This is a genomic window from Streptodolium elevatio (genome assembly GCF_053592165.1).
The window spans coordinates 1-95,270 of the sequence record NZ_JBSFVE010000029.1 but is presented as its reverse complement, the minus strand read 5'-3'; the positions used below and the strand labels follow the sequence as shown (position 1 = coordinate 95,270).

Here is a 95,270-nt window from a genome sequence, read left to right as displayed (position 1 = left end):
GGCCCGTCGCGCGTCCGGAACCCCGCGTTCCGCACAGGCGACGGAGACGGGGCGGACACTCGAATGAGGGTCCGGCCCGTCGCGCGTTGCGTGTTCCGGTTCGGGTCCGGCCGTGCTCGGGACCGTTGCCGGGCCCGGTGTGGATCCCGGATTCAGGACCTCGGGTCGGGATCCCGCGCCGGGGTTGGCGCGGTTGCTACTTCGCGGCGCGCTTGGTCGCCGTCTTCTTGGCCGTGGTCTTCTTCGCCACGGTCTTCTTGGCAGCCGGCTTCGCCGCGACCTTCTTGGCCGTGGTGGCCTTCTTCGCGGTGGTGGCCTTCTTGGCGGCGGCCGTCTTGCGCGTCGCGGCCGGCTTGGCGGCGGCAGCCGTCTTCCGGGTCGCGGCGGGCTTCGCGGCAGCCGTGGTCTTGCGGGCCGCCGTACGGGTCGTCGCCTTGGCGGCCGTCTTGCGAGCCGGCTTGGCGCTGCCGGGACGCGGGGTCGGGCTGGCCTTGGCCGCCGCGCTCCCGGACTTCGGCATCTTCTTGGTGCCCGAGGTCAGGTCCTTGAAGCCCTGGCCCGGACGGAAGCGCGGGATCGCGGTCTTCTTGACCCGGACGCGCTCACCGGTCTGCGGGTTGCGCGCGTAGCGGGCGGCACGCTCGACCTTCTCGAACGAACCGAACCCCGTGATGGACACGCGGTCTCCGCCCGCGACCGCGCGGATGATGGCGTCGAGGACGGCGTCCACCGCTTCTGCGGCAGCCGTACGGCCACCCAGTCGGTCCTGGACCGCCTCGACAAGCTGAGCCTTGTTCACGTCTTCCCCTTCGAAAACCGATGCCGTATCAGATAGTCCGGCATTGGGCACGCTAAGCGCCCAATTGTGCTGAAGCAATTACCGAACGGACGAATCACCCTTGTGTCGCAACGGATTACAGACCTCGGCGGTGTCCGCGGCGAGCGCGGGGTCCTCGTCGAGCTCATCCATGAGCTTGGTCAGACGCCGTGCGGCGTCCGCCAGATCGTGTTTTGCGGCATCGGTGACGACCAGGAGGCGGCGAACCAGCGCCACTTTCGCGCCGTCCGGTATGTCGAGCTTACGCACTCGCGCATGCGCCTCCTTCAACCGGGTGGCGAGTTCGGCGTATAGCCGGACTTCGTCGGGGCTGTCGGGATGCGCTGCTTGGTCCACACCGTGATTGTGACAGCTCATCCGACAATGGGCCTGTTGGGCCGGATCGGGGGAACGCTCTTGCCCCGTCCGGGAAAAGCCGGAAGCGGCGGAGTGCAGGTGCACTCCGCCGCTTCCGCAAGGCAGTTGGCTCTTCCCGGGGTTGCCCTCCCGGTGGCCTGAATCAGTCAGTCGGACGGACCTCGTTCGGCCCTCCCGACGCAGGTCAGGCGGTCGTCCGCGAACCTCGGGCGTTCTGCGTACGCGGCAGCCAGGACGGCCGGCCGGCCTCGAACTCGGTGACGTCCGCCTCGTGGCGAAGGGTCAGGCCGATGTCGTCGAGACCCTCCAGCAGCCGCCAGCGCGTGTAGTCGTCGATCTCGAAATCGGCGACGACGGCGGCGTCTCCGTCGCCCGCGCGGACCTGCCGCTCGATGAGGTCGACGGTGATCTCGACGGTCGGGTCGGCCTCGGTCAGCGCCCACAGGCGGTCGACCGTCTCCTGCGGCAGGACGACCGTCAGCAGGCCGCCCTTCAGCGAGTTGCCGCGGAAGATGTCGGCGAAGCGGGACGAGATCACGGTCTTGAAGCCGTAGTTCTGCAGGGCCCAGACCGCGTGCTCGCGCGACGAACCGGTGCCGAAGTCCGGTCCGGCGACCAGGACCGTGGCGCCGGCGCGTTCCGGCTGGTTGAACACGAAGGCCGGGTCCTTGCGCCAGGCCTCGAAGAGCCCGTCCTCGAAGCCGGTCTTGGTGACCTTCTTCAACCAGTGGGCCGGGATGATCTGGTCGGTGTCGACGTTGCTGCGGCGCAGCGGAACGGCCGTACCGGTGTGGGTGGTGAACGGTTCCATGGCGATCAGACTCCTGCGGGCACTGCGGCATCGAGGTCGGCGGGGGCGGCCAGGTGGCCCAGGACCGCGGTGGCGGCGGCGACCTGCGGCGAGACGAGGTGCGTACGGCCGCCCTTGCCCTGCCGTCCCTCGAAGTTGCGGTTGGAGGTCGACGCGCTGCGCTCGCCCGGGGCCAGCTGGTCCGGGTTCATGCCCAGGCACATCGAGCAACCGGCGTACCGCCATTCGGCACCGGCCTCGGTGAACACCTTGTCCAGGCCCTCGCTCACGGCCTCCAGCGAGACGCGTACGGACCCGGGCACGACGAGCATGCGCACGCCGTCCGCGATCCTGCGGCCGCGCAGGATGTCCGCGACCGCGCGCAGGTCCTCCATACGGCCGTTCGTGCACGAGCCGATGAAGACCGTGTCGACCTTGATGTCGCGCAGCGCCTGTCCGGCCGTAAGGCCCATGTACTCCAGGGCCTTTTCGGCGGCGCTGCGCTCGGACGGGTCGTCGAACGACGCCGGGTCGGGCACGTTCGCGGACAGCGGCGCGCCCTGGCCGGGGTTGGTGCCCCACGTGACGAACGGCGTGAGTTCGGACGCCTCGATGACCACCTCGTGGTCGAACGTCGCGTCGTCGTCGGTCTTCAGCGACGCCCAGTACTCGACCGCGGCGTCCCAGTCCGCGTCCTGCGGCGCGTGGTCGCGGCCCTTCAGGTACCCGAAGGTCGTGTCGTCGGGCGCGATCATGCCGGCCCGGGCGCCCGCCTCGATCGACATGTTGCAGACGGTCATCCGGCCCTCCATCGAGAGGTTCCGGACGGCTTCGCCGCGGTACTCGATGACGTAGCCCTGTCCGCCGCCCGTGCCGATCTTCGCGATCACCGCGAGGATCAGGTCCTTGGCCGTGACCCCGGAGGGCAGTTCGCCGTTGACGGTGACGGCCATGGTCTTGAACGGCGCCATGGGCAGCGTCTGCGTGGCCAGAACGTGCTCGACCTGGCTGGTGCCGATGCCGAACGCCAGCGCGCCGAAAGCGCCGTGCGTCGACGTGTGGCTGTCGCCGCACACCACGGTCATGCCGGGCTGGGTCAGGCCCAACTGCGGGCCGACCACGTGCACGACGCCCTGCTCGACGTCGCCGAGCGAGTGGATGCGCACGCCGAACTCGGCGGCGTTGCGGCGCAGCGTCTCCAACTGGACGCGGGACACCGGGTCCGCGATGGGCTTGTCGATGTCGAGGGTGGGGGTGTTGTGGTCCTCGGTCGCGATCGTGAGATCGGTCCGGCGGACCGGGCGCCCGGCCTGGCGCAGGCCGTCGAAGGCCTGCGGGCTGGTCACCTCGTGCAGCAGGTGCAGGTCGATGTAGAGCAGGTCCGGCTCTCCTTCAGCGCGACGCACGACGTGTGCGTCCCAGACCTTCTCCGCGAGTGTCCGTCCCATCGCTGTCCCTCCGGTCGGCGTCATTGCCGACTTCCTGTGTCGTGTTCCGCGGTCGCATCCCGGCTGCCCACCCGCAGCGTGTGCGCCCACGGTCCGAACTCTGCCACCTGAGCCGTCCAAAACGGACTTGCGTCTCGTCATTCGAGACGGCAATATCAGAGCATGGACAACTCTAGCGGAGTCGGCGTGCTCGACAAGGCCGCTGTCGTGCTGGCCGCGCTCGAAGCCGGTCCCGCGACGCTGGCGGGGCTTGTCGCCACTACCGGACTGGCCCGACCCACCGCGCACCGCCTCGCGGTGGCGCTGGAACACCACCGTCTCGTCGCCCGGGACATGCAGGGGCGCTTCGTCCTCGGACCGCGCCTCGCGGAGCTCGCCGCGGCCGCGGGCGAGGACCGCCTGCTGGCCGCGGCCCACCCGGTGCTCGCGCACCTGCGCGACGTCACCGGCGAGAGCGCGCAGCTCTACCGGCGCCAGGGCGACATGCGCGTATGCGTCGCCGCCGCCGAGCGGCTCTCCGGCCTGCGGGACACCGTCCCGGTGGGCAGCACGCTGCCGATGAAGGCCGGCTCGGCCGCGCAGTGCCTGCTCGCGTGGGAGGAGCCGGAGCGCCTGCACCGCGGCCTCCAGGGTGCGCGTTTCACCGCGACCACGCTGTCCGGCGTACGCCGCCGCGGCTGGGCGCAGAGCATCGGCGAGCGCGAGCCCGGCGTCGCCTCTGTCTCGGCCGCCGTACGCGGACCCAGCAACCGCGTCGTGGCCGCCGTTTCGGTGTCCGGCCCGATCGAGCGCCTCACCCGCCACCCGGGCCGCCTGCACGCGCAGGCCGTCATGGAGGCCGCCGCGAAGTTGTCCGACGCACTGCGCAAGGCCCAGGTGGACGTCTGACCCCGGCTTGCGGCCCGGGCCTGACACCAATCCCACCCCGGGCCGCCACCGGAGGCATTGCCACCGGATGCGCTGCCGCAGTACGGGTCGACGCACGACCCGCGGACACGCCGACGCAAGGCCCGTGGACAGACCGAGACACGACCTGCGGCATTCGTGCTACAACCCCCTGAAGTGGGGGCTCATTTCGGTTTCTGTGGACAACGAGGCGACCGAAAGGCTGTACAGCCGCTCACCCATGGGGGCTCAATTCGGGTGCCGCGGACGACGCGACGGCCGAACGGCGATGCGGCCGCTCATCGGCGGACCCTCACGCGGCACAGGCCGTGGGGTGCATGTGCGAACGGCACGTGTGGAGCAAAGTGGGCGACCACGTCGGCGAGTTCCCGGATATGGCGGGCGCCGCCGCGCCACACCGCGGTCGTCGCCGCCACGGGAGCGCCGAACTCTCGATCGATGCGTTCCTGGATGCGTTCCTGGAAGCGCGCCTCGAAACTCCCCGCCGCGCCCCACGTGACCGGCCCTACGGCGTCATGCCAGGCCCGCACCGCAACCACGCCCACGCGGTGCGTCCGATCGGAGCTCGGCAGGCAGACGAAGGACTCGACCTGGCTCCACGGCACGGTCAGCGGAATCACGCCGAGCGGAGCGGGGAACGTGAGGCCGTGGGCGTCCAGACGGAACACGACCCCGTGGTCCAACTCGCTCCGCAGCCAAAGGACGGCGCCAAACGCGCACGCCACGGCTCCCGCCACTACGACCCACGCCCCGCCCACCACTCCGAGGACGATGACCAGGCCGCAAAAGGCACCCGCGACGATCGGTTTGACCAAGTGCCATCCCGGCTGGTGGTGCAGTTCGTAGGTATCCGGGGCGTTGGAGCGCATTCGACCTCCCGAGACGCGGGCACCGGACGAACGGTACGGCGCATGATGTGCCGCGGTCGCACGGCGGGCCGGGCGTTGGCCGGGCGTTCGAGGGATGCGGGTACGCGGGGCGTTGCCGATCGGCTCGTGCGTCGATGCGCGAACGTCGGTCCGCGGGACGGATTTTCCGCATAGGCAAATCCGGCTCGGGAGGCAACGGCGGTCGCTGTACCGTGCGTTTCCCTGTGAGGAGAACCGACCTTCGACGAACTGGACGCAACTGCCGTCGGCAGGGCTCCGACCGCCGTCCGCCCGCACACTCCCGGAGGGGCATGCGGGCGGTTACGGGATGGTCACGGAGTGGTCAAGTGCCGCGCGTCAGTGCCCCGGCCTGAAGGTCTTCCAGCCGTCGCCCCACGGCTCGTCGGACGACGCGGCACCGGTGTTCGGCGCGGGCCGGCTCGGCCTCGCCGGCTTGGCCTGCTGCGGCTTGCGGGCGGCCGGAATGCGCTTGGGCTGGGCCGCGGGCGCGGCCCTGCGCGGCGTCGGCTCGGCAGGCTGCGCGGGCTTGTTGGTCAGCGGCTTCTGGACCGATGCGGTGGCCAGCGGGCTGGGCGCCGTCATCGGGTTCGGGGGTACGGCCGGAAGCGGCGGTTCCGCTCCCGCACGGGCCTGTTCGCGTCCCTGGACGAAGCTGTCGAGCCGGGTGCGCACATCCTGGGGATCCCGCGACAGGCCCAGCGGGATGCCCGGGGCGAGCCCGGGAACGGCGTCCACCGCGGCCCCCGGAACCAGGTTCGCCTGAGGCATGCGCCGGGGCAGCCCCGAGTGCGTCAGGCCCTCCACCACAGGCTCACGCGCGGCCTGCGCAGCGCGCCAGCTGTTGTCGTCCACCGAACCCCCATCTCAGTCCGCCGTGCCCGCTCCGCGCCCGCGATCAGCCGCATATCAATTGGGCAACGGAATCCGTCGCCACGACAGTAGCAACGCACAGCAGTGCATGGGGGTTCCGGGGTCCGCGATACATGACCTTGTCACCAAGCTGTGAAACTTTTGCCGCAGGCAGCTTCGCGGGTCATGCCGGGATTGGGGCGATCATGAGGGTTCGTCGGGAACACAGCCGAGACGCCCCGGAAGCCCCGTCCGCCCGCTCTGCGGTACCCCGCGCGACGCACGAACCGCGCCACGGTCGGCAAACCGCGTACCCCGGCTGGGCCTTCCCCGGGAACGGCCCGCAGGTGGTCCGGCGGGAGGTCTTCGGGCGGGCCGCACAGACGACGGTCCGGTCGTACGCCGCCCGCTGCCCGTGACCGGCGGAACGCGCGGGAGGACACAGCGCGGGAGGACACAGCGCGGCAGGACAGAGCGCGGCAGAGCGGCGGCGTACCGGCTCTCCGGACCCGCAACGGACAACGGAGTCGGGCGGGTCCACGCAGGACCCGCCCGACTCCGTTGTCCGACACGATGGTCCGGGAGAACTCCCCCGGACCGCGATCAGCGCAGTCGCGCCATCAGCGCGTGCTCGACGAGCGTGATGAGCGTCGACTTGGCCGACTCGCGGCGCCGCGCGTCACAGCTGACGATCGGCGTCTCGGGGCCGATCTGCAGCGCCTCGCGCACGTCGTCCGCGTGATGCGTCTGCACACCGTCCCAGCAGTTGAGGGCGATGATGAACGGCAGCCCGCTGTTCTCGAAGTAATCGATCGCGGGGAAGCAGTCCGCCAGGCGGCGGGTGTCCACGATGACGACGGCGCCGATGGCGCCGCGGACCAGGTCGTCCCACATGAACCAGAACCGGTGCTGACCCGGTGTACCGAAGAGGTACAGGATCAGGTCCTCGTCCAACGTGATGCGGCCGAAGTCCATCGCGACCGTCGTGGTTCCCTTGTCGGGCGTGGCCGCGATGTCGTCGATCCCCGCGCTGGCGGAGGTCATGACGGCCTCCGTACGCAGCGGCGCGATCTCCGAGACCGCCCCCACGAGCGTCGTCTTGCCCACGCCGAAGCCGCCGGCCACGACGATCTTGGCTGAGGTCGTGGAGGACCGCGGCGCCGGGACCGGTCCCGGGCTAGAGCTTGCGAAGTCCACTGAGCACCCTTTCGAGCAGCGTCACGTCCGGCTGCCCCTGGTCGTTCCCCGGCTGATGGATGACCACGAGTCCGGCCTCGGCGAGGTCCGCGACAAGCACGCGGGCGACGCCGAGGGGGATGGAGATCAGGGCCGAAATCTCGGCGACCGACTTGACCTGCCGGCACAAGTCGCAAATGCGCTGGTGCTCAGGCAGCAGGCCAGGTGGATTCGCCACCTGGGGCGTGGTGGTCACCAGGGCCTCCAGCGCGAGCTGGTACCGCGGCCTGGTGCGGCCACCCGTCATGGCATATGGGCGTACCAGGGTCTCGTGGAACTCCTGGTCGCCGTGTTCGGACATCTCCGGATGCGTCATCGCGGCAGGGCACCTTGGAGTTCCGCGCGAAGGGCCGGAGTGAGGACCGTGCCGGCGCGGTCGACCAGCAGGGCCATCTCGTAGCCGATGAGGCCGATGTCGCACTCCGGCGACGCCAGCACGGCCAACGAGGACCCGTCGGAGATCGACATGATGAACAGGAAGCCCCGTTCCATCTCGACCACCGTCTGCGTGACGTGCCCGCCCTCGAAGATGCGGGACGCACCCTGCGTCAGGCTGGTCAGGCCGGATGCCACGGCCGCGAGCTGGTCGGCTCGGTCCCGCGGAAAGCCCTCGGACAGGGCGAGCAGCAGGCCGTCCGCGGAGACCACGACCGTGTGGGAGACACCGGGGGTGTTGTCCACGAAGTTCGTGATCAGCCAGTTCAGGTTCTGCGCGGCCTGGCTCAACTCAGTCATGCCTGCTCCTGGTTGTTCTCGTCACGAGGCTGCGGGGCCATTCCCCCGGCCCCGGCAGTGCGACCTTGCTGAATGCCTCGGCGGAAGTTGGTCAGTCGACCACGGACGTCGTCCGGGTTGCGCGACAGGCCGGACGCCCCGTCCTGCGGAACCTGCGCCGCGCCACGGGGAGTTCCCGGGGTGAGCGGCGCGGCGGGACCGCCGGTGCGGGTGCCGGGGACCGGGCCGGGTGCCTGGGGCGCGGTGCCCCCGACACCGCCCGGAACCAGGTTGGCGCGCGGTACGCGGCGCGGCAGGCCGGCCGTCGTCGTTCCGCCCGAAGCGGGTTCACGCGCGGCCTCGGCCGCCCGCCAACCCTCGTCGCCGGCCGAGTACCACCCGGACGGCGCCTGCTCCGCGGCCGGCCGACCCGGCTGCGGCGCGGCGGGCTGCTGCGGCTGCTCCACCGGGGCGGCGTGCGCCGCCTGGCGCAGCGGCTGCTGCGGAATCCCCTGCGTCTCGGCCGGTGCGGCCGGTCCCGCGTGGGAACGCCGGGGCAGCTGCGCCTGCTCCGAATCACGTTGCGGCAGCGGCGGGTTGGTGCTTCCCGGGGTCCGCCGGTCCAACCCCTGCGATTCGGTTGCCGCGAGCGAACCCGCGGCGTCGTCGGCCTCGGTGCGCGAGGTGCGCACCTGCGCGGCGCGCATACGCCCGCCGCGGCCGGTCCGACGGTGGAACCAGTCCGACTCGAGGGTCTCGAAGATCGGCGACCGCTCGTCCTCGATCGCCTGCGGCAGCGCGACCGAGTCGTCGAGTGCGTTGAGCGGCTCCGGCTGCGCCGGCAACTGCCGGTGCTGCGGAGGCTGTTGCGGCAGCTGCTGGGGCACCTGGTGCTGTGGTGCCGCGGGCAGGCCGCGGGCTTGCTGCGGCTCCGGCTGGGCTGGAGCGGGGCGGCCCTGCTGCTGGCGGCCGTCCTGGTACAGCGCCCGCGGGTCCTGCTGCGCGGTCCGGGCGTCGGCCTGCTGCGGCGCCGGCTGCTGCTGGCGCACCGGGGAATTCGGCGTGCGCAGCGCGGGCAGCGCGTCGCCGGAACCGGGCTGCGGCGGACGGGCGCCGGGGTCGCGCTGACCCTGGCCGTCCGCGCCGGTCCTGGGGTCAACGCGCGGCGCCTCGGTGCGGCGCTGCGGTGCCTCGTAGGCCGGCATCTGCGGCGGCGGGGCGACCGGCGACAGGCTGTCGTACTCCGGGCCGGACCACGCGGACGCGCGCTGCTGCTGCGGCGGTTCGGCCATCGGCATCGCGCCGGTGTCCTGGTCGCCGCGGCGCGGCAGGCCGCCGCCCTGACCGCGGTCGGTGCCGCCGTGCTCGGTGGGCTCCGGGTCGAACCGCGGCTGCTGGTAAGGCTGTTCGTAGTCCGGTCGGGCGTACGCGCTGGGCTGCGCGTAGTCGCCGAACGGCTGCTGCGCCGGCTGCTGCTGGTCGTACTGCGGACGGTCGTAGGGCGACTGCTGCCCGCTCTCGTGCCGACCGGCCTGGTGCTGGCCCGTCTGCGGCCGACCGATCTGGTGCTGCCCGGTCTGGTGCTGCCCGGTCTGGTACGGGCTCTGGTGCTGACCGGTCTGGTGCTGCGGCTGCTCCGGCGCGAACGGCGACGCGAACTGCGCGGTTCCGCCGTCGACCGGGCGGGCGTCCTCGGCGCGCGGTGCCTGCGGCGCGACCGGCGCGAACGGGTTGTCCGCGTCGTTCTGCTGCGGGAACGGCGTGCCCGGGAACGGGGTGTCGTGTGTGGCCGGGCCTTCGGCGAACGCCGACGCCGGCTCGTACGCGCCGTTCTGCGGCGCCTGGCCGGCCCGCTGCGGAAGCGGGCGGGGCGCCTCGCTGCGCCCGGCCTCCGGACCGGGACGCTGCGGTCCGGCCGCGGCGGCGGGCAGCGCCTGCATCTCCTGCGACGCGGTCAGCGCGTCGGGCTCCCAGCCCGGCGCGACGGCCGCGCGGCCGTTGGACTTGTCCCAGTTGCCGCCCGGGCGGTCGCCCTGGATCAGCTCGATCGGCAGCATGACCAGCGCGGTCGTACCGCCGCCGTCGCCGGGGCGCAGCTGGACGCGGATGCCGTGTCGGGTCGACAGGCGGCCGACCACGAAGAGGCCCATGCGCCGGGATATGGAGACGTCGACGACGGGCGGTCGGGCGAGGCGCTGGTTCGCGTCCGCCAGGTCGTCGCCGGTCAGGCCGATGCCGTTGTCGTGGATCTCGATGAGCGCGCGGCCGTCCGGGAGGATGTGGCCGGTGACGCGGACCTTGGTGTGCGGGCTGGAGAAGGTGGTCGAGTTCTCCAGCAGCTCCGCGAGGAGGTGCACGAGGTCGTTGACGGCGCGGCCGGCGATGTCGGTCGTCGGCAGGGCGCCCAGTTCGACACGCTCGTACTGCTCCACCTCGGATGCCGCGGCGCGCAGTACGTCGACCAGCGGGACGGGGCGCGTCCAGCGGCGGCCCGGCTCTTCACCCGCGAGGACCAGGAGGTTCTCACCGTTGCGGCGCATACGGGTGGCGAGGTGGTCGAGCTTGAACAGGTTCGCCAGCTGGTCGGGGTCCGCCTCGCGGTTCTCCAGGTCGGAGATGAGTGCGAGCTGACGCTGGATCAGGCTCTGGCTGCGGCGCGACAGGTTGACGAACATCGAGTTGACGTTGCCGCGGAGGAGGGCCTGTTCGGCCGCGAGCCGGACGGCCTCCGTGTGGACGGCGTCGAACGCGCGGGCCACCTGGCCGACCTCGTCGCGGGTCGCGACACCGATCGGCTCGACGCTCAGATCGACGTCCCCGGGTTCGGACTCCGCGAGGCGGCGGACCGTCTCCGGCAGCCGCTGCTCGGCGATCTCCAGAGCGCTGCGGCGCAGGGTGTTGAGCGAGCGGACCAGCGAACGCGCCACGATCACACCGAGGATGATCGTGAAGAGCAGGGCCGCGACGACGAGGACGGTGTTGACGAGGGCGTCTTTGCGGGCCTCGTCACGCAGGCTGTCGGCCTTGTCGAGCAGCTGGTCGCCCATCTGGGTCTCGAGCTGCATCATGTGCGACAGGTAGTCGCTGGCCAGCTTGTACCAGGCTTCGGGCGATTCATAGCCCGGCGTCCCGCCGAGGCCGCTGACGACGGTCTGGAGCCCCCGGTCGTCCGTGGCGACCATGTGCGTGGCGATCGCGTTCAGCATGGCGGCCACGTCGCTGCCCTTGCCGGCGCTGAAGACGTCGGCGTACCGGCGGTTCTCGTCGGGCGTCGCCACCGCCTGGAAGGCCAGGATCGCGTCGTCCTGGCCGCCCTGCAGCAGGCTCTTGAAGCCTTCGGCCGCGTCGGCGTAGGGGAATTCGGGGCGTCCGCCGTATGCGGCGCCGATCGCACGGCCCGCGGAGATCTGCGCCTTGAGCTCACCGAACAGGCCGAGCGCACGGGCGCCCTGCACCAGACCGGGGTCTCGGGTGATCTCGGGGGCCTGCTGGTTGATCGACAGCAGCGCCTCGATGATCTCCTGGTAGGCCTTCACCGTGCTGAACGGGTACGTCAGGTACGCGTTCTTGCGGATGTTCGCCAGGCCGTTCATCTTCTCCGAGACCACGCGGACCGTGGACTCGATGAGCGGCAGGTCCTCGAGGTCCATCTTGGCGACGGCGGCCTTGAAGCGCTCGAACTGCTCGTTCGTGCGCTGGTAGCGCGTCGTGATCTCGGGGACCTTCTCGGCCTTGTCCCCTCGGGCGAGGGGGTAGGCGCTGAAGTCGCGTTCCTCCTCCAGGAAGCCGACAAGCGTGGTGGATTCGTCGATGACCGCGCCGGCCTTCTGCACGACGTCCATCTCGCGGGTCGTGTCGACGGCGGACTGGATGCGCAGTCCGCCGAGCAGCGCCGCGACGATGACGGGCAGCAGCAGCAGCGCGGTGATGCGCGTACGGATGCGCCAGTTCTTGATGGAGAACAGCAGCTTCAACCGCGAAGGAGCCTGCGGGGCTCGACTGGCGGTGAGCTCTTGGGGTGGGCGCATGTCTGCGGGCCCGACAGCGGCCGGGGCTTCCGCGGATTCCTGCTGCCTCTTCCGACGTCCCTGCACTAGCTTCGCAACCTCTTGTGACCAGTCGTTGACCCGCCGGATCGGCGAGGCTTGTGTGCGGAGATCCCGGGCGGGACCTCGCTTGGGAACCACCCCCGTGGTCGCACGCATTTCAGCACAGCCCAGAGGCCGCAACAAGATAGCGGGGTCCGGAAAAATCCGGATTCCAGAGAACTGGGCCAGACAATCCCTTCGCCCAGGTTTGACCCGTTATTACCGGTCGCAATCGGACATAAGGACCCAGGTTTGGCTGGAATCCACAGAGGTGAAAATCACAGGTTCCGTGGGGAACTCGGTTACTCACTGCAATTGTCACAGCACCGTGCGTGAAACTTCGGCAATCGTAGCCTTTGCCCGGCCCCGGAGAACGGGGCCCGACTGACGTAACCATCAGTAACCTTGATATTCAAGAGGCCGCGCGCAATCGGCGGCGTGGATTCACCACGCGTGCCCGGCGTGCCTGCCGACCCGGTCGACCCTACGCGTCGACCGCATGCGTGCACACCCGACCGACCACCCGATTCGAAAGGGCGGACAACTCCGTCATGAGCCTGAGCACCCACCGTACGAACACCGCCAACCCGCGCCGTACGCAGCTCGACACCGTGCCGGTCCGCCCCGAGGGCCTCGACGAGGACACCACGCCCGTGCCGCTGGAGACCGGCCCCACCGCGAACCCGCGCCGCACGAACGTCATGGAGCAGCAGAACTGACGCACCGCCGCACGGCGCTGCGGGCCGGGCCCGCGGGATAGCCTGGGGGCGACCAGAACGTCCCCCGATTGATCCCGAGGTCCCGGCCCGTGCGCATCGTCAGGTTCTCCACCGGCGACTCCTATTCGTTCGGCGCGGTGGGGAGCCCCCGCGACCAACCCGACGAACTGGTCGTCGCCGAACTCGACGGGCATCCGTACGCCGGCATCTCGCTCACCGGGCAGAGCCACCGGCTCGCCGACGTGCAGCTCCTGTCGCCGGTGCTGCCCAGCAAGATCGTCGGGATCGGCAAGAACTACGCGGACCACGCCGCCGAGATGGGCGGTGAGGTCCCCGAGGTGCCGATCGTGTTCCTCAAGCCGTCCACCGCGGTGGTCGGCCCGGACGCGCCGGTGGTCTACCCGGAGATCTCCACCGAGGTGCACCACGAAGCCGAACTGGCCGTGGTGATCGGGCGCCTGTGCCGCGACGTACCCGCCGAGCGCGTCGCCGAGGTCGTCTTCGGCTACACCTGCGCGAACGACGTCACGGCGCGCGACCTCCAGCGCAGCGAGGGCCAGTGGGCCCGGGCCAAAGGCTTCGACACCTCGTGCCCGCTCGGGCCCTGGGTCGAGACCGAGCTCGACCCGTCCGACCTCGCCGTCACCTGCACGGTCAACGGGGACCTGCGGCAGGCCGGGCGCACCTCGCAGATGGTCCGCAGCATCACCGACCTGGTCGTCCATGTGACGGCCGCGATGACGCTGCTCCCCGGTGACGTGATCCTCACCGGGACCCCCGCGGGCGTCGGCCCGCTCCAGGTGGGCGACGAGGTCGCCGTCACCGTCGAAGGCATCGGAACTCTCACCAACAGGGTGATCAAGCGTGGCTAGCGAGCCCCAGGGCGCCGATGTGCGCGTCCGTTTCTGTCCCTCCCCGACCGGCAACCCGCACGTCGGGCTGATCCGCACCTGCCTGTTCAACTGGGCGTTCGCGCGGCACCACGGCGGCACCTTCGTCTTCCGGATCGAGGACACCGACGCCGCGCGCGACTCGGAGGAGTCGTACGAGCAGCTGCTCGACGCCCTCAAGTGGCTCGGGTTCACCTGGGACGAAGGCCCCGAGGTCGGCGGCCCGCACGCGCCCTACCGCCAGTCCCAGCGGATGGACATCTACGCGGACGTCGCCAAGCGCCTGCACGAGGCCGGGCACGCGTACGAGTGCTTCTGCACCACCGAGGAGCTGGAGCGGCGCCGCGACGCCGCGCGTGCCGCCGGCAAGCCGTCCGGGTACGACGGCCACTGCCGCGACCTGAGCGCCGAGCAGGTCGCCGCGTACCGTGCGGAGGGCCGCGACGCGATCCTGCGCTTCCGCATGCCCGACCGCACGATCACCTTCACCGACCTGGTGCGCGGCGAACTGAGCTTCGAGCCCGAGCACGTGCCCGACTACGGCATCGTGCGCGCCAACGGCCGGCCGCTCTACACGCTGGTCAACCCGGTCGACGACGCGCTGATGGAGATCACCCACGTGCTGCGCGGCGAGGACCTGCTGTCCTCGACGCCGCGTCAGATCGCGCTGTACGCGGCACTCGCCGACATCGGCGTCGGCAACGGCACCACGCCGCGTTTCGGGCACCTGCCGTACGTCATGGGCGAGGGCAACAAGAAGCTCTCCAAGCGCGACCCGCAGTCGTCGCTCAACCTGTACCGCGAGCGCGGGTTCATCCCCGAGGGCCTGCTGAACTACCTTTCGCTGCTCGGCTGGTCGCTCGCGCCCGACCGCGACTACTTCTCCGTCGAGGAGATGGTCGCGGCGTTCGACGTCGCGGACGTCAACGCCAACCCGGCGCGCTTCGACCTCAAGAAGTGCGAGGCGGTGAACGCCGACCACGTGCGCGCGCTGGCCCCCGAGGACTTCCGCGACCGCCTGGTCCCGTTCCTGCAGAACGCCGGCCTGCTGCCCGCGCAGCCCACCGCCGGGCAGTTGGACCTGCTGGGCAAGGCCGCGCCGCTCACCCAGGAGCGCATGGTCGTGCTCGGCGAGGTCGTCGGCATGCTCGGGTTCCTGTTCGTGGCGCCGGAGGACTTCACGCGCGACGAGGCGGACAGCGCCAAGGTGCTGACCGCGGACGCCGCCCCGGTCCTGGAGGCCTCCGTCACGGCCCTGGAGTCGGTGGAGTGGGCCACGGACCCCATCCAGGCCGTGCTGCGCGAGGCGCTGGTCGACGGCCTGGGCATCAAGCCCAAGAACGCCTTCACCCCGCTGCGCGTCGCGGTCACCGGCCGCCGTGTGTCGCCGCCGCTGTTCGAGTCGATGGAACTCCTGGGCCGCGAGGCGACCTTGGCCCGTCTGCGGTCCGCGCTCGACGTCGCGCGCGGCTGATCCGCGTCCGTCCTCGCCCGGTCCGTCCGGGTGTGCGCACCGTCCCGCGAGGGCGGTGCGCACCCCGACCGGTAACCCGTTTTGGTCGGGCCCGCCTGATCGGGTAAAGTTCTACTCGTTCCGCCCCGCAGGGGGCCGGGACAAGCCAGCAAGATCCCTTTCACGGGGTCGAGCATTGGGGTATGGGGTAATTGGCAGCCCGACTGGTTCTGGCCCAGTTAGTCTAGGTTCGAGTCCTGGTACCCCAGCTGTGTCGCCGCAAGGCGACACGGCTGGCGATCACCGCAAGGTGGTCGGCAGTTTGAGTTTGGCCCCGTTGTGTAGCGGCCTAGCACGCCGCCCTCTCAAGGCGGTAGCGCGGGTTCGAATCCCGTCGGGGCTACTCGAGAAAAACACCGAGGCGTACTTTGGAACGCCTCGCCGTTCGATCGGCGACGATGCGACGGACACCATCCCCTCGGGGATGGGCTAGGGCCCCGTTGTGTAGCGGCCTAGCACGCCGCCCTCTCAAGGCGGTAGCGCGGGTTCGAATCCCGTCGGGGCTACCACGTACGAAATCCCCCACCACGGTGGGGGATTTTCTGTTTCCCGGCGCCTTCCCGCCCCCGCACGTGTCGCGGGGGCGCCGACCAGGTCCTGTCCGGACGCCGCGTTCGATCCGAAAACGGCCCGGGGCCGCCCCGCTCGCGGCGGGACGGCCCCGTAGGGCGTTCTGCGGGGCCGTCAGGCGTCCCGGGTGGGCGTGAGACCGGCCTTGAGGAGCCCGTACGTGTACGCGTCCTCCAAGGCCTGCCACGAGGCTCCGATGACGTTCTCCGCGACGCCGACGGTGCTCCACTCCTTCTTCCCGTCGCTCGTCTCCACGAGCACCCGCGTGATGGCGTCGGTCCCGTGCCGGCCTTCCAGCAGGCGGACCTTGTAGTCGACCAGCTCGAAGGACGCCAGCTCCGGGAAGATGCGCTCGAGCGCGAGGCGCAGCGCGCGGTCGAGCGCGTTGACGGGTCCGTTGCCCTCGCCCGTGGCCACGATGCGCTCGCCCTTGGCGTGCAGCTTCACGGTCGCCTCGTTCAACTGCGTGCCGTCGCCGCGCTGCTCGCTGATGGCACGGAACGACTCCAGCGTGAAGAAGCGCTCGCGGGCGCCCACCACCTCGTCGCGCAGCAGGAGTTCGAACGACGCGTCCGCGGCTTCGTACGTATAGCCGTTGGCCTCACGGGACTTCACCTGGTCCACGACGCGGCCGACCAGGTCGCGGTCGCCGGACAGGTCGTATCCCAGCTCCTTGCCCTTGAGTTCGATCGACGCCCGGCCGGCCATGTCCGACACGAGCATGCGCATGCTGTTGCCGACCAGTTCGGGGTCGATGTGCTGGTACAGGTCCGGGTCGACCTTGATGGCCGACGCGTGCAGTCCGGCCTTGTGCGCGAACGCCGAGACACCGACGTACGGAAGGTGCGTGGACGGCGCGAGGTTGACCACCTCGGCGATGGCGTGCGAGATGCGGGTCATCTCGCGCAGCCGGCCCTCGGGCAGGACCTGCATGCCCTTCTTGAGCTCCAGTGCGGCGACCACGGGGAACAGGTTGGCGTTGCCGACGCGTTCGCCGTACCCGTTCGCGGTGCACTGCACGTGCGTCGCCCCGCCCTCGACCGCGGCGATGGAGTTGGCGACCGCACACCCGGTGTCGTCCTGGGCGTGGATGCCGAGCCGCGCGCCGGTGGCGGCCTTGACGCGTGCCACGGTCCACTGGACCTGGCTGGGCAGCATGCCGCCGTTGGTGTCGCAGAGCACGACCACCTCGGCGCCGGCGTCGTGCGCGGTGCGTACGACACTCGTCGCGTACTCCGCGTTGGCCCGGTAGCCGTCGAAGAAGTGCTCGCAGTCGACGAACACGCGCCGCCCCTGCTCGCGCAGGTGCGTCACGGTGTCGCGGACCATCGCCAGGTTCTCGTCCAGCGTCGTGCGCAGCGCCAGGTCGACGTGCTTGTCGTGCGACTTCGCGACCAGGCAGACCACCGGGGCCTCGGCGTCGAGCAGCGCCTGGACCTGCGGGTCCTCGGCCGCGGTGGTCCCGGCCTTGCGGGTCGCGCCGAACGCGACGAGCTTCGCGTGCCGGAGGTCGAGTTCGGTGCGTGCCCGGCGGAAGAACTCGGTGTCGCGCGGGACCGCGCCCGGCCAGCCGCCCTCGATGAAGCCGACGCCGAACTCGTCCAGGTACCGGGCGATGGCGAGCTTGTCCCCGACCGTGAGGTTGATGCCCTCACGCTGGGAGCCGTCGCGCAGCGTGGTGTCGAAGACGTGGAAACTGTCGTCGGTCATGTCCGTGGGTCTCCTGACGCGTTCTCTGGCGGGACTGTTCAGGTCCGGATGTGCGGTGCTCGATGGCGGGCCCGCGCGCGCTGCCTGGCCGAGGGGTGTCCGGCCAAAACAAAAGACCCCTCGCGGTCGCGAGAGGTCTGCGTGCGGGCGGTGGGCTGAATGACGCTTGCCCCTTGTGGGGGGTCAGCCCGGTGCCGGCACGCTGCGGCTAATAATGAGCCACTGCTGCATGGTCGGAAGTCTGCCACACGATCCGGCGGTCGGTACGCGAGTCTCGCCATTTGGGCTAATCGACCACCGGACGGGGGCGGGCCCCCGTCCGGTGAACGGCGTTCGCGTGTTGCGGGCGCGGCGTGCGCCGCGGCCCCGCGTCCGGCTCGGCGACGGCAGTCGCGCCCGCTCAGACGATCTTGTGCAGCCAGCCGTGCGTGTCGGCGGCGCCGCCGGTCTGGATGTCGAGGAGGGCCTTGCGCAGTTCGAGCGTGACGGGGCCCGCGCCGCCGTCCCCGACCTGCCACGAGGCGTCCGTGGACTTCACCGAGCCGACCGGCGTGATGACCGCGGCGGTGCCGCACGCGAAGACCTCGCTGATCGAGCCGTCCGCGTTGCCGGCCTGCCAGTCCTCGACGGAGATCTTGCGCTCCTCGGTGGCGTAGCCGCGGTCCGCGGCGAGGCGCAGCAGCGAGTCGCGTGTGATGCCCGGGAGCAGGGAGCCGGTGAGCGAAGGGGTGAGGATGCGGGCGTCCTTGCCGCTGCCCTGCACGAAGTACAGGTTCATGCCGCCCATCTCCTCGATCCAGCGGCGCTCGTTCGCGTCGAGCCACACCACCTGGTCGCAGCCCTGCTCGGCGGCCTGAGCCTGGGCGACCAGCGAGGCGGCGTAGTTGCCGGCGCACTTGGCGGCGCCGGTGCCGCCGGGGGCGGCCCGCACGTACTCCTTGGACAGCCAGACCGAGACGGGCTTGACGCCGCCCGCGAAGTACGCGCCGGCGGGCGACGCGATGACCATGAAAAGGAACTCGTTCGAGGGACGCACGCCGAGGCCGACCTCGGTCGCGAACATGAACGGCCGGAGGTAGAGGCTCTGCTCCTCCTCCCCCGGCACCCACGCGTGGTCCTGCTTGACGAGCGCGTCGACGGCCGCGACGAACAGGTCCTCGGGAAGCTCCGGCATCGCCAGGCGACGCGCCGAGGCCTGGAAGCGCCGGGCGTTCTCGTACGGGCGGAAGGTGACCACCGAACCGTCCGCGTGCCGGTACGCCTTGAGGCCCTCGAAGATGGACTGCGCGTAGTGCAGCGTCATGTTCGCCGGGTCGATCTCCAGCGACGCGTACGGCGTCAACTGCGCGTCGTACCAGCCCCGACCCGCGCTCCACCGGATCGTCACCATGTGCTCGGTGAACACGCGGCCGAAGCCGGGGTTCGTCATACGAGCGGCGCGCTCGGCATCCGACAGCGGATGCGCGGTCGGCTTGAGATCGATCGTCACGGAGGTCGTCATGGGTTCCAGTGTCCTTCACCGAGGGATTGACGGGGCATCGTGGTGCCGCCTATCGGTTCCAGACGTTAACGCAGTCCACCGGGACACCGACAGGCACGGCCTGGCCGCCTCCGGCGCCGCCCCCGGAACAGGCGGGGCGGTGCCGGGCGGCAGCGGGAAGCCGGAGTGCCGCAGCTGAACCGCCGGTCGGCTTCGGGTGGTCTCGCGCCGACGGCGCCCGGTCGGGCGCCGTCGGCGAAAAAACGCGGGGCCGGCGATTCAGCCGGCTACTCGCTTGGCGATCGCGTCGCCGATCTCGCTGGTGGAGCGGGTGCCCAGCGACGCGCGCTCGGCGAGGTCGGCGTCGACCGCCGCCTCGACGCGGCGGGCGGCGTCGGTGTGGCCCAGGTGCTCGAGGAGCATCGCGACGGACAGCACGGTGGCGGTCGGGTCGGCCTTGCCCTGGCCCGCGATGTCCGGGGCGGAGCCGTGCACCGGCTCGAACATCGAGGGGAATTCACCCGCAGGGTTGATGTTTCCGCTCGCGGCGAGGCCGATACCGCCCGCGATGGCCGCCGCGAGGTCGGTGATGATGTCGCCGAACAGGTTGTCGGTGACGATCACGTCGAAGCGCTCGGGCTGGGTCACCATGAAGATGGTGGCCGCGTCCACGTGCAGGTAGTCGGTGGTGACCTCGGGGAACTCGGCCGCTACCTGGTTGAACACGCGGGTCCACAGGTGGCCGGCGTGCACCAGCACGTTGTTCTTGTGCACGAGGGTGAGCTTCTTGCGCGGGCGGGCCTGCGCGCGGGCGAAGGCGTCGCGCACGACGCGCTCGATGCCGAACGCGGTGTTGACGCTGACCTCGGTGGCGATCTCGTGCTCGGTGCCGGTGCGGAGCGTGCCGCCGTTGCCGACGTACGGCCCCTCGGTGCCCTCGCGGACCACGACGAAGTCGATCTGCGCGTCGGCGCCCAGCGGCGACGTGACGCCCGGGCCCAGCTTGGCGGGGCGCAGGTTGACGTGGTGGTCGAAGGCGAAGCGCAGCTTCAGCAGCAGGCCGCGCTCCAGGACGCCGGACGGCACCGACGGGTCGCCGATCGCGCCGAGCAGGATCGCGTCCTGGCCGCGGAGCTCGTCGAGGACGCTGTCCGGCAGCGTCTCGCCGGTACGGTGGTACAGCCGGGCCCCGAGGTCGTACTCGGTGGTCTCCAGGGCGACGTCGGCGGGCAGTGCCGCGGCGAGGACCTTGAGTCCCTCCGCGACGACCTCCTGGCCGATGCCGTCGCCGGGAACCACTGCGAGACGGATGCTGTTGGCGTTGCGAGACATGTGCCGGACCTTACTCCTCGTCCCAGCTGTCGACATTCGCGTTCCGGATGCTGGGACGGTGTACGCCACGGCGGGGGCAGGCCCGCCGGGACCGGAACTAGCGGCGGTCGCCGCCGACATCGCCGCCGTTGTCACGGCGGTCGAGGGCGCGCTGCAGCGCTTGGGCGGCGTTCTTGCGAGTGGTCTCGTCCATGGTGCACTCCACGAGGTCGAGCGGGGGGCGCTCAGCGGAAATCCGCGGAAGCGGGGTTGGCGGTGACGTGTTCCGCGGCGCTGATGGGCGCATCTCGGCGGACTCGCTCGCGAGGGAGTCGGCGGCGGAGAACCACGTCGGGCTGCAGGACAAATGCGGCGGACCTCGTGGGCGCTCGCGTCCCGCAATTCCTGTCGAACCGGGAGTTAGTGGGTCGATAGGAAGGTGGTTCCTTCACGGTAAGCGACACGGTGGGCCGCTGTCCGCAATTTACTCGGAGTTCCTACTATCTGAGATGCGGGGGTACTCCATCGGAGTCGCGCGAACACGCGAACGGCCCCGGAAGCGGTTGCTTCCGGGGCCGTTCGGGTGTTCGTCGGCCGACGGTCCCGTCGGTCGGGCCGAGTCCGCCGAGCAGCCGGCCGGGCCGGCCGGGCTGCTCGGGCTGGTCAGACGCGCCGGACGGGTCAGGCGGGTCTGGCAGCTCGGGTGGATCAGGTGGCGTGGGCGGCCTGGGTTCAGTCGGCCAGGTTCACCGGGCGGACGAAGTCCGCGCCGATCTCGGCGCCGATCTCGGTGAGCACGGCCGCCGGGATGGTCGAGTCGACGGTCAGCGCGACCAGCGCGACGCCGCCCTTGGCGGCCCGGCTGACCTGCATGCCGGCGATGTTGACGCCGGCGTCGCCCAGCAGCCGGCCGATGACGCCGACGACGCCCGGGCGGTCGGCGTACCGCAGGAAGACCATGTGCCGGGTCAGCTGGAGGTCGACGTCGAAGCCGCCGACCTCGACGACCTTCTCGATCCGCTTGGGACCGGCGAGGGTGCCGGACACCGACACGTCGGTGCCGTCCGTCAGGGTGCCGCGCACGCTCACCACGTTGCGGTGGTCGGGGCTCTCCGAGCTGGTGGTCAGGCGTACCTCGACACCGCGCTCCTGGGCGAGCAGCGGCGCGTTGACGTACGACACCGACTCCTCGACGACGTCGGAGAACACGCCCTTGAGGGCGGCCAGTTCGAGCACCTTGACGTCGTACTGGGTGATCTCGCCGCGCACCTCGACGTCGAGGCGCTGCGCGACGCCGCCGACCAGCGCGGTGAAGATGCGGCCGAGCTTCTCGGCGAGCGGCAGGCCCGGGCGTACGTCGGGGGCGATCTCGCCGCCCTGCACGTTGACCGCGTCCGGCACCAGTTCGCCGGCCAGCGCGAGGCGGACCGACTTGGCGACCGCGATACCGGCCTTCTCCTGCGCCTCGTCGGTGCTCGCCCCCAGGTGCGGGGTCGCCACGACGTTGTCGAACTCGAACAGCGGGCTGTCCGTGCACGGCTCCTTGCTGAAGACGTCCAGGCCCGCGCCCGCGACCCGGCCCTCCTTCAGCGCCGACGCGAGCGCCTGCTCGTCGACGATGCCACCGCGCGCGGCGTTGACGATGCGCACGGTGGGCTTGACCTTGTGGAGCGCCTCGTCGCCGATCAGACCCAGCGTCTCGGGGGTCTTGGGCAGGTGCACCGTGATGAAGTCGGACTGCTCCAGGACCTCGTCCAGGGTCAGCATCCGCACACCCATCTGGGCGGCGCGCGCGGGCTGCACGTAGGGGTCGTACGCGACGATGTTCATGCCGAACGCCGACATGCGCTGCGCGACCAGCACGCCGATGCGGCCCAGGCCGACGACGCCGAGCGTCTTCTCGGCGAGTTCGACGCCGGTGTACTTGCTGCGCTTCCACTCGCCGTTCTTGAGCGCGGCGTTGGCCGGCGGAATGTTGCGGGCGACCGAGATCAGCAGGCCGCACGCGAGTTCGGCGGCGGTCACGATGTTGGACGTCGGCGCGTTGACGACCATCACACCGGCCTTGGTGGCCGCCGCGACGTCGACGTTGTCGAGGCCGACACCGGCGCGCGCGACGACCTTGAGGCGCTTGGCGGCGGCGATGGCCTCGGCGTCGACCTTGGTCGCGCTGCGGATCAGGATGGCGTCGACGTCGGCGATCGCGGGCAGCAGCTCGGCGCGGTTGGCGCCGTCGCAGTGCCGGATCTCGAAGTCGGGACCGAGCGCGTCGACCGTGGCCGGCGACAGTTCTTCAGCGATGAGGACGACGGGCTTGCTCACTGCGATCCTTTGCTTTCTTCGTCGGCAGCGATGACAGCGCACCCCGGACGCATCGGGCGCGTGGGGGCGGGTGGGTCTGACGCGGGCACGAGTCTAATGCCGCTTTGTGAATGCCTTCACAGTCGTCCGATGGCTGGACGGCGTCAGTCCGCGGCCAGAAACCATCCGATCGTCACCCGCCGTTGCCCGCCGCGGTCGGCTATGACCACCTCGCCCGAGCCGGGCCTGGTGAGCGGCAGGCTTCCCCCGTACGGGAGTACGCGGCGCACCCCGTCGTCGACGTGCACCTCCGCGACCGGTGCGTCCTGCGACCCGCGGATCCAGGTGACGAACCACGCGTTCGTGTCGTCGCAGTGGAACTCCAGGTGCACGCGCGACACGAACAGCCAGTCGGCGGGCGTCACAAGGTGGCAGCGGGACGCGTCGCGGCCGACCGCAAGCGTCGCGCCGGGCCTTGTCGGCGCATTCGCCATGAGCATGGCGACGGTCGCCGCGTCGTCGGCGCCCGACGTCGAGGCCATATTCAGATCGAGCACCGGTTCTTCCCCTCCCGAAAACCTCTGGTCGTCCCCCGGTCAGGTCCCGGTGGTGCGCCGCGGGGGCTGGCCGCCGCAAGGGCATGGCCCGCGTCCCGCTATGCCGTGGGTGACGGCGGTCTGCGCGATGAGGTCCCATCCACCGTGCACGTGTCGCACGGTGTCCAGGTAGTTCGGCCCGAGCAGTTCGTTGAGCTCGGGACACAGACCCGAACTGTAGAACTCACGGCGCAGTTTCGTCTTGCACCGTTCGACAGTTGCCGCCGACAGGTGCAGAAGCTCACACAGTTCGCGCGTCGACTTGGCGCGCTTGACCTGGCGACCGTGGATCCAGTCGCACGACATCGCGGTCAGGACCTCGATCTCGGTGTCGGACAACCGGTTCTGCAGGACGAACGGCGCGACGTCCTGCGTCTCGGGCACGCCCACGTCCGGCTCGGTCGGTTCGTCGCCGGCCAGCTGCGGCAGCGACAGCCGCCACTCGACGATCACGCGGCGTCTGCGCGCCAGGTCGCTGATCACGATGCGGCCGGCGCGCTGGCCGCCGAGCGGCAGCGTCGCACCGTACGGCACCGGCTCGGAGACCCCTTCGCGGTCGATCTGCACCAGCGCGACCGGGCGGGTGTGCGAGCCCTGGAGCCACTCCACGGTCCAGCGCTTCTCGTCGGTGAACACGAACTCCAGGTGCACACGCGAGACGAAGCGCCAGTCCTTGGGCGTGGCCAGCGCGCAGCGCGACGGGTCGCGGCCCACGCCGAGCCGCTGGCCCGGCTCGCTGGGCATCTTGACCGTACGCGACCTGGGCAGTTCCTGGTCGCGCAGGTCGGCGTCGTCCGACGTCGCCGCTTGGAGGACTAGTTCGAGCATCGCCATCCGTCCGGTCTCGGCCCCTTGTGGGGGCTCCTCGTGCACCATGGTCGCGGTCCGACCGTACGACCTACCCGCTTGCGGGGGAATCCTCGGGTCCCTGGCCGGGGCCCTCGGCGCCGCTCTCGGCGGGCCGGGCCCGCGGTGGCGCGGCGGCCGCGGACGCCGTGGGCAGGGCCTCGCACTCGATGACCACGGCCGTCGCGTCGTCGTCCCCGCTCTGCACGGCGGTGACCGTCAGCGTGGTCGCGGCGTGGAAGGGGTCGCCGTGGATCAGGTCGGCGACGGTCTCGTCCGGCAGGTGGCCGACGCCGTCCGTCGCGAGCACCACGCGGTCGCCCGGGTGGAGTTCGATGCGCTGGAGTTCGGGGTCGGGCTGCTGCGAGCCGCCGAGCGGGGTCGACGTCAGCAGCCACGGGCGGCCCAGGTCGGCCGCGTTGCCCTGCTCGGTGAGCCGGAACGCCGCTCCGCCGCGCACCAGCCAGCACACGCTGTCGCCGCATCCGGCGAGGTGCAGTCGGCCGTCCTGGATGACGGCGGCGACCACGGTGGTGCGCATGCCCTCGTACGTCTGCCCGTGCCCGTGCCGCCGCACCGCCAGGTCGGCGACGGCGATCGAGGCGCGGAGCCGGTCGCTCCATCCGGCGGACAGGTCGGCGGCCGCGAGGTCGGCGACGAGGGTGCGGCACGCGACGTCGGCGGCGTACCACCCCGAGGGGTGGCCGCCGAGTCCGTCGGCGACGACGAAGACGCTGCCCGTGGCGGCATAGCGGTCGTCGTTGTCGCGGGCCGTCAACTCCGGTCCCAGGCCCAGGCGTTCGCGGCGCATGGCGCGGCGGCGGCCGGGGTGCGACGCGGCGGACCAGGCGGACGCCTGGACCTCCACGTCACCGGCGGTCGGCCGGGCGTCCTGGTCGCGGCGGCGCGCGACGCTGTCGGTCCGGGACGTCGCCTCGTCCGCCTCGGCCGGCGGGATCGGCCCCGGCGGCGGGGGTACGGGCGGCGGCGGCACGGCGGGGGTGTCGGTGGGGAGCGCGCGGATCGTGGGCACCGTCGCGTCGTGGCCCGCGGTGCCGTAGGGGTCGGCCTGCGAGCCGCCCACCGCACTCGCCCGGGCCCCGGGCCGGGGCGTCGGGTCGTACGCGGGCGCCGACGCCTGCGCGGACGGCCGGGCGCCTTCCGCCGGGCCGGCCTGGCCGGCCGACGAGCTCCGGCGCGGCGCCGGTTGCCGGGGGGCGGGGCGTGCCGGCTCGACCACGGAGCGCCCGCGCGGGCCGGCCGCCGGTGTCGGGCCCTGCGTCGATGCGGGTGCCGGAGCAGCCGCCGGACCGGGCGCCGGGGCGGCCGGATCGACGTGCGGCGACGGCGCGTCGCCGCCCGGTGGCCGACGCGGCGGCGCGCTGTGCGCCGGCGGCGGGGGTACGGGGCGGGAAGGGGTGGGAGGCAGGTCCGCCATGTCGTCGAAGTCCAGGTAGAGGTCGGCAAACATGTCGTCGCCCGCACCGGGGCCCGGATCGGCGGCGGCCGCCGCCCTGGGCGCCGACGGCGCGGGGTCGGCGTCGCCGGCACGGCGGTCGCCGAACGGTGCGGCGCGCGCCGCGTGTTCGTCCGGCGTTCTGTGTGCGGGCCGGGACACGCCCGCACTGTCGCCGCGGCCGTTGCCGCGGTCGGAATCGGCCTGCGGCGCACCCGGGCGGTCCATGTCGCCTCCCCCTCCGGCCGTCGTGCGGGCCGTACGCTCGCCGTCGCGGGTGGAGGCGCGCAACTCGTCCTGTCGCAGTGTGCGTTCGAACGCGGCGGAAGCGCCCGCGTCGCGTCTCCCGCCCGGCGCCGCCGCGCCATGGCCCAACGCCCCGCCCCCGGGCGGCATTCCACCGCGGGCCGACACGGCCCCCTCCCGGCGGATGGAGTCCCCACTACCCCTCATCTGCCTCACGCTCCACGAGGTCGGTCCGGACGGTTCTCCGGTGCGCCGGTAGAAACGGTGCCACCAGCATTGCGCCTGCGGGCGCCCCATGACACGGGTCCACCCCTGCGAGTTTGATTGTTCCCTACTCGGGGGCCGACCGGTGAGGCGATCAAGCACACCTGTGGACAACCCGTGGCAGAAGGTTTCGCTTCCCCGTCGCCGCGTCAACCAGGAATGTCGCGAATGTCCTTCATCGCCTGCCCTGGCGCCGCGTCCCGCGACACCTCACCGGCGGCCTCCCCGGCACCGGGAGGGACGGACGAAGGCGGCGGACGGGAAGCGCCGGAGCCGCCTGAGCCCGGCACGAACCGAAACGGCGTACTGCCCGCGGTGACCGCGATCGCCGTTGGCGGCATGGTGGAATCCACGGTGAGTTCGTATCCGTCGCGCGGATGGGTGCAGACGATCATTGCCGTCCGGGTTTCCTCATGAGCCGCGAAATACCGTATGCCCCACGAACGTTCCACCGGCCCTTCGCTCGTCGGTGCCTCTCCGCCCGAACGTGGGGAGCGTTTCGTTGCGATTTGGCGGGACGTTCGACTGCGTCGACGGAAGGATCTGATAGCCGGCGGCGCAGATTCGTCTCGACCGCGGCGGTCTCGCGAGTGATCTCCTCGCGCGCAAACTGCTCCCCGTTGCGCAGGCGAAAACTTGTCCGGGAGGCCACCCGAGGGCAACCGACGGGGGGTTGGCCAGGCATGCGAAAGCGCCCCGAACCGTTGGGGGTTCGGGGCGCCACGCGCAATTGCGGTGCGGGTCAGGCGTTCTCGTTGACCCAGCTCATCATCTTGCGGAGCTCCTTGCCGGTCGTCTCGAGCTTGTGCTCGGCGTCGGCCTTGACGTACTGCTTGTACTTCGGCAGCCCGGCCTTGTACTCCGCCATCCAGGCGTTCGCGAACGAGCCGTCCTGGATCTCGGTGAGCACGCGCTTCATCTCCGCCTTGGTGTCGGCGGTGATGATGCGGGGGCCGGTGACGTAGTCGCCCCACTCGGCGGTCTCGGAGATCGACCAGCGCATCTTCTCCAGGCCGCCCTCGTACATGAGGTCGACGATGAGCTTCAGCTCGTGAAGGCACTCGAAGTACGCGATCTCGGGCTGGTAGCCCGCCTCGACCAGCGTCTCGAAGCCGGCCTTGACCAGCGCGGCGGTGCCGCCGCACAGCACGGCCTGCTCGCCGAACAGGTCGGTCTCGGTCTCCTCGGTGAAGGTCGTCTTGATGACGCCGGCGCGCGTGCCGCCGATGCCCTTCGAGTACGACAGCGCCAGCTCGAACGCCTTGCCCGACGCGTCCTGCTCGACCGCGACGATGCAGGGGACGCCGCGGCCCTCTTCGTACTGGCGGCGGACCAGGTGGCCCGGGCCCTTCGGGGCGACCAGCGCGACGTCGACGTTCGCCGGCGGCTTGATGAAGCCGAAGCGGATGTTGAAGCCGTGCCCGAAGAACAGCGCGTCGCCGTCCTTGAGGTGCGGCTCGATCGCCTGGGTGTACACGTCGGCCTGCACCGGGTCCGGCGTGAGGATCATGATGACGTCGGCCTCGGCCGCGGCCTCGGACGGGGTGACGACCCGCAGGCCGGCCTCCTCCGCCTTGGCACGGCTCTTGGAGCCCTCCAGCAGACCGACGCGCACGTCGACACCGGAGTCGCGCAGCGACAGCGCGTGGGCGTGGCCCTGGCTGCCGTAGCCGATCACCGCGACCTTGCGGTTCTGGATGATGGACAGGTCGGCGTCGTCGTCGTAGAACAGCTCGGCCACTTCGGGGTTCTCCTTAAGACACGAAATGCGGGCCTCAACCCGTGTGCACATCCTTGCAAACGATGCGGCGGGTCGGTGCCAGTGGTTTGCAGTGTGAGACTGACGTGCTCACACAGTGATCAGGCGCTGCGCTCGACGGGCCGCAGCGAACGGTCCGTGATCGACCTGGCGCCCCGGCCGATCGCGACGACGCCGGACTGCACCAGCTCCTTGATGCCGAACGGTTCCAGCATGCGCAGCATCGCGTCGAGCTTGTCGGCACCGCCGGTCGCCTCGATCGTGACGGCGTCCGGCGAGACGTCGACCGTCTTCGCGCGGAACAGCTGCACGATCTCGACGATCTGCGAGCGGGTCTCGTGGTCCGCGCGGACCTTGACCAGCAGCAGTTCGCGCTGCACCGACTGCGACGAGTCGAGCTCGACGATCTTGAGCACGTTGACCAGCTTGTTGAGCTGCTTGGTCACCTGCTCGAGCGGCAGGTCCTCGACCGCCACCACGATCGTGATGCGCGAGATGTCGGGGTGCTCGGTGGTCCCGACGGCGAGCGAGTCGATGTTGAACCCGCGCCGCGAGAACAGCGCCGTGATGCGCGCCAGGACGCCCGGCTTGTTCTCGACGAGGACCGAGAGGGTGTGCTTGGACATGGTCTGATGGCCTTCCTGAGTCCTCGTCACTCTTCGCCGTCGCCGAAGTCCGGGCGCTGGTCCCGGGCGGCGAGGATTTCGTCGTTGGACGTGCCGGCCGCGACCATCGGCCAGACCATGGCGTCCTGGTGCACGACGAAGTCCACGACGACCGGGCGGTCGTTGATCTCCATCGCCTGCTTGATGGTGGCGTCCAGGTCCTCCGGATTGTCGCAGCGCAGCCCGACGCAGCCCATCGCGTCGGCGAGCTTCACGAAGTCCGGGATGAACCTGCTGTGCAGGTCGGTGTTGGAGTAGCGCTGGTTGTAGAACAGCGTCTGCCACTGCCGGACCATGCCCAGGCTGCCGTTGTTGATGATGGCGACCTTGACCGGGATGTTGTTCAGCGCGCAGGTGACCAGCTCCTGGTTGGTCATCTGGAAGCAGCCGTCGCCGTCGATGGCCCACACCGTGGCCTCCGGCATCCCGGTCTTGGCGCCCATCGCGGCCGGCACCGCGTAGCCCATGGTGCCCGCGCCGCCCGAGTTGAGCCAGGTGTACGGCTTCTCGTGCTTGACGAAGTGCGCCGCCCACATCTGGTGCTGCCCGACGCCCGCCGCGAAGATCGTGTCCGGCCCGCTGATCGCGCTGAGCCGCTCGATGACCAGTTGCGGCGACAGCGTGCCGTCGTCCGGCAGGTCGTAGCCGAGCGGGTAGCGGTCCCGCCAGTCGTTCAACAGCGTCCACCAGGCCGCGTAGTCCCCGCGGCGGCCGGCCTCGTGCTCGGCCTGGACGGCGACCACCAGGTCGGCGATCACCTCGCGGGCGTCGCCGACGATCGGCACGTCCGCGGTGCGGTTCTTGGAGATCTCGGCCGGGTCGATGTCCGCGTGCACGATGGTCGCGTTGGGCGCGAACGTGTCGAGCCTGCCGGTGACCCGGTCGTCGAACCGGGCGCCGAGCGACACGATCAGGTCGGCGCGCTGGAGCGCGGTGACCGCGGCGACGGTGCCGTGCATGCCGGGCATGCCCAGGTGCTGGTCGTGGCTGTCCGGGAACGCGCCGCGCGCCATCAGGGTGGTGACGACGGGAGCGCCGGTCAGCTCGGCCAGCACCCGCAGTTCGGCGGACGCGTGCGCCTTGAGGACGCCGCCGCCGACGTACAGGACCGGCTGCTTGGCGTTGGACAGCAGGCGCGCGGCCTCGCGGATCTGCTTGGCGTGCGGGCGCGTGACCGGGCGGTAGCCGGGCAGTTCGGGGGTGCCGGACCAGACGAACTCGGTCTGCGCCTGGAGCGCGTCCTTCGAGATGTCGACCAGGACCGGGCCGGGGCGGCCGGTCGAGGCGATGTGGAACGCCGCGGCGATCGTCGGGGCGATCTCGGCCGGGTCGGTCACCAGGAAGTTGTGCTTGGTGATCGGCATCGTGATGCCGCAGATGTCCGCCTCCTGAAAGGCGTCCGTGCCGATCGCGCCGCTGGGCACCTGGCCGGTGATGGCGACCATCGGGACCGAGTCCATGTGCGCGTCGGCGATGGGCGTCACGAGGTTGGTCGCGCCCGGCCCCGAGGTGGCCATGCAGACTCCGACGCGGCCGGTCGCCTGGGCGTAGCCGGTGGCGGCGTGGCCGGCGCCCTGCTCGTGGCGGACGAGGATGTGCCGGACCTTGGTCGAGTCGAGGAGCGGGTCGTACGCGGGAAGGATCGCACCTCCGGGGATGCCGAAGACGGTGTCTACACCGGCGGCTTCCAGGGAGCGGATCAGCGCCTGTGCTCCTGTCACCTGCTCAGTCATGGGATTTCGTCTCTTCTCGATCGCGGTCGGCATCTCGTGTGGTCTGGCCGCGGCTCACGGGGCGCGCCCCGTGGTCACCGCAACAAAAAACCCCTCGAGCCGTGAGGCATGCGAGGGGAGGCGCGTGGGCTGTCGGGTGCTCAGCTCACGCGCGCCATTACTACGAGGATGCGGGTCTGCATGCCCTGACCTTTCCTCCGAGCAAGGGTACGTGTCAAGCAGCGGCCAATCGGGTCTCACCATACGGACAATATGTCCAGGTGGAGCCTGTTCGGCGTCGTACGCGTCACACCGCTCAGACCTGCGGGCGCTGCACCGGCACCACCGGAGGACGCTCCAGCCCCTCGGCGAGTTCCGCCCCCAGCCCGTGGTCGTCGAGCGCGTCGACCAGGTCCTCGGCCGACCCGTCGGCCAGGCCCGACCCGAGGTCCTCGCGTCCCAGAACACGTAGGACACCCTCCTCCTCCAACGGCCCGGAGTACAGGAAGCCCTGGCCGCGCTGGCAGCCCATCTCGCGCAGGATCGCCGCCTGGTCCGGCGTCTCCACGCCCGAGGCCACCAGGGTGAGCCCGAGGTCCAGCCCCAGCCGCACGATCGTCGAGGTCATCGCGGTCAGATGCGGGCACGAGCCGACCTCCGCCACGAACGAGCGGTCGATCTTGAGCGTGTCGATCGGCATGCGCCGCAGGTACGCCAGCGACGACTGCCCGGTGCCGAAGTCGTCCACCGACACCTTGAGGCCGAGCCGCTTGAGCGCCACGATCCGGTCGATCAGCTCGTCGGCGCTCTCACCCCGCACGTTCTCGGTGATCTCCAGCGTCAGGGCCTGCGGCGGCAGCGCCGAACGGCGCAGCACCGTGTCGACGACCTCCACGAACCCCGGTCCGGTCACCTGGCGGGCCGGGAGGCTGAGGCTCGCGCCGACGTCGTGGCCGGCGGCCCGCCAGCGCACGGTCTGGTCGACGACCTCTTCGAGCAGCCAGCGGCCCAGCGGCGGCATGGGGGCGTCGCCGCCGCCCGACAGGCGGATGAACTCGGCCGCGCCGACCAGCGCGCTGCGGTCGTCGCGGCGGCGCAGCATGGCCTCGACGTCCCGCACGCGGCCCGTCGCGAGGTCGACGACCGGCTGGTAGAGGATGGTGAGGCGCTTCTCGTGCAGTGCGCGGCGCTGGCGGGCGGCCCGCTCGACGCGGCGTACGGCGTCGATGTGCATCTGCGGGGCGTACACCTCGACGCGGCCCTTGCCGCCGGACTTCGCGCGGTACATGGCCAGGTCGGCGTTGCGCATCAGGTCGGCCGGGTCGATGTCGGGGGTCGAGAACGCGATGCCGATCGACGCCGCGACGCGGACCTCCTGGTCGTTGATGCGGTACGGCGCCGACAGCGTGCTCAGCAGCCGCTCGGCGATCTCCCGGATGGCGCGCGGCGACGCGTCCCCGACCAGCAGTGCGGCGAACTCGTCGCCGCCGAACCGTGCGACGGTGTCGCCGACGCGCACCGCGTGTTCCAGCCGGCGCGCGGCCTGCACCAGCAGTTCGTCGCCGACCGCGTGGCCGCCCGCGTCGTTGACCGCCTTGAAGCCGTCGAGGTCGAGGAACAGCACGGCGATCGTCGGCGTCACGCCGCGGCGTTGCGCGAGGGCGTGTTGGATGCGGTCCTCGAACAGCGCGCGGTTGGGCAGGTCGGTCAACCGGTCGTGGAACGCGTCGTGTTCGAGTTGCGTCTGGAGTTTGACCCGGTCGGTGACGTCGCGGCTGTTGAGGATGATGCCGTCGCCGTAGCGGTTGACCGCGGACTCGGTGTGCAGCCAGGTACCGGCCGCGGAGCGGATGCGGCACTCGATGCGCGTCATGGTCGGCCGGCCCGCCTCCTCCAGGAAGCGCCGCAGGTCGCACTGCACGCGCGTGCCGTCCTCGGGGTGGATGAGCAGTTCGAGGCGGGTGCCGACCAGTTCCTCGGGTTCGAAGCCGTAGACCCGGCGGACGGCGTGGCTGACGTACTGCAGCACGCCGTCCTTGGCCGCGATCATGATGACGTCGCTCGACCCCTGGACCAGGGAGCGGAAGTGGCTTTCCTGGACCGCGAGTTCCTGGGCCATGAAGACGTTGTCGACCAGCGTGATGCCCTGGCGCAGCACCAGGACGACCAGCACCGAGCCGCCCGCCACCAGCACCACCGGGTCGGGCTGTCGGCCCGCGACCGCGTCGCCCAGCACCCCCGCGGTGCACACGGCCGCCGCGATGTAGGGCGTGAGGGCGGACAGCATGGAGAAGGTGCGATGCCCGCCCGAGGGTGTGGCGGCGGGCGGCGTCGCGTCGCCCATCCACGGGGCCACCGCGAGCAGGACGCTGCCCGCGAACCAGCCCGCGTCCAGCAGTTCACCCGAGCGGTAGCCGCCGTGCAGCCCGGGGGTGGTCCACAGGGCGTCGCTCATCACCGTGACGGCCAGCGCGACCAGGGCGACGTTGAGGGCCGCGCGGTCCGCGCTGCCGGCCCGGACCCGCAGGCCCAGGACCATGCTGACGAGCAGGATGTCCATGACCGGGTACGCGAGGGTCAGCGCGATCTTCAGGGCGTCGGTGCGGTCCCCGTCGGCGGTCCGCGCGAGGGCCATGCTCCAGCCGAGGGTGAACAGCGAGCCGGCGATGAGCCAGCCGTCCAGCACCATGCAGGCCCACGCGGCAAGTCCCTTGGGACGCTGGGCCACCAGTAAGAGGCCGGTGATCGCGGGCGGCGCGAAGAACAGGAAGAACCAGTCGGCCGGGCCGGGGGTCGGCACGTCGGTGCCGAGCACGACTTCGTACCAGCCCCAGATGCCGTTGCCGACCGCCACCATGCACGCGGAGATGCCGAGGAGCGCCCAGGACAGCCCTGCCCTGCCGCGCAGTTGGGCGGCCCGGACGAGGCAGGAGACGGCGGCGCCGCCCGCGGCGGCGGCCAGCCCGAAGTCGCCCATGGTGAGCGACACCGTGGGGCTGCCCCAGCCCAGGAGCGCGCCGATGGCGTAGGCGACGCACAGCGGGACGGCGACGGACAGGGCACGCCGCCTGGCACGGGTTCCGGACAAGATCAGCGGTCACGCCCGCTCGGAGCGCCCGTCGCGGGTCGCTCTCCGATGAATGCGGCGGGCATCGACGCGGTAGTCCCCCGGCATTGACGACTCCCCTCCTCGCCGAGTCCGGAAGCGGGCGGCCTCGGACAGGTCCTGCAGACGTCGCGGACCTGTCGAACCCGTTCAGCCCCCTCGGCGTTCCACGATTCGGACGATACACCACTTCCGTCACTGTGTGCTCGCTCCCAAGAACACAGAGTAACGAACTTTCACCGCGCGCACGCCCTGTTCCAGGGAAGTTGTGACGAAGTGTGCGGGAAATGCCCACGGTTGGCCGCGCAGGGGTGGCGCACAAACGGAACCGTTCCTGGTGACAAGGGTGGCGCGGAAGAAACCGGACGCGAGACCGGTCCGCGTTTTTTGGCCCGGCTCAGTCCCGGCGCAGGATCACGACGCCCTTGCCGGACTCGACGCGCTCGAAGCCCTGCTGCTCCAGGTACGTGATCCAGCTGCGCGCCCACTGCTCCTTGCCGTCCCAGGCGTCGACCGCCGCCCAGCCGGGCCCGGGCAGCACGGTCGGGAAGTTCGTGACGCGCGCCCGCGAGGTCAGCCGCGTGGCGAGGCGTTCGGTGCTGCTCACCTGCACGCCGTCGGGGATCCGCGCGACCAGTTCCTCGGCGCGTTCCACCCGCTCGTCGACCAGCCACGCCTTCTTGTGCAGCAGTTCCATCAACGGGAAGTCGCGGGACAGCGACACCGACACGGCCAGCGGCACGATCACCGCCTTGGCCGCGTACCTGCGCAACCAGTCGTGGCGCGAGCGGCGGAGCTTGACCACGGCGTCCACGAAGGCCGCGAACACGATCGGCATCAGCACGGCGCTGTAGTGGAAGAAGACGCCCCAGTAGAACTCGTTGCTCGACGTGAACCGCCACAGCAGCGTCGGCAGCACCATGAGCAGGATCGGCGAGCGCAGCGCCAGGAAGCCGGTCGGCAGCAGCAGCGTGAACAGCGTCATCCACTTCACGCTGGGGAAGAGCATGTCGTACGGCAGGTCGAAGACCAGCCGGCTGACCGGCACGTCCTCGGCGGACGATCCCGGAGCCGCGTTGCCCGCGCGCGCCTCGCCGCCGTCCAGGTTGCCCCAGAACGGGTATTCGCCGGTCGGGTTGAGCGACGGCAGGATCACGAAGACCACGACCACGAAGGCGACGACGCCGGTCACCGCCGAGACCGCGGCCCAGCGCCACTGCCGCAGCACCGCGAGGTATATGCCCGCCGCCACCAGCGTGAGCGACAGGTCCTCCTTGACCAGGACCAGCGGCAGCAGCCACAGGACGCCCGCACGGTACTCCGCGCGCAGGAAGCGCTCCAGCGCGAACGCCAGCATCGGCACCGCGAAGCAGACCTCGTGGAACTCGAACGCGACCGCGCTCTGCAACCCCCACCCGAGGCCGTACGCGACCCCGAACGCGGCCCCGCCCGGGTTCCCGAACGCCCGCATGCCGATCCGCGTCATCGGGACTATCGACAGCGCGATCAGCAGAGCCTGCGCGACGAGCAGCGTTCCCGGCCCGGGGAACACCCGGTAGAACGGCCCGAGCAGGGCGAGTATCGGGTGGAAGTGTTCGCCGAGCACGTTGAAGCCCGGCTCGCGGATGTCGGAGACCGGGGCGCGGAAGTGCGCGTAGTTGCGTACGACCTGCTCGAACAGGCCCAGGTCGTACGCGTGGGTCTCCATGCGCCGGTGCTTGAGCAGCGAATATGCGGCGTACGCGACGAAGAACGCGAGTGCGACGAGGTACGGCACCGCGCCCGGCCCCAGCCGGAAGCGGTCCAGGCGCGCGCGGCGCGTCGGGGCCTTGGCCTCCCTTAGTCGCGCGTCGCGCGTCTCGGGGGCAACGGCCCCCGGCACGTCGAGGGCCTGCGGGGTTTCGGACACGGCGGATCCGCCTGCGACCGCGCCGCTGTCGACCCGGCTCGCCGGAACGTTCATGATTCTCCGCCTCGTACGCCGACCGCCATGAGACGGCCGCGGCCCCCGCTTCCGGAGGGCAACGGCCCCAGACCCTACCAATCAGATACGGGTCATAGTGATCACATGGTTGTCAGCCGAACGTGATTTCGGCGCAGCGTCACCCGTCCGTGGCAGGACCGCCCTCCGCCGAGCGGGCGGGCAGGCGCCGGATCAGGTGCCAAGCCCGTGCCCCGCCTACCCCGCCTACCCCGCGACGACGTTGGCCGGCTCGCGGCCCTCCGCCCACGCGGTGACCTGGGTGCGGATCAGCCGCTGCGCGCGCGGCAGGAACGCGGACGAGCTGCCGCCGACATGGGGGCTGACGAGCACCCCCGGCGCGAAGCGCAGCGGGTGGTCGGCGGGCAGCGGCTCGGGGTCGGTGACGTCGAGCGCGGCGGTGATCCGCCCGGCGGTCACCTCGGTGAGCAGCGCCTTGGTGTCGACGACCGGGCCGCGTGCGACGTTCACCAGCAGCGCCCCGTCCCGCATGCGCGCGAGGAAGGCCGCGTCGACGAGGCCGCGGGTCGCCTCGGTGAGCGGGGTGGTCACGATGACGACGTCGACGGTCGGCAGCAGGGCGGGCAGTTCGGAGATCGCGCGCACGGCCGCGCCGTCGGCGGTGCTGCGGGCACGGCGCGCGACCCGTACGACGTCGACCTCGAACCCGGCGAGGCGGCGGTCCACCGCCTCGCCGATCGCGCCGTAGCCGAGGATCAGCACGGTCTTGTCGGCGAGCGCGGGGTAGAAGCCGGCCCGCCACTCCCCCGCGTCCTGGCCTCGTACGAACGACGGAATGCCGCGCAGCGACGCCAGCGTGAGCGCCACCGCGAGTTCGGCGGTGCTGGCCTCGTGGATGCCACGGCCGTTCGCCAGCCGCGCGCCGGGCGGCAGGTAGGGCAGGACGTGCTCGTACCCGGCGGTCAGCGTCTGCACGAACCGTACGTCCGGCATCTCGGCGAGCACCCGCAGCGGCGTCTGGTCGAACGTGTACGGCAGCACGTAGAACACCACCCCGTCGTGCTCGCTCGGGGGCGGCGCCACTCCGTCGTAGACCTCGATGTCCAGCCCGGCCGGCAGCCCGCCGACCTCGGCCGGGTCGTAGGGCATCCGGATGCGCCCGGGCACGGCGGAGGCGGCGGGGGCGGCGTGCGAACCGTCAGGGGTTGTCGAAGCGGCCATGCGGGGAACTCTACGGTCGCGGCGCGCGTCGTCGAGTCGGGTGGTCCGGCCGGGAGAACGCACGATCGCACGTGAGGCGGTAAGACGGTGGTCCCAGGCAAGCGCACGCGAAGAGGGTCCGCGGCGAGGCTGGCCGCGGCGGCCGCGGCCGTGGTGCTCGCGGCGTCGGCGTGCTCCGACGACGGTGGCGACGACGATCCGGGCAAGGCCGCGGCACAGACCCCGGTTTCGGCCGGGGCGGTGCCGCCCGGGGCGCCCGGAGCTTCCGAGGTGCCCGGGGCACCCGGGCCGACCGCGTCGGGCGTACCGAAGGCCGCGGTGACCGGGGACGTGGTCACCGGGCTCGACTCGCCGTGGGGGGTTGCCCCGCTGCCCGACGGCGACGTGCTCGTGGCGTCGCGCGACGACGGGACCGTGTCCCGGTTCCGCCCCGGCACGCCGGGCCTGACCGAGGTCGGCAAGGTCCCCGGATCACAGCACAGCGGCGAAGGCGGCCTGCTCGGCCTCGCGCTGTCCCCCGATTTCGCCCGCGACGGCTGGGTGTACGTCTACACGACGACCGGTGACGACAACCGCATCCTGCGGATGAAGTACGCCCGCGAGACGGGCCTGACCTCGCCCGAGGTCCTGTTCACCGGGATCCCGTCGGGCGGCCGGCACAACGGCGGCCGGATCGCGTTCGGCCCGGACGGCATGTTGTACGCGGGCACGGGCGAGGCCGGCGACGAGCCGCTGTCGCAGGACCGCGACTCGCTCGGCGGCAAGATCCTGCGGCTGACCCCCGAGGGCAAGCCCGCGCCGGGCAACCCCTTCCCCGGTTCGCCGGTGTACAGCCTCGGGCACCGCAACGTGCAGGGCCTCGCGTGGGACTCGGCCGGCCGGCTGTGGGCCGCGGAGTTCGGCCAGAACGAGTGGGACGAGGTCAACCTGATCACGCCCGGCTCGAACTACGGCTGGCCGGTGGTCGAGGGCATCGCCAAGGACCCGAAGTACGTGGACCCGCTGGTGCAGTGGTCGACGGGCGAAGCGTCGCCCAGCGGCATCGCGATCGTCGACGACGTCGTGTACGTCGCGGCCCTGCGCGGTGAGCGCTTGTGGCAGGTGCCGATCCAGGGCGACCGGCTCGGCGAGCCCACGGCCCTGTTCGAGGGCAAGTACGGGCGGCTCCGCACGGTTCTCCCGGCGCCCGGCGGCGGGCTGTGGGTGGCGACGAACAACACCGACGGCCGGGGCGACGCGCGCGCCGGCGACGACCGCATCCTTCAGGTCTCACTGACTTGAGCTGGGCTGTGCTGACCTGAGCTGTTCTGGGCCGGGCTGAACCGGGCTGGGCCCGGGCTGGACCCGGCCGGGGTGCCGGACTGCTGCCCCGGCGCGGCGAACCCTCAGGCGGAGTCCACCAGTTGCAGGCGGTGCGCCAGGGCCGCCGCCTCGCCGCGGCTGGAGACCTCCAGCTTGCCCAGGATGTTGGACACGTGCACGCTCGCGGTCTTGACGCTGATGAACAGCTCCTCGGCGATCTGCCGGTTGCTGCGGCCGTCCACGACGAGCCGCAGCACGTCGCGTTCGCGCGGGGTGAGCATCGCGCCTTCCGGAAGCTCGGCGGGCGGCGCCTCGGGACGTACCCCCGACACCGCCGACCCGTCGAGCGGCAGCCGGGCCCGGCGGGCGAGCAGTTCGGTCTCCTCGGTCAACGGACGCGCGCCCAGCGCGACGGCACTCGCGTGCGCCTGGGCCAGCACGAGCGTGGCCCGCACCCGGTCCCCGGCGGCGATGAGCGCCGCGGCGAGCCGGCAGCGGACCCGGGCGAGGACGTACGGCTGCGACGTCTGCTCCCAGGCCGCGACCGCCTCCTCCCACAGCTCGACGGTCGCCTGGCCCTCCGCCCGGGCCAGTTCGGCGCGCAGGTTGACCGCGTGTGCCTCGTCCAGCGGGCAGTCCCGGGCCAGCGACATCGCGACCGCGCGGATGCGCTTGAGCACTTCCTGCCGGGCCTTCAACTCGGCGCCGCCGCGCGGATATCCGGCGAGTTCGGTCGCGTCGCCCTCGGCACGTGCCGACTCGACCAGCAGCGGCCACGTGTAGCGCTGGTGTCCGGCCGGGAAGTCGTTGTTCAGGTCCGGGGCGATCAGCTCGCGTACGTCGGCGAGGCGGCCGAGGCGGCGGGCGACCGCGACCTCCAGCGTGCGCAGCGGGATGCGGAACTGCGGCTCGACGTACGTCGCGTCGGCGATCTGGCGGGCCTCGTCCAGCAGGCGCGTGGCCGTCGCGATGTCGCCGCGGGCGAGCGCGATCTCGACCAGCAGGCGGTTGGCGTGGCCCGCGGTCTCGGGCTTGGTCTCGTGCTCGAACACCTCGTCGAGCAGGCGTTCGGCCTCGTCCCACTCACCGAGCGAGACCAGGCTCTCGCCGAGGTTGCCGATGGTGAACGCGCCGATGCCGCGCACCAGTCCGCGTTCTCGGGCGATCGCCAGCGCCTCCGCGCCGGCCTCGGCGGCCTCGCGGTGCCTGCCCAGCCCTTCGAGCACCGACGACAGGTTGCTGAGCACGAGGCACATGATGTCCGGTTCGGACGCGCGCTTGGCGAGCGAGCGGGCCTCCTCGAACTCGGCCAGCCCCTCGTGCGGGCGGCCCAGGTTGACCAGCAGGCAGCCGAGCGTCTTGAGGATGGTCGCCTCGTCGGCGGGGCTGCCGATGCTCCGGGCGATGGCCAGGGCCTCGCGCGCGGTCGCCACGGACTCCTCGGTGGGGCCGTCCAGCATCTGGTCGCGGGCGATCTGGCCGAGGACGCGGGCGTGTTCGATGGACGGCGGCAGGCCGACGAGGAGGTGCTCGGCCTTCTGCAGCTCGGCCAGGCCGCTGGAGCGGTTGCTGCCGCGCAGGAGTCCGGCGCGGATGGTCCACAGCGCGGCCGCGCGGCGCGGATCCGCCTCGGCGTCCACGAGGTCGAGCGCCTGGCGGCTGAACGCGAGGGCCTTGTCGAACGCGTTGTCGAAGCGGGCCGGGGAGATCGCCGTGAACAGCAGGTCCAGCAGCGTGATGCCGGTCAGGTCCTCGGGGTCGGAGACCTGTTCCCACAGTTCCAGGGCGCGTTCGAGGAGGCGGAACTGCTCGCCGAACGCGTACCGCGACCGCGCGGTGTCGGCGGCGGCCAGGACGGCCGGGAGGGCCTCGGTGGCGCGGCCCGCGTGGTACCAGTACATGGCCAGGCGGCTGGAGTGCTCGTCGCAGGGCACCAGTTCGGGGACGCGCTCCAGGGCCTCCGCATAGCGCACGTACATCCGCATGCGCTCGCCGGGCAGCAGGTCGTCGCGGACCGCCTCGCGGACGAGGGCGTGCCGGAACTGGTACCCGTCGCCGTCCTTGGTGGGGACGAGGACGTGCATCGACACCGCGCCGCGCAGTGCCTCGTCCAGTTCCGCGCCGCCGAGCCCGGCCACCTCGCTCAGCAGGGCGTGGCCGACGTTGCTGCCGCCGACCGCCGCCGTGCGGACCACCCGCTGGGTGCTGTCGGGCAGTTCCTCGACGCGGATCAGGAGCAGGTCGCGCAGGGTGTCGGAGAGGCCGGTCAGGCGCCCGCCGCGTACCCCGCGCGCCAGTTCCTCGACGAAGAAGGCGTTGCCCTCGGACTTCTGGTAGATCTGCCGGATCAGTCGGCGGGAGGGCTCCTCGCCGAGGATTCCGCGCAGTTGCTCGCCGACCTGGGCGCGGGTCAGGCGGCCGAGATCGAGGCGGCGTACCGACCGGATGCGGTCGAGTTCGGCGAGGAACGGGCGCAGCGGATGGCGGCGGTCGATCGCGTCGGCGCGGTACGTGCCGACGACCAGAATCCGGCCCCGGCGCATCGAGCGGACCAGGAAGGACAGCAGCTCGCGCGTCGAGGCGTCGGCCCAGTGCATGTCCTCGAAGGCGACGACCAGCGTGCGGTCCTCGCCCAGCCGTTCGAGCACGCGCAGCATCAGCTCGAAGAGCCGGGCGCGGTCGTAGTCGCCGGACGTGATGCCGGACGGTATCGGCGCGAGGTGCGGCATGATCCACGACAGGTCCTGCTCGCGGCCCGCGACGGCATCGGCGAGCTGCGGCCCGAGCGCGTCGGTGAGGGCGCGCATCGCCGCGGAGACCGGTGCGAAGGGCAGGCCCTCGGCCCCCAGCTCGAGACAGCCGCCGATCGCGGTGACGGCGCCCTTCGCCTCGGCCTGGTCGACGAACTCCTGGAGCAGGCGCGTCTTGCCCACGCCGGCCTCGCCGCCGATCAGGACGACGCCGGGCGTGCCCGCGTCGGCGTCGCGCAGGGCGTCCGCGAGCTGGGACAGCTCGGGGAGGCGACCGACGAAGACAGGGCTCACCGCAACTGTGGACACGTGGTCGAGCATGCCATGGGGAACGGACACAGAGCGCCCCCTTTTCTCCCGAGGCGAACTGGTTGTCGCAGGTCAAGGACGCCGCGCGCGGGGCCGTGGAGAACACCCCGTGCGCGGGCCGGGGCACCGGACGTGCGAGAAGGGTCCAGGACACCCCCGACGGTGTCCTGGACCCTTCTTCCGGCCCTGGTCGGCTCGGCCCCCCTTCCTCGAAGGCCTCGCCGACCCGGCTCCGGTCATACCGCGGGCCGTACTGACCCCGCGATACCACCGGCGCTTGCGCGTGAACTCTCCTCCGCGGCGCGTGCGAGGCGGCGGGCCTCGCGGCGGTTCCGGAGGGCGGTACGGACCTTGCGCTCGTGCGCGGCGGTGCGGTGCATTTCGGCTTCGCGGGCCTGGAACATCTCGTACTCGAGCATTTCGGCTTCTCCTTGTGACGTTTCCTCGGCGGCTTCTCCGCTTCGGAGCCCCTCTCGGGGCATGTCATAAGGTTCGCGTCCCAGAGGGGGCCGGGGCATCGGGCGGATGCCCGATCTTGGCCGGGCCGGAAGGTCTTAGGGCGCCTTAGGCGGCGTGCAACAGGACCTAAGGCCCCTAAGGCACCGCCCACCCCTTACCTAGGTCGTGCCGGGTACGCGTAAAGGGTGCCGCCCTGTGCGGGGGCGGCACCCTTCATGTCGGGGAACCGGTGCCCTCCGGGGAGGGCCGGGCCTCAGGAGACGCCGAGCTTCTCCAGGATCAGTTCGCGGACGCGGGCCGCGTCGGCCTGGCCGCGGGTGGCCTTCATGACCGCGCCGATGAGCGCGCCCACGGGGCCCAGGTTGCCCGACTTGATCTTGGCGACGGCATCCGCCTGCGCGGCGATGGCGTCGTCGATCGCGGCGCCGAGCGCGCCCTCGTCGGAGACGACCTTCAGGCCGCGCTTCTCCACGACGGCGTCCGGGTCGCCCTCGCCGGCCAGCACGCCCTCGATGACCTGTCGGGCCAGCTTGTCGTTCAGCTCGCCGGCCTTGACCAGCGCGGCGACCCGGGCGACCTGTACGGGCGTGATGGGCAGCGCACCGACCTCGACGCCGCGCTCGTTGGCGTTGCGGGCCAGCTCGCCGAGCCACCACTTGCGGGCGGCGTCGGAGTCCGCGCCCGCCGCGACCGTCTCCACGATCGCGTCGACCGCGCCCGCGTTGACCAGCGACTGCATGTCGAAGTCCGAGATGCCCCACTCGGTCTGGAGGCGCTTGCGGCGCACCGACGGCTTCTCGGGCAGCGTGGCGCGCAGCTCCTCGACCCATTCGCGGGTGGGCGCCACGGGGACGAGGTCCGGTTCGGGGAAGTACCGGTAGTCCTCGGCCTCCTCCTTGACCCGGCCGGCGGTGGTGGTGCCGTCGTCCTCGTGGAAGTGCCGCGTCTCCTGGACGATCGTGCCGCCCTCGGACAGCACGGTCGCGTGCCGCTGGATCTCGAAGCGGATGGCCCGCTCGACCGAGCGCAGCGAGTTGACGTTCTTCGTCTCCGAGCGCGTGCCGAACTTCTCGCGGCCGTGCGGGCGCAGCGAGAGGTTGGCGTCGCAGCGCATCTGGCCCAGCTCCATGCGGGCCTCGGAGACGCCGAGCGCCTTGATGAGGTCGCGCAGTTCGGCGACGTACGCCTTGGCGATCTCCGGGGCGAGGTCGCCCGCGCCCTCGATCGGCTTGGTGACGATCTCGATGAGCGGGATGCCGCACCGGTTGTAGTCGAGCAGCGAGTAGTCGGCGCCGTGAATGCGGCCGGTGGCGCCGCCCACGTGGGTCGACTTGCCGGTGTCCTCCTCCATGTGCGCGCGCTCGATGCCGACGCGCCACGTCTTGCCCTGGACCTCGACGTCGAGGTAGCCGTCGAAGGCGATGGGCTCGTCGTACTGCGACGTCTGGAAGTTCTTCGGCATGTCCGGATAGAAGTAGTTCTTCCGGGCGAAGCGGCACCACTCGGCGATCTCGCAGTTCAGCGCGAGGCCGATGCGGATCGCGGACTCCACCGCCGTGCGGTTGACGACGGGGAGCGCACCGGGCAGGCCGAGGCAGGTCGGACACACCTGGCTGTTCGGCTCGCCGCCGAACACCGTCGAACACCCGCAGAACATCTTGGTGTTCGTGCCGAGCTCGACGTGCACCTCGAGACCCATCACCGGGTCGTACGAGGCGAGCGCCTCCTCGTACGACATGAGTTCGGTCGTGCTGGTCACAGGCCCTCGATCTCCAATGCCTCTTCCTGCTCCTCACGGAGCGAGCGGATCAGCAGGGCGAAGCCGGTGATCACGGCGGCGGCCGAGATGATCGCGTCGGTCATCTCGAGCTTGTCGTGCTTGCCCCTGGCCTCCTTGATCTGCTTCATGACGCCGATCGCGCCGAACACCTGCATGCCCAGGCCGATGAACTTCCCGGCCTTGCTCTTTGGGGCCTTCTTCTTGGCCATCTGATGTCTCCTCGGAAACCGTCGGAAAGTCGGTCGGGATCGGTCGCGTGGACGCCGTGCGGCCGACTACAGGACCGGGGCCCGGTCGAGCAGCGGGCCGCCCCAGCGGTCCAGGTACGCCGCCTCGACCGCGGCACCGACCCGGTAGAGCCGGTCGTCGGCCATCGTCGGCGCGATGATCTGGAGGCCGACCGGCAGGCCGTCCTCGGGTGCGAGCCCGCACGGCAGCGACATCGCGGCGTTCCCGGCCATGTTGGACGGGATCGTGCAGAGGTCGGCCAGGTACATCGCCATCGGGTCGTCGGCGCGCTCGCCGATCGGGAAGGCGGTGGTCGGCGTGGTCGGCGAGACCAGCACGTCGACCTGGGCGAACGCGGCGTCGAAGTCGCGGGCGATGAGGGTGCGCACCTTCTGCGCCTGCCCGTAGTACGCGTCGTAGTAACCGGACGACAGGGCGTACGTGCCGAGCATGATGCGGCGCTTGACCTCCGGTCCGAAGCCGGCCTCGCGGGTCAGCGACATGACCTCCTCGGCCGACCGCTCGCCGTTGTCACCCACACGGAGGCCGTAGCGCATCGCGTCGAAGCGGGCGAGGTTCGACGACGCCTCGGAGGGCGCGATCAGGTAGTAGGCGGGCATCGCGTAGTCGAAGTTGGGGCAGGAGATCTCGACTACCTCGGCGCCCAGTTCGCGCAGCAGTTCGACGGCCTCGTCGAAGCGCTGCGACACACCCGCCTGGTACTGCGGCCCGGCGAACTCCTTGACGACGCCGACGCGCATGCCGCGCACGTCGCCGTTGCGGGCCGCGCCCACGACGTCCGGCACCGGCGCGTCGATGGACGTCGAGTCGCGCGGGTCGTGGCCGGCGATGGCCTCGTGCAGCAGCGCCGCGTCGAGCACCGTGCGCGCGCACGGACCGCCCTGGTCGAGGGACGAGGAGAAGGCGACGAGGCCGTAGCGCGAGACGCCGCCGTACGTCGGCTTGACGCCGACCGTGCCGGTGACCGACGCGGGCTGGCGGATCGAGCCGCCGGTGTCGGTGCCGATCGCGAGCGGGGCCTCGAACGCGGCGAGGGCCGCGGCGCTGCCGCCGCCGGAGCCGCCGGGGATGCGGGTGAGGTCCCACGGGTTGCCGGTGGGACCGTACGCCGAGTTCTCGGTCGAGGACCCCATGGCGAACTCGTCCATGTTGGTCTTGCCGAGGATGACGACGCCGGCCTCCTTGAGGCGGCGCGTCACGGTGGCGTCGTACGGCGGCAGCCAGCCTTCGAGGATCTTCGAGCCGCAGGTCGTCGGCACGCCCTGGGTCGTGAAGACGTCCTTGAGGGCGAGCGGTACGCCCGCCAGCGGGCCGAGCGCGTCGCCCTTGGCGCGGCGCTCGTCGACCGCCTTGGCGGCGCTGAGCGCGCCCTCGGCGTCGACGTGCAGGAAGGCGTGCACCTTGCCGTCGACCTCGGTGATGCGGTCGAGGTGCGCCTGGGCGACCTCGACGGCGGACACCTCGCCGGCGGCGATCCGCGCGGCGGTCTCGGCGGCGGTGAGCCTGGTCAGGTCGGCCATTTCTACTGCTCCTCCCCGAGGATCCGCGGCACGCGGAACCGCTGGTCCTCGGCGGCCGGCGCACCGGAGAGGGCCTGCTCGGGGGTGAGCCCCGGCCGGATCTCGTCGGGCCGCATGACGTTGGTCAGCGGCAGCGGGTGCGACGTCGGCGGGATGTCGTCGGCGGCGACCTCGCCGACGCGGGCGACCGCGCCGATGATGTCGTCGAGCTGGGTGGCGAGGTGGTCGAGTTCCTCGGCCCCGAGCTCCAGCCGCGACAGCCGGGCGAGGTGGGCAACCTCCTCGCGCGTGATGCCAGGCATGCAGCGATTCCTTCTAGGGGTGGCTGGGGATGGGTACGTTCGACGCCATCCTAGTTGCCGCGGGTCGCCCGACCGCTCTCATATAGCCGGGCACACGGCCGTGTGCAACGTGGCGCACAGAGCCGCGCACAGCGCCGCGCGTACGGCCGGGTTATCCGGTGACCCTGGTCGGCCGGTGCGGCGGCCGGGCGCGGTCGGCTCGCGGCATGGCCGGCGGCGGCACGGTGGCCTGCGGCGGCACGGTGGCCTGCGGCACGGTCGGCTGCGGCAGGGTCGGGCCGCTCGGCTGCGGCATGATCGGCTGCGGCACGGTCGGCACGGCCGCCGGCGGTGCGGACGCCTGCGGCGGCACGGCGGCCGGCAGGTCGGGTACGCGGCGCGACGGCGCCATCCGCGCGCCGACGCCGTGGCGTACCAGCCACGCCGTGGCCTCGTCGCGCGGCAGGGCGCGGGCGATCAACCAGCCCTGCGCGCTGTCGCAGCCGAGGTCGCGCAGGCGGTCCCAGGTGGCGTCGTCCTCGACGCCTTCGGCGACGACGCGCAGGCCGAGCGAGTGGGCCAGGTCGACCGTGGAGCGCACGATGGCGGCGTCCTCCTCGTCGACGGTGAGGCGGGCCACGAACGAGCGGTCGATCTTGATCTCGCTGACCGGTATGTGCCGCAGGTGCACGAACGACGAGTAGCCGGTGCCGAAGTCGTCCAGCGACAGCCGGACGCCGAGCTTCCGCAGCGCGTCGAGGCTGTCCGCGGCCCGCTGCGGTTCTTCGAGCAGCACGCGCTCGGTGATCTCCAAGTGCAGTGCCGCCGCGGGCACTCCGTGTCTGCGCAGCCCGGCCGCCACCGTGTCGGCGAACGCCGGCGCGTGGATGTCGCGCGCCGACACGTTGACCGCGACCGGTACGTCGATCCCCTGCTCGTGCCAGCGGGCCACTTGCGACAATGCCTCGTCGACGACGTAGCGCGTCAGACGAGGCATCAGGCCGGTCTCCTCGGCCAGGTGGACGAACTCCTCGGGCGATATGTAGCCGCGGTCGGGGTGGCACCAGCGCACCAGGGCCTCGCAGCCGTCCACGCGCCCGGTCGTGAAGGACACTTTGGGCTGGTAGTGCAGCTCCACCTGCTGCACGTCGAGCGCGCGGCGCAGGTCGCCGAGCAGCAGCAGTTTCTCGCGCGTGTTGACGTCGCGCGCCGGGTCGTACAGTTCCACGCCGCTGCGCAGGCGCTTGGCCAGGTACATGGCCACGTCGGCGTATTGCAGCAGTCCGGCCATGTCGCCGGCGTGGTCCGGGAAGACCGCCACGCCGACGCTGACCTCGATGTCGAGTGAGAGGTCGTCCAGTTCGAACGGCTCGCCCAGCACCTCGACGACCTGCCGGGCCAGCGACAGCGCGAGCTTCTCGGCGGCGGCCGAACTCGCGAGGGGGTCCCGGCCGCCGGGTTCGCCGAGGTCCGGCATGAGTACGGCGAACTCGTCGCCGCCGAGCCGGGCCACGGTGTCGTCGCCGCCGACCACCCCCAGCAGCCGCTGCCCGACCTGGTGCAGCAGGCGGTCGCCGGCGAGGTGCCCGAGCGTGTCGTTGACCTCGTGGAAGCGGTGCAGGTCGAGCAGGAACAGGGCGACCCGGCCGGTGCCGCCGCTCTTGCGCAGCGCCCGGTCGCCGTGTTCGAGGAGGAGGCGGCGGTTGGGGAGGCCGGTCAACGCGTCGTGGCGTACCTCTTGTTCGCGGTCGAAGGTGACGCGTGTGGTCTGGTGGATGCTGTAGAGGGGGACCGCGAACAGCGGCAGCGCCCACGGGTTCGCGTGCGCGACGATGGCGATGAGCGGGGCGAGCACGATGAGCGCGCCGTGCGCGACGCAGCGCGAGCGGATCTCCTCCCCGGCCAGCGACCGGGGGCTGACACCGCGCCAACTCGCGCGCAGCAGCCAGCCGATGCACTGCGAAACGCAGACCATGGCGACGCCGGCGACCAAAACCGCGGGCAGGTCGGCGGCGGCGAGTTCGCGCGTCTGGGCGCGTTCCGGGCGTACCCCGCACAGTTGCAACACAATGTCGGCGGCCAGGAACGCGAGGACGTAGTGGCCGATGATGTACGCGACGCGCCAGGTCGAATCGCGGCGCGCGGCACACGAGATGAGGACGGGGACGGCCTGCACGAGCGAGGCGAGGACCCAGCCGTGCACGATGAGCAGGCCGTACGAGATGGCCACCGAGGCCATGGCGCCGGGCACGTACAGGCCGCGGCGGGTGATGCCGGTGTGGACGCCGTCGAGGACCACCAGCGCCAGCATGATCCAGATGCCGGCCTCGCTCGGCGGGAAGAGCGAGTCGCCGCCCGCGACCACCCGGGCGACCGAGATGAGGAGCACGAGGTTCCCGACACCGCCGACGATGACGGTGTTGGCGACGAACTGGCCAGGGCGCGCGACTCGCGACAGATCTGTTCGTCCGATCCGACGCATGCACATGCTCCCTGCGGCTCTTCCGGGCGGTTCCCCGTCCGGCGGGCCGGACTGCCCGGCCGCGGCAAGGGGTACGCAAGACGTTCCGCGACCGGGCGGCAAGCCCGGCGCGAACCGGGTTCCCGATCAGGGTAGGACGCGTTGCGTTTGCTGGGGAGCTTTATCGCCAAGGTCGAATCGGAAGGTTCTCTTCCGGTCACCTTGCCAGGTACGGCGCCTGACTGCACGTCAGGCGCCGTCGACCGGCGGGTCCGCACGCTGTGTGATGCCGGGTATGCGGTGCCGTACGACTCGGGTGCGGCATCCGGCCTCGCGGACGGCTCGGGATGTGGCCGCTATTGTGCGGTCTGCTCCGCTTCCTTCGTTTCCCCCGCCTCTTCCGCCTCCGCGCCCCCCGAGCGGGCAGCGAACCACTCGCGGGCGGCGTCCGGCCCGTCGGCGAGCAGGACCGCGAAACCCTCGTCGTCGAGGACGGTGAGGCCGAGTGAGACCGCCTTGTCGTACTTCGACCCGGGGTTGTCGCCGACGATCACGAAGTCGGTCTTCTTCGACACCGAGCCGGTCACCTTCGCGCCCGCGGCCTCCAGCGCCTCCTTCGCGCCGTCGCGCGTGTAGCCCGCCAAGGTGCCGGTGACCACGGTGGTGAGCCCGGTGAGCACGCCGGTGGCCTTCTCGGCCCCGCCCTCCTCGACGAAACGCACGCCCGCGGCCCGCCACTTCTCCACGATCTCGCGGTGCCAGTCCTCCGCGAACCACTCGACGATCGACTCGGCGATGATCGGGCCGACCCCCTCGGCCGCCGCGATCTCCTCGACGCTCGCGTTCATCAGCCGGTCCAGGTCGCGGAACTCACCGGTGATCGCGCGGGCCGTGGTGTCGCTGACGTGCCGGATCGACAATGCGGTCAGGATGCGCCACAACGGCTGCCGCTTCGCCGCCTCCAGGCCCGCGAGCAGCACCTCGACGGTCTTCTTCGCCTCGCCCTGCTGGTTCGCGAAGAACGACATGACCTTGTGCTCGCCGGTCTCGTCGTCGACCTTCGGCATGCCCGTCCGCTGGTCGCGCACCAGCACCTTGATGGGCAGAAGCTGCTCCACCGTCAGGCTGAACAGGTCGCCCTCGTCGCGCAGCGGCGGCTCGGCCGGCTCCAGGGGCTGCGTGAGCGCGGTGGCGGCGACGTACCCGAGCCCGTCGATGTCCAGCGCCCTGCGGCCGGCGAGGTGGTAGACGCGCTCGCGGAGCTGGGCGGGGCAGGAGCGGGCGTTCGGGCAGCGTACGTCGACGTCGCCCTCCTTCATCGGGCGCAACTCCGTGCCGCACTCCGGGCAGTGCGTCGGCATGGAGAACTCGCGCTCGGTGCCGTCCCGCAGTTCGGCGACCGCGCTCAGGATCTCCGGGATGACGTCGCCGGCCTTGCGCAGCACGACGGTGTCGCCGATCAGCACGCCCTTGGCCTTGACCACTTCCTGGTTGTGCAGCGTCGCGTACGCGACCGTGGAGCCCGCCACCTTGACCGGCTCCATGACGGCGTACGGCGTGACCCGGCCGGTGCGCCCGACATTCACCTTGATGTCCAGGAGCTTGGTGTTGACCTCCTGCGGCGGATACTTGAACGCGATCGCCCAGCGCGGCGCCTTCGACGTCGCGCCGAGCCGCCCCTGCAGCGGGATCTCGTCGACCTTGACCACCACGCCGTCGATCTCGTGCTCGACCGAGTTGCGGTGCTCGCCGAAGTGGCGGATGAACTCCTTGACCTGCTCGGGAGTGTCGACGACCTTGTTGTGCCTGGCGGTGGGCAGGCCCCAGGCGCGCAGCTTGTCGTACGCGTGCGACTGGCAGTCGATGTCGAAGCCCCGCCGCGCGCCGATACCGTGCACCACCATGTGCAGCGGCATCTGGGCGACGACCCGGGCGTCCTTCATGCGCATCGACCCGGCGGCCGCGTTGCGCGGGTTGGCGAACGGGTCCTGGCCCGCGGCCACCCGGCGCGCGTTCAGGTCGTCGAACTTCTCGATCGGGAAGAAGACCTCGCCGCGGATCTCGACCAGCTCGGGGACGTCGTGGCCGCCGTCGTCGCGCAGCCGGGTCGGGATCTCGTCGATCGTGCGCACGTTGGCGGTGATGTCCTCGCCGGTGCGGCCGTCGCCGCGGGTGAGCGCGCGGACCAGCTCGCCGTTCTCGTACAGCAGATTGACCGCGGCGCCGTCGACCTTCAGCTCGCACAGGAAGTGCAGGTCCGCGCCCGCGATGTCCTTGCGCAGGCGCTCGATCCACTCGTCGAGCTGGTCCTCGTTCATCGCGTTGTCGAGGCTGAGCATGCGCTCCAGGTGGTCGACCTTGACCGCGTCGCCGGCCGGTGCGCCGCCGACGGTCTGCGTCGGGGAGTCCGGCGTACGCAGCGCCGGGTACTCCTCCTCGATGCCCTCCAGCTCGCGCATGAGGGTGTCGAACTCGGCGTCGCTGACGGTCGGCGCGTCCTTGACGTAGTACCGGAACCGGTGCTCCTCGAGCTCCTTGGCCAGTGCGACGGCCCGCTCGCGTACCTCGGCGGGGATACCTTCGGCGCCGGTCAGATCAGCCACGTCGTCAGCCTCCAGAAGTACCGGTGTCCGGTTCGCGGGGTCACCACGGAAATGTCCGCTACGTTCTACCTCATCCCTCGGGTGCCTCGTACAGCACCTGGGCGGCCTCGACGCAGTGCTTGAGCGCCCTGCGCACCCACACCGGATCGGCTCCGGCGAGACCGCAGGTCGGAGTGACGACCGCGGCCGCACCCAGGAGCTCCGGGCGGAAGCCGAGCCGGCTCCACAACGTCTTGACACCCCTGACGGTACCGGCCGGGTCCGACAGCGGACGAGCTCCCGCGCCGGTGTTTCCCCTGGTCGTGGCGCGATTGGCCACCCGGTTGGAGGGCTCTTCGGGGGGCAGTGACGGAACGACTCCGAACAGGAACCCGACGCCCGCCTCGACCGCCTCCCCCAACTCCTCCTCGTCGCGGGCGCGCAGCATCGAGAAGTCCAGCGAAACCCCCGCGACCCCCGCCTCCCGCAGCAACCCGATCGGCACCCCGGGCGCACAACTGTGCACCACCGCAGGCCCCCCGACCGCGCCGACGACGGTACGCAGCCGCTCCCGCACCACCGCCTTGTCCACCGCGCGCAGCCTTCCGAACCCGCTGGCGGTCGGCACCGTGCCGGCCAGGACCCCGGGCAACGCGGGCTCGTCGAACTGCACCACCAACTCCGCGCCCGGAATCCGCCTGCGCAGCTCCGCGACATGCCCGCGCAAACCCTCGGCGAGCGACTCCGTCAGGTCCCGGCACGCCCCCGGATCGGCCAGCGCCTTGTCGCCGTGGCCCAGTTCGATCGTCGCCGCCAGCGTCCACGGCCCGGCCACCTGCACCTTCAGCGGCCCCGCGTACCCCTGCGTGAACTCCTCCAGCGCGTCCAGGTCCTCCCGCAGCCACGCCGCCGCCCGCCGGTGGTCCCGCCCGGGCCGGTCGGTGAACCGCCACCCGGAAGGCTGCACCTCCGCGAACAGGTCCACCAGCAACCCGGCCCCCCGCCCGGTCAGATCCGCCCCCACCCCCCGCCCCGGCAACTCCGGCAGATGCGGGAACCCGCCCAGCTCCCCCACCACCAGGCGCACGGCCTCCCGCACGTCCTCCCCCGGCAAGGACCCGACACCCGTCGCACTACCGGGCTTCCACGGATACGTCTTCTCGCTGCTGGTCGTCACGGGCCGAGCGTACTGATCACCGCCACCCCGCCCGACAAATCACTTGCCCGGATGTCGCCGGAGGCCTGTATGGTCCGCCGCGAATGTCAACTGGACCCACGGGGCGACCGGCGACGGATTCGGCGACATCGTGGCCACCTTGACGACCGGCGGACCGACCGCGGTGCCGGTGTCGGAAACCGGCGCCCTCGGCGCGCCGCGGTCACTCGCCGCCCGCGGCCACCGAATCGGCACCCGCCTGATCTGAACCGCCCTCACCCCACCGGACCCGCTGCGATTCCTCGCCGCGGCCCCGGTCCGTGTCGACACCGTCCGCGGTCCTCGCCGTCGCGAGTGCGCGACGCAGCGCGTCGACCAGGAGCCCGGCCGACTCCGACCACACCGGTACCCGGAACCCCGCCGCCTTGCGCGCCAACCCGCCCGACATGGCCCGGCGGATCAGCCCGTCGAGTGCCGGGCGGTCGTCCACCCCGTAAAAGTGCGCGTGCCCGTCGACGGTCTCGCGTAGCGGCGGGATGTCGGTGCAGATCACCTCGCACCCGCACGCGAGGGCCTCCAGCGGGCCCAGGTGGTTGCCCTCGTTGACCGACGCCACCACCAGCGCCGCCGCGCCCGAATAGAGCACGGCCAGCTCGTCGTCGGTGACGCGCCCGGTGAAGCGTACGGTCCGCGCGACGTCCGCATGCGCGGCCAACAACTCCTGTACCTCAGGCCGCTGTTCCGCATACCCGCCGACTACCACCAACTCCCCCTCCCCCCGCCGCCCGGCCCCGCGCAACCACGTCTCCAGCAGCCACGAGAACCGCTTGGTGGGCCCCGCCAGCCCCACGAACAAGCAGTACGGCACCGCAGGCGCCACCACCCGCCGCGGCCGGAACAGGTCCGTGTCCACACCACAAGGCACCACATCGACCCGCCCCGCCGGAACCCCGAGCAACCGCAACATGTCACCGCGCGTCGCCTCGGAGACGGTGACGAAGCCCCGCGCGTGGGCGACCTGGTGGCGGTTGAGGGCACGGAAGTAGCGCTGGAACACGTTGGCCCGCGGGTCGTCCCGGTCGTGGTCCCAGGCCGCTAGGGCTGCCAGCTCGCCTTGTAGACAGGCCCATTCGTCGGCACCGAAGTAGCGCGTGAAGCTCTCCTCGCTGTACGCGTGCTCGGGGAACCGCAAGCGCGACAGATCATGCGTCGTGGCGACGAACGGCACGGGGCACTGTCGGTCCACGGTGTAGTGCGTCGTGAAGTACAGGTCGACCGCGTCCGCCGCCAGAAGCTCACGCAGCCAGGGGCTCCGACGCACGAACCCGTCAGGTTCGGGGGCGAACGCCACTTCGACGGCCGTCCCCGCCAACGCCCGGCGTACGTCCTGTTCTTGGTGCGCATCCGCGATCGCGCGGAACCCCATGTCCGACACCGAGCCCGCTCGTTCGGCGAGCGCGCGCAGCAAGGAAAGGCCGTAGCGGGCAACACCCGTGCGCTGGTTGGCCCTGATGTCGACGACGACCGAACGCATGGCCCGCCTCCCCGTGCGGTTCGGGATCCATCACCCGGCTCCCGATGAACAGCCTTGCCCCATGGACGGGTTCGCGCGACGGATCGCCGCGCGCGACCGAACGTGACTGTTCCCTACTGATCGGATGGTCAAGCGTGATGTCATGGACAGGTGGACCTCGACGATTACTTCTCCTTCGGTACCGGCGGCCCTTTCAACCGAAACGAGATCTTCGCGAACCGGGAGGACTTCCTCGACCTTCTGATGCGCCACACCGAGAACCACGCGGCGCAGCGATGGTCCGCCGCGGAGTTCACCGACTTCCAGCGCGCCGCACACAACGTCGTCGTCCTGCACGGCGACGGCGGCATCGGCAAGAGCACGCTCACCCAGCGGTTCGCCACCACCCTCACCACCGCCGACCGGCGCGTGTTACCCGAACGCCGCGTGGTCGCATGTGTCGACTTCGCCGACATCACGAACCTCGGCTTCGAGACGGTGCTGTTGAGGCTGCGGGCCTCCGTCGGGCGCCTGGGCAGACGGTTCCCGGCGTTCGACACCGCCCTCGCGGTCTACTGGGAGCTCAAGCACCCCGGCGTCGCCCTGGGCGACTTCATCGGCCGCAGCACATTCCTGGACAGCAACGACAGGGAGAACGCGGGCGGTCAGATCGTCGCGACGCTGGACGACGTCCTGGGCAGCGCCGGGGCGGTCGGCGCGGGCTACCGGATGGTCTCCGGGCTGGCGCGGCGGATATCCGAGGCCGCGGTCGTGCGCCGCCTGCGCCATGAGTTCCCGCCTTTCGAGGTGATCCTGCAGGAGAACGACCCCGACCGCATGGTCGGCTACCTGCCGATCCTGCTGGCCTGGGACATCGAGCACATCCGGCGGGCGCACGGCGCGGTCGCGGTGTGCGTCCTCGACACCTTCGAGACCGTGCAGGCCCAGCCCCGAGAGGCCGGCTTCCTCGAAGACCTCGTCGCGCGGACCGTGTACCTGATGCCGAATGTGCTGTTCCTGGTCGCCGGCCGGCGTCCGTTGCGGTGGCACGACCCGGTCCGGGCGGTGACGCTGACGTACGGCGGGGAACTGCGCTGGCCGCGCCTGGCGGGCAGGCACGGAGCCGGCGACCAGCACGCCCTTCCGGGGCTGCCGTCGGACCACGCGGACCTGTTCCTGCGCACGCGGCTGACCGCGGCGGACGGTACGCCCGCGATCGACGAGGCGATCCGCCGGCGCATCTCGGAGGCGTCCGGCGGCTCACCGCTCTACCTGGAGCTCTCGGTCGGGCAGTACCGCAACGCCGTGGCTCGGGGCGAGCAGCCCACGGCCGACCAGTTCGGCGGCCCCCTGCCGGACCTGGTCCTGCGCATCATGCGCGACCTCACCGCGGACGAGCGCGATCTCCTGCGGGCGGCGTCCCTGCTCGGGGCGTTCGATGCGGACTCCCTGGCGGCGATCCTCCCGGGGACGGGCGGCGCCGCGATCGAGCGGTTCCTGTCCATGAGTTTCGTCCGCCGCAGCGAGGCCACCTGGCCGTCCTGCCGCCTGCACGAAAACCTGCGGAACAGCGTCAACACCTGCGACATGTACACCGACGACGGATGGACGGACAGCGAACGCAGCCGGCGCTTCGAACTCGCGACGGGGCATGTGACCGGGATCGGGCTCCAGGTGTGGAACGCGGACGCCGCCGACTCCGTCACCGCCACGCAGCGCAGCCAGGCCGCGGTCGCCGCGCTGCTGCTGGTCGTCCAGGCCGCCGTGGAGCGCCGGGTGACGCCGCGGCGACTGGACGCCCTCACGTACACGGCCAGCCAACTCGGGCACTGGCAGGTCCTCGCCGCCCTGCCGTCCGCCGACGGCTGCCCGCCGCCGCTGCAGCGGCTCGTCGAGGCCGCAAGGCTGGGCGCCACGGCCGGCGTGGACGCACGGCACCGGTACCAGTCGATGCGTGCCCTGGCGTCGCCGGTGCGCGAGCATCCGTACGACGACTACGTGTCCTACGAGCTGGGCGCGCTCACCCAGTCGACCGGGAACAACGACGAGGGGGCGCAGCACTTCGGTGCGCTGGCGACGGCCGAGTCCCCGTTGCGCGAGGCGGGCGTATGGGGCAGTGCGGGCGTGGCGCTGCGGCGCAGCCGCCTCGCGGACGTGCTCGGGCTCGTACGCGAGGACCCGGACCAGCCGTTGGAGGTCGCGCGGACTCAGGACCTGCTCGGCCATGTCCGGCTGCACGGCGGCGATTTCGCGGTCTCGGCCGACCTCTTCGAGCGTACGCTCGCGCACGCGCGGGCCTCCGGCGCACCGCTGTGGGCGGCACGTGCCGCCCGGCATCTCGCGCTGGCGACGATGTGGACCGAGCCGCACCGTGCTTTGGCGCTGCTCCCCGACGCCCGCGACCTCAACCAGTCGCTCGGCGACGTGATCGGCTCGGCGCAGTGCGACCTCGCGGCCGCGCTGGCGTCCGTGGCCCTGGGCGACGACGCCGAGGCGCTCCGTATGCTCGCCCACGCCGCCCAACTCACCATGGAGTCCGGCGTGGTCGGGCAACTGCTGCCGGTGGATGCCGTCGGCACGCTGGTCCACCTGGCGGGCGGGCGGCGGGACGAGGCCCGGGCGGCCGCCGCCCGGCTCGCGGCGGACGCGCACGGCGAACGTCTGGCGCCGCCCGTCTGGGCCGCGGTCACCGCGCAATGGCTCGGCGAACCCGCGCTGTACGACTTCGCCTCGATCGGTTGGTACGACCAGGTGGACACGGCCCGCGCGAAGTGGATGGCACCACTCCAGGCGCTCGTCCCTGGCAGCGTGTGACCGCCATGAGCCATGCATCCCCACCCGCCCACACGACGCGCCGCGATGACGTGCCGCGGTGCCGACGACTGGACGTCGGCGACGACGGCGCGGTCCTGCCGACGGACGAACTGGACCCCGTGCTGTGCCAGGAGGCCATGCGCCAAGCCCTGGCAAGTCCGCGCTTCGACGGGAACGCCGGGCAACCGCGCGGCATGGAGCGCGTCGTGGCCGGTGCGGCGACCGTGGCCAAGGTGCAGCGGCGGGTCCACGAACGCCTCGACGTTCTCCTGGAGTTCGACGATCTACGACGCGTCGCGGACGTACCGGCACCCGCGCTTCTGGACCACGGCACGGTCGACAAGGACGGCGTGTCGGTGTGGTGGACGGTTCTGGAGCGGGCCCGGGGCGAACACGGCGACCGCGGCGCCCACGTGCCCGAGCTGCTCCCGAGCCGGCAGCGTGCGTTGGCGCGTGTGCTCCGCAGATGGCATACGTACGGCGACGCGGCGCTCGGCCCTCGACTGGACGACCCGGGCATGGCCGGACTGTTCTTCGGCGAGATCCGGGCGCGCGCGCCGGGCGCGGCAAAGCAACTGGCCGCCGAGCTCGACGCGGCGTGCCGGGGCACGGAGATGGCCGCAGTGCACGGGGACGCCGCGGTCGGCCACAACGTGCTGTTCCAGGGTGCCGACGTGACCGCCGTGCTGGACCCGGGCGCCGTACGCGTCGCCCCGTCGATGTTGTGTCTGGGCTGGGCCGTGGCCGTCGACCTCGGACTCGGCGGATCGGTCGACGCCGCGGGCGCGGGATACGCGGCGAGCACCGCCGACCGTGAACTCCTGCATCGCCTGCTGCCCTTGCTCGTGACCCGTCGGCTCGCGGACATGCGGCGCCTCGGGGATACATCGGCCGAGAGACGGCTCGGCGCATGGCTTCGCTCCCGCCGCCCCGAGCTGCTGGACCTCGCCGTCGCGGGCTCAGGCTCCGGGGGCGACGGCGCCGAGGTCGGCACGTTCTGAACCGACCGGTTCTGAGCCAATCCGATCTGAGTCGAGCCGATCTGAGCCAACCGGTTCTGAGTCGACCGGTTCTGGCGTGACCGACGACGTCTGTGGGAGGTCCAAGACGCGTCGCAACCCTTCGCGCAGCGTGGTGGGTCGGAAGTCCGGCAAGGTGCGTCGCAGCCGGGTGGTGTCTGCCACCAGGTGGGCGCGCTCGTTGGCCCGTACCTTGGACGGGTCCAGGTCGGCGGTCAGTTCGCGCCCACTCAACTCCCCCGCCAGCGCAAGAAGTCCGTGCCCGCTCGTGCCCCGACCGGTTCCCAGGTTCCACGTACCGGACGCCGTGCCGTTCAGGAGTCGGACCAGCGCGGAGGCCGCGTCGTCGGCGTGCAGGTAGTCGCGGACGGTGGTCAGGTCGCCGAGCCGCAGACGGTCCCCGCGGGCCATTTGCCGACAGATCTCGGGGATCAGGTGCGGTGTGGTCGGTTCGGGACCGTAGAGGTTGAACGGACGCACGACGACGACACCGACCCCCCGCACGGCCCCGGCTCGGCGCACCATGTGCTCGCCGGCGAGCTTGCCGCGACCGTACGCCGTGCGCGGGGAAACGGCGGAGCGCTCGGCGCTCGCCCCGCTGGACGGGGCGTACACGTCAGCCGTCGACGCGAACACGAACCGCACGGGCGTGTGCGCCCGCCACGCGGCCAGCAGGCGCCCCGTGCCGCCGACGTTGACGTGCTGTGTCTCCCGTACGTCGCCCTCGCAGCTTGGCAGGAAATGGCGCGCCGCCAGATGGACGACCGCCCAGGGACGCTCCGCCGCGCAGGCGTCGGCGACGGCGGTCGGGTGGCATATGTCGATGTCGTGGCGGCGCACGCCCGGGTCTTCCGCGAACCGCGCGAGGCGATGGCTCGTCCCCCCGCTGCCGTTGTCGACCACCGCGACGGGATGCCCTGCCGACCTCAACAAGGCGACCACTCGCACCCCGAGAAACCCGGCGCCCCCGGTGACGAGGACGGGACGATCCGCCGCACGGCTGTCGGTCCCGCTCCGCAGGCGTCCCATGCGGTGGCATGGTACGGATCGCCCCCGGGTAATCGAAGACTTCCAACTCTGCTTCAACGCACGACACTTCGTACGATCATCGACGACACCTGCGGGGACCTGTGGCTGATCGCGGCATCACCGTGCTGGTCGACGGCAGGATCGACGGGCCGGACGGCATCGGGCGCTACACGCGGCAGACGGTCGCGGCGCTGCGTGCGCGGGCGGAAACGATGACGACGGCAGACGCAGGCGTACACGCAGACGCCGACGACGCCTTGAGCGTGCGGGTTGAGGTGCTCGGCCCTACGGGAACGGGACGCTACAGCCGGGCCGAAGGCGACGAACTCGCCGCCGCGGCGGACCGTGTGGGAGCCGATCTCGTGCACGTCCTCGACTATCGGATGCCCTGGCGCGGACTGACCGCCCCGGTGATCGTGTCGGCGCACGACGTCGTGCGCTTGGTCGATCCGGAACTCTGTTACACGGACCGGCAATTCACGGCACGGTTCGGAACGCGGGCGTTCGAGGCGCTGGGCGTCGCCGTCGAGGATCTGAGGGAACTGACCCCGCATCCCGGCTTCGACACTGCCAACGCCCCCCGGCACCGGGAGTTCTATGCGCGGATGATGCGCCTCACCGCGAGCCGCGCCGCCCGCATCGTCGTCCCGACACAGGTCGTGCTCGGCCAGTTCGCCGAATTCGTCGACGCCGGCGCGCCGCTGGCGGTGAGCCCCTGGGGAGTGGACCACCTTCCACGCGAACCCGACGACCTCGACCGCGGGTTCCTGCTGTACGTAGGCCAGGCGCGCGTGCACAAGCGCGTCGGCGCGCTCGTCGACGCCTATGCCGCGTCGGATGCCTACCGTGCGGGCGTGCCGCTCGTGCTGGTCGGGCGCGACTTCGTCCCCGGTTCGGCGGGTGCGGAACAACTGCGTGAACACCCGTGCGCTCACCGGGTGATGCTTTTGGACACCGTCGACGACGCGCTGCTGGCCGCTCTGTACGCACGGGCGATCGCCCTCGTACACCTCGCGTCGCACGAAGGGTACGGATTCCCGCCGCTGGAGGCACTCGCGGCCGGTGCGCGCGTCGTTGCAAGCGACATCCCGACACTACGTGAAGTCCTGGGAGACTCAGCGGAGTTCGTTCATGCCGAATGCACCGCCTCGGTGGCGGCCGCCATCGACCGCGTGGTGTCCACGCCTGATCCGCCCGCCCTCCGGATCCGCAGGTCGGCGCGGATCTGCGAACGCCGCTGGAGCAACCACGCGGACACGCTGATCGCCTGCTATCGCGCGGCCGTCACCGCATGACCGGGCCCGTACCGGGGTTGGTACGGGCCCTTCTTGGGAGGTGGTGGGACGGTGGGGTCAGGCGGCGAAGGCTTGGCCTATGCTGCGGCCGATTTCCCGGCGCATGAGGTAGAAGTCGGGGTTGTGCGGTGCCGCGCCGTGTTCGAGGGTGAAGCCGCTGCGGAGTTCGGGGCCGCCGTCGGACTGGCGGGACGGGAAGAGGCGGGCCAGGACGGGCTCGGCGGCGATGAGGTCGTCGCGGTCGGCGAGGTTGATCCAGCGCTCGACGTACGCGGGCGGTTGGGCGGGCTGCGGGCGGACCCAGTCGTCGATCACGGTGTCGGGGCCGAGCGGCGAGCCGAGGGTGATCAGGAGGGGGAGCGGGCGGCGCAGGCGGTGGGCGACCTCGTACGCGACGACCGCGCCGAGGGAGTGGCCGATCACCACGCGGGTGTCGAAGCCGATGTCGGCGGCGACGCGGTCGAGGACCCGGGCGCGGGTGGTGTCGTCGGTGAGGTAGCGGGTGAGTTGGGCCAGGGCCTTGGTGACGAAGCCGCCCGCGGATCCGGGACCGTCCGCGGCGAACCACTTGAGGCCGGAGAGTCCGCAGGTCGGGGACAGGACGACGGTACGCCCGGTCTGGTCGGGACCCCCTTCGAGGCGGGCTATCTCGCGCGCGGCCCGCTGCCGCTCGGGCGGCGCGGAGCTGCGGGCGGCGGCCCGGTCGAGCCATTCGCGGCCTATCCGGTCCGCCATCTCGTGCCGCAGGTCGTCGACGTCGGGGGCGTCGGGCTGCGACGGATGACGGCGCATGACATCGCCGTAGAACGCCATGCGTGCGTCGATGCCGCGACGGGTGTGGCGGTACTTCCACAGCCGGTCCGCGGTCTCCGGGTAGCCGGCGGCTTTGACGCCGCGGGCCAGCCGGGGCAGCCACTCGTCCTCCAGGCTGCGGGCCGACCTGAACTCCTGTGCGATCCCGTGCACCAGCACGATTGCGGCCATCGCTCCCCTCCCAAGCCCCCGGGTCCCGAAGAGTGCTCGTCGCGAAATGCCCCGGTCTGCGCGGGGACCGCGGGCCGGAAAGTCGTTTCGCTACCTACTCTTACCCAGCCAGTCACCGAAGTTGCCTTCTCAGTAACGGGAGATTGCGGCCGTTGCACGGACGCCCCGCGGGGAGGGCTGAGGCGAGCCGGACGGACGGAAGGAAGACCGGCGGAGCACCGGTCCGAGGGTCACTGCCAACTCCGGATCGGCGGTGGTCAGGCGACGCGCGAGGTGCCGTCGATGGTGGCCGAGCCGACGACGCGCGTCCCGTCGTACAGCACGACCGCCTGGCCGCGGGCGACGCCACGCATGGGCTCCAGCAGGCGTACGCGCACGGTGTCGCCGTCGATCTCGGCGACCGCCGGGTGCTCGTCGCCGTGTGCCCGCACCTGCGCGGTGCACTCCAGCGTGCCGCTGGGCGCGGGGCCGCACCAGCGCGGGCGGATGCCGGTGAGGCCGTCGACGTTGAGTGCCTCGGCGGGGCCGACGGTGACGGTGTTGGTCACCGGCGAGATGTCGAGGACGTAGCGGGGCTTGCCGTCCGACGCGGGGGTGCCGATGCGCAGGCCCTTGCGCTGGCCGACGGTGTACGCGTACGCCCCGTCGTGCTCGCCCAGCTTCGCCCCGTCGGCGTCCACGATGTCCCCGGGCGTACGCCCGAGCCGCGTCGCCAGGAACGCCTGGGTGTCGCCGTCCGCGATGAAGCAGATGTCGTGGCTGTCCGGCTTGCGGGCGACGGCGAGGCCGCGGCGCTCGGCCTCGGCCCGGACCGCGTCCTTGGTGTCCATGCCGAGCGGGAAGAGGGCGTGCGCGAGCTGGTCCTCGTCGAGGACGCCGAGCACGTACGACTGGTCCTTGCCGTGGTCCGCGGACCGGTGCAGCTCGCGGCCGGCCGGGCCGTCGACGATCACCGCGTAGTGGCCCGTGCAGACCGCGTCGAAGCCGAGTGCCAGCGCGCGGTCGAGCAGTGCCGCGAACTTGATCTTCTCGTTGCAGCGCAGGCACGGGTTGGGGGTACGCCCCGCCTCGTACTCGGCGAAGAAGTCCTCGATCACGTCCTCGCGGAAGCGCTCGGCGAGGTCCCACACGTAGAAGGGGATGCCGATGACGTCCGCGGCGCGCCGGGCGTCCCGCGCGTCCTCGAGCGTGCAGCAGCCGCGCGCGCCGGTGCGGAAGGACTTGGGGTTCTCCGACAGCGCCAGGTGCACGCCCGTCACGTCGTGCCCCGCCTCGTGCGCACGCGCCGCGGCGACGGCGGAGTCCACGCCCCCGGACATCGCGGCAAGCACCCGCAGCGGGCGCCCGTCCTCGGGCACGCGCGCGAAGACGGCCGACTCGTCCGGCTCGGGGAGCATCGGCACGGGCTCGCAGACGGCAGGGGGCTGGGGAGTGACGTGATCAGTCATGGCCCAACCAGGGTACGGGGTGCGCAGCCCCGGCCTCGCCCCGGTTTTCGCGCGTTCCGGACACCCGTACGGGACCGGGCGCGGCGACACGATTCAGCGGCGCTGCGTCGTCAGCCCGGCCTTACGGGCCCGCGCCACCACCGGGGCGATGGCGTCGACCAGCTCGTCGATCTCCCCCGCCGTCGACGTGTGCCCGAGGCTGAACCGCAGCGAGCCCCGGGCACGGGCCGCGTCGGCGCCCATCGCCAGCAGTACGTGGCTGGGCTGCGCGACCCCCGCCGAGCACGCCGAGCCGGTCGAGCACTCGATGCCCCGGGCGTCCAGCAGCAGGAGCAGGGAGTCGCCCTCGCAGCCGGGGAAGGAGAAGTGCGCGTTGCCCGGCAGCCGGTACGCGGGCTCCAGACGCGCGTCGCCGTTGAGCTCGGCGTCCGGGATCTCCGCCAGAACGCGGCGGACCAGATCGTCGCGCAGCGCGCCCACGCGCACCGCGTACTCGGGCTGCTCGCGCACCGCGATCTCCGCGGCGGCCGCGAACGCCGCGATCGACGGGGTGTCGAGCGTGCCGGACCGGACATCGCGCTCCTGCCCGCCGCCGTGCAGCAGCGGCAGCGGCGACATGTGCCGCCCGAGCACGAGCGCCCCGCATCCGAGGGGTCCGCCGAGTTTGTGGCCCGACACCGTCATGGCGTCCAGCCCCGACGCGGTGAAGTCGACGTGGAGCTGCCCGACCGCCTGCACCGCGTCCGCGTGCACCGGCACCCCGAACTCGTGGGCGACCGCGACCAGCTCGGCGACCGGCTGCACGGTGCCGACCTCGTTGTTCGCCCACATGACGCTGACCAGGGCGACGGTGTCGGGGTCGCGGGTGAGCGCCGCGCGCAGCACCTCGGGGCGTACCCGCCCGTCCGCGTCGACGTCGAGCCACTCGACCTCGGCGCCTTCGTGCTCGGTGAGCCACACGATGGGGTCGACGACGGCGTGGTGCTCGACCGGCGACGCCAGGATGCGGCGGCGGGCCGGGGACGCCGAGACGCGCGACCAGTAGATGCCCTTGACCGCGAGGTTGTCGGCCTCGGTGCCGCCCGCGGTGTAGACGATCTCGCTGGGCCGGGCGCCGATCGCCTCCGCGAGGATCTCCCGGGACTCCTCGACGACACGCCGCGCGCGGCGGCCCGAGGCGTGCAGGGACGACGGGTTGCCGAGGACGGTGAGCTGCCCGGTCATGGCCCGGACCGCTTCGGGGCGCATCGGAGTCGTCGCCGCATGATCGAAGTAGGCCATCGCAGAACGAAGTCTAGTCGCGGGCGCCGCGCGGCTCTCGGGGCGCCCGGCAGGTTGGCGCCCGGCACGGTCTGCCGTACCGGGGCCCACCGGTCAGCAGCGTGTCGACGGCCCTGCCGAGAGCCCGGCCGACCGTCGCGCGCAGCGACCGCCAGCGCGGTACGAGGAAGCCCTCGGAAGGGGGCGGCGGGCCACCACGGTCGTACGTCAGGGGTTGCTGGATCTCCCACACGCCAGGTGCAACGCCGGGTAGGGCATTTGGGGTACGCGTCGGAGCGACGGACACCACGGACGAGCGCCCCCGAGCGAAAGGCCCGGGCCGAGAGCCCCAGTCGAAAGCCCTCGGCCGAAGCCGTCAGTCGAAGCCGTCAGTCGAAGTCCCCGCGCACCTCGGAGTTGCGCCGCCAGGCGCGCGGCGCACGCCACCCCTTGTGCAGCGCGAGCACCCGGAACGCGAACGCGAACACCGCCGCTGCCGTCGCCGTGTACGCGTTGAAATTCCCGGTCTCCACCAAGACCGCGACCAGTGCCGCACCCACCAGCGCCGGAACGGTGTAGATCTCCCGGTCCCAGCGCAGCAGCACCGGCACCTCGCGGGCCAGCACGTCGCGGATCGCGCCGCCGCCGACCGCCGTCGTGATGCCGAGCGCGGTGGCCTGCACCGGCCCGAGCCCGTACGCGAACGCCTTGGCCGTACCGGTCACGCAGAACAGCCCCAGGCCCGCCGCGTCGAAGATGTCGATCGTGCGGCTGATCCGCTCGACCTGCGGGTGCAGGAAGAAGACCAGGCCCGCGGCGAACAGCGGGGTGCTGAAGTAGCCCAGGTCGTCGAACGCGGCCGGCGGCACGTCGCCGATGATCAGGTCGCGGATGACACCGCCGCCGAGCGCCGTCACTTCGGCGAGCAGCACGATCCCGATCACGTCGAAGTTCTTGCGCACCGCCATGAGCGCGCCCGCGACCGCGAAGACGAAGATGCCGGTGAGATCGAGGACCTGCTGGACGTTGTGGCTGTAGATCTCCTGGATCTCCTGTGGCGGCATGCCGGAAATTGTGCCTTGTCCGATCTTGTGCCCCAGGTAGCCTCACGGGCATGGATGCCCGACTTCGCGCGCTCTGCGACCTGACCATGACCGCCGCCCGCGAGGGGGCCGGCCTGCACGAATACGACGGCAGAATCCAGGACCTCTCCCCCGACGGCGTGCGTGCCGGGCTGGCCGCCCTGGGCGGGGGCGCCGAGGGCGTGACGCGCGAGGATCCGCACGACGAGGCGCATCTGTCGGCGTTCGAGGACCACACGCGCGTGGCATACGGCGACCTCGAACTGCACCGCCGCAATCCGGTCCCGCATCTCGAAAACCTCGAACTGGCTTTCTATGACAAGGAATACGCGCCCGAGGCGGAGCGCGCCGAGGCTCGTACGCGCCACGTCGCCCAGTGGCCCGACGCGGTCGACATGGCCTTGGAGTCCCTCGACCGCGTATCGGCTCCGGTCGCGAAGGCGACGCTCGGCGCCGCGCGCGGGCAGGCCGCGGCCATCCGTCCCGACGACGGCGAGAACGGTACGCGCGCGCTCGCCGCACTCGAACGCCTCGTCGCCCACCTGGAGCGCGCCGCCGAGCACGGCGACCCCGACCCGGCCCTCGGCGGCGCGGCGCTCGCGCGGCTGATGGGGTCGGGCGAGGCGCTGACGGTCGACCTCGGCCGGCTCGCGGAGCGCGCGGACGCGGAACGCGACCGGCTGCGCGGCATGTTGGCCGAGGCGTGCAGGGCGTACGACCCCTCCCGCACGCCCGCGGAACTGGTCCCGGCGCTGCTCGCCGACCACCCGGACGCCGACGGCATTCTGGCGGAGGCGCGGGCGCAGACGGCCGAGGTCATCGAGTTCAGCCGCGCGAAGAAGCTCGCGCCCTACCTCGACGGCGTGTGCGAGGTGGGGCCGGCGCCGGAGTCCATGCGCTGGGCCATGGCGATGATGTCGTGGAACGCGCCGGGCGAAGCCGAGGCGCCGTCCTGGTACTTCGTGACCCCGCCGGACCCGTCCTGGCCCGCCGAGGAGATCGAGGAGTGGCTGACGATCTTCAGCCGCACCACGCTCCCGGCCATCACGGTGCACGAAGTGGCGCCCGGGCACTTCGCGCACGGGCGTGCGCTGCGGCGCGCGCCGTCGGACGTACGCCGGGTGTTGCACTCGTCGTCGTTCGCCGAGGGCTGGGCGCACTACATCGAGGAAGTGTGCCTGGAAGAGGGCTTCCGCGCGGACGACCCGCGCTATGCGATCGGCATGTGCCTGGAGGCGCTGCTCCGCGTGACGCGCCTGGCGGCGGCGATCGGGCTGCACACCGGCGCGATGGACGTCGAGGAGGCCACGCGGCGCTTCATGGCGGATGCGTACGTCGCCCGCGCGGGTGCCGCGAGCGAGGCGCGGCGCGGCACGTTCGACCCGAACTACGGCTGCTACACGTGGGGCAAGCTGGCCCTCCAGGACCTGCGCGAGAACGCCCGGTCGACGTGGGGCGCCGGCTTCACGCTGGAGCGCTTCCACACCGCGCTGCTCGACCTGGGCAGCCCTCCCCTGGGCCTGATCGGCACGGCGGTCGAACGGGGCTGACGCCCCGTCACGGTCAGCGGCCCGGGTAGCCCGTCGGCGGCTGCCCCGCGTACCGCGCGAGGCCGGCCTGCTGCTGCTCGGGGGCCATGCGGCCGGTCGCGACCGCCCACCACTGCGAGATGGTGGCGAGCTTGACGTCGAAATCGGGGTCGTTCGCGCCGCCACCGGTGGCGGGCACATGGAGGCGTACCCGGCGCCCGCTGACCAGGGTCAGGCGTACGCCGCGCGTACCGAGCAGCGATTTGGCCTCGACATTGGCGATGTCCTGCCACGCGAGCCGTCGCGTGCGGAGACCGACCGCGGTCAGCCCGTCGGCGTGCACCACGGTGGAGAAGCGCGCACTCCAGAAGAACAACGCGACCTGCAGCACGGCCAGGACCAGGAAGAAGTAGCTCTCCTCGATGATCAGCATGTAGACGCCCAGCAGGGCGAAGACGATCCCCAGCACAAGCCACATGAAGCGTTGCCTCAGGCCGAGGACCATCCGGATCTCATGCATGCGGGAACCTTGTCAGAACCGTTACCTCACAGGAAAGACCGGGTCTGCTCTCGCATCCACTTTGCGACGGGATCGTACGGATCGTCGAGTGCGACCGAGGAGATGTCGATGCCCTGCAGCATGCCCGCGGCACGGGCCATGGCCTGCTTCATGCGGTCGACGGTCGCGGGGTCGTTGTCCGCGAGACGGGTCCCTATCACGATGCGCGGCGCTCCGAGCGCCGGCTCCACGTAGGCGCGGTGCGCGGCGCGTACGACGCCGGAGGCCCCGAGCTCGGCCGTGAGGACCGCCCAGAACGCCGAGTCGTCGAGCGCCGGTTCGCCGACGCGCACCGGCCCGGGCATGAGCTTGTCGAGCCCCCCCACGATGCGCCGCAGATCCAGGTACGGCACCCCGACCCCGCCGCCTTGCATGTGCGGGTTGAGCCACAGGCCCCACTGGTCGGGATACAAGGTCGCGGCTATCTCCCGGACCGCGTGCACCTCCCAGCCCCGGTCCCAGCGGCTCTCGTGCAGTTGGCCCTCGGAGGTGAACGCCGGGGCGTAGCGCGACCCGTGCACCTCCATGTTCCCGTATTGCGCGTCGGGGCTGCCCGGTTCGCCCTGCCACAGGAGCATCCAGACGTGGCCGCGGGCAAGGCATTCCAACAGCCGCTCGTACGCCTCGTAGTCCTGCGGCGCGACCTGCCGCAGAGCGTGCTCGACCTCGTTGCCGGGGTTACCGGTAAACGTCACGATGCCCTCCCCTTGCGCTGCGTGACGACGTGCTCATGGTAGGCCGGAGACCCCGGCGCCCACCGCCCCGTACGACCGTGACGAGCGCGCGAGGGCGAATCCCGGACCAGGTCGTGTCTGCTAAAAGGGGCGTTCGTAGAAGGGGCGCACGGACTCCAGCATCCAGTCCCCCACCGGGTCCTGCGCCAGATCGATCAGCACGAGGTTGACCGGCCACGGCGTACCCGCCCGGCCGACCGCGCGTTCCAGCGCGCCGATCGCCATGCGGCGGTCCTCCTCTTGCCAACGGTCCAGTTCGACGCCGATGAACAGGGACGGCGCGTCGCTCTCGACGAATCCGAGGGCGCGCCGGGCGGTCAGCACGACGTGCGTCGCGGCGAACTCCTCGGCCGCGGCCGCGAGCAGGACGTACGGCTCCTCCTCCGGCGCCGGCTCGATCAGCGTGACGCGCGCACCCGTCGCGCCCGCGCCCGGCACGCGCGCGAGTTCCAGCACGCCGTCCGGCGGAATCGGGATGCCCACCTCGCCGCCGGGGTTCACGGCCATGCCCACATGCGGCGGCAGGCCGCGCGCGAACTCGCGTACCGGCGCGACGGTGAACGCCATCGGCCCCGCGACGCGGCGGAACTGCTCCTCCGAGCTGAACACCGGGACGAACGGCGCTCCGGCTATCTCCGTGGTGGGCAGCGTCAGTTCGGCGTCGTGCGGGCCGCCTCCGGCGGGCAGCGGCACCCACACCTCGGCCTCCGCCAGCGCGTCGATCAGCTCACCGGTGCGCGACGGGTCCTGCATCGCGGCCACGAGGCAGCGTTCGACGTGGTTCGCCGGGAAGGCCACGGCCACCTCCTGAGTGCGATCGGATCAATCGCCAGCCTAGGCCGTGCCAGGACACGAAAACGGCGGGACCCCGCACGATTGCGAAGCCCCGCCGAGTCGTCCGACGGCTCGGGCCGACTGTTCAGGCCGACTGTTCAGGCCCGATGCTCAGGCCGATCCCTCGGGCCGACGCGTTGCCGCCGGGGAACGCTACGAAAGCAGCGTTGCCTCAAGCGTGATCGGCGCACCGGCGAGCGCCTTGCTGACCGGGCAGTTCTCCTTGGCGTTCTGCGCCGCGGCCTGGAAGTCCTCCTCGGACAGGCCCGGTACGCGCGCCTGCACCTTGAGCACGATCCCGGTGATGCCCTCGCCCGGCTGGAACGTCACGTTCGCCTCGGTGTCGACCGACTCCGGCGGCGTGCCGGCGCCCGCGAGCCCGTGCGACAGAGCCATCGAGTAGCACGAGGAGTGCGCGGCGGCGATGAGTTCCTCGGGGCTGGTCTTGCCGTTGGCCGCCTCCGCGCGCGAGGGCCACGAGACGTCGTACGTCCCCACGCCGGACGAGTCGAGCGACACGGTTCCGGCGCCGCCGATCAGCGCGCCCTTCCAGTGGGTCGTGGCAGTGCGCGTGGTCGCCATGGGCGAACCTCCCTGTACGTACGGTGGTTGGACGCCGCCCACGCTAGCAATGCCGGGGTCGGCAGGCTCATTGGAGAATCCTCCGACACGCCCCGCACCACCCACGCCCGATACCGATAGCATGCGCGCACAACTTCACACCGGCCCTCGACCCCACGCGGGAGAGCCCTCTTTCACCTGCGCCCTTGCGGCGGCCGGTGGCGGGGCGCCGAAGGAGCAATTCCTCCCCCGGAAACTCTCAGGCCCAAGTACCGCGCGGGTGAGGCGACTCTGGAAAGCAGTCCCGTGCCGTACGGCGGGACTCACCCACGGTGCAAGCCGCCGTCCGCGCCCGCGATCACTTCCGCGGGAGGCGCGACCGCGCGTGAAGCTCTCAGGTCCATGACAGAGGGGGAGGCGACCCACCCGCTGGTGCGGCGTACAGCAGTGCGCACCGCACACCGCCGAGGGAGCCCCCTGTTGGACCGTTCACCCCACCCTGTGCGCTGCCGCGTACCCGCTGCCGTGCGCCCGCGCGTGCACACGACTTCGGACGAACCGGTACGAAATCATGGCGTTCGGGACCATCACACCCGCGAGGAGTCCAGCCGATGACGTCCAATCAGGCCGCCCACGAAGAACGCCCCGAAGGACGCGCCGAGGAGCGCGCGCAGGAACGCCGCACGCCGCTCGACGCCGTCCACGACGCACTCGGCGCGACGATGACCGACTTCGCCGGCTGGCGCATGCCGCTGCGCTACGGCAGCGAGAGCGCCGAACACCGCGCGGTACGCGAGGCCGCCGGGCTCTTCGATCTGACCCACATGGGCGAGATCGCCGTGACCGGCCCCGAGGCCGCCCGCGCGCTCGACCACGCCCTGGTCGGCTTCATCTCGAAGATCGGTGTCGACCGCGCCCGGTACACGATGATCTGCGACGCCGACGGCGGCATCCTCGACGACCTGATCGTCTACCGCACCGGTGAGACGGAGTACCTCGTCGTCGCCAACGCCTCGAACGCGCCCCTCGTGGCCGCCGAACTCACCGCCCGGGCCGCCGGGTTCGACGCGGTCGTCACGGACCGCTCGGCGGACTACGCGCTGCTGGCCGTCCAGGGGCCGCACGCCGTCGCGATCCTCGCGCCGCTCACCGACCTCGATCTCGCGCAGGTCAAGTACTACGCCGCGGACCGCGCGGTGGTCGCCGGCGTCGACGTCCTGCTCGCCCGCACCGGCTACACCGGCGAGGACGGCTTCGAGCTGTTCTGCGCGCCCGACGACGCCAAGCGCCTGTGGACGTCGCTGGCCGAGGTCGGCACCGAGCACGGCATGATCCCCGCCGGCCTGTCCTGCCGCGACACGCTGCGCCTGGAGGCCGGCATGCCGCTGTACGGGCACGAGCTCACGACGTCGGTGACGCCGTACGAGGCCAACCTCGGCCGCGTCGTACGCCTCGACAAGCCCGAGGACTTCGTCGGCCGCGACGCGCTCGCGGCCCGGGAGAAGGAAGGGCCGCGCGCGACGCTCGTCGGCCTGCGGTCGCCGGGGCGGCGCGTGCCGCGCGCCGGGTACGCCGTACTCGACCCGGCCACGAAGCAGCCGGTCGGCGAGGTCACCTCCGGTGCCCCGTCGCCCACCCTGGGTGCGCCGATCGCGATGGCGTACGTACCTCTCGAGCACGCCGAGCCGGGCACCCGGCTCGCGATCGACATCCGTGGGACCGCCGAACCCGTCGAGGTCGTGGCACTGCCCTTCTACAAGCGGCAGTAGCCTGCCCGCCGGCCTCGGACACGGCTTGCCCTTGCCCTCACCCGGATGATTCGGGTGATTCGGGCGATGACAAAACGCGCCAAACACCGGCAAGAACCCCCTGCGGATCAGCGACCCTCGCAATGAATGGAGAATGGACCCGTGAGCGCACCCCAGAACCTGCTCTACAGCAAGGACCACGAGTGGCTGACGACGGACGGGAACCCGGCCGTCATCGGCATCTCGAAGCACGCCGCCGACGCCCTCGGTGACGTGGTCTTCGTTCAGCTCCCCGAGGTCGGCGCGCGGGTGACCGCGGGCGAGCCCTGCGGCGAACTCGAGTCGACGAAGTCCGTGAGCGACATCTTCGCCCCCGCCGACGGCGAGGTCGTCGAGGTCAACGCCGCGGTCGTCGAGGACCCGAGCCTGGTCAATTCCGACCCGTACGGCGAGGGCTGGCTCGTCAAGGTGCAACTCGACACCCCGGCCGCCGAGGTCGGCGGCCTGATGTCCGAAGCCGAGTACAACGCCTTCACCGGCGCCTGAGCCCCGATCGAGGAGCTGACCCACCGTGACGATCCTGGACCGTCCGCTGGCCGAGGTGGACCCTGAGGTCGCCGCCGCCGTCGCCGACGAGCTGCACCGCCAGCAGTCGACCCTGGAGATGATCGCCTCCGAGAACTTCGCGCCGGTCGCGGTTCTGGAGGCCCAGGGCTCGGTGCTGACCAACAAGTACGCCGAGGGCTACCCGGGCCGCCGCTACTACGGCGGCTGCGAGTACGTCGACGTGGTCGAGAACCTGGCGATCGAGCGCATCAAGGCGCTGTTCGGCGCCGAGGCGGCGAACGTGCAGCCGCACTCGGGCGCGCAGGCGAACGCCGCCGTCTACTTCGGCCTGCTGCAGACCGGCGACACCGTGCTCGGCCTGGACCTCGCCAACGGCGGGCACCTGACGCACGGCATGAAGCTCAACTTCTCCGGCAAGCAGTACAACATCGTCTCCTACAAGGTGGACGCGGCCGGCCTGGTCGACATGACCGAGGTCGAACGCCTCGCCAAGGAGCACCGGCCGAAGATGATCGTCGCGGGCTGGTCGGCGTACCCGCGCCAGCTGGACTTCGCGGAGTTCCGCCGCATCGCGGACGAGGTCGGCGCGTACCTCTGGGTCGACATGGCGCACTTCGCGGGCCTGGTGGCCGCGGGCCTGCATCCCAGCCCGGTGCCGCACGCGCACATCGTCACCACGACGACCCACAAGACCCTCGGCGGCCCGCGCGGCGGCGCGATCCTCGCCACCGAGGAGCTGATCAAGAAGATCAACTCGGCGGTCTTCCCGGGCCTCCAGGGCGGCCCCCTCGAACACGTCATCGCCGCAAAGGCGGTGGCCTTCAAGGTCGCCGCGGGCGACGAGTTCAAGGACCGCCAGGCCCGCACCCTCGCCGGCGCGAAGCTCCTGGCGGAGCGTCTGCTCGCCCAGGACGCGGCCGACGCCGGCATCAAGGTCCTGTCCGGCGGCACGGACGTGCACCTGGTGCTCGTCGACCTGGTCGACAACCACCTCAACGGCCGCGAGGCCGAGGACCGCCTCCACGAGGTCGGCATCACCGTCAACCGCAACGCGGTCCCCAACGACCCGCTGCCCCCGATGAAGACCTCCGGCCTGCGCATCGGCACCCCCGCACTCGCCACGCGCGGCTTCACCGACGACGACTTCCGCGAGGTCGCCGACGTCATCGTCGAAGCCCTGAAGCCGGACTTCGACGATGCCAAGCGCGAAGCGCTCCGCGCCCGCACCGCCACCCTGGCCGCCAAGCACCCGCTGTACCCGAACCTGTGACCCCCGCGGATTCCTGATTCGCCCTTTGATGGGCCCGCTCCCCCAACGAGCGGGCCCATCAAGCATTTCGGGAGCAAGGCGACGGTGGCCAAGGGCTGGGAAGCGCCACGAGGCCACCTCCACCAGGGGTAGCGCTCTGCGGGTAATGGCGTGACCCGCCGACAGCGGGTTGACCAGCACCCAGAACCACACGGTCGAGATCACGCCGAGCGCGGTGGCGAACGCCAGGCACTCGCGCGGCGACACCAGTTGTGGTATGGGGGTTCCGCGCGCCCCTTTGCCGTCACCCCGAGCCGGTGCCGCGTCCTGGTCTCACCCCGTGCCCGTCCCTCTCCGGCCCCGCCCTGAGCCCGTGCCCCCTCCCGGCTCTCACCCCGTGGCCGTGCCCCACCCCTTCCGGACCCGAGACCAACAGCGGAACAACCCCTAGTCAAGGCTGAACACCCCCGAGACAACGGCGGAACACCCCGCACCAGGGCGATTCCCGGTCGACGCGGCCGTTCAAGCGGAGCACTCGTGGCATTCAGCCCTTGGGAAGGGTGTGGCGCTTTTGTTTGAGTGCGGCCGTAGCACAAAATCGCGTGGCTGCGCTCGTTGCTCGCTCCGCCACGCGATTTCGCACTCCGACCGCTGACTTTCCTTCACCTCCACTCGCTTCGCTCCCTCCGGCGCAGGAAAGTCTGACTGGCGGCCTCCGGCCGCTCTCCTCGCTGCGCTCGTCGATCACACGTGGACATACCTCCTCCTCCCGGCGGCCTCCGGCCGCGAAGGGATGGGGCACCATCACGAGGCGGACCGCCCCGTGGGGGTTTGCCTCAACCGGCAAGTCCCGGGGCACACACCCGGCCGCGTGCAGGTGGGACGCCGCCGCCTGGTCGACCGCCGGGAAATGCCGTGAAGGCGGGGCGCCGCGCGCGCTACGTTTTGTGCATGGGCAGGGATGATCGAGCGGGCGAGCCGGACCGCGGTGGGGTTGCGGAATCCGTACCCGCTTCCGCGTCCTCGGCGGCGGAGGCGGCAACTCCCGCTCCCGCGCGGGAGCGCGCTGCGCTTGTCAGTCGGCTCGCGGCCGAGATCGCCGCGCAGGATCGCGAGTTGTTGGATCGGCTCGCGTAGGACGACGGTCCGCTGCCGGTATCCGTACCGCCGCCTGCGCCTGACACCCGCTGCCCTGTACTCCCCACTCCGCCCCTCGGAGCCGTCATGACCTCGATCGACTCCCTCTCCGCCGACGAACTGCTGCTGGTCGCCCGAGAGGCATTCGGTGACGTCCCGCAGGTTCGCGACCGCGGGCTCGTCGAAGGTGCCAGTGCGCGGCCGAGTACCTCTGTGTTCGGCGCGGACGCGTATCCCGGGGTCTGGGACAAAGCCGCTGCTCTGTTGCACTCCGTCGCGCGTGACCATGCGCTCGTGGACGGGAACAAGCGGACGGCCTGGGTGGCCGCGCGGGTGTTTCTGGCGCTCAACGGCGTGCCCGCGGTGCCTGTCGATGTGGATCGGGCGGAGGCGTTCGTCGTGGCGGTGACGACCGGGGCGCTCGCAGACACCGGGGAGATCGGCGTACGGCTTCGTGCCCTTTATCGGGGCGGGGCAGGGGCGGGGGCAGGAGTCGGGACGTGATCGGGCCCTGGCTGCGGCGCGTGTGGCGGTACACGCGGTGCGGCCAGGGCCCCACGATTGCGGTGCGGGATGCGGGTCAGCGGGCGACGAACTTCGCCTTGCCGGGGCCGCTTTCGACGAAGCTCTTCATGCCGATCGCCCGGTCCTCGGTGGCGAACAGGCCGGTGAACTGCATGCGTTCGATCTCAAGGCCGGAGTCGAGGTCCGTCTCCAGGCCGCGGTCGATGGCCTCCTTGGCGGCGCGGAGCGCGTACGCCGGGCCGTTGGCGAACTGCGCCGCCCACGCGAGCGCCGCCTCGTAGACCTCAGCCGGCGCCACGACGCGGTCGACGAGGCCGATCTCCAGGGCCTCCTGCGCGTCGACGAAACGGCCGGAGTAGATCAGGTCCTTGGCCTTCGCGGGCCCGACCAGGCGCGGCAGGCGCTGCGAGCCGCCGGCGCCGGGGATGATGCCGAGCAGGATCTCCGGCTGGCCGAGCTTCGCGTTGTCGGCGCACACGCGGAAGTCCGCGCAGAGCGCGAGTTCGCAGCCGCCGCCGAGGGCGTACCCGGTGATCGCGGCGATGACCGGCTTGGGGATCCGCGCGACGGCGGTGAAGGCGGACTGGAGGGCGGCGCCGCGGTCAACCATGTCGGTGTACGTCATGGCCTCCATCTCCTTGATGTCCGCCCCCGCGGCGAAGACCTTCTCGCCGCCATACACGACGACAACGCGTACGTCGGCCCGTTCGGAGGCTTCCTGGGCGACCGCCCGGAGCTCCTCCTGCAGCTGTACGTTCAGCGCGTTCATCGGCGGCCTGGCCAGCCGGATCGTTCCGATTCCGTCGGCCACTTCAAGGTTCACGAACTCGCCCACGTTTGCTCCTTCTCTGCGCGGCTCAGCACGGCTCAGCACGGTTGCGGCCAGCGTTTGTTGCCTGCCCGCAGCCGACAATACGGCCACGCGCGCGGAAGGGTGGGGCGGGGCCGCGCCGCCACGGCGTGCCAGCGGTGTGCCTGGCGTGGCCGGCGTGCCTGACAGACGTGCCGGTCGCGCCGGGGCCGGCGTCGCGCCCGAAAAGCCGCCGGGATCCGCGGGTCCTCCCGAGCGGGGTGGATCTGCGGATCCCGGCGGTGCCTTGCATCAGCCCGTCGACCTGTCGATCCGTGGGCCCGTCAGGTCGTGCCCGTCAGAGCGCGGAGCCCTGGGTCCAGGCCTCCCAGGTGAGGTTCCAGGCGCCGTAGCCGTTGTCCGGGGACACGACGCGCTCCTTGGCGTTCACGACGTCGACGATGTCGCCCGGCATGGCCGCGTTGTCGTAGAACCACTTGGCGTTGTCGGGAGTCATACTGATGCACCCGTGGCTGACGTTCTGCGAGCCGAACGTCGACGGCGGCGACCAGTAGTTGCCGTGTACGAAGGTGCCGGACGTGGTGATCCGGACCGCCGACGGCACGTCGTCGATGTCGTACTCGGAGCCGAGGCCGACCGTCTGGGAGTTCATCCGGGTCTTGACGTACTTCTCCATCACGACCATCTTGCCGCCCCACGTGGCGTACGCGGGGATCTCACCGGTGGTGACCGGGATGGTCTTGACCAGCGCGTCGTTCTTGTAGACCTTCATCGTCTTGGTGTTGACGTCGACGACGCTGACGGTCTTGGTGTCGCTGATCTTGAAGCCGAAGCTCTTGAACTGCTCGAACATGGCGCCGTTCCCGGCGTCTATTCCGCGCAGGTTCAGGTCGACCTTCACCGACGTGCCGGTCGCCCAGTAGTCCTTCGGGCGATAGTCGACGCGCTGGTTGCCGAACCAGTGCCACGAGCCCTCGACGGCCGGGGACGCGGTGACCTTCAGCGCCGCCTCGACCTTCGCGCGGTCCTTGACCGGCTTGTTGAACTTGATCGATATCGGCTGCCCGACGCCGACGGTGGTGCCGTCGTCCGGGAAGAAGCTCGCGGTGATCTTGTTGTCGTTGCTCAGCGTGGTGAACGTCGTCGTCGACGTCGTCGGCTGGTCTTCCTTGTTCTTGGCGACCGCGGTGACGGTGTACTTCGACCCGAACGTGAACGGGACCTTGGGCTTCCAGGTCTTGCCGTCGGCGTCCAGGGCGCCGTCGACCTGCTCGTTGCGGGCGTTGATCACCTTGACGCTGTCGAGCTTGTCCTCGGGGCCGACCTCGACCACGACCACGCTGCCGACCTCGACGCCCGTGGCCAGGTCGGCGGGGGTGACCGTGACACGGGCGGGGTCGGCCTTGGCCGGGGCGTTGGTGCCGCCGGTCGTACCGCCGTTGCCGGACGAACCGCCCGAGGCGCCTGAGCCGCCGGACGAACCTCCGCTTCCGTCCGACTTCTTGCCGCCGCCTCCGCTGCACGCGGTCAGAACCAGCATGGCACCGAGGAGCAGCGCCACGAGGTGGCGCCAGTTTGGTCGACCTGGGGGCGGCTTCGGTGCTCGGGACATGTACTGGCTTCCCTTCACGTACGGGTGGATCCGGGGGGAGAAACGGCCCGTCGCGCTTGCACGCGTTGAGCCATTCGTCGTTTAGACGTCATGCACACACCTTCGGTTGCCTCCCGGGGGTATACGTAACCGAATCGGAACGATCACCGACGGCGGTCCGCTTCGATCAACGCGCTGACCAGCGCGGGGTCGTCGGCATCGGTGGCGCCGCCACTACTTCGGGTGATCCGGCCCGGCAGAAGGACCACGTCATAGCCTCCCCTGTCAGGCGATATCCGCTCATCCTCAACAACCGTGATAATCCTGGTCAGCCCGGTGTCTTCCGCCGCCTCCAGCAGCCAGTCCCAGGTGTCGAGTGGACCGCCGGATCCCTCCGGGCCCGTGTCGAGGTGCACGACTGTGTGGGCGCCTTCGAGCACCGCGCCCAGGCGCAACGGATCCGACAGGTCGCCCACCGAGACGCGCACCCCCGCCGCCCGCAGCGCCGGCGCGTACGCCCGGTCGCGTACGACCGCCCGCAGGTCGGGCACGCCGAGCTCCACGAGCGCGAGGACGAGCGCCCCGCCCAATGGGCGGTCGGCTCCGATCACGACGACGGGCATGCGGCAACGGTACCTGCCGGGGCAATCGTGAAGGTTTGGTGCGTACTGCAGCGCGGGCTCGCCGCGCACGCCCTGCGCGCCTGTTGTGCGCCGTACGAATCGAGTTGAAGCACGATTGCGCGCTCCGCCAAACGTGACAGACGTTCATGACTTATCTACAAAGTCACTGGATGCCGCAGAACGGGTTAATTTGCCACGGGAATCGGGCGCGGGGCGTATCCCCGGTCGGGGGCTCTCGTTGGGGGATGGGGCTTCCAGATCACTCGCACGAGCGAACACCGCCTCAGCGGTTGGATTTTCGGTCACCTGTTGCGACAAGTTGGTCACACGACGTCGCCATGCCGGGACGGGGCCGGCCGGCCTCTCCGGCGACACGAACCCAACTCCCGGGCCCCGCCCACCAAGCGGGGCCCCGCTGTCTCACGGAGGACTCTCATGAAGCGCATCCTCGGCACCCTCGCCGTCGCCCCGCTCGCGGCCGGCCTGCTCATCCTCGGTGCCGGTGCCGCCGTGGCCGACAACGGCGCGGACGCCGACAACGGGTCCACCTCGACCGCATCCACCACGACCACCTCGACGTCGACCACGTCCAACTCCGGCAGCGGCAACGTCAGCGGCGGCGTGGACGGCAACTACAACGCCACGCAGCAGAGCGCCAACGGCTCCGGCGCCACCAACCAGAACAACACGGCCGGAGTGAAGGACAACGGCGGCGTCGTCGTCATCGAGCAGGGCAACAACAGCAACGGCCAGTCGCAGCAGGGCACCTGGGGCGGGTTCTTCCCGTTCTGGTTCTAGGCCCGGACCCGAGACGGGCCTGATCGCCTAAGGAGTCCCGCCGCGCAGTCGCTGCGCTTTGCTCACGTCGGCCCGGTGGTGTCCACGACGCCACCGGGCCACCCCTTGGTGCCGTACGAGACCGCCCGGACCGGGTGTTCGCTCGCTTTCCCGGCATCAATCTCGCAATCCGCCTTTAGTCCCATCCGTCACCGAGCCTTTGGCCTGTGCTCCGAAGGGGAACACCCTGCGTAGCGACCACGGGCGGCACGACGGCGGGGAGGGCGAAGCCATGGCACGCAAGGGGGAGGCCACGACACGTCGGCTCGGGCTGTTCCGGCCCAAGCCCGCGTACCCCACCGCCGGCCCGCCGGCCGGAAGTACCGCGGGTGCGCGGGCGTATCCGAACGGCCGGATGGACCCGCCGTGGCCCGGCCGCAGACTCCCGCTCGGCGCCCGGCACGACGGCGCGGGCACCAACTTCGCCCTGTGGGCGGGCGGCGCCGAGGCCGTCGACCTGTGCCTGTTCGACGAGGCGGCGGACGGCACCCTGCGCGAGACCCGCCTGCCGCTCACCGACCAGACCTTCCACGTCTGGCACGGCTACCTCCCCGGCATCGGCCCCGGGCAGCGGTACGGCTTCCGCGTGCACGGCCCCTGGGAGCCCTGGCGCGGCGCCCGCTGGAACCCCGCCAAGCTGCTGCTCGACCCGTACGCCCGGGCGATCGACGGCCTGTTCGTCCTCGACGACGCCGTCTTCGGGCACGTGCGCGGCGGCGCCGACGACGTGCTGGACAGCCGGGACTCCGCCCCTTTCGTGCCCAAGTCCGTGGTCGTCCACGACGACTTCGACTGGTCCGACGACCGCCGCCCCAAGATCCCCTGGGCCGAGACGGTCATCTACGAACTGCACGTCAAAGGCTTCACCGCGCGGCACCCGGGCATCCCCGACGAGCTCCGGGGCACGTACGCCGGCCTCGCCCACCCCGCCGCGATCGACCACCTCGTACGCCTCGGCGTCACCGCCGTCGAACTGCTGCCCGTGCACCACTTCGTCTCCGAGGAACACCTGCTGCGCGCCCGCGGCGGCAACTACTGGGGCTACAACTCGATCGGCTACTTCGCCCCGCACGCCGGCTACTCGTCGGCGGGCGGGCGCGGCGGCCAGGTCCACGAGTTCCGCCGCATGGTGCACGCGCTGCACGAGGCGGGCATCGAGGTGATCCTCGACGTCGTCTACAACCACACCGGGGAGGGCGGGCCGGGCGGGCCGACCCTGTGCTTCCGCGGCATCGACAACGCGGGGTACTACCGCCTGCGCGACGGTGGCCGCAACTACACCGACTACACGGGCTGCGGGAACACGCTCAACGTGCAGCAGCCGCACGTCCTCCAGCTCATCACGGACTCGCTGCGCTACTGGGTGACGGAGATGGGCGTCGACGGGTTCCGCTTCGACCTCGCCGCCGCACTGGCCCGCTCGATGCACGACGTGGACAAACTCTCGTCGTTCCTGACGGTCATCGGCCAGGACCCGGTCCTGTCGCGCGTGAAGCTCATCGCCGAGCCCTGGGACGTAGGGGAAGGCGGGTACCAGGTCGGCGGGTTCCCTCCGCTGTGGACGGAGTGGAACGACAAGTACCGGGACACCGTGCGCGACTTCTGGCGGGGTGCGCGGCCCGACGTGCGGGATCTCGCGTACCGGCTGTCCGGGTCGTCCGACCTCTACCAGGACGACGGGAGGCACCCGTACGCGTCGATCAACTACGTCACCGCCCATGACGGCTTCACGCTGCGCGACCTGGTGTCGTACGAACGCAAGCACAACGAGGCCAACGGCGAGGACAACCGCGACGGCACCAACGACAACCGTTCGTGGAACTGCGGCTACGAGGGGGAAACGCCCGACACCGCGGTCAACCTGCTGCGGCGTCGGCAACTGCGCAACATGATGACCACGCTGCTGCTGTCGACCGGCGTCCCGATGCTCGTCGCGGGCGACGAGTTCGGGCGCACGCAGCGCGGCAACAACAACGCCTACTGCCAGGACAACGAGCTGAGTTGGCTGGACTGGTCGGCACTGGACGACCCGCAGTGGCGCCCGCTGCTGGACCTCACGTCGCGCCTGATCAGACTGCGCCGCGCGCACCCGGTGCTGTGCCGCCGGGCGTTCTTCTCCGGCCGCCCGTCCTTTCCCGACGGCCTGCGCGACCTCGCCTGGTTCACCCCGACCGGCCGCGAGATGACCGAACGCGACTGGTTCTCGCCGACCGCGACCCTCGGGATGTACCTGTCCGGGCTCGACATCCGCCAACGCGGCCCGCGCGGCGAGCGCATCGTCGACGACAGCTTCCTGGTCATCCTGCACGCCTCGTCGCAGCCTATGCGCTTCATGCTGCCGGGCGAGCCGTGGGCGCACTCGTACGAGATCGTCCTCGACACCGCGCTCGACACCGACCCCATGGCCCGCTTCAACGAGCCGGTGCCCGGCGACACCGCCATCACCCTCACCGGCCGCTCGGCGATGCTGCTGCGCGTCGAGCACGCGGTATGGGCCCCGACCTGACGCGCGACGTGCCGGGGCAGCGGGTGCGCGGGCGGACCATCCGCTTCCCTGCTCGGCCGCGGCCCGTCGGGCGGAACACGGGCGTGCGTACGCCGCCGTAGGGCCCGTGAGGCATGCCCCGAAGAGGGATGTCACCCTGGTAGGGCAACGCGCCCCGCACACGTGCCCGAACCACGTGCGCGCCCCCGCACGAACGGAGCCCGACGCCGATGACCGCGCCCACGCCGATCCTGACCACCGCCCCGAACTTCCGGGACGCGGGAGGCCACGCGACCGCCGACGGGCGCAAGGTGCGTACCGGGCTCGTGTTCCGTTCCGACGGGCTGGCCGCGCTGGACGCCGCCGACACGGAGGCGTTCGTACGCCTGGGCATCGGGCTGGTGTGCGACCTGCGCTCCGAGCACGAGCGCGACCGCGAGCCGGACCTGCTGCCGGCGGGCGTCGAGCTGCTGATCGCCGACGTCATGGGGCACGGCAACAACGAGCTGTTCGGCGACGTCTTCGCGGACCCGAAGCGGGCCGGCGAGATCATGGGCGGCAACGCCGGGGTCGAGCTGATGAGCGAGGTCTACCGGCGGTTCGTGACCACGGACCTCGCGCGGGCCGCGTACCGCAAGGTGTTCACCCGGATGGCGGAGACCGACAACGCCGTCGTCTACCACTGCTCGCAGGGCAAGGACCGCACCGGCTGGACCTCGGCCGTGCTGCTGACCCTGTTGGGCGTGCCGCGCGAGACCATCTACGAGGACTACCTCGACAGCGCGAACCACCTGCGCGCCAAGAACGCCGAGATCCTGCGGGGCATCGCCGAGCGCGGCTTCGACCCGGAGCACCTGCGCTCGATGTTCGCGGTGCGGCGCGAGTACCTCGACACCGCCTTCGACACCGCCGAGCGCGAGTACGGCTCGGTCGAGGCGTACGTCCGCGAAGGCATGGGCATCCCCGTCACCCACATCGAGGCCCTGCGCACCCGCCTCCTGGAAGCCTGACCCGACGCCCTACATGTCGGGCGGACACGCTCCCAGCGTGCGTCCCGGTGCACCTCCGTACGCCTACTCGGTTCCGCGTACCCACAGACCCAAGTGCGCGGGCGCACGTTGCCGGGCCGCGCGCAGGGTGTCCCGCACCAACAGCGCCACGCCCGGCCCGTCGTCGCGGATCTGCCGGGGCAACACCGACACCACCGTCAGACCGGCCGCGCGCATGGCACGTCCGCGCTCGGCCGTGTGGACCTGCTGGGCGTCGGAATCGTGATACGCGACGGAGTCCACCTCCACCACGACGCCTTCGTCCTCCCAGAGCGCGTCCGGCGAACACAGGAACCGCCCGTCGGCGCGGTACACCCGCGGGTTCCACAGCGGCTCGGGCAACCCGGCCGCACGGACCAGCACGCGCAGTTCCGCCTCCGGCAACGACCCCACGCCCGAAGCGACTTCGTCGACGATCGTGCGCATCCGAACCGCCGCCGGGCCCCTCCCGTACGCCGCCTCACGCCGCAACTCCCCGACCCCGCAAAGCCGGTGCTGCACGGCGGCCAGCACCGTGGCCCGCGCCCGCGCACCGTCCGCGAGCCGCCGGCACGCGTCCGCCACCGCCCGCGCGTACGGCGCCGTCGGCGGGAGCCGAATGGGCAACGGCTCGGGCAGGCGCTTCGTCCGCTCGAACAGCAGCCGCCCCGACGACCGCGCCCCACACTCGCGCGACACCAGTACGTGCACCTCCGACGCGTACCGGATGTTCGATACTCCCGCCAACTCCAGCGCCGTCAACCCCGTCACCACGGCCCGCCCGCCCGCGTGCAACACCGCCGCCATGGCCACCTGCCACCGACTCGGCGCCCCCTCCCCCAGCAGCACGACCGCGGGCGTCACCCGCACCCACTCCCCCGCGCGCACCTTGCGCAACCGCTCCGCGTCCCGTACGCCACCCCGCCGCAACTGCCGCACAGTTGCCACCCCGCCCTGCCGCCGCACCACCTCCTCCAACCACAACGGCCCGTCCCCAGGCAGCGCCAACCCCAACGGCAACACCAGCCCGAACGGATCACTCCCCATCCCCAAAACCTAGACACCCCCGTGCCCCAGACCCCTCCGACACCACGGGCGATCACCCGTGAGGTGGGGAGTTCAGTTCGGCCCAGGCGCATTTGCCGTGGGCGGCGGGGGTGTGGCCGTGGTGGGTGGCGAGGGCGGCTACGAGGGCCAGGCCGCGGCCGGATTCGGCGAGGGGGTGAGGGGCGGCCGCGTGATGCCCGGGGAGGCGGGGGTCGGGGTCGAAGACCTCGATGCGGAGGCCGTGTTCGGTGGGGTGGACGCGGACGGTCACCCAGGAGTCGCGCGGGCAGTGCTGTAGGACGTTGCCGAGGAGTTCGGTGAGGCACAGCGCCGCGGCGTCGGACAGGTCTTCGAGGGACCAGAGTTCGAGGTGGCTGCGGAGGATCCGGCGGAGTGCGGGTACGGCGGCGGGGGTGAGTTCGGCGCGATGGAGGAACGTGCGGCGCCGCGTCAGGGTGCGGGACATGTGATCCTCTGTCAGTTACGGAAGGTGGTTGACGCGGCACGGAGAGTGCGGTCAGTGTTGCTGTTGACGGTGCTCGGCAATGACGCAGCACGCAACGACCGTCGGGATGTTGCTGGAGGATTCGTGCGCACGACGAAGACAGCTCGTTTCAGGCTCAAGCGTCTCGGCTCGGAGTTGCAGCGCCACCGCAAGGACGCGGGGCTCACCTTGCGCGACGTGGCGGACCGGATCGGCTATGCGAGTTCCAAGGTGAGCCGCCAGGAGACGGGCCAGGCGGGGATCAAGCCCGGGGAGCTCGAGAAGCTGCTGGGCTTGTACGGTGTCGCGCCGGAGTCGCGCGAGGATCTGCGTGCGCTGCTGGGCGAGGACCAGATCCGCGAGTGGTGGGTGCGCTACGAAGACGTTCTGACGCCCAGCCAGTTCGCCTTCCTCGCCATGGAGAATGCGGCGAGCTCGATTCTGAACTACGAGCTCACAGCCGTTCCCGGACTGCTTCAGACCCGGGACTACGCACGGGCGATCAACGCGGCAAGCGTGCGGCCCCTGAGCGCCGAGCAGATGGAGGCAACGGTCGAGGTACGCCTGCGACGGCAACGTCGTCTCATCGATGCCCCCAAGCTCAATCTGCACGTGCTCCTGTGGGAGGGGGCGCTCTGCGTGGAGACGGGTGGGCGAGGCGTGATGCGCGACCAGTTGCAACACCTTGCGAGCATGTGCGCCGCTCCGAACGTCACGCTGCAAGTCGTGCCCTTCGCGGCAGGACGTAGCGGTGCGCTCGTCTCGACATTCCAGATCATGCGCTTCCCGAACGAGCGCGATCACGATCAACTGTTCATCGAGTCCATCAAGGGCACGCTTGCGACAGGATTCGACCGGGAAGTTACCCAGTGCGCCGATCTGTTCAGCCATGCGAGCAGAGCGGCGCTCGATCCCGGCGCATCGCTGGGACTGCTGACCGATCGCGCGAAAGGTCTTTGATGGTGTGGATCAAGTCCAGTCACTCAAGCAACGCCGACAACGCGTGTGTCGAGGTGGCTCGTGCGGACGGCCATGGCGTCCTCACTCGTGACTCGAAGCGACCGGACGGGCCGCGGTTGTGCTTCAACTCCCGGGTCTGGGCCGACTTTCTCGGCGGTCACGGCAATCGAGAGGGTTTCGTTCCGCACACCGAACCGGCGTTTGGCTACACTCCTCACATCTGAATCAGATGGCGCTTCCACGGGGGAGGGCTCCGGATGATCAATGACGACCTGGGCGGACCAGGGTTCAACGGCTGGGCGGGGTTGAGTTCCGGCCAGATGCAGGTCAGCCTCGAACAGCTCGACGCGTTCGAGAAGCGCGTCCGCGGCGTACTCGACCAGTTGATGCAGGGGCCTGTCGGCGGCAAGCCGGCCGGTGATCCGCCGACGCCCGGCGGGTTCGGCACCGGGTTCGCGGAGTCCGACTTCGTGCAGCACACCATGAGCAGGGTCGTCCTTCAACTGGAGGGCCTTGCCGGTCAGTTGCGTGCACAGATCGAGGTCATGGCGCTGTCGCTGAAGATGGCGGGCAGCAAGACCGCCGAGGCCGACAGCTCCAATCGGGCGGAAATGGCCCGTGCGCTGGCCCTGAGCCGACAGCCGCAGATTCCGCCGACCGGTGGCAATTCGCCCGCGATCGTTGTGAACGGCGCACGGGAAATCCGCGGAATCGACTGAAAGCACGTGCGCTGTAAGCGCAGTTGCCTGAGGCACGGCAGGGCATACGGCCCTGCGGTGCGTCAGGGCATCGGTACGTGCAGTACATGCAACGCATGCAGCACGATGCGACACGGCAGTACAAACCGGGGGCAGGTGAGGCCGGCATGGGCATTGTGACCGACGCTCCGAGCGGCCAGACGAACTTCATGGGATACACGCACGAACAGCTGTTGCAGATGTTCGGCACGGCGTCGCCGACGCATGCCTTCGAGGCGAGCGTGAGACTCGGCACGGCCAGTCAGATGCTGACCCAGGCCGCGGAGGAGCTCGCGTCCGGCATCCACAACCTCGACTGGGACGGCGAGTCCGCCCGGCGATTCCGCGAATGGGCGGACCAACTCGTGGTTACGACACACCACTTGGCCAACTACTCGGGGGATGTCGGCAGCACACTTCTGGACGTCGCGGTGGGCATCGGCTCCACAAAGCTCCCGCCGGTCCCCACCTCCGACGTCGAACTCGTCGACAGCATCACGGCCAACCCGGCGGCTCTGTCCGTGGTCGCCACCGTCAGCCCCACAGAAGCGGGCAAGCTGGCCGTCGACGTGGACCGCGCGAAGGCGAACATCGAGAACCAGCGCATCGAGGCGGCCGCGCAGATGCGGAAGTTGGCGATGGGGTACGAGTCGGCCGCCGCCCGCATGACGGCCCTGGCCCCGCCGACCTTTCCCGATGCGCCGAACCTGTACGGCGTCGAGAACGTCGCGTGGAACCAGATCGACGGCCCCGGCAACGGCCCTTCGCGCCCCGATGGCGGCGCTCCGCCGCCCACTGCCCACGGGACGGACGGAACCGGTTCCGGCGGTTCGACCGGGCCGGGGAGCACAGTCACCGTCCCCCGGACGGAAGTCCCCACACAGGTCCCGCCGATCACCGGTACGCAGGATCCGGGCACCGTCCCCGGCAGCCCCCTGCCTCCCGCGGACGTCGACCTCGCGGGTACGGCGACTCTGACGCCTCCCGCCGCCACGACCCCGACCGCGCCTTCTCCCCCGGGGCCGGGCGGCGGCACAGGCGGCACCGGCAGCACCGCGTTCACACCGCCGATCGTCGGCTCGCCGGGCCTCGTGTCCGGCCGCCCGGGCAAGGCGCCCGGCGGGCCCACCGGACCCGGCTCCGGCCCGCTCTCCACCCCCCGGCCCGGCACCGGAACCGCCGGTCGCACCCCGGGGCCGCCCGGCGGGACCCCGAACCGGCCGCTGTCCACCGGCCCCACGGGGACGTTCGGGGGTAAGCCGGTGTCGAGCGGAGTCCCGGCAACCCGAATTCCCGGGACACCAACCGCAGTTGCCAACGGCGGAACCTCCGGTGCCCGGCCGTACGGCCGCCCGGGCACTCCCGCGATCACCGGCGGTCAGAGCGTTCCAGGCTCAACAAGCGCCGCCTCCCCGCGCGGTGGCCCGCGCAGCGGACCGGTGCACGGCGGCGTGCCCGCACACCCGACGGCAGGGCAGCGGGGGCCGGTCGGCGGGACCGGCACGGGCGCACTCGGCAACAGGCCCTTCTCGCCCGGTGGTTCCGGACTGCGCAACCCGGCCGGCGGACGGCCGCCGATCACCGGGGCCGACGACGGCCACACGGGTCGCCGTCCCACAGGCGGGGCCGGACGTACCGCCGTCCCTTCGGACGAGCGCCGTCGGCGTGGCGGTCGGGCCGAGTACCTCCAAGACGACGAGGACACCGCCGCCGCGGAGAGGCCACCCGTCCCGCCCGTTGTGGGCTGACCGTCCGCAGGGTGATGCCCGGCGAGTGTCCATCGCCGCCAACTCGGGGTGCACGGCACCCACTTCGTGCCTCGAAAGGACCGCAAGCCGATGCCCGGTCCCGCCTCCCCCACACGGCGGCTGCTCACCTGCACGGTAGTTGTGATGACGACGTACGCGGGCCTCGCGCTCGTCGCGCCGCCGGTCGCCCGCGCGGACTCGGTCCGGGCACAGCAGTGGTACCTGGACTCGTGGCGGATGGACGAGGCCTGGCGGATCGCGCGCGGCGCGGGCATCACGGTCGCGGTGGTCGACAGCGGGGTCGACGCGTCGCACACCGACTTGTCGGGCCAGGTGACCGATTCACCGCTCGGCCCCGGCGATGGCAGCGGACACGGCACCCAGATGGCCTCCCTCATCGTGGGCACCGGCGCGGCCGGCGGCGGCCAAGGCGTCCACGGCGTCGCCCCCGAGGCCAAGGTGATGTCCTTCCGGATCCCCGGCATGACCGGCTCGGGGGTGTTCGAGACGGACGAGGCCGCGCGGGCGATCCGGGCGGCCGCCGACTCACCGGCGCAGATCGTCAACATCTCCAGCGGCGGCATCGGCCGGAACCCGGCGCAGACGGACGCGGTCGCCTACGCCCTGAGCCGCGGCAAGTTGGTCGTGGCCAGCGGCGGCAACGTCCCGGCCAACGGTCCCGGCGTCGTCTACCCCGCCGCGCTGCCCGGTGTGCTCGCCGTCAGCGCCGTGGGTACGGACGGCAGGACCTGGAGCGACGGCAACTACGGCCACTGGATCTCGCTCGCGGCCCCGGGTGTCGACATCCCCGCGGCGTGTACGGCACCCACCAAGTACTGCATGGGAACGGGCTCTTCCAGCGCCGCCGCGCTGGTCTCCGCAGTCGCCGCGCTCGTGTGGTCGGCGCACCCGGACTGGACCGCGAACCAGGTGATCCGGCGGCTCATCGGCAACACGTCGACCGCGCCGAACGAGCAAATCCCCAACGACCATGTCGGGTTCGGGATCGTGAGTCCCCGCCGCGCGCTTCAGTCGGACGCTCCGCCGGGGCCCGCCGACGTCAGTCCGCTGCTCGGTGTACGCGGCGATCCGCCGCCTCCACCGCCCGGCACCGCCGCCCCATCCGCCACACCCTCCGACAGTGCCTCCGCGACTTCGTCGGCCGCTGCGACAGCCGATGCGGCCGCGAAGTCCGCTGCGCCGACGGGAACTTCGACTGCCGAGGACACCGCTCCCGCCGGGCCGACCGCCGCGGATCCGCCCACGACGCGGCCTGAGGCCGGAGCGCCACCCCCAGGCGACCGTGCCGGCTTGGGCACGATTCTGGGCATCGTGGGTGCGGTGGTCGGCGGCCTGCTGGCCGTGCTCTCGCTCGCGTACGCCCTCTTGCGCGCTCACCGACGGCGCGCGGAGTTACTCGGCTGAACCGGTGACTTGCCCAGAAGTTCCTGAAGCTTTGCCTGGCCGATGTGTCCGACATCCACTGGCACCTCGGCCACTTCGGCAAGTTCTTGTAGAGGGCAAGAGGACGCGGGGCCGCAAGAAGGAGCGCCTGATGCCGTTGATCAACGGAGCACGGGAGCTGCTGGAGTGGCGGGTCCAGGGACCACGGTGGAAGTTCGACGACGAAGCCAACCGTCCCGGTGCCCCGCTTTTCCCGTCCGAACGTCGTGAGCCCGATGGGACGAACAGGCGGGTCGACGACGACGCCTCCCGCACGGCCGATACTCCGTCGACCAGGCTCACCACGTCTTCTGCCTGTGGGTCTCGGCCCTGGTGGTCGCCTTGATGCGACATCGGCGGCAAGGCTGGTGGACGACGGACGCTGACGTCGTCCCCCGGTGTTGCCGGGGCCGGGCGCTCATGCCTTGCAGTGGCTCAGCCAGTCGGCGATGTCGGCGATGACGGTGGGGTCGACATGCTGTGGGTATGCGTATTCGGCCGGGGTGGATGGTCCGGCGCCGGGGAAGAACAGGTGGTTGTCGGCATCGTAGACACGGATGTCGGCTTCCGGGCGGTTGGCCAGGCCCGCCCGCCATCGGGCCAGATCATCGGCGACGGTGACCTGGTAGTCGCGTCCTCCTTGGAGGATGAGCATCGGCTTGCCGAGTCCGGCCGCGATCGCGACTGGATCGTAGTCGCGCAGTTCGAGCCAGTACGGCGCGGGCAGGCCGAACGGCAGATCCGCTGCGGGGGTCGAGGGCGTCAGCTGCGCGCTGTCGACGAGCGCGGCCTGCCGCTGGAAGGTTGCGACGGTCGTGGGCGGGACCTGGTCGGGGACCACCGTGGCGAGGTAGCTGATGACGCGGACGGCAGCGTGGTGCATCGGCTGCGTGTCACCGGCCATGATCACCAGGCCCGCGACCGTCGGTGCTGCGGTGGCGACGGCCGGTGCGATCTTGCCGCCCATGCTGTGGCCGAGGACGAAGACCCGCTCGGGGTCCACCGACCGGTGGCGGCGGAGCAGGCCGACCGCGTCAACGGCGTACGGCATGTATTCCTGTGTCATGGTCAGGTCCGATGCCGTGGCGACCTCGCGGTGGGCGTACGTCGCCTTGTCGAAGCGCAGCACCGTCGTCCCGCGGCTGGCGAGCCCCCAGGCCAGGTCCTTGAGCGGTTTGTTCGGCCCGCAGGTCTCGTCGCGGTCGAACGGTCCGCCGCCGCCGAGCAGCACCACGCCGGGGCCGGGAATCTGCCCCCGGGGGACGCTCACCGTGCCCGGCACGGCGACCGGGCCCGTGCCGACGGTTACCTCGTGCTCGCTGAAGCGGCCGGGCTCGGCATAGGGCGGTGGCACCCAGGTGAGGACCGAGCCGGTCGTGGACTCTGTCGCGGCGTGGTCAGGCATCCCTCATCACAACCCTTCGCAATGAATGCGAAAGGTAGCATGGCATGAGATCATTACGGGATGGATGCCTTCGAACTCCTGGCACACCCGGTGCGGTTGCGAGTGATCCACGCGATGCGCGGCGGAAGGGAGCTGACGACCGCCGAGTTGTGCGCCCGTATTCAAGACGTCTCGAAGGCCACGGTCTACCGGCACATCGACCTGCTCGCAGCCGGCGGGGTCCTGGAAGTCGCTCGCGAGCAGCGCGTGCGCGGCGCGGTCGAGCGCCGCTACCGGCTGTGCCGCGACCGTGCGGGAATCGATACGGACGCGGTCAAATCGCTCTCCCTCGACGACCATCGCCGTGCCTTCGTCACCGCACTGGCGGCCCTCGCCGCCGAATTCACCGCGTATCTCGACCGCGACACGGCCGACCCGGTAGCCGACCTGGTCGGCTACCGGCAGCACGCCGTCTGGCTCAGCCCCGGGGAACTGCACGGGGTGATCGGCGGGATGCGGGAGGCGATCGCCCCCCACCTGGCCAACGAGCCGTCACCTGACCGCACGCAGTACCTGATCAGCCCGATCCTCTTCCCCGTCGAAGCACCGCCGACCGACACCGGCGCCGATCACACGACCCCGGCTGCTCCGAGCCCCGATGCCCGATAGCTATGCAGAGCCCATGGTTCACCCCAACTGGTTCGCCCCGAGAGGCCATTGTGTTCCGCCAGGAGTGACCGCGTTCCGCCGGTTCACCGGACAGACGGGCGGGCAGGGGCTGGACCCGTGTTGCCCGAAAGATCTAGTGTTTTTAGGGATATCAGCCGAAATCGGCAAAGGTGAGAGCGAACAGCGCGTTCCGAACGGGCAGCTTGGTGGAGCGGTACGAGATCGAGACCTTCCTCGCGCTGGCCGATGAACTGCATTTCGCGCGAACCGCCGAACGGTTGGGGGTCTCTCCCGGCCGGGTCAGTCAGACGATCAAGGCGCTTGAGCGGCGGATCGGGGGCTCGTTGTTCGAGCGCAGCAGCCGCCGCGTTGCTCTCACTGATGTCGGCCGTCAGTTCCGCGACGATCTGCTGCCCGCGTATGAGCAGATAGGGGGCGTCAATGTCGCCCGGCGGTCGCGGGCAGACCGGCCGACGCAACCAGGGTCACCAGCAGTGACAGCAGCACCGCCGGATGCGCAAAGCCCTCGGCGGCGCCCTCGATCACGCCGTACGTCAGCCCGGCCGACGCCAGGACTGCCGTCACCTGGCCGATTCCGTCCAGCCGGGCCGATCTGACGACCTGGTCCGACGGGTGCTTCGTCAGCGGGGCGACGACGTACTCCTTCGGCCCGCTCCTCACGGTCGCGGAACGATAGGGAGAATCTGCGGCAAAGAGACAACGGACGGCAACACCGGCATTGACGGCCCCGGGAGTCGGCGACCGCACGGGCGCACCGGACCGCGGCGGGGGAAGTCCCGCTGACCTGCGCACCGGACCTGCGGTAGCGTCGACTCCCGGGCTTGGAGGGGGCGGACTCGTGATCCAGGCATTGCGCCCGGGCGATCCTGCGGACGTCGGCGGATACCGCGTGGTGGCCCGCCTCGGTGCGGGCGGCATGGGCGAGGTCTTCCTCGGCCGCTCGGCGAGCGGGCGGCTCGTCGCGATCAAGGTGGTACGCGCGGAGCTGTCGGTGGACCCCGACTTCCGCGCCCGCTTCCGGCGCGAGGTCTACGCGTCCCGCCGGGTGAGCGCCTTCCACACCGCGGCCGTCGTGGCCGCGGACGCCGCCGCCACCCCCGCCTGGATGGTCACCGAGTACATCCCCGGTCCGTCGCTGGAGGAGGCCGTACGCGGCCACGGCGCCTTCCCGGTGCACGCGCTGCGGGTGCTGGGCGCCGGGCTCGCCGAGGCGCTGGAGGCGATCCACGCCTGCGACCTGATCCACCGCGACCTGAAGCCGTCCAACATCCTCATCGCCGAGGACGGTCCGCGCGTCATCGACTTCGGCATCGCGCGCGCCCTGGAGGGCGCGACCGTGACGCAGACCGGCTACATGGTCGGCTCGGTCGGCTTCCTGTCCCCCGAGCAGTTGCAGTCCGAGCGCATCACGCCCGCGGCGGACGTCTTCGCCCTCGGCGCGGTGCTGTGCTCGGCGGCCGGGCTGGCGCCGTTCGGCGGCGGCTCGGCACAGGCGATGCTCTACCGCGTCGTGCACACCGAGCCGGACCTGACCGGGCTGCCGCCGGAGCTACGAGGGATCGTGGCGGACTGCCTCGCCAAGGACCCCGCCCGGCGGCCGCAGCCGACCGAGCTCGTACGCATGCTCACGAGCGACACGACCGAGGACTGGCTGCCGGACGGCGTCCTCGCGTCGATCTCGGAACGCCGCGAGCACGCCCAGCAGTTGTCGCGGCAGGCGGCGGCCGGTGCGGGGTCGGCCCCGCCGGCGTTCTCGGTGAGCCCCGGACGCCCCGCCCACCCGGGCCCGGCCAAGCAGCCGCCCGCCCCGGAACACGGCACGAGCCATGATCCGGGTCACGATCCGAACGACGATCCGACCACCGGCTCGAACTCCGCCGTGGATCCCGCCCCGGGGCACGGGTCGGACTCGGGTGCGCGATCCGGCGTCGGGTCGGGCGTCGGTTCCGGCCTCGGGTCCGGCGCGGGGTCGGGTCCCAACTCGGGATCCGCTTCGGGCTTCGGTACGACCTACGGGTCCGTGCCGGCCTCGACGGCCTACGACGGCTCCGTACCGCCGCCGCCACCGGGTACGCCGTCGACGCCGCCCGGCGCTTATCCGCAGCCGTCCCACCTGAACGCGCCACCGCCGCCGACCGGACCGCCGCAGTCCCCGCACTCGCCGCCGTACGGCAGTACTCCACACAGCAGCACCCCGCACAGCAGTTCGCCGCACAGCAGCCCGTCCCATAGCAGTACGCCGCACGGCACCCCGCCGCCGCACAGCGGGTGGCAATCCCCGTACGGGCCGCCCTCGTTGCCCTTCCCGCACCAGCCCGCCGCACCGCCGCGCACTTCGCGTCTGGACCGCATGCCCGGCGGCCGCCGCACCTGGCTGGCCGTGGTCGTCGTCACCACGATGGCGGTGCTCGCCGGGATCGGCATCGGCACGGCGCAGCTCATCGGCGGCGGCAGCCCGAGCGCCAAGTCCTCGGACCGGCCGACCGACCTGAACTCCCCGGCGCAGAACCCGCAGGGCGGCGGCCCGCGGGGCGGCACGGCGACCGTGTCGATCAACGCCGACTCGAAGACCCTCGACCCGGTCGGCACGACGTACGAGGCGTACGCCGACGGCCAGCGCATGTCCGCGCTCTACGACCCGCTCGTGGTCTTCCGGCAGAGCACCGGCAAGGTGGAGCCGCACCTCGCGAAGTCACTGACCTCGACGCCCGACGGCTTCACCTGGAGCCTCGAACTGCGCCCGGACGTCAAGTTCACCGACGGCACGCCCCTGGACGCCGAGGCGGTCAAGTTCAACTGGGACCGACACGCCCAGACCCCGGACTCGATGCACTCCAACGCGATACGCGGCGCGGCGATGCGCGTGGTGAGCACGACGCGCCTGGACATCACGCTGCCGGTGCCGGACCTGACGTACGACCACCTCGTCGCCGACGAACTCGCGTACGTCGGCTCCCCGACCGCGATCCGTGCCGACCCCGCGGGGTTCGGGAAGAAGCCGGTGGGAGCCGGCCCGTTCATGCTGCAGAGCTGGACGCCGGGCGACAAGCAGGTGTTCGTGCGCAACCCCGACTACTGGCAGGGCCCGGACCGGCCGCTGCTCGATTCGCTGGTCTTCCAGGTCGACACCCAGCAGCCGATGGCACCGGTGATAGACGGTCGCGCGGACGTGAACTTCCAGAGCGCCAACCACGATCTCCAGCAGGCGCGTTCGGCGGACCTGGAGCTGGTTCCCTCGGTCAACGCGGGCGGCGTCATGATGGGCTTCAACTCCGGCGTCGCGCCGTTCGACGACCCGAAGGCCCGGCAGGCGGTGTCCCTGGCCCTGGATCCGGACGCGATCGCGAAGGAAGCGGGCACCGGGGCCAAGGCGGCGGACAGCATCGTGCCGTCCGACTCCCCGCTGAGCGCGGTGGCCCCCGAGCACCGGCCGGACGCCGCGAAGGCGCAGGCGCTGTTCGACGAACTGGCCGCGGCGGGCAAGCCCGTCTCGTTCAAGGTCACCGCGGGCCAGGGCGAGCAGGCCACGCTGGACGCGGTCAAGAAGCAGCTCGCGGGGTTCCGGAACGTGACGATGACGTACGAGCTCGCCGACGCGGCCCGGTTCGGCGAGATCCTGCGCGGACGCCAGTTCCAGGCGGTGTGGGGCTACGAGTCCGGCTCGGACCTGGACACGTGGCTGTTCGCGATCACGCGCGGCGGGTACAGCGGGAACTACCTCGCGTACCGCAACGACACCGTCGACACGGCGTGGACGACGATCCGGGGAGCGCGCACGCCGGAGGCGAAGGCGGCGGCCTACCGCACCTTGCTCACCGAACTCGCCGAGGACCCGCCCTGGTGGCTGTACGCCGAGATCTCCGTCTACGCCGTGCAGCGCGAGGGCAGCCTGACCGGCCTCGACGGCGCCTACGCGGACGGCGTCCTGCGGTGGGACCGGGTGGGCAAAAAGTAGACTCGCTCACCCACAGGGGGGACGGGAACGGGGAAGGGTGGGGCACGCGGTGGGACAGCACGGTTCCGGCAAGGGCGCGCGCGGCGGGAGAGAGCAGGGCGGAAGAGAGCACGGCCCACCCGGCGGCCCGCAGGGAGACGCGGACGCGGCAGCGAACTCCGGGGCGAACTCCGAGGCGAACCCTCCGGTGAACTTCGGCGCGAACTCCGGGACGGGCTACGGGACGGGCTCTGGCGCGGACTCCGGAGAGAATGCCGTGGAGAACGCGGAAACAGGAGACGAGGGCCCCGCGGCACCTGCACCCGAGGAAAACTGGGACAGTTGGCGATTGCGTCTCACGGACTACGGCATAGGGATACTGATCGCTCTGATCCTCACTCCCGTGCTGGGGTTCGCCGTACTCATGGCCGTGTCCGGCGACTTTCGGGATTACGTGCTGAAGTAACACGCGCCCCGCGCGGTGCGACCGTCCTCGTGAATGTTTGTAAATTCCGCCGGTCGCATCTGGTCTGTTGGGTGCTACCGGGGGTACGTTCCGCGGAACGTCCCGCGCGCCGCGCACCACCTCCCCGCCATCCCTGGGAGAGATGCGTGCCGTCGCGCCCAGTTTGCCCTGGAAAGGACCTGTATGACGCAGCGTCATCTCGGCCGGGCTCTCACCGCCGGTCTGGCGGGCATCGCGCTCGTGGGCCTCGCCGTCACCCCGGCCGAGGCGCACCCGCACAACGACGCGAAACTCGGCGAGAAGATCGCCAAGAAGGTCACGGCCGACAATGTCGCCAAGCACCTCAAGGCGTTCCAGAAGATCGCGGACCGCAATGGCAACACGCGGGTCGCCGGTGCGAGCGGCCACGAGAAGTCGGCGGACTACGTCGCCGAGAAGCTGTACCGCGCCGGGTATTTGATCACCGAGCAGGACTTCGAGTTCACGTACACCGAAACCCTGGCGGAAAGCCTCAAGGTCGTTTCGCCCACGCCGGCGGACGTGCCCGTCATAGTCATGTCCTACTCGCCGTCGACCCCGGTCGGCGGCATCACCGCGCAGGTCGCGGCGGTCCCGACCGGCGCCGACGCGACGCCCGGCTGCGAGGCGGAGGACTACGCGACCGGCTCGTACGCCGGGAAGATCGCCCTCGTCCAGCGCGGCGGCTGCACGTTCGCGCAGAAGCAGCAGGTCGCGGCGGGCGCGGGTGCGGTCGGCGCGATCATCTACAACAACACCGCGGGCGCCCTCAACGGCACGCTCGGCGACCCGACCGCGGGCATCGTGCCCACCGGCGGCGTGACGCAGGCCGACGGCCAGGCGCTGGCCGCGCAGGTGGCGGCCGGACCCGTCACCGTCACGCTCGAACTGCGCGAACTGCGCGAGCAGCGCACCACGACGAACGTCATCGCCGAGTCCAAGTGGGGCGACGAGGACAACATCGTGATGGCCGGCGCGCACCTGGACTCCGTGTCCGAGGGCCCGGGCATCAACGACAACGGCTCCGGCAGCGCGGGCCTCCTGGAGACCGCGATCCAGCTCGCCAAGTTCGAGGACCGCCCGGCCAACAAGGTGCGCTTCGCGTTCTGGTCGGCCGAGGAGTTCGGCCTGCTCGGCTCCGAGTACTACGTGTCGCAGCTGACGCCCGAGCAGCAGCGCAAGTTCGCGCTGTACCTCAACTTCGACATGATCGGCTCGCCGAACTACGCCGAGTTCGTGTACGACGGCGACAACTCGGACGGCGTGGGCTCCCCCGCCGGCCCGACCGGCTCCGCCGAGATCGAGGCGTTCATCAACGGCTACCTCGACAAGAAGGGTTCGGCCCACGAGGGCACGGACTTCGACGGACGCTCCGACTACGGGCCGTTCATCGCGGTGGGCATCCCGTCCGGCGGCACCTTCACCGGCGCCGAGGGCATCAAGACGCCCGAGCAGGCCGCGAAGTACGGCGGCACGGCGGGCGTCGCGTTCGACCCGTGCTACCACGCGGCGTGCGACACCACGGCCAACATCAGCAACAAGGCGCTCGACCTCAACTCCGACGTGATCGCCTACGCGATGGGGACGTTCGCCAACAGCACGCGCGCGGTCAACGGCAACTCCGACGGCAACCCGGGCTTCCCGCCCGAGGTGCGTTCGTCGGCGGCCGGCGCCGTCGACGCGGCGTACCGGCCGGGGTACGTCGCCTCCTGACGACGCACCGGCTCCCGACCCGTGGCCCCCCCCCCCCCCCCGGCGGGGCCCCCCCGCCCCGCGGGCCCGGCGAGAATTTGAAGACACGACCTAGGTGGAACCAGTCGTGTCG

Annotated in this window: 75 protein-coding genes, 3 tRNA genes, 2 pseudogenes and 1 riboswitch; of the genes and pseudogenes, 28 read left to right on the top strand and 52 right to left on the bottom strand. The window is 71.3% G+C overall.

The window, feature by feature from the left end; genetic code table 11:
• Positions 1-196 precede the first annotated feature (196 nt).
• The 4 genes from ACWD12_RS36030 to leuC form a co-directional block, all read right to left on the bottom strand.
• Complete coding sequence (locus ACWD12_RS36030; protein ID WP_450103114.1) at positions 197-799, bottom strand: HU family DNA-binding protein; 603 nt, start codon at positions 797-799, stop codon at positions 197-199.
• Between the two features lie 78 nt (positions 800-877).
• Positions 878-1,195, bottom strand: coding sequence for an SCO5555 family protein (locus tag ACWD12_RS36025; protein WP_358365294.1), 318 nt, complete (start codon positions 1,193-1,195; stop codon positions 878-880).
• 184 nt (positions 1,196-1,379) lie between these two features.
• Positions 1,380-2,006, bottom strand: a complete 627-nt coding sequence (leuD, locus tag ACWD12_RS36020; RefSeq protein ID WP_450103113.1) for a 3-isopropylmalate dehydratase small subunit — start codon at positions 2,004-2,006, stop codon at positions 1,380-1,382.
• A 5-nt stretch (positions 2,007-2,011) separates the two neighbouring features.
• On the bottom strand, positions 2,012-3,433 hold the full coding sequence (leuC, locus tag ACWD12_RS36015; RefSeq protein WP_358364954.1) for a 3-isopropylmalate dehydratase large subunit: 1,422 nt from the start codon (positions 3,431-3,433) through the stop codon (positions 2,012-2,014).
• A 162-nt stretch (positions 3,434-3,595) separates the two neighbouring features.
• Here leuC and ACWD12_RS36010 point away from each other — a divergent pair, with 162 nt between their 5' ends.
• Positions 3,596-4,321, top strand: a complete 726-nt coding sequence (locus tag ACWD12_RS36010; RefSeq protein ID WP_231778302.1) for an IclR family transcriptional regulator — start codon at positions 3,596-3,598, stop codon at positions 4,319-4,321.
• A 296-nt stretch (positions 4,322-4,617) separates the two neighbouring features.
• Here ACWD12_RS36010 and ACWD12_RS36005 read toward each other — a convergent pair whose 3' ends face one another.
• From ACWD12_RS36005 to ACWD12_RS35980, 6 genes are all read right to left on the bottom strand, one after another.
• Positions 4,618-5,208, bottom strand: a complete 591-nt coding sequence (locus ACWD12_RS36005; protein ID WP_450103112.1) for a hypothetical protein — start codon at positions 5,206-5,208, stop codon at positions 4,618-4,620.
• A gap of 357 nt (positions 5,209-5,565) precedes the next feature.
• A complete protein-coding gene (locus tag ACWD12_RS36000; RefSeq protein WP_450103111.1) occupies positions 5,566-6,081 on the bottom strand; it encodes a hypothetical protein in 516 nt (171 codons plus the stop codon).
• Positions 6,082-6,681: 600 nt separating this feature from the next.
• Positions 6,682-7,275, bottom strand: a complete 594-nt coding sequence (locus tag ACWD12_RS35995) for a GTP-binding protein (protein WP_231778304.1) — start codon at positions 7,273-7,275, stop codon at positions 6,682-6,684.
• The gene (locus ACWD12_RS35990) at positions 7,256-7,735 is read right to left on the bottom strand and encodes a DUF742 domain-containing protein (protein WP_358364656.1); all 480 of its coding nucleotides are present in this window, start codon (positions 7,733-7,735) and stop codon (positions 7,256-7,258) included. Before ACWD12_RS35990 ends, ACWD12_RS35995 begins: the two co-directional genes overlap by 20 nt.
• Entirely contained in the window at positions 7,627-8,049 is a 423-nt protein-coding gene (locus tag ACWD12_RS35985) for a roadblock/LC7 domain-containing protein (RefSeq protein ID WP_231778306.1), read from the bottom strand. The genes ACWD12_RS35990 and ACWD12_RS35985 overlap by 109 nt, the downstream gene beginning before the upstream one ends.
• Positions 8,046-12,002, bottom strand: coding sequence for a nitrate- and nitrite sensing domain-containing protein (locus ACWD12_RS35980; RefSeq protein ID WP_450103110.1), 3,957 nt, complete (start codon positions 12,000-12,002; stop codon positions 8,046-8,048). The genes ACWD12_RS35985 and ACWD12_RS35980 overlap by 4 nt, the downstream gene beginning before the upstream one ends.
• Before the next feature lie 665 nt (positions 12,003-12,667).
• On the opposite strand from ACWD12_RS35980, the gene ACWD12_RS35975 reads away from it, so the two are divergent.
• From ACWD12_RS35975 to ACWD12_RS35950, 6 genes are all read left to right on the top strand, one after another.
• Complete coding sequence (locus tag ACWD12_RS35975; protein ID WP_358364660.1) at positions 12,668-12,835, top strand: hypothetical protein; 168 nt, start codon at positions 12,668-12,670, stop codon at positions 12,833-12,835.
• 89 nt (positions 12,836-12,924) lie between these two features.
• A complete protein-coding gene (locus tag ACWD12_RS35970; protein ID WP_358364663.1) occupies positions 12,925-13,707 on the top strand; it encodes a fumarylacetoacetate hydrolase family protein in 783 nt (260 codons plus the stop codon).
• On the top strand, positions 13,700-15,199 hold the full coding sequence (gltX, locus tag ACWD12_RS35965; protein WP_450103109.1) for a glutamate--tRNA ligase: 1,500 nt from the start codon (positions 13,700-13,702) through the stop codon (positions 15,197-15,199). Before ACWD12_RS35970 ends, gltX begins: the two co-directional genes overlap by 8 nt.
• Before the next feature lie 176 nt (positions 15,200-15,375).
• A tRNA-Gln gene (locus ACWD12_RS35960) sits at positions 15,376-15,447 on the top strand.
• 61 nt (positions 15,448-15,508) lie between these two features.
• Positions 15,509-15,581, top strand: a tRNA-Glu gene (locus ACWD12_RS35955).
• Positions 15,582-15,671: 90 nt separating this feature from the next.
• Positions 15,672-15,747 (top strand) — tRNA-Glu (locus ACWD12_RS35950).
• Between the two features lie 175 nt (positions 15,748-15,922).
• Here the strand turns inward: ACWD12_RS35950 and cimA are convergent.
• The 15 genes from cimA to ACWD12_RS35875 all read right to left on the bottom strand — a co-directional run bounded on the left by cimA (position 15,923) and on the right by ACWD12_RS35875 (position 36,423).
• Positions 15,923-17,518, bottom strand: a complete 1,596-nt coding sequence (gene cimA / locus ACWD12_RS35945) for a citramalate synthase (RefSeq protein ID WP_358349773.1) — start codon at positions 17,516-17,518, stop codon at positions 15,923-15,925.
• 400 nt (positions 17,519-17,918) lie between these two features.
• The gene (locus tag ACWD12_RS35940) at positions 17,919-19,019 is read right to left on the bottom strand and encodes a branched-chain amino acid aminotransferase (protein ID WP_358349776.1); all 1,101 of its coding nucleotides are present in this window, start codon (positions 19,017-19,019) and stop codon (positions 17,919-17,921) included.
• A gap of 258 nt (positions 19,020-19,277) precedes the next feature.
• Positions 19,278-20,330: a 3-isopropylmalate dehydrogenase gene (locus tag ACWD12_RS35935; protein ID WP_358349779.1), complete on the bottom strand. Its 1,053-nt coding sequence runs from the start codon at positions 20,328-20,330 to the stop codon at positions 19,278-19,280.
• A gap of 97 nt (positions 20,331-20,427) precedes the next feature.
• Positions 20,428-20,616: a hypothetical protein gene (locus ACWD12_RS35930; RefSeq protein ID WP_450103116.1), complete on the bottom strand. Its 189-nt coding sequence runs from the start codon at positions 20,614-20,616 to the stop codon at positions 20,428-20,430.
• 425 nt (positions 20,617-21,041) lie between these two features.
• Entirely contained in the window at positions 21,042-22,631 is a 1,590-nt protein-coding gene (gene serA / locus ACWD12_RS35925) for a phosphoglycerate dehydrogenase (protein WP_450103108.1), read from the bottom strand.
• Between the two features lie 143 nt (positions 22,632-22,774).
• A complete protein-coding gene (locus ACWD12_RS35920) occupies positions 22,775-23,167 on the bottom strand; it encodes an FHA domain-containing protein (protein ID WP_358349785.1) in 393 nt (130 codons plus the stop codon).
• 39 nt (positions 23,168-23,206) lie between these two features.
• Positions 23,207-24,082: a hypothetical protein gene (locus ACWD12_RS35915; protein WP_358349788.1), complete on the bottom strand. Its 876-nt coding sequence runs from the start codon at positions 24,080-24,082 to the stop codon at positions 23,207-23,209.
• A gap of 22 nt (positions 24,083-24,104) precedes the next feature.
• A complete protein-coding gene (locus ACWD12_RS35910) occupies positions 24,105-25,736 on the bottom strand; it encodes a protein phosphatase 2C domain-containing protein (RefSeq protein WP_450103107.1) in 1,632 nt (543 codons plus the stop codon).
• Positions 25,737-26,167: 431 nt separating this feature from the next.
• On the bottom strand, positions 26,168-26,413 hold the full coding sequence (locus ACWD12_RS35905; RefSeq protein ID WP_450103106.1) for a hypothetical protein: 246 nt from the start codon (positions 26,411-26,413) through the stop codon (positions 26,168-26,170).
• A gap of 347 nt (positions 26,414-26,760) precedes the next feature.
• On the bottom strand, positions 26,761-27,759 hold the full coding sequence (ilvC, locus tag ACWD12_RS35900) for a ketol-acid reductoisomerase (RefSeq protein ID WP_358349794.1): 999 nt from the start codon (positions 27,757-27,759) through the stop codon (positions 26,761-26,763).
• A gap of 119 nt (positions 27,760-27,878) precedes the next feature.
• Positions 27,879-28,403 (bottom strand): acetolactate synthase small subunit, encoded by a 525-nt coding sequence (ilvN, locus tag ACWD12_RS35895; protein ID WP_358349797.1) that lies wholly within the window; start codon positions 28,401-28,403, stop codon positions 27,879-27,881.
• 26 nt (positions 28,404-28,429) lie between these two features.
• Positions 28,430-30,175, bottom strand: a complete 1,746-nt coding sequence (locus ACWD12_RS35890; RefSeq protein WP_435838988.1) for an acetolactate synthase large subunit — start codon at positions 30,173-30,175, stop codon at positions 28,430-28,432.
• Between the two features lie 295 nt (positions 30,176-30,470).
• Positions 30,471-33,242, bottom strand: coding sequence for a putative bifunctional diguanylate cyclase/phosphodiesterase (locus ACWD12_RS35885; protein WP_450103105.1), 2,772 nt, complete (start codon positions 33,240-33,242; stop codon positions 30,471-30,473).
• A gap of 415 nt (positions 33,243-33,657) precedes the next feature.
• On the bottom strand, positions 33,658-35,223 hold the full coding sequence (locus ACWD12_RS35880) for a DUF2079 domain-containing protein (RefSeq protein ID WP_450103104.1): 1,566 nt from the start codon (positions 35,221-35,223) through the stop codon (positions 33,658-33,660).
• Positions 35,224-35,448: 225 nt separating this feature from the next.
• Positions 35,449-36,423: a 2-hydroxyacid dehydrogenase gene (locus ACWD12_RS35875; RefSeq protein ID WP_450103103.1), complete on the bottom strand. Its 975-nt coding sequence runs from the start codon at positions 36,421-36,423 to the stop codon at positions 35,449-35,451.
• A gap of 87 nt (positions 36,424-36,510) precedes the next feature.
• On the opposite strand from ACWD12_RS35875, the gene ACWD12_RS35870 reads away from it, so the two are divergent.
• A complete protein-coding gene (locus ACWD12_RS35870; RefSeq protein ID WP_450103102.1) occupies positions 36,511-37,704 on the top strand; it encodes a PQQ-dependent sugar dehydrogenase in 1,194 nt (397 codons plus the stop codon).
• A 104-nt stretch (positions 37,705-37,808) separates the two neighbouring features.
• Here ACWD12_RS35870 and ACWD12_RS35865 read toward each other — a convergent pair whose 3' ends face one another.
• The 10 genes from ACWD12_RS35865 to ACWD12_RS35820 form a co-directional block, all read right to left on the bottom strand.
• Complete coding sequence (locus ACWD12_RS35865) at positions 37,809-40,814, bottom strand: helix-turn-helix transcriptional regulator (RefSeq protein ID WP_450103101.1); 3,006 nt, start codon at positions 40,812-40,814, stop codon at positions 37,809-37,811.
• Between the two features lie 206 nt (positions 40,815-41,020).
• Complete coding sequence (locus tag ACWD12_RS35860; protein ID WP_358349813.1) at positions 41,021-41,203, bottom strand: hypothetical protein; 183 nt, start codon at positions 41,201-41,203, stop codon at positions 41,021-41,023.
• A 293-nt stretch (positions 41,204-41,496) separates the two neighbouring features.
• Positions 41,497-43,002: an Asp-tRNA(Asn)/Glu-tRNA(Gln) amidotransferase subunit GatB gene (gene gatB / locus ACWD12_RS35855; RefSeq protein WP_358349815.1), complete on the bottom strand. Its 1,506-nt coding sequence runs from the start codon at positions 43,000-43,002 to the stop codon at positions 41,497-41,499.
• Positions 42,999-43,232: a hypothetical protein gene (locus ACWD12_RS35850; protein WP_358349817.1), complete on the bottom strand. Its 234-nt coding sequence runs from the start codon at positions 43,230-43,232 to the stop codon at positions 42,999-43,001. The genes gatB and ACWD12_RS35850 overlap by 4 nt, the downstream gene beginning before the upstream one ends.
• 66 nt (positions 43,233-43,298) lie before the next feature.
• The gene (gatA, locus tag ACWD12_RS35845) at positions 43,299-44,792 is read right to left on the bottom strand and encodes an Asp-tRNA(Asn)/Glu-tRNA(Gln) amidotransferase subunit GatA (RefSeq protein ID WP_450103100.1); all 1,494 of its coding nucleotides are present in this window, start codon (positions 44,790-44,792) and stop codon (positions 43,299-43,301) included.
• Between the two features lie 2 nt (positions 44,793-44,794).
• Entirely contained in the window at positions 44,795-45,094 is a 300-nt protein-coding gene (gene gatC, locus ACWD12_RS35840) for an Asp-tRNA(Asn)/Glu-tRNA(Gln) amidotransferase subunit GatC (RefSeq protein ID WP_235052788.1), read from the bottom strand.
• A 151-nt stretch (positions 45,095-45,245) separates the two neighbouring features.
• Positions 45,246-47,555 (bottom strand): EAL domain-containing protein, encoded by a 2,310-nt coding sequence (locus ACWD12_RS35835; RefSeq protein ID WP_450103099.1) that lies wholly within the window; start codon positions 47,553-47,555, stop codon positions 45,246-45,248.
• A gap of 335 nt (positions 47,556-47,890) precedes the next feature.
• A complete protein-coding gene (ligA, locus tag ACWD12_RS35830; RefSeq protein WP_450103098.1) occupies positions 47,891-50,137 on the bottom strand; it encodes an NAD-dependent DNA ligase LigA in 2,247 nt (748 codons plus the stop codon).
• A 70-nt stretch (positions 50,138-50,207) separates the two neighbouring features.
• The gene (locus tag ACWD12_RS35825) at positions 50,208-51,293 is read right to left on the bottom strand and encodes a methionine synthase (RefSeq protein WP_358349828.1); all 1,086 of its coding nucleotides are present in this window, start codon (positions 51,291-51,293) and stop codon (positions 50,208-50,210) included.
• A 202-nt stretch (positions 51,294-51,495) separates the two neighbouring features.
• On the bottom strand, positions 51,496-52,806 hold the full coding sequence (locus ACWD12_RS35820; protein ID WP_450103097.1) for a glycosyltransferase family 4 protein: 1,311 nt from the start codon (positions 52,804-52,806) through the stop codon (positions 51,496-51,498).
• Positions 52,807-52,956: 150 nt separating this feature from the next.
• Here ACWD12_RS35820 and ACWD12_RS35815 point away from each other — a divergent pair, with 150 nt between their 5' ends.
• Positions 52,957-55,599: a hypothetical protein gene (locus ACWD12_RS35815; protein WP_450103096.1), complete on the top strand. Its 2,643-nt coding sequence runs from the start codon at positions 52,957-52,959 to the stop codon at positions 55,597-55,599.
• A 5-nt stretch (positions 55,600-55,604) separates the two neighbouring features.
• On the top strand, positions 55,605-56,600 hold the full coding sequence (locus ACWD12_RS35810; RefSeq protein WP_450103095.1) for a phosphotransferase: 996 nt from the start codon (positions 55,605-55,607) through the stop codon (positions 56,598-56,600).
• On the opposite strand, the gene ACWD12_RS35805 is transcribed toward ACWD12_RS35810, so the two are convergent.
• Positions 56,559-57,647 (bottom strand): NAD-dependent epimerase/dehydratase family protein, encoded by a 1,089-nt coding sequence (locus ACWD12_RS35805; protein ID WP_450103094.1) that lies wholly within the window; start codon positions 57,645-57,647, stop codon positions 56,559-56,561. The two genes, ACWD12_RS35810 and ACWD12_RS35805, sit on opposite strands and share 42 nt — an antisense overlap.
• Before the next feature lie 101 nt (positions 57,648-57,748).
• On the opposite strand from ACWD12_RS35805, the gene ACWD12_RS35800 reads away from it, so the two are divergent.
• Positions 57,749-58,942, top strand: a complete 1,194-nt coding sequence (locus tag ACWD12_RS35800) for a glycosyltransferase (RefSeq protein ID WP_450103093.1) — start codon at positions 57,749-57,751, stop codon at positions 58,940-58,942.
• Between the two features lie 57 nt (positions 58,943-58,999).
• Here ACWD12_RS35800 and ACWD12_RS35795 read toward each other — a convergent pair whose 3' ends face one another.
• The 4 genes from ACWD12_RS35795 to ACWD12_RS35780 form a co-directional block, all read right to left on the bottom strand.
• On the bottom strand, positions 59,000-59,926 hold the full coding sequence (locus ACWD12_RS35795) for an alpha/beta hydrolase (protein WP_358349844.1): 927 nt from the start codon (positions 59,924-59,926) through the stop codon (positions 59,000-59,002).
• A 257-nt stretch (positions 59,927-60,183) separates the two neighbouring features.
• A complete protein-coding gene (mnmA, locus tag ACWD12_RS35790; RefSeq protein WP_358349982.1) occupies positions 60,184-61,323 on the bottom strand; it encodes a tRNA 2-thiouridine(34) synthase MnmA in 1,140 nt (379 codons plus the stop codon).
• 144 nt (positions 61,324-61,467) lie between these two features.
• Complete coding sequence (locus tag ACWD12_RS35785) at positions 61,468-62,655, bottom strand: cysteine desulfurase family protein (protein ID WP_450103092.1); 1,188 nt, start codon at positions 62,653-62,655, stop codon at positions 61,468-61,470.
• A 368-nt stretch (positions 62,656-63,023) separates the two neighbouring features.
• Positions 63,024-63,698 carry a trimeric intracellular cation channel family protein gene (locus tag ACWD12_RS35780; RefSeq protein ID WP_358349849.1) on the bottom strand — a complete coding sequence of 225 codons (675 nt, stop codon included), beginning with the start codon at positions 63,696-63,698 and terminating at the stop codon, positions 63,024-63,026.
• A gap of 50 nt (positions 63,699-63,748) precedes the next feature.
• Between ACWD12_RS35780 and ACWD12_RS35775 the strand changes: the two genes are divergently transcribed.
• Complete coding sequence (locus ACWD12_RS35775) at positions 63,749-65,266, top strand: DUF885 family protein (RefSeq protein WP_450103091.1); 1,518 nt, start codon at positions 63,749-63,751, stop codon at positions 65,264-65,266.
• A 13-nt stretch (positions 65,267-65,279) separates the two neighbouring features.
• On the opposite strand, the gene ACWD12_RS35770 is transcribed toward ACWD12_RS35775, so the two are convergent.
• From ACWD12_RS35770 to ACWD12_RS35755, 4 genes are all read right to left on the bottom strand, one after another.
• Positions 65,280-65,765 carry a PH domain-containing protein gene (locus ACWD12_RS35770; protein ID WP_358349855.1) on the bottom strand — a complete coding sequence of 162 codons (486 nt, stop codon included), beginning with the start codon at positions 65,763-65,765 and terminating at the stop codon, positions 65,280-65,282.
• 26 nt (positions 65,766-65,791) lie between these two features.
• A complete protein-coding gene (locus ACWD12_RS35765) occupies positions 65,792-66,499 on the bottom strand; it encodes an enhanced serine sensitivity protein SseB C-terminal domain-containing protein (RefSeq protein ID WP_358349858.1) in 708 nt (235 codons plus the stop codon).
• Positions 66,500-66,619: 120 nt separating this feature from the next.
• On the bottom strand, positions 66,620-67,342 hold the full coding sequence (locus ACWD12_RS35760) for an enhanced serine sensitivity protein SseB (RefSeq protein WP_358349861.1): 723 nt from the start codon (positions 67,340-67,342) through the stop codon (positions 66,620-66,622).
• Positions 67,343-67,525: 183 nt separating this feature from the next.
• Entirely contained in the window at positions 67,526-67,954 is a 429-nt protein-coding gene (locus tag ACWD12_RS35755; protein WP_358349863.1) for an OsmC family protein, read from the bottom strand.
• Between the two features lie 148 nt (positions 67,955-68,102).
• A riboswitch (glycine riboswitch) is annotated at positions 68,103-68,218 on the top strand.
• Between the two features lie 326 nt (positions 68,219-68,544).
• Here ACWD12_RS35755 and gcvT point away from each other — a divergent pair.
• The 3 genes from gcvT (at position 68,545) to glyA (ending at position 71,518) form a co-directional block, all read left to right on the top strand.
• Positions 68,545-69,702: a glycine cleavage system aminomethyltransferase GcvT gene (gene gcvT, locus ACWD12_RS35750; RefSeq protein ID WP_450103090.1), complete on the top strand. Its 1,158-nt coding sequence runs from the start codon at positions 68,545-68,547 to the stop codon at positions 69,700-69,702.
• 141 nt (positions 69,703-69,843) lie between these two features.
• Positions 69,844-70,227, top strand: a complete 384-nt coding sequence (gcvH, locus tag ACWD12_RS35745) for a glycine cleavage system protein GcvH (protein ID WP_358349868.1) — start codon at positions 69,844-69,846, stop codon at positions 70,225-70,227.
• A gap of 25 nt (positions 70,228-70,252) precedes the next feature.
• Positions 70,253-71,518: a serine hydroxymethyltransferase gene (glyA, locus tag ACWD12_RS35740; protein WP_450103089.1), complete on the top strand. Its 1,266-nt coding sequence runs from the start codon at positions 70,253-70,255 to the stop codon at positions 71,516-71,518.
• Positions 71,519-71,674: 156 nt separating this feature from the next.
• Here the strand turns inward: glyA and ACWD12_RS35735 are convergent.
• Positions 71,675-71,767, bottom strand: a pseudogene (locus tag ACWD12_RS35735) (heme o synthase); the annotation flags it as partial.
• Between the two features lie 954 nt (positions 71,768-72,721).
• Here ACWD12_RS35735 and ACWD12_RS35730 point away from each other — a divergent pair.
• On the top strand, positions 72,722-73,138 hold the full coding sequence (locus ACWD12_RS35730; RefSeq protein ID WP_450103088.1) for a type II toxin-antitoxin system death-on-curing family toxin: 417 nt from the start codon (positions 72,722-72,724) through the stop codon (positions 73,136-73,138).
• Positions 73,139-73,214: 76 nt separating this feature from the next.
• Here the strand turns inward: ACWD12_RS35730 and ACWD12_RS35725 are convergent, their stop codons facing one another.
• The 3 genes from ACWD12_RS35725 to ACWD12_RS35715 form a co-directional block, all read right to left on the bottom strand.
• Complete coding sequence (locus tag ACWD12_RS35725) at positions 73,215-73,982, bottom strand: enoyl-CoA hydratase/isomerase family protein (protein ID WP_358349985.1); 768 nt, start codon at positions 73,980-73,982, stop codon at positions 73,215-73,217.
• Between the two features lie 325 nt (positions 73,983-74,307).
• The gene (locus ACWD12_RS35720; protein WP_450103087.1) at positions 74,308-75,582 is read right to left on the bottom strand and encodes an Ig-like domain-containing protein; all 1,275 of its coding nucleotides are present in this window, start codon (positions 75,580-75,582) and stop codon (positions 74,308-74,310) included.
• Between the two features lie 143 nt (positions 75,583-75,725).
• Entirely contained in the window at positions 75,726-76,184 is a 459-nt protein-coding gene (locus tag ACWD12_RS35715) for an NAD(P)H-binding protein (protein ID WP_450103086.1), read from the bottom strand.
• A 435-nt stretch (positions 76,185-76,619) separates the two neighbouring features.
• Here ACWD12_RS35715 and ACWD12_RS35710 point away from each other — a divergent pair, with 435 nt between their 5' ends.
• The 3 genes from ACWD12_RS35710 to ACWD12_RS35700 all read left to right on the top strand — a co-directional run bounded on the left by ACWD12_RS35710 (position 76,620) and on the right by ACWD12_RS35700 (position 80,516).
• On the top strand, positions 76,620-76,982 hold the full coding sequence (locus ACWD12_RS35710) for a hypothetical protein (protein ID WP_358349881.1): 363 nt from the start codon (positions 76,620-76,622) through the stop codon (positions 76,980-76,982).
• Positions 76,983-77,376: 394 nt separating this feature from the next.
• A complete protein-coding gene (glgX, locus tag ACWD12_RS35705; RefSeq protein WP_450103115.1) occupies positions 77,377-79,527 on the top strand; it encodes a glycogen debranching protein GlgX in 2,151 nt (716 codons plus the stop codon).
• A 209-nt stretch (positions 79,528-79,736) separates the two neighbouring features.
• Entirely contained in the window at positions 79,737-80,516 is a 780-nt protein-coding gene (locus tag ACWD12_RS35700) for a tyrosine-protein phosphatase (RefSeq protein ID WP_450103085.1), read from the top strand.
• 63 nt (positions 80,517-80,579) lie between these two features.
• On the opposite strand, the gene ACWD12_RS35695 is transcribed toward ACWD12_RS35700, so the two are convergent.
• Both ACWD12_RS35695 and ACWD12_RS35690 read right to left on the bottom strand, forming a co-directional pair.
• The gene (locus tag ACWD12_RS35695) at positions 80,580-81,581 is read right to left on the bottom strand and encodes a hypothetical protein (protein WP_450103084.1); all 1,002 of its coding nucleotides are present in this window, start codon (positions 81,579-81,581) and stop codon (positions 80,580-80,582) included.
• A gap of 52 nt (positions 81,582-81,633) precedes the next feature.
• Positions 81,634-82,047, bottom strand: coding sequence for an ATP-binding protein (locus tag ACWD12_RS35690; protein ID WP_450103083.1), 414 nt, complete (start codon positions 82,045-82,047; stop codon positions 81,634-81,636).
• Between the two features lie 54 nt (positions 82,048-82,101).
• Between ACWD12_RS35690 and ACWD12_RS35685 the strand changes: the two genes are divergently transcribed.
• From ACWD12_RS35685 to ACWD12_RS35665, 5 genes are all read left to right on the top strand, one after another.
• On the top strand, positions 82,102-83,025 hold the full coding sequence (locus ACWD12_RS35685) for a helix-turn-helix domain-containing protein (RefSeq protein ID WP_450103082.1): 924 nt from the start codon (positions 82,102-82,104) through the stop codon (positions 83,023-83,025).
• A complete protein-coding gene (locus ACWD12_RS35680) occupies positions 83,025-83,249 on the top strand; it encodes a DUF397 domain-containing protein (RefSeq protein ID WP_450103081.1) in 225 nt (74 codons plus the stop codon). The genes ACWD12_RS35685 and ACWD12_RS35680 overlap by 1 nt, the downstream gene beginning before the upstream one ends.
• A 33-nt stretch (positions 83,250-83,282) precedes the next feature.
• Positions 83,283-83,744, top strand: coding sequence for a hypothetical protein (locus ACWD12_RS35675; protein ID WP_450103080.1), 462 nt, complete (start codon positions 83,283-83,285; stop codon positions 83,742-83,744).
• A 146-nt stretch (positions 83,745-83,890) separates the two neighbouring features.
• Complete coding sequence (locus ACWD12_RS35670; RefSeq protein ID WP_450103079.1) at positions 83,891-85,510, top strand: hypothetical protein; 1,620 nt, start codon at positions 83,891-83,893, stop codon at positions 85,508-85,510.
• A 144-nt stretch (positions 85,511-85,654) separates the two neighbouring features.
• A complete protein-coding gene (locus ACWD12_RS35665) occupies positions 85,655-86,935 on the top strand; it encodes a S8 family serine peptidase (RefSeq protein WP_450103078.1) in 1,281 nt (426 codons plus the stop codon).
• A gap of 436 nt (positions 86,936-87,371) precedes the next feature.
• Here ACWD12_RS35665 and ACWD12_RS35660 read toward each other — a convergent pair whose 3' ends face one another.
• On the bottom strand, positions 87,372-88,358 hold the full coding sequence (locus tag ACWD12_RS35660; RefSeq protein WP_450103077.1) for an alpha/beta hydrolase family protein: 987 nt from the start codon (positions 88,356-88,358) through the stop codon (positions 87,372-87,374).
• A 60-nt stretch (positions 88,359-88,418) separates the two neighbouring features.
• On the opposite strand from ACWD12_RS35660, the gene ACWD12_RS35655 reads away from it, so the two are divergent.
• Together ACWD12_RS35655 and ACWD12_RS35650 are read left to right on the top strand one after the other, a co-directional pair.
• On the top strand, positions 88,419-89,006 hold the full coding sequence (locus tag ACWD12_RS35655; protein ID WP_450103076.1) for a helix-turn-helix domain-containing protein: 588 nt from the start codon (positions 88,419-88,421) through the stop codon (positions 89,004-89,006).
• 206 nt (positions 89,007-89,212) lie between these two features.
• A pseudogene (locus tag ACWD12_RS35650) lies at positions 89,213-89,437 on the top strand (LysR family transcriptional regulator); the annotation flags it as partial.
• Between the two features lie 7 nt (positions 89,438-89,444).
• Here the strand turns inward: ACWD12_RS35650 and ACWD12_RS35645 are convergent.
• The gene (locus tag ACWD12_RS35645; protein ID WP_450103117.1) at positions 89,445-89,687 is read right to left on the bottom strand and encodes a hypothetical protein; all 243 of its coding nucleotides are present in this window, start codon (positions 89,685-89,687) and stop codon (positions 89,445-89,447) included.
• 178 nt (positions 89,688-89,865) lie between these two features.
• Here ACWD12_RS35645 and ACWD12_RS35640 point away from each other — a divergent pair, with 178 nt between their 5' ends.
• Positions 89,866-92,982, top strand: coding sequence for an ABC transporter substrate-binding protein (locus tag ACWD12_RS35640; RefSeq protein ID WP_450103075.1), 3,117 nt, complete (start codon positions 89,866-89,868; stop codon positions 92,980-92,982).
• Positions 92,983-93,610: 628 nt separating this feature from the next.
• Entirely contained in the window at positions 93,611-95,158 is a 1,548-nt protein-coding gene (locus ACWD12_RS35635) for a M28 family metallopeptidase (protein WP_450103074.1), read from the top strand.
• The last annotated feature ends 112 nt before the right edge of the window (positions 95,159-95,270 follow it).

Excerpts from the sequence above, each read along its gene's own strand:
- ACWD12_RS36025 (WP_358365294.1), bottom strand. The coding sequence starts at position 1,195 with ATGAGCTGTCACAATCACGGTGTGGACCAAGCAGCGCATCCCGACAGC.
- leuD (WP_450103113.1), bottom strand. The coding sequence starts at position 2,006 with ATGGAACCGTTCACCACCCACACCGGTACGGCCGTTCCGCTGCGCCGC.
- leuC (WP_358364954.1), bottom strand. The coding sequence starts at position 3,433 with ATGGGACGGACACTCGCGGAGAAGGTCTGGGACGCACACGTCGTGCGT.
- ACWD12_RS36010 (WP_231778302.1), top strand. The coding sequence starts at position 3,596 with ATGGACAACTCTAGCGGAGTCGGCGTGCTCGACAAGGCCGCTGTCGTG.
- ACWD12_RS36005 (WP_450103112.1), bottom strand. The coding sequence starts at position 5,208 with ATGCGCTCCAACGCCCCGGATACCTACGAACTGCACCACCAGCCGGGA.
- ACWD12_RS35985 (WP_231778306.1), bottom strand. The coding sequence starts at position 8,049 with ATGACTGAGTTGAGCCAGGCCGCGCAGAACCTGAACTGGCTGATCACG.
- ACWD12_RS35975 (WP_358364660.1), top strand. The coding sequence starts at position 12,668 with ATGAGCCTGAGCACCCACCGTACGAACACCGCCAACCCGCGCCGTACG.
- cimA (WP_358349773.1), bottom strand. The coding sequence starts at position 17,518 with ATGACCGACGACAGTTTCCACGTCTTCGACACCACGCTGCGCGACGGC.
- ACWD12_RS35940 (WP_358349776.1), bottom strand. The coding sequence starts at position 19,019 with ATGACGACCTCCGTGACGATCGATCTCAAGCCGACCGCGCATCCGCTG.
- ACWD12_RS35935 (WP_358349779.1), bottom strand. The coding sequence starts at position 20,330 with ATGTCTCGCAACGCCAACAGCATCCGTCTCGCAGTGGTTCCCGGCGAC.
- ACWD12_RS35930 (WP_450103116.1), bottom strand. The coding sequence starts at position 20,616 with ATGCGCCCATCAGCGCCGCGGAACACGTCACCGCCAACCCCGCTTCCG.
- ACWD12_RS35915 (WP_358349788.1), bottom strand. The coding sequence starts at position 24,082 with ATGGTGCACGAGGAGCCCCCACAAGGGGCCGAGACCGGACGGATGGCG.
- ACWD12_RS35910 (WP_450103107.1), bottom strand. The coding sequence starts at position 25,736 with ATGGACCGCCCGGGTGCGCCGCAGGCCGATTCCGACCGCGGCAACGGC.
- ACWD12_RS35905 (WP_450103106.1), bottom strand. The coding sequence starts at position 26,413 with ATGATCGTCTGCACCCATCCGCGCGACGGATACGAACTCACCGTGGAT.
- ilvN (WP_358349797.1), bottom strand. The coding sequence starts at position 28,403 with ATGTCCAAGCACACCCTCTCGGTCCTCGTCGAGAACAAGCCGGGCGTC.
- ACWD12_RS35890 (WP_435838988.1), bottom strand. The coding sequence starts at position 30,175 with ATGACTGAGCAGGTGACAGGAGCACAGGCGCTGATCCGCTCCCTGGAA.
- ACWD12_RS35880 (WP_450103104.1), bottom strand. The coding sequence starts at position 35,223 with ATGAACGTTCCGGCGAGCCGGGTCGACAGCGGCGCGGTCGCAGGCGGA.
- ACWD12_RS35875 (WP_450103103.1), bottom strand. The coding sequence starts at position 36,423 with ATGGCCGCTTCGACAACCCCTGACGGTTCGCACGCCGCCCCCGCCGCC.
- ACWD12_RS35860 (WP_358349813.1), bottom strand. The coding sequence starts at position 41,203 with ATGCTCGAGTACGAGATGTTCCAGGCCCGCGAAGCCGAAATGCACCGC.
- ACWD12_RS35850 (WP_358349817.1), bottom strand. The coding sequence starts at position 43,232 with ATGGCCAAGAAGAAGGCCCCAAAGAGCAAGGCCGGGAAGTTCATCGGC.
- gatA (WP_450103100.1), bottom strand. The coding sequence starts at position 44,792 with ATGGCCGACCTGACCAGGCTCACCGCCGCCGAGACCGCCGCGCGGATC.
- gatC (WP_235052788.1), bottom strand. The coding sequence starts at position 45,094 with ATGCCTGGCATCACGCGCGAGGAGGTTGCCCACCTCGCCCGGCTGTCG.
- ACWD12_RS35835 (WP_450103099.1), bottom strand. The coding sequence starts at position 47,555 with ATGCGTCGGATCGGACGAACAGATCTGTCGCGAGTCGCGCGCCCTGGC.
- ACWD12_RS35820 (WP_450103097.1), bottom strand. The coding sequence starts at position 52,806 with ATGCGTTCGGTCGTCGTCGACATCAGGGCCAACCAGCGCACGGGTGTT.
- ACWD12_RS35810 (WP_450103095.1), top strand. The coding sequence starts at position 55,605 with ATGAGCCATGCATCCCCACCCGCCCACACGACGCGCCGCGATGACGTG.
- ACWD12_RS35805 (WP_450103094.1), bottom strand. The coding sequence starts at position 57,647 with ATGGGACGCCTGCGGAGCGGGACCGACAGCCGTGCGGCGGATCGTCCC.
- ACWD12_RS35795 (WP_358349844.1), bottom strand. The coding sequence starts at position 59,926 with ATGGCCGCAATCGTGCTGGTGCACGGGATCGCACAGGAGTTCAGGTCG.
- mnmA (WP_358349982.1), bottom strand. The coding sequence starts at position 61,323 with ATGCTCCCCGAGCCGGACGAGTCGGCCGTCTTCGCGCGCGTGCCCGAG.
- ACWD12_RS35785 (WP_450103092.1), bottom strand. The coding sequence starts at position 62,655 with ATGGCCTACTTCGATCATGCGGCGACGACTCCGATGCGCCCCGAAGCG.
- ACWD12_RS35780 (WP_358349849.1), bottom strand. The coding sequence starts at position 63,698 with ATGCCGCCACAGGAGATCCAGGAGATCTACAGCCACAACGTCCAGCAG.
- ACWD12_RS35775 (WP_450103091.1), top strand. The coding sequence starts at position 63,749 with ATGGATGCCCGACTTCGCGCGCTCTGCGACCTGACCATGACCGCCGCC.
- ACWD12_RS35770 (WP_358349855.1), bottom strand. The coding sequence starts at position 65,765 with ATGCATGAGATCCGGATGGTCCTCGGCCTGAGGCAACGCTTCATGTGG.
- ACWD12_RS35755 (WP_358349863.1), bottom strand. The coding sequence starts at position 67,954 with ATGGCGACCACGCGCACTGCCACGACCCACTGGAAGGGCGCGCTGATC.
- gcvT (WP_450103090.1), top strand. The coding sequence starts at position 68,545 with ATGACGTCCAATCAGGCCGCCCACGAAGAACGCCCCGAAGGACGCGCC.
- ACWD12_RS35730 (WP_450103088.1), top strand. The coding sequence starts at position 72,722 with ATGACCTCGATCGACTCCCTCTCCGCCGACGAACTGCTGCTGGTCGCC.
- ACWD12_RS35720 (WP_450103087.1), bottom strand. The coding sequence starts at position 75,582 with ATGTCCCGAGCACCGAAGCCGCCCCCAGGTCGACCAAACTGGCGCCAC.
- ACWD12_RS35715 (WP_450103086.1), bottom strand. The coding sequence starts at position 76,184 with ATGCCCGTCGTCGTGATCGGAGCCGACCGCCCATTGGGCGGGGCGCTC.
- ACWD12_RS35710 (WP_358349881.1), top strand. The coding sequence starts at position 76,620 with ATGAAGCGCATCCTCGGCACCCTCGCCGTCGCCCCGCTCGCGGCCGGC.
- glgX (WP_450103115.1), top strand. The coding sequence starts at position 77,377 with ATGGACCCGCCGTGGCCCGGCCGCAGACTCCCGCTCGGCGCCCGGCAC.
- ACWD12_RS35700 (WP_450103085.1), top strand. The coding sequence starts at position 79,737 with ATGACCGCGCCCACGCCGATCCTGACCACCGCCCCGAACTTCCGGGAC.
- ACWD12_RS35695 (WP_450103084.1), bottom strand. The coding sequence starts at position 81,581 with ATGGGGAGTGATCCGTTCGGGCTGGTGTTGCCGTTGGGGTTGGCGCTG.
- ACWD12_RS35690 (WP_450103083.1), bottom strand. The coding sequence starts at position 82,047 with ATGTCCCGCACCCTGACGCGGCGCCGCACGTTCCTCCATCGCGCCGAA.
- ACWD12_RS35680 (WP_450103081.1), top strand. The coding sequence starts at position 83,025 with ATGGTGTGGATCAAGTCCAGTCACTCAAGCAACGCCGACAACGCGTGT.
- ACWD12_RS35675 (WP_450103080.1), top strand. The coding sequence starts at position 83,283 with ATGATCAATGACGACCTGGGCGGACCAGGGTTCAACGGCTGGGCGGGG.
- ACWD12_RS35670 (WP_450103079.1), top strand. The coding sequence starts at position 83,891 with ATGGGCATTGTGACCGACGCTCCGAGCGGCCAGACGAACTTCATGGGA.
- ACWD12_RS35665 (WP_450103078.1), top strand. The coding sequence starts at position 85,655 with ATGACGACGTACGCGGGCCTCGCGCTCGTCGCGCCGCCGGTCGCCCGC.
- ACWD12_RS35660 (WP_450103077.1), bottom strand. The coding sequence starts at position 88,358 with ATGCCTGACCACGCCGCGACAGAGTCCACGACCGGCTCGGTCCTCACC.
- ACWD12_RS35655 (WP_450103076.1), top strand. The coding sequence starts at position 88,419 with ATGGATGCCTTCGAACTCCTGGCACACCCGGTGCGGTTGCGAGTGATC.
- ACWD12_RS35635 (WP_450103074.1), top strand. The coding sequence starts at position 93,611 with ATGACGCAGCGTCATCTCGGCCGGGCTCTCACCGCCGGTCTGGCGGGC.